This window comes from Microbacterium sp. LMI12-1-1.1, from assembly GCF_040676455.1.
Lineage (GTDB): Bacteria > Actinomycetota > Actinomycetes > Actinomycetales > Microbacteriaceae > Microbacterium.
In genome coordinates this window covers 1,020,656-1,135,710 of the sequence record NZ_JBEGIA010000012.1, presented here as the reverse complement: position 1 = coordinate 1,135,710, position 115,055 = coordinate 1,020,656, and the positions used below count along the sequence as shown (strand labels likewise).

Here is a 115,055-nt window from a genome sequence, read left to right as displayed (position 1 = left end):
CGCAGCATCCGTCGACCCCAGAACCCACGTCCGCACCTGCGTGACGAAGCGCGAGACGTCGAACTCCGCGGCGCGGGCCCGCGCGGCATCCGGGTCTATGCGGTCCAGACCCGCCACCGCCGCGGCGAGCTCGACGGGGTCGTCCGGATCGACCGTGAAGCCGGTGACGCCGTCGATCACCGACTCGGCGGCGCCGCCCACGCGATTGACGATGACGGGGCATCCCGCCGCCATCGCCTCGACGGGGATGATGCCGAAGTCCTCGACGGGCGGGAACACGAAGGCGAGCGCGCGCTGGAAGAGCGCCCGCATGAGGGCGTCCGACACGAAGCCCAGCATGTGCACGGGCACCGACGCCGATGCGGCGAGCGCCGTGAGGTAGTCGCGTGCGGGCCCGGTGCCGGCCACGACCACGGGCACGCCCAGCCGATCGCCCATCCGGATCACCGCGTCGTGGCGCTTGTACGGCACCAGTCGCGACGCCGCCATGAAGTAGCCGCGCTCGGGGAGCGCCTCGAGCACCGCCTGCTCCTCGGCGGTGAGCGCCTCGGCCCAGTCGCCGCCCTCGATGATCTCGCGGGCCTTCACCGGCGGGTGGATCACCCGTGCGTCGCGCTCCCACGAGCGGAGGATGCGGCGGCGCACGAACTCGCTGTTCGCCGCCAGGTCGCCGGCGTGCGCCGCCGCGGCGCGGTCCACGCGCTTGAGAACGCTGCGTGCGGCGGCGAGCGCCGCGGAGCTCCCGCGCCCATCGAGCTCGGGCTCCCACAGGTAACGAGCGGGCGAGTGGACGTACGAGAACTTGGGCACACCGTCGCGCCGCGTGCCGAAGTCGCAGTGGTGCGCGAAGACGTAGCTGCTCGTGAGCACCCAGTCCGGCAGCGAGCCCACCGTCGCCGCCCGCCACGTCGCCGGCATGAGGGGCAGCCCCATCGCCTTGTGGCGGCGCAACGGCGTGCGCGCCATCCACGACTCGTGCACCGAGCTGCGGGGGAACCGCTCGCCGTCATCGCTCCACAGCGCGAACATCCGTGAGTCGGGCAGGGCCATCCGGAAGGCGTCCAGCACCTGTTCGGCGCCGCCCGAGCGTTCTATCCATTCCTGGACGATGAGACCTGACATGTTCCTACGACCTCTCGGGTGGTTCAGTAGGCGCCGTCGCTGTGCAGAACGGCTTTGGCGGTCTTCGCGAGCACGACGATGTCTCCGGTGATCGACCAGTTCTCGACGTAGTACAGATCCAGCCGCACGCTGTCCTCCCACGAGAGGTTCGAGCGGCCGTTGACCTGCCACAGCCCGGTGATCCCCGGGCGGGTGAGCAGCCGGCGACTGACCGGGCCCTCGTACTGCTCCACCTCGCTCGGCAGCGGCGGACGCGGGCCGACCAGGCTCATGTCGCCGCGCAGCACGTTCCACAGCTGCGGCAGCTCGTCGAGCGAGTACGCACGGAGGAAGCGGCCGGTGCGGGTGACCCTCGGGTCGTCCTTCAGCTTGAACAGCACGCCGTTGCCCTCGTCGAGCGCGCGCAGCTCCGCGAGGCGCGCCTCGGCGTCGACCACCATCGAGCGGAACTTGAGCATGGTGAACCGCGTGCCGTGGGCGCCGACCCGCTCCTGCCGGAAGATCACCGGACCCGGACTGCCGAGGCGGACGGCCACCGCGATGGCGGCGAACACCGGCGCGAGCAGCACGAGCGCGACCGTGACCACCGAGATGTCGAACAGCCGCTTCACCGCGTGGCTGTATCCCGAGTAGCGCGGCAGGTCGACATGCACCATCGGAAGACCGTTGATGGGCCGCATGTGGATGCGGGGACCCGCGACGTCGGTGAGCCGCGACATGAGGATCAGCTCGACCTGCGAGTTCTCGAGCTCCCATCCGAGCCGCCGGATCGCCTCGTTGCCGCCCGGCAGGCTGCCCGCCACGATGACCGCGCGGGCCCGGCGGTTCTTCGAGACCCGCGCGACGTCGTCGAGCGGCACGAACGGCAGCACCTCCGTCGACTGCTCGACCGGGCCCGCGTGCGGCGAGCCGGGCGTGCTCACCGCGATCGCGCGGTAGCCGATGCGGTAGTGGCTGCGCAGCTGCGACACGACGCGCAGCACGTCGCCCTGCTCCCCGACGACGATCGCGCCCGTCATGCACCGTCCCGCGCGCCGGAGCGCGTGCAGATACGTGCGCCACACGCCGCGCCCGACGATCAGCAGCACGAGTCCAAAGGGCAGCGCGATCGCGAGATAGCCGCGAGCCGGCTGCAGCTGGAGCAGGTAGGCGACGACCGCGAAGGCACCGAAGGTGAACAGCGTCGATTGCAGCACGCGCTGGTACTCCACCATGCCGGTGCCGGTGTTGCGCAGCAGCCGGCTGCGGGTCGCGGCGAGCGCGATCAGCCAGACGACGATGAGCGCGATGCTGATGAGCCCGTACGCGACGTCGGTCGTCGAGACGGAACCGGCGCGCACCGGGTCTCCGAACCTCAGGAGCTGGGCGGTGAACACGGCGACCGCGATGGCCGCGGCATCCGTCGCGATCATCCCCCAGGCGAGACGGCGACGCCAGCCCAGCCTGCGCGGCTGCGGCGCGATCTCGGCGACCGTCGAGAACAGCTCGACGGGAGACGCCGGTCGGGCCGTCGAACGAAGATCGAGAAAAGCAGATGACACGGGCGCACCCCCAAGAACGCAACCGACACGCATAACGGGGCCATCGGCCCCAGTGCCCGTCGATGCGATCCCCGCTCGCGAAGGCCACGCTAGCGGTGCCGCTACGGCGATACCAGCGAGGTCACCACCTGTTTACACAGGCTTCGGGTGCGCGTGACACGCGCGAAACACCGTCGGTGTCAGGCACCGCGCGCGAGCGTGATGATCCGCTCGTGGCGGGCGGTCCACGAGTTCGCCTCGATGAAGGCGGTCCTCGCGGAATCCTCGGCGGGACCCGCCTGCAGCGCCGCGTCCACCACGTCGACGAAGTCCGAGACCGCGGGCGTCAGCCACACGCGGTCGCTGATGTCGCGCACCGGCGGCAGGTCGATCGACAGGACGGGCAGGCCGGCCGCCAGGTACTCGTAGAGCTTCAGCGGGCTCATCGCCTCGGTCAGCGGCGTGCGCCGGTGAGCGACGAGCGCCAGATCGCAGTTGCGCAGCGTCGCGATGAGCTCCGCGCGGCCGACGCTGCCGTGCACATGCACGTTGGCGAGCGCCCGCAGCGGCGCGATGTACACCGCATCGGGCAGCGGACCCATCAGCACGGTGTGCACGTCGGGCCGGGCACGCGCGAAGTCGGCGATCCCCTCGACGTCGAGCCGGCTGTCGAGCGTGCCGACGTACACGGCCCGCGGTCGCGGCACGCGGGCGAGCCAGGCCGGCTCCGGAGGCGGCGCCTGCAGCCATTCGGCGGGCTCGACGCCGTTGGCGACCACCTCGTGCGGCCCGGTGGGCTCGATGCGCTCGAGGATCTGCGCCGAGACGGCCACGACGCTGCGACCGGACGCCGAGATGCGGCGGTACGCCTCGCGGAAGGCCGGCCAGTACTCGCTGCGCCCCGGAGAGCTCAGCCAGTCGTCGCGCGCGAAGAACGTGGTCTGCCGTGCCCAGTCGAAGGGCGAGAAGCCGGCGACGAGCGGATTGCAGGTCAGCGCCACCGGGTCGCTGAGCCCCCGTCGCTGCGCCTCGCGCCGCAGCGACGCGTCATACTCCGCGTACTCGGCGGCGACCTCCGCCGGGTCGAGACGGTCCGCGCGCCGCCGGCGGGCGGGTGAGTGCAGCCAGATCCGATCGGATGCCGGAAACCGGGCGTCCCGGTCGAGCACCGGCGACATCGTCACCCGCGGCAGCCAGCGGAACGGGTTCGCCACCACCATGCGGCCGACGTTGGGACTGCGCATGAGGCTGGAGACGATGCGGTCGGGCGGCCGCATCATGCCGCGGCGCACGGCATCCGCGTACGTCTCGAAGGAGAAGGTGAACACGAAGTCGTCGGTGCCTTCGGCTGTGCGTCCGGCCGCCCTGCGGCGGATGCGCGAGTCCGCTTCCGTCACCCGGGCACCAGCTCTCGCACGACGCGCGCCGGCGCGCCGACGGCGACCGTTCGCGGCGGGATGTCGCGCGTGACGACCGCGTTCGCGCCGACGACCGCGCCCTCCCCGACCGTCACGCCGGGCATCACCACGACGTTCTGGCCGAGCCATGCGCCGCGGCAGATCCGCACCGGGCGGGATTCGGTCAGCGGCTGGTCGCGGATCGGCACGTCGACGAGGTCGAAGCCGTGGCTGTGGTCGGAGATGTACACCCCTGCCGCGATGCCGACCGCCTCTTCGATCACCACGCTGCGCACTGCCGAGATCGACGCGCCACGCATGCGCACGCGGTCATGGAGCTCGATCACGGGCCCGGGCTCGTCGCGCGAGGGGACCATCAGCCATGAGCCCGCGCCGATGAGCACCCCGGCGCCCACGGCGATCCGGTCGGGGTTCGCGATGCGCGCGGGCAGCATGATCCGCGAGCCCGCGCCGAACGACTGGAAGCCCCCGGCGACGAGACGGCTGTATGCCGAGTCCCGCAGCCGCTGCGCCCCCAGCAGCACCCCATACCCATTGATCCGCCCCACGCGGCTCAGATTAGCCGCCGCGATCGGCGCCACGAGGAGGGTGCCGGAGAGTTAACGCGCGTGTAACAGCGGCGTCGCTTGCGTCGGTCAGTCTGTACCACGAGGGTGCCGCAGTGTCGCCGCTGGATCCGTCGGCTGTTGAGGCTGTGGGGAGTGGACGGAACTCGCGGGGCGCGAAGGCGTCAGGACCGAGGGGAGTCCATGATGACCGAGAGTGACGTGCACGTGCCACGGGCCGGGGCGCCCGCGAGGGAGGACGGCGCGGCAGAGAGCGGGACCGAGTTCGTGCGCAGGCTGCGCCGGTCGGCGACGGATGCCGCGGGCCGCGGCATCCGCTTCTATCGCTCGCCCGTCGATGTCGCCGAGGTGTCGTACGTCGACCTCGATGCCGACGCGCGGGCTCGCGCGGTCGAGTTCGCCCGCGCCGGCCTCACGCCCGGCGACGTCGCGATCCTCGCCTTCGAGCCGGGCCTGCCGTTCGTGCGTGCGCTGCTCGCGTGCCTGTACGCGGGTGTCGCGGCAGCCCCGGTGCCGATCACCGCGATGCGGAATGCGGATGCCGTGCGCCAGCGCCTGCTCGCCATCCTCGAGGACGCCGGGGCGAAGGCCGTGCTCACCGAGACCGGCGCCCTCGACGGACTCGGCCTCGCCGGCGAGACATCGATCGCGGACGCCGCCGTGATCGCCGTCGACGGACCCGCCGCAGCCTCTGCGGAGGACTGGAGCATGCCCGACATCGACGAGTCGGCGCTCGCGATCCTGCAGTACACGTCGGGATCGACCGGGCTTCCCAAGGGCGTCATGGTGTCGCACGCGAACCTGTACGCGAACCAGCAGGCGATCGGCGGCATCGTCGGCATGACGGCGGACTCGGTCACCGTCGGCTGGCTGCCGCACTACCACGACATGGGCCTCATCGGGCAGATCCTGCAGCCCCTCTTCACCGGCGCGATGCTGCACATGACGTCGCCGTCGCAGTTCCTGCGTCGGCCGGTGCTGTGGCTGCGGCTGATCAGTGAGCACCGGGCGACCCACACCGTCGGGCCGGACTTCGCGTTCGCCCTGTGCAGCCGTCTCGTGACCGACGATCAGCTCGCCGAACTCGACCTGTCGTCGCTGCAGACCGTGATCACCGGCGCGGAGCCGGTGCGCATCGACACCCTCGACGCGTTCACCGCGCGGTTCGCGGCGGCGGGGTTCCGCGGCGAGGCGTTCGTGCCGGCATTCGGCATGGCCGAGACGACACTGCTCATCACCGCGCACCGCGACACCGTGCCGCCGCGGGCGATCGTCGTCAGCGCCGAAGCGCTCGAGCGCGACGAGATCGCGGCCGCGAGCCCCGGCGAGCGCACCGCCGAGCTTGTGCCGTGCGGCGCGCCCGGTGCCGGCATGGAGATCGCGATCGTCGATCCGGCCACGGCCATGGAGCTCCGCGACGGACGCATCGGCGAGATCTGGGTGCGCGGCACGAGCGTGACGCAGGGCTACTGGCGCCGGCCCGACGAGACGGCGGCGGAGTTCGGTGCGACCCTCGCCGGCGTCGCCGACGAGGTGTACCTGCGCACCGGCGACCTCGGCGCGATGGTCGACGGCGAACTCGTCATCACCGGCCGCCTCAAGGACCTCATCATCGTCCGCGGGCGCAACATCTATCCCCAGGACCTCGAGCACAGCGCGGCGCCCTTGCTGGGTGCAGGATGCCTCAGCGCGGCGTTCGAGCGCCCGGGCGTGGCGCCCGAGGTGGGCATCGTCGCCGAGGTGGATCCCTCGGCGACCGCCGAAGACCTCGACGCACTCGCCACGGCTCTGCGCGCTCGGGTCGCGACCGAGTTCACCCTGCCCGCACTGGGCGTGGCGCTGATCCGCAAGGGCACGCTGCCGCGCACCACCAGCGGCAAGGTGCAGCGCGCACTCACGCGCCGGCTCCTGCACCAGCAGCGGCTGCAGCTCGTCCACCTCGACGGGTTCGAAACGGTCCCGGCATGACCGCGGTGGCCACCGGCGCGGATGCCGGCACACTCGCCCCCGTGCGCGCGTTCGACGCCTTCCTCGGGGACCCCGCCGACGACGAGGCGGTCGTCTCGACGAGGCGATCGGTGCTGCTCGACGAGAGGTCGGCGTTCCCGGAGGACGAGATCGCGGCCGTCACCGCGTTCGGACTGCAGCAGTGGTACGTGCCCGCGGCCCACGGCGGAAATCTCGGCGACGCGCTCGTGCCGCTGCTCATGATCCGTCACCTCGCCCGGCGCGACTTCACCGTCGCCGCCGTGCACGGCAAGACCTTCCTCGGCGCGATCTGCGCCTGGGTCGCGGGCGGCGAGATCGCGACCCGCATGGCGGGCCTCGTCGGCACCGGGAGCCCGGTGTCGTGGGGGCTGACCGAGCGCGGCCGCGGCTCGGACCTGTCGCGATCCGCGACGTCCGCGCAGATCGGCACGGGCACCGTGCGCGTCGACGGCGGGAAGTGGCCGATCAACAACGCCGTCCGCTGCCGGGCGATGACCGTGCTCGCCCGCTCCGACGAACGGCCAGGGCCCCGGTCGCTGTCGCTCGTGCTGGTCGACAAGGAAGAGGCCGACCCCGCCACGATCGGCTACGAGGCCAAGGTCGCCTCGCACGGCCTGCGCGGCGCCAACCTCGCCGGCATCCGGTTCGAGGGATCCGTGGTCGGTGCGGATGCCGTCGTCGGCCCCGCCGGGCACGGACTCGAGATCGTGCTGAAGAGCCTGCAGCTGACCCGGCCGTTCACGACCGGCCTGTCACTCGGAGCCGTCGACCGGGCGCTGCAGACCGCTCTCGATGCCGCCGCCGTGCCGGACGGCGTGCGTGGCCGCCTCCTCGACTCGCCGACGTCACGGCGTGCGCTGGGCATCGCCGTCGCCGACGCGCTGCTGGTCGAATGCCTGATGCTGGTGGGCGTGCGTTCGGCGCACGCCGTGCCCGGCGAGATGGCGCTCGTGAGCGCGCTCGTGAAGTTCCTCGGCCCCGACACCGCCGACCTGCTCTTCCGCGACCTCACCCGTCTGCTCGGGCCCCGGGCGCTCATCGTCGGCTCGGAGGGCTCGGGCGGGCTGCATCCGTCCGCCTTCGGCGCGTTCCAGAAGGCCGCGCGCGACAGCCGCGTCGTCGGGATCTTCGACGGCAACTCGGTGGTCAACCTCAACATGATCGTCAACGAGCTGCCCAACCAGCTGCGTCCGGCCTCACCGCCGCCGCTGCCGGAGGTGCTCGCACCGCTCCGCGCGGACGTGGAGCACGACGCACTCGACACGGCATCGCTGCGCCTGGTGACCCGACACGGGTCACGGCTGCTGCGATCGCTGCCGGCGCTCGTCAACGCGGTGGATGACGGTCGCACCTCCCGTGCCGCGGTCGACGCGGCGCGCTGGATCCTCGACGAGTACACCGCGCTGCTCGCCGAGGCCGGCGACCTGCCCCGGCAGTCGCAGCCCGATCCGCTCGCCTTCCACCTCGCCGAACGGTTCGCGCTCGTCTTCGGGGCCGCGTGCGCCCTGGCCGTCCATCTCGCACGGGCGGGCGCGATCCCGGGTCCGCTCGGAGAGAGCGACGCGTGGCTCGCGGCCGTGCTGCAGCGGGTGGCGAACCGTCTCGGAGCGGACACCGTCGACACCGCGGTCGCCGACGCCCTGCTCGACGCCGCGCTCCGCGCGCATGCCGGCGGCGACGTCACGCTGCTGCCCTCGTGGACGGAGCGATCGTGAGCATCGCCGAGAGTGTGGAGCGCGCGCGTCCCGCCTTCCAGCGCGACGTCTCGGCAGGACTCGACGCGCTCGAACCGCTCATCGGGCGCCTCGCCGTCGGGGGCACCGCTGTCGGGGGTACCGCGCCCGACGGCAGCCACGTGGTGACGAGCGCGCTGCGGACCTACCGGTTCGACACGACGGCTCAACCGGCATCCGACATCGTCCCGGTGGCTGGTGTCCCGGTGGCTGCTGTCCCGGTGGCTGGTATCGCCCGGGTCATCGCGATCCGGGCCGCGGTGCCCGCGGCTGCGCTCGGAGCACTCGACGCCGCGCTGCGCGAGTCCGTGCACTACTCCCACGGCCGTCAGCTCTACGGCGGAACCGTTCTCGACATCCCGCATGCCCGCTCCCTGCTGGCCGCGGCTCTGGCCGATGCCCTGACCGCCGATGCGCTCAGCAGCGCCGCCGTGTGCCTGGCGGACGCGCACACGCCCACGGCCCCCGTCGCGGTCGCGCTGAGCGCCCACCTGACCTGCCTGCTGCTCGCAGAGGCGGCCCAGCAGGTGTCGGTGCTCGCCGGCTCGACGTTCTACGCGCGGATCGCGCCGTTCGAGCTCATCGAGCAGCATGTGCGCGACCTCGCCGCGCTCGCCCCCCTCGTACCGGACCTCGCCGACGCACTGCCGTCGGCGGCCGCAGCAATGGACGCCTGGTGCGGCGACACGGGGTCCACGGCGCCGCGCGCGCTCCTTCAGCCGGACGTCGCCACGGCGATCGCTTCCGGCGCGCCTGGCGCCATCGAAGTGCATGCCGAGCTCGCGGCCGCTGCCGAGGCTGCTCTCGCCGCGGTGGAAGCGGGCGGACATGGGACGGCAGACCCGCACCAGGCGCTCGAACTCGCGCATCGGGTCGCGCTGCTCACCGCGGCCGCAGCCGTCATCGACGGCTGGAGGCAGGCGCGCGGCTCGGAGGCGATCGCGGCCGACCCCCTCGCGATGGAGGCGTGTCTCCGACGCATCCGGGGACGTGTGGTGCGACGACAGCCTCCGCTTCCCACCGACCTCGTGGCGCGGCTCGTCGCGCACGCCGAAGCCCGCGCCGCGAGCGGCGAGGAGATGGCGATCGGTCCCGCACGCGCGACCGTGACGCCCCTGTGACCAGCGAAAGGACGACCCCATGCCCGCACAGCTGACCGCCACCGAGATCGAGCAGTGGCTCGTCGGACGCGTCGTCGCCTACGGCAAGATGCAGGCCGACGACTTCACCGTCGACACGCCGCTCGCCGAACTCGGGCTCGACTCGGTCTACGCCCTCACGCTCTGCGGAGACATCGAGGATGAGTTCGAGCTCGAGGTCGACCCGACGATCGTGTGGGATCACCCCACCATCCGCGAGCTCGCCGAGGGAATCCGCCAGCGTGTCGACGAGTGACCCCGCGACCGGTGCACGCCGAAGCCTCGTCTCGGCGCGCGGGGTGCACGTCGTGAAGGGCCGCATCCCCGCGCGCGACGACCTCGACCACGACCCCGAGGACGCCGCGCACCTCCTCGGGGCGGATGCCGCAGCCCTCGGTTCTGTCGACGAGTCACGGCTCCCGTCCTTCCTGACCGCGAGGAGGTGGGTGCGCGACATCGTCACCGGACGCCTGGGGCGCGCCTGGCGAGGGTTCGAGGCGACGCCGCGCGGCGTCAAGCCACGACTCGCGGGCTCGACCCTGGACGTCAGCATCGCTCACGCCGGCGACCGGCTCGTGGTCGGGGTCGTCGAGCACGGCCGCATCGGCGTGGACATCGAGCTGGTCGCGCCGGTGTTCGACCAGCCGGCGCTGGCGCGGCGCCTGTGCACGCCGGCGGAGCGCCGCCACGCCGACGGCCTGGAGTCCACCGGCCGGAGGGCATGGCTCACCCAGCTGTGGACTGTGAAGGAGTCCTATGCCAAGGCGGTCGGCGAGGGTCTCGCACTGGATTTCCGCGAGCTCGCGGTGGCCGACCTGCGTAACAACCGCGCCGTCCGCGGTGTGCTGACTCCCGCATCGGGCGTCACTCATGCAAGGATCGCTGTCAGCTGGGTCGATGCTGCCCCTTCCCGTTCTCGGTCGTCCGTCAGGGCGATCGTCTAGTCCCATCCCTGGAAGGGCACTCTCATGCGTATGTCTGTCATCGGCTGCGGGTACCTCGGCGCCGTCCACGCGGCCGCTATGGCCTCGATCGGTCACGACGTGGTCGGCATCGACGTCGACCGGCGGAAGGTCGACGCCCTCTCCCGCGGCGAGGCGCCCTTCTTCGAGCCCGACCTGCAGGAGCTGCTCACCGCCGGAGTGGAGTCGGGCCGCCTGAAGTTCACGACCGACATGGCCGAGGCCGCCGGCGCGACAGTGCACTTCATCGGCGTCGGCACACCTCAGCAGAAGGACGGCTACGCCGCCGACCTCACCTACGTGAACGCGGCCGTCGACAGCCTGCTCCCCCACCTGTCTGCCGGTGACGTCGTCGCAGGCAAGTCGACCGTGCCCGTCGGCACCGCGGCAGACCTCGCACCCCGCATCGAAGCCACCGGTGCGACGCTGGTCTGGAACCCCGAGTTCCTGCGCGAGGGCTACGCCGTCAAGGACACCATCGACCCGGACCGCCTCGTGGTCGGCGTGGACGCCGGCGACGACGGCCAGGCCGCGGCCGACATCCTGCGAGAGGTGTACCACCCGGCCGTCGCCAAACAGACGCCGTTCATCGTCACCGACCGCGCCACCGCCGAGCTGGTCAAGGTCGCCGCCAACGCGTTCCTGGCCACCAAGATCTCGTTCATCAACGCGATGGCCGAGATCGCCGAAGTCACCGGCGCCGACGTCACCCAGCTCGCCGACGCGATCGGCCACGACGTGCGCATCGGCCGCCGCTTCCTCGGCGCCGGCATCGGCTTCGGCGGCGGCTGCCTCCCCAAAGACATCCGCGCGTTCTCCGCCCGCGCCGAAGAACTCGGCCGCGGCGAATCCGTCGCCTTCCTCCGCGAAGTGGACGCGATCAACCTCCGCCGCCGCGACCGCGCCGTCGACCTCGTCATCAACGCGTTCGGCGGCTCCGTGTTCAAGAAGAACGTCACCCTGCTCGGCGCCGCGTTCAAGCCCTACAGCGACGACATCCGCGACTCCCCCGCCCTCGACGTCGCCATCCGCCTGCACGGCCTCGGAGCCTGGGTCACCATCACCGACCCCGCCGCCATCCCCAACGCCCAGCGCCTGCACCCCCAGCTGAACTACGTCGAAGACCGCGACGAAGCCCTCCGCGAAGCCGACGCCATCGTGCTCGTCACCGAATGGGACGAATACCGCCGCGACCTCACCCCCGAACACGCCTCCACCCTCACCGCCGGCCGCGTCGTCGTCGACGGCCGCAACGGATGGGACGCCGCCGCCTGGCGGGCCGCCGGGTGGACCTACTACGGCATGGGACGCCCGTAACCCCCGGCTCCTTCGCGACCGCCGCGGCCGGAGCTCATACCCCGGCGTCGGTCGTTGCAGGGAGCTCCTGACGAGAGCGCCTGACGAGAGCCCTATTCTCGCCGCGCGGACTGCGGTATCGTCGCACTGTTCTCGACGGTGAGACAGCTCCCGACAGGCCCACCAAGAGCCTGGCTGTCGGCGTCGAGTATTCCGTGACTTGTGCGGAGGCGTTCGTACGCCCTCCGCGAGTCGCTGGGGGACGGAGTACGACGTGAAGCGTGCACTCATCACCGGTATCACCGGTCAGGACGGCTCATACCTCGCCGAGCTGCTGCTCGGAAAGGGCTACGAGGTCCATGGCCTCATACGCCGTGCGTCGACCTTCAACACGCATCGCATCGACCATCTCTACGTCGATCCCCACGACCCGAGCGCCCGGCTCTTCCTCCACTATGGGGACCTCAGCGACGGGGCGGGCCTGGTGACTCTGCTCATGAAGATCCATCCGCACGAGGTCTACAACCTGGCCGCGCAGTCGCATGTGCGGGTGTCGTTCGACGAGCCCGTGCATACCGCCGACACGACGGGCATCGGCACGATCCGTCTGCTCGAAGCGGTACGCCTCTCGGGCATCGACACGAAGTTCTACCAGGCCTCCACGTCGGAGCTCTACGGAGCCACGCCTCCCCCTCAGAACGAGCAGTCGCCCTTCTATCCGCGCTCGCCCTACGCCGCGGCCAAGCTGTACAGCTTCTGGATCACGAAGAACTACCGGGAGGCGTACGACCTCTTCGCGGTGAACGGCATCCTCTTCAATCACGAGTCGCCCCGCCGCGGCGAGACCTTCGTCACGCGCAAGATCACCCGCGCGGTCGCCCGCATCCAGGCCGGTGAGCAGAAGGATCTCTATCTCGGCAACCTGGACTCCATCAGAGACTGGGGCTATGCGGCGGAGTACGTCGAGGGGATGTGGCGGATGCTGCAGGTCGAGGAGCCGGACGACTTCGTCCTCGCCACCGGCATCGGCTACACGATCCGAGACTTCCTCGCGGCGGCATTCGGGCACGTCGGCCTGGACTGGCAGGAGTTCGTCAAGTTCGACGAGCGCTACCTGCGTCCCACGGAGGTGGCCGCCCTCATCGGCGACCCCACGAAGGCGCACGAGAAGCTCGGCTGGAAGACCACGCTCGACGGGATGGCGGTCGCCGAGCTGATGGTCGACGCCGACGTGGAGGCGCTGGACAAGCGTCCGGAGTGGATCGACGCCGTCAACCTGGTCTCGTGGACATCCGAGCCTTCACTGGTCGGCAAGTGACGGCCACCACCGACGCTGTGCAGTACGCCCCGGCGCCGCTCGACCGGGACGCGACCTTCTACGTGGCAGGTCATCGCGGGCTGGTGGGTTCGGCCATCGTCCGGAAACTGGAGGCCGCCGGATTCACGAACATCGTCGGCAAGACGTCCGCGGAGCTGGACCTGAAGGACCGCGACGCGGTGTTCGACTATCTGGCGGAGATCAAGCCGAAGTATCTGGTGCTGGCGGCGGCGAAGGTGGGCGGCATCCTTGCGAACAGCACGTATCCGGTGGACTTCCTCAGCGACAACTTGCGTATCCAGTCGAACGTGATGGACGGGGCGGTCAAGTACGAGGTGGAGCGGGTCGCGTTCCTGGGGTCCTCGTGCATCTACCCGAAGTTCGCGGAGCAGCCGATCCGGGAGGACGCGCTGCTCACCGGGCATCTGGAACCGACGAATGACGCGTACGCGATCGCGAAGATCGCCGGCATCCTGAACGTCCAGGCGGTGCGGCGCCAGTACGGGCTGCCGTGGATCTCGGCGATGCCGACGAACCTGTACGGACCGAACGACAACTTCTCCCCCAAGGGCTCGCATGTGCTCCCGGCGCTGATCCGCCGCTACGACGAGGCGGCGAAGTCGGGCGCGGCGTCGGTGACGAACTGGGGCACCGGCACCCCCCGGCGCGAGTTCCTGCATTCGGACGACATGGCGGATGCCGTGCTGCACCTCCTCGAGCACTACGACGGGCCGGAGCAGGTCAACGTCGGCACCGGCACGGACGTCACCATCCGCGAGATCGCCGAGACCATCGCCGGCGTCGTCGGGTATGAGGGCGACACCGAGTGGGACACGACGAAGCCCGACGGCACCCCGCAGAAGCTGCTCGACGTCTCCAAGCTCGCCGACGCCGGCTGGACAGCGAAGATCAGCCTTGCCGACGGGCTGGACCGCACCGTCGCCTGGTACCGCGACCACATCGGCAGCCTCCGCGGATAGCGGGCGTCACGCACATCCGCGGGCCGGACCGTCGCTCCGGGGTGGCGCGGCGGCGACAGCCGCCGATGTCGGAGGCCCTCGGCAATCGGTGGTGCCGACCCGTCGCTTGGTAGCGCGACCACATCGGCAGCATCCCCGGATGGCCCGTGGGCAACGGCCACGTGGTCGTCTTTCACATCCACGGGCCGGACCTTCGCTCCGGGTTGGCGCGGCGGCGACAGCCGCCGATGTCGGAGGCCCTCGGCATCATGGAAGTAGCGAAGAGATCGGGTTCCGGCTTCTTCGGAACGACTCAGCCACGATGTGCCCCGCGGCTCGGGTCAGAGGCATCCCGTTCGGGAACGGCCGCGCATGGCGCGGCGAAAGGGCACATCGTGGACGACGCGGAACGCGACAGGGTCGAGGCGCAGCGCGCCGGCGCGCTGGCCGACGAGTTGCGCCGCCTCCACGCCGAAGAGGCCGCTCTCCACGGCCGCAAGCTGCGCCTCCTGGCCGACGCGTTCGCCCTCGCTGAGACGCAGCAGGCGCGCATCCCGTCGGCACGCACGAAGGAACGCGACATGCCGCTGCGCGCGCTGGCGGCCGAGCTCGGACTCGCCGTCAAGGTCAACGACCGCACGATGCAGTCGCACATGTGGGACGCACATCGGCTCACCACCTCGTTCGCGGCCACAGTGACAGCCCTCGAAGAGGGGCGCATCTCGCGCGCCCACGTGACCGCGATCCTCGACGGCGGCGGCGCGATCGACGAGCCCCCGGCACGGGCCGAGTTCGAACGCGCGGTTCTCGAATACGCAGAGACGACGACGCCGGCGCGCACCCGCGCCTACGCCCGGCAGCAGGCAGACATCCGCAACCCGCTCACCCTTCAAGAGCGCCACGATCTCGCGGTGCAGGGCCGCCGCATCTGGGTGACCGACCTCGACGACGGCATGTCACTGCTGAACCAGTTGCTCCCGACCGCGCTCGCCCACGGCATCCTCGACCGCACCACCCGGCAGGCCAAGCTCATCAAACGCGTCGACACCGCACGCCGGCGCGCGTTCCGGATGACGCAAGACTCGACGGATGCCGCGCCCACCGGCACGCCCGGCAGTTCCAGCGAGACCGCGCCCGACAGTTGCAGCGAGACCGCGCCCGGCTCCGTCGCCGATTCCGGCCTCGACGAAGCAGCGTGGTTCGACCAGCGGACGATCGACCAGATCCGCGCCGACCTCGTCGCCGACATGCTCCTCATCGGCGCTCCGGTGATCGATCCGACCCTCGACGCTGCGCCGGGCGGACTCGGCGCGATCCGCGCGACGGTGCAGATCACGGTGCCCGTCACGACCCTCACCGGGGTCACGAGCGGCGGGGCCGAACTCGACGGCATCGCCCCCGTCGACCCCGCCACCGCACGACGCCTCGCCGGTGACGCGCCGGGTTGGGACCGCGTGATGACCGATCCGGTGACCGGGATGGTCCTCGCGGTCGACCGCTACCAGCCGTCCGCGGCACAGCAGCGGTACCTCAGGGCCCGGGATCCGCACTGCCGCTTCCCCGGATGCCGAAGGCCGGCACGCCTGTGCGATGACGACCATACGCACGACCACGCCCGAGGCGGTCCGACCGACATCCGCAACCTCGCCTGCCTCTGCAGACGACATCACACGCTGAAGCACTCGACGGACTGGACGGTGCGTCAACTCGCCGGCGGAGTCCTCGAGTGGACCAGTCCGGCCGGCAGGCCGTACCTCGACCATCCCCCGCGGCGCGTCGTCTTCGTGCCGGGCGACGAAACCGCCGCTCCCTTCTGAGCGCCGAGCTCGAGCAGTTCAGCGTGAAGGCAATACCCGGTGAAGACGTGCCCAGTGAAACGTGAACGGTATGCGCGGTGAAAGACGTGCCCGGCGGCAGGCGACCGCTACGTTGGAGCCGTCAGCAGAATTCTGTCTCGCCACGGAGGACTCACCCATGTCTCAGCGCCCGCTCGGCGTCACGCTCGTCGCCATCATCGCCTGGATCTCCGGCTTTCTGCAGATCGTCGGATCGATCTTCGTGATCATCGCCGGTCTCTTCATCACCTGGCCGGCGATCCTCGGCTGGATCAGCCTCATCATCGGCGCCATCACCCTCGCCGTCGGCGTCGGGCTGTGGCGCGGCAACCCCACCGCCCGCACGATCGCGATGGTCGTCTTCGCCATCACCATCGTCCTGCAGGTGCTCGGACTCTTCTCCGGCGCCAGCCTGTGGTCTGTGATCGGCGGGTCGCTGCTGTCGCTCATCGGACTGATCCTGCTGAGCACCCGCGACGCCCGCAGCTACTTCGGTCGCTGACGCGCGGCACCCGTCACTTCGGCGCCGCACGCCGTTCGATGAGCTGCACGATGGCGAGGCCGATCGTCGCGCCGAGCACGTTCGCAACGATGTCACGCAGACTCGGGGTGCGCTCGGCGAGAAGCAGCGCCTGCCCCGACTCGATCACCAGCGTCGTGGCGAGCGCCAACGGCACCACCAGCCCCCGCTGCAGGGGAAGAGCGAGCGCCAGCAGGACTCCGAACGGCACGAACAGCAGGACGTTCGCGGCCGTCTCGATCACGTCGTAGGTCAGCCAGGGCACCACGGAAGAGATGGCCCGCAAGAAGCCCGACGCGCCGCGGTCGACGGGTACGGGCCAGAACGCGATCAACGCCAGCATCACGGCATAGACGACGAGCAGACGGATGCCGCGCCGCTGACCCCGTCTGACATGCACCGCCGCGACGGCCGCGGTCGTCGGGGCGGCGGATATGAGCGCGGGTGCATCGGTCATCAGCCGGCCACCAGCCACACCACGCCCACGGCGACGAGGAACGCCAGCGCCAGGCAGATGACCCACATCGGCGCCCCACCGTACTCACGCAGCAGCCACGGCTCGTGTCCGATGTCGTAGCGCCGCCGTCGTCTCGATCGTGGCATCGCGGGCCCCCATTCCCCGAAGTCGGAACGTCACGCGACCCCCTCGTCACAGGCCCCACCCTACGCTCGGCATGTTGCCGCCGGTCGACAGGAAGGTTTCGCAACGGGTCTCACGCTCAGGATCGCCTGAGCCGCATCGTATGGTGGATCGGTGACCGACTCGCCTCTGCCCCGCTCTGCGCGCACCGGCGGCACCGTCTTCGCCGTCGTCCTCGGCGTCGTCCTGCTGGTCGCGATCCTCGGCGCCGCATGGGTCGGCATCCGCGGCGCACTCGCCTACAGCCACCTGCGCGACGCGCAGCAGACCGCTGCCGCCGTCCGCGACAGCCTCGCCGACCCCGCAGCCGCGAGCGACGCGATCGCCGCCCTCGCAGCCGACACCGGCGCTGCTCACGCCCTCACCTCCGACCCGGTGTGGAAGCTCGCGGAAGGCGTCCCGTGGGTCGGACCCCAGCTCGCCGCCGTCGCCACCGTCGCGGAATCGCTCGACGGCGTGGCGGGCACCGCCCTTCGTCCGCTCTCCGAGGTGGCCGGCACTTTCCAGGTCGATGCGCTGCGCCCACAGGGCGGTCGCCTCGACCTCGCGCCGCTGCAGCAGATCAGCGGCGCCGCCCAGACCGCGACCGACGGGGTCGGCGCGGCTGCGGCATCCGTCTCGGCGATCGACCGCACTGCGCTGGTCACCCCCGTGCGCACCGCGGTCGACGAGGTCGATGGCCTCCTGACCGAGGCCGGGACCGCCACCGACGCGCTCGCGCGCGCCGCGCAGCTCATCCCGTCGATGCTGGGCGCCGATGGCCCTCGCAACTACCTCGTGCTCTTTCAGAACAACGCCGAGTGGCGCTCGCTGGGGGGCATCCCCGGTGCGATGGCGCTCATCCACACCGACGGCGGCGCGCTGAGTCTGGCGGCGCAGGAATCGTCGAGCGACTACGACCGCTATGACGATGCGGTGCTGCCGCTGGACGACGAGATCACCGCCATCTACGGCGAACGCCCCGCGCGGTTCATCCAGAACGTGACCCAGGTGCCCGACTTCGCGGTGAGCGCCGCCCTCGCGCGCGAGATGTGGGCCCGCGAGCACGGCGGTCAGCAGGTCGACGGCGTCATCGCACTCGACCCGGTCGCTCTGTCGTACCTCCTCCAGGCGACCGGGCCGATCACCCTGCCCACCGGCGACGTGCTCGCGCCCGACACCGCCGTGCCGCTGCTCCTCAACGAGGTGTATGCGCGTTACCCGCGACCGGCCGACCAGGACGCCTTCTTCGCCGTCGCCGCGGCTTCGGTGTTCGCGAAGCTGTCGGGCGGCGACGTCGATCCCGCCGCGCTCGTGACCGCACTCACCCGGGCCGGCGACGAGGACCGCCTGCTGCTGTGGAGTGCGCACGAGGCGGAGCAGGGCCTCCTGGCAGACACCACTCTCGCGGGCGGCCTGCCGGGATCGGACGACGACGCCGCGCGCTTCGGCGTCTATGTCAACGACGGCACCGGCTCGAAGATGGACTTCTACCAGAACGCCTCGGCCACCCTCGCCTGGGACGGCTGCACCCTCGACGCCGCAGGCCGGGCGACCGGCGACGCCGTGCTCACCGTCACAATCGGCAACACCGCTCCGGCCGACGCCGCCAACCTTCCGCCGTACATCACCGGGGACAGCGGCTTCGGCGTGCCGGCCGGCATCACCCGCACCATCGGGTATCTGTACCTGCCCGAAGGCTTCGACCTGATCGACGCGACGATGTCGGACGGGTCGGGATTCGGCGGCGGAACGCACGACGGACGCCGCGTCCTGAGCTTCGCGATCGACCTCCCACCCGGCCAGACGGCGACCGCAACTGTCGTCGCGCGGGCCGCCTCACCCGTCGCCTCGACCCTCGAAGCCGCCATGACTCCCACGCTGACACCCCCCGCCGCGGTTGCCGCCGTGTGCGGGGGTTCGTAGACTGCTCTCGATGCCCCACATCATCAGTACACCTATGCCCCGGTTCCTCCCCCAAGCCGCTCTCGTCGCGACGCTCGCACTCGGAGCGGTCATCGCTGCGCCCACGGCGGCGAGCGCCTCGACGATCTATCCGCCGTCGGGCTCGTGCACGACCACGCCGGCGACGGCTCAGGCGGGCGGCACCATCGTGTTCGCGTGCGCGGCCGAGACCTTCTCGTCCGACGAGACGGTGACGATCACCGTCACCGGCGAGAACGGCGCCGGCGCGAGCATCGGCATGGTGCGCTTCGCGATCACCACCGCCAGCGACACGACGTCCTCCGCCGAGGACGGCTCGCTCGCCCCCATCGACATCGCCCTTCCCTCGAACGCGACGGGAACGTACAACATCGCGGCCGTCTCGTCGACGTCCGCCGGCGGCACCGCCGCCGTCACGATCACCGGCGCCGACGGACTGCCCGCGACCGGTCTCGACCAGGGCCAGACCATCGGCCTCTGGATCGGCGGCGGCGCGCTCCTGCTCGCCGGCGCCGCGCTCGCCGTCGTCGCCGCGGTGCGGCGCTCGCGCGACTCGCGCTGACTCACGGCTCGCGCTGACCCGCCGTGTCGACCTCGCTCGAGCGCACCTACCGGTACCTGCGGATCGGCATCGCCGGCACCGTCGTCGCGATCTTCGTCGCGATCGCACAGGCGGCGACCACCTACGGCTGGCTCACGTCGGTGAGCGACTACTTCTACACGCCCGCCCGGGACGTGTTCGTCGGGGCGCTGATCGCGGTGTCCCTCGCGCTCTTCGCGCTGTCGGGTCGCGGCGCGGAGCGTGCGCTCCTCGATGCCGCCGCGCTGTTCGCACCCCTCATCGCCCTCGTGCCGACGACGCTGTCAGCGGATGCCGTGCCCGGCGTCGTCGTCGACTGCACAGCGCGCTGCTTCCCGCCGCAGTACGAAGCGGATGCCGCGAACGGCGTATCCGTGTACCTCGTGCTCGGCGCGCTCGTACTCCTCGTCGCCCTCGTGCTCGCCGCGCTCGGTCAGGTCTCGCTCGCCGCCGTGTGGCCGTCGCTGCTGGTCGCCGTGGTCGTGCTCGCCGTCACGGCACTCACCTGGGCGTTCGCACGCGACGCCTTCCTGCAGCAGGCGCACTTCGTCGCGACGACGGCCTTCTTCGCACTGTTCGCCGCGGTCGCGGTGCGCAACGCCTTCCCTCGCCGGGGTCCGCAGCCGACGCCGGTGTTCCGCGTGCTCTACACGGTCATCGCCCTGGGACTCGTGCTCACCCTGATCGCATACGTCGTGCTGCTGCCCGGCGCCGACGGCTCCGGCATCCCGATCGTGCTCATCGTCGAAGCCGTCGCGCTCATCCTGTTCTTCGCGTTCTGGGTGGTGCAGGGCATCGAGAAGTGGTCCGACCCGGATCCGACGCTCCTCTGACCGCTCCGCACGGTCACGGAGCAGCCGGGAAGAGCGCCGCGCAGCTCGGGTCGATCGTGACGGTGGTCGCGGTCGCCGTGGGGCTGTGACGCAGTCGCAGCGGAGCGAGGTCGCCGGGCGGCAGCGCGACCGTGAATGCGGTGGTCACCGTCTCGCCCTTGCCGACGAACACCGTCTTGCTGAGTGCGGTGTTGCCCTTCTCGACGCCGCTGCGCTCCCACCGCGCGACGTCCCCCACCGCCGGGACGGTGTGCGTGATCTGAGCGCCGGGAGGCGCGAAGAACAGCACGTCGAGGATCATCGTGGTGCGCGGCAGACCGAATCGCCAGTTGCGGAGCCCGAGCGTGTACGGGCTTCGGATGTCGTCGCCGATGCCGTTCGCCAGCGTCATCGTGGTCGTGATCGTCCGCGCCGCGGCGTCGCACGTCGCGATGATCGACGTCGTCAAGTGGTACTCGAGCTTGCCGACGGAGGAGTCGTTCAGGTAGATCCCCACCTGCGTCTGCGTCGTGGTGTCGCCGGCCAGCGCGCCGTCCACACCGAGCTCGACGGCGAGCGCCTGCGCCGCCGGGTCGACGAACGCGAGGTTGACCCGCTGCTCTGCGGCAGCCTTCTCCAGCGCCCCCAGCATCAGCAGGGGGTCCCATGCCGAGGTCGTGAGGTGCGCGAACACCTGCTTCGCGGCATCCGCGAAGAACTGATCGGAGTCGCGGCTCTCGGGATAGCGCTCATACGCGTCGCGGAGCAGCACCGAGACGGCGTTGTCTGCGGTGAGCTGTTCCCCCGTACCGAGCGTCACGGGTCCGGCGACGCCGAGCATGTACGAGAGCACGACGGGGTCGATCGAGACGACACCGTCGAACGTCGCACCGGTCGTGTGGGTCCACAGGGCCTGGAAGAGCTGCACCGTCGTCGGGAAGTCGGGCGTGAAGGTGTAATCCTGCGAATGCTTCGCGAACGTGGGCAGATACAGCCCGGTGGTCTCGGCGGGCAGCGCCACGTACACATCGTCCTGCGTTCCGGCGTCGTAGAACGTCTGCGAACTCGCCTGATCCACGTACCCGAGCTTGCCGTCGGTGAGGGTCACGATCATGCTCGCCGCCGGGTTCCCGCCCGTGGCACGGATCTCGGCGTTGTTCTGGAAGATCAGGAGGTAGGTCTTGGTTCCTCCCGAACCTGCCATGTCGAGCAGCGTCGGCAGGTACGTCTCGGCTACTCCGAGTGCCGGGGTCGCGACGTCGATGAAGGTGAGGATGTCCGAGATCGACGCGCTCACCTCGGGAAGGAGCGTCGCGGTGTCGATCGGCGCGACGATCGACTGCGCGTCGGCGAAGGCTGCGGCGATCTCGGGGATCGAGCTCTGCACCTGCCGGAACGGCTCGAGGTCGATCCCGCCGCCGTCGAGCGTGAGGTCGTCGAAGTCGGTGACCGACAGGAACTGCAGTCCCGGTGTCAGGGCGCGCTCGACGAGGACGTCGACCGCATGCGTCACCCGCCGCACCGCATCGACGTTCTGCCCGACGAACGGGACGCGAGTGGCGAGGTCCCACAGCGGGCCATCGACGGTCCGGACGGCGAGCGTGACGTTCGCCTGGATCTCGTCCGTCGCCGCGAGAAGCTGCGCCTCGTCGGCCCCGTCCAGGCTGTCGCGGAGTTCTGCGATGCCGGCTGCCGCCCGCTGGACCGCGGCGCGGGCCCGCTGCGCCTCGGACCAGAACTGCATCGCGAGCGCGCCGGCCACCACAGCGGCCGCGAGCAGCGCGGCGAGGACACCGAACAGGATCCAGGGCCACACGCGCCGCCGGCGCGTCGGAACAGGCATTGCCCCGGCATCGTAAGCAACCCCAGTTCGCGCACCCTCGGATACGGTGCGCGTGACGTTCCCCATCGCCACGCTCCCCATGGTACGCGCGGCCCGTCAGTAATACAGGGGGCTCCTGAAACGCCAGGGGGTGGGACTCAGGCGGCGCCGGTCTCGGCGTCGAGCACCTCGACGACACGCCGCACTCCGGCGGCCGGGTGAGCGGTCACGAGGATGGGCAGATGGTCGCTGAGCCCCTGGGGCAGCGTCCGCACACGGTCGATCTCGAACCCGACCGACGTCGCGAAGTCGTAGTGCCCGCGGAAGAAGCGGTAGCGCGTGTACGTGCGCGAGTCCGAGAGGTTGAGCTCATAGCCCTGCTCGCGCACGTGCTGGCCGAGCCGTTCCTTGAACACCGGGTAGTTGTAGTCGCCGACCATGAGCGCCGGGAGCCCGTCACCCAGCTGCTGCAGCTCACCCAGCGCGGTGCGGATCTGGTGGCGCCGCAGCGAGTTCAGCGCCGTCAGCGGCGCGGCATGGAACGAGGCCACGATGATGTCGATGTTCTCATCGATGTCGTGGAGCCTGACCCCCAGCATCCGCTCCTCCGCCGGCTTCAGCACCCGGTCGTGAAGCGACTTCTTGAGCGCGAGGGCGCGCACGTCGACGGCGCGATAGGTGTTCTCGCGGTAGTACAGCGCGAGGCCCAGCCGGTTGCGCTGGGTCGAATCCGCCAGCCGCAGACCCGAGATCTCGTCGGGGATGTCGGTCGTGTCCGCCTCTTGCAGGCAGAGCACATCCGCACCGTGCCGCTCCACCAGGTGGGCGAGTTCGCCCGCCGCCCGGTGCTTGCGCAGGTTGTACGAGATGACCTTCATATCGAGGCCAGCCTATGCCGCCGACGTTGCGGGCGGATGACCTTGACAAGTCCACATCACGACCTCACAGGGAGCGTGGATCCTCCGATGTACGAAAACCGGATGCCGCGCCTCTGGAGTGGTGTGCCGAGAACCCGGGAGGACCCCATGGCCGCAACATCCACATCCGCCGTCCGCGCCGATCTCGCGGACGCCGTCGCCGCGAGCCGCACCGCGCGCGAAGCCGCCGAGCGCGAGCTCCGCCTCAGCGTCGCCCTCCGCGCCCGCGCCGGAGAGGCGCTGGAGCGGACTGCACGACGCCCCGGCCTCGACGAGACCGAGCGTGCGCGACTGCGCGCCGAGTACGCCGCCGCCGACGCCGTGGTCGCCCAGCGCCGGGCGGCCGTCGACAAGGCTCTCGAGTTCGAGCGCGCCGCCGCGGTCGTCGCCCGGGCGTTCGAGACCGAGGCGGCATCGGCGAGCCCACTCGCGGCCGCACTGCTCGAGCTGGTCGGCTCGAGGGGGGTCTCGCGCGGTCGCGCCGCGCGCGCCTCCGTGCGCCGCACGACGCCGGCCGTGCGGCTGGGGGGAACGCGCCCTCGCACGGCATGAGCGCACCCGCGCCGATGTTCTCGTAGAGTCGCCTTCGTGGCCACCTCGCGACGGACGATCACCCTCCTCGCCGCCACGGGTCTCGTCGCGGTCGCCGGCGTCGTCGTAGCCGCGATGCTCCTGACGGGTCGGGATCCCGAGCCGCCGGGGCCGGGAACGACCGTCGTCGCCTCCGCCTCTTCGAAGGCTGCGGATGCCGCCTCCCGTGCCTCTGCGGGAAGCCCGGAGCACGACGCCGCGCACTATCTGAGCGACCAGCCCACGGCCGTCTGGCTCACTCCCGAGGGCGATCCGGTCGATGTCGTCGGCGACCGCATCGCAGCGCTCGCGTCTGAGGCGCGCGCGCAGTCCGCGCGGGTCGCGGTGGTCGTCTACGGCCTTCCCGAGCGCGACTGCGGCGGACAGTCCGCCGGCGGACTCGACGGCGACGCCTACGACGAGTGGACACAGGCCATCGGGGATGCGCTGCGTGACGCCGCCGACACGTCGCCCATCGTGATCCTCGAGCCCGACAGCCTCGCGCTGGCGCCGGAGTGCGGCAACGTGCCGGAGCGCGTCGCGCAGCTCGGGGCGGCGGTCGACGCGATCAGCTCCGAGACGACCTGGATCTACGTCGACGGCGCCCACTCCGACTGGCTGCCGGCCGCCGAGATGGCCGACCTCATCGCGCAGGTCGACCGGACCGCGGACGACGGCCGCGGCATCCGCGGATTCGCGACGAACGTGTCGAACTTCATGCCGACCTCCGACGAGGTCGCCTACGCGCACGACGTGGCAGCGCTGCTCGATGGGCTGCACGCCGTCATCGACACATCGCGCAACGGCGCCGGCTCGAACGGCGAGTGGTGCAACCCGCCCGGCCGCCTCGTCGGAGAGCCAGGCGGCACGATCGGCGACGACGTCGTCGACACCAACCTGTGGATCAAACCGCCCGGCGAGAGCGACGGCGAGTGCAACGGCGGCCCGGCGGCCGGCCGGTGGTGGGACGAAGCGGCGATCGAGCTCACGCAGGACGTCATCGCCTCGGAATGAGGCCGGACCAGGCATTACCGGCGTTGTGTAGCATCGTGGGTACTGTGCACGCGTCGGGGGCCGCGGCTGGGGTCGGCATCGGCGCAGGTTCGATCAACCGTCCGAGAGAGGACGCCGCTGCATGAGCACCCCTTCTGACGAGCTGAAGACCGCCGTCATCATCGAGGACGACGCCGAGATCCGACACGTCCTCGCCGAGGTGCTCGAGTCGTCGGGCTTCTCGACGGTCTCGGTCGGCAACGGCATCGACGGGGTGCGCGCCGTGCTGACCTACAAACCGGTGCTCACCACCATCGACGTCCACATGCCGGGCATCGACGGCATCGAGGCGGCCAAGCGCATCCGCGCGCAGTCCGACACGTTCATCATCATGCTGACCGGCCTGACCGACGAGGCCGATGTGATCGCCGGCCTCGGTGCCGGCGCCGACGACTACCTCGTCAAGCCGTTCCGCCCGCGCGAGCTGCGGGCGCGCGTCGAGGCCCTGATGCGCCGTGCGCGCGCGAGCGCCGAAGGGACCCCCGCGCCGGCCGCGATGCCGTCGCAGGGCAGCGTGGGTCCGTCGTTCCCGAACGCCCGGCCGGCGACCACGTCCATCCCCGCCACGCCCGTCGTCGAAGAGGCTCCGGCGGCATCCGTGCCCGCACTGGTCGGCGACGGCGAGTGGCTCGTGCACCGCGACCTGCACCTGCACCCCGAGAACCGCATCGTGCTCATCGGCGACGAGGAGCTCGACCTCACGCGCACCGAGTTCGACCTGCTCGCGACGCTGCTCGAGTCCAAGCGGCGCGTCCGCAGCAAGGCCGATCTGACGCTGGTGCTGCGCGGCGAGTCCTACGTCACGAGCTATTTCGTGGGGGATGCCGACAAGCGCGCCGTCGAGGCCCACATGACGAATCTGCGGCGCAAGCTCGGCGAGAGCGCCGCGAGCCCCCGCTACATCGAGACAGTGCGCGGCGTGGGCTACCGCCTGACCTCCGAAACGGTCTGATCCGCGAACGCCGAAGCGGAGGCATCCGCTGCGCCCCAGACGAGCAGATGCCTCCGCAGGCTTCGGAGAGGGCGCCCGCCTGTCCCCCAGGCGGGCTCCCTCACCTCCTCCCCCGCGCCGTGCTCCCCAGCCGCGGCGCTTTCCCCAGTTCCGACCCGCTTCGGGTACGGGTCAGACCTTGTATCCGTGCTGACGACGGATGAGCTTGAAGAACATCGACAGCGTCTGCAGCACCGTGACGACGCCGACGATCGGCCAGCCGATCCACAGGACCGTGGACTGCACCATGACCGGCATCATCATCCAGATCGCGACCATCGCGACGATGACGGCGACTGCCAGGATCAGCGGCGTCCAGTGGCCGAATCCACCGCCGCGCTCGGCCTTGGCCTGCATGGCCCAGTTGTCGACCTTCTTGCGCGACAGGAATCGCGTCCACGAGCGCACGAAGTGGCTGCAGCGGATCCACATGTAGATCTCTGCCGGGATCAGTGTCAGGCCGAAGAGGACGTCGCGTGCATTCCGGTTGTGCATGGTCATGGCCATGCGCGTGTTCAGCGCGATCGCGATGACCGGCGGAATGAGCCACCACAGCGAGAAGACGAAGGCACCGATCGACAGCGACGCCGCCAGCAGGGTGATGAAGGCGATGCGAACGAACATGTTCATGAGCATGTCGAAGTGCTCGAGCCAGCGGACCCGGAGGTTCGGGTGGAAGGGCTGCCCCTTGGTGTCGCCGCGCTGACCGGGCCACATCAGCTCGATGGCGCCGTAGGTCCACTTCACCTGCTGGGCGTCCAGCGCCCGCAGAGTCGTCATGCCGCCGACGTCGGCGCGGGCGAAGGGGCTGATCTTGGTGAGGAAGCCGGCGCTCTTGATCTGCAGCGACAGCAGCGAGTCCTCGACCTCGGAGTCCTTGACCCACGGGGTCGACTGGTGGTTCTCCTTCATGACGTCACGCAGCGCCTGCGTCGAGAAGATCGAGAACTGGCCGCCGAGCACGGCCATGTTGCGCCCTCGGAGGAGGTTGTGCAGGTTGAACGCGGCGAACTGCGACCGCTGGCCGGTGGTCAGGAACTTCGCGAGCCAGCCCTTGATCGGCTTGTCGTCGATCGAGTAGATCGCCGAGATGCCGCCGATCCGGGTGTCGCTGGTCGCCTCGGACTCGAGGTACTCGACGGCCTTCGCGTCGGCGACCGTGTCGCCGTCGACACCGAGGAGGTAGTCGTAGCCCTCGACGAGCGTGTAGCCGTAGTTGAGCGCGCCGACCTTCTTGTCGGGGTTCTTCCCGATGTCGTGGACGAACACCTCGGTGAACTGCTCGCCGAGCTCGGTCACGATCTCGTGGGCGCCGGCGTACTGCGACGCGATCCTGACTGTCGCGTCCGACGTGTTGTTGACGACGACGTGGATCACGTCGGGCACGCGGGTCTGGCCGAGCAGAGCCTCGATCACCTGCGCGATCGACTCCTCCTCGTTGTACGCCGGGATGACGCAGCCGATGGTCGAACGGTGCACCGAGGTGTCGTCGAGCACCGCCTCGAAGTCATCGGCGAAGCCGTGGGCGGAGACGGTGGTGACGTCCTCCAGCGCGGCGGTCGCCTCGCTGTGGTGCGTCCGCGCGGAGCGGGTGAGCGGGACCAGTTGTGTCACGTTCGTCGCTTTCGAGATCAGGGCGCCGGGGTCTCCGGCACGAGTACAGCCTCTCCTGCCGAGCGCAACGCCCCTCCGAGAGCCCGCGAGCGCTTCCGCAAGGTTTGCGCAAGGCCTCCGCAAGGAACGTTGTGCCGGCTCTCGCGGCGCGGCCCGAAATGCCAGGTGGCCGGGCCAATAGAATCGCGGCATGGCTACCGGGGCTGCGCGACCGACGCTCGTCGTGGGCACGCCCGACGCCCGCACGCGGTCGATCTGGCTCACCCAGCTCGTACTCGCGGCGAGCGTGCTCATCACGGCGATCATGGTGATGGTGCTGCAGCCCGAGCTGTTCGGTCACTGGAACTTCCTGCTCGGCACCCTCCTGGTCGTCGTCCTGACGCTCGCGACGCTGGCGGTGCCGTGGTCGCGGCTTCCGGCATCCGCCGTGCTGGCGGTCCCGTTCGCCGACGCACTCGCGATCGGCCTGATGTCGACCGGCACCGAACTGCGCCTGGGCTACCTCTGGGCCTTCCCGGTGATGTGGGCGGCCATGCACTTCCACGCGACCGCCCTGGCGGCGATGCTCGCGCTGATCGGCCTCATCCTGCTGCTGGACTCGTCGATCACCCCCGGACCCTGGGGCGCGCTGCGGGTCTTCGTGGTGCTCCTCACCCTGACCTTCATCGGGATCACGGCGCACATCGCCCTGCGCAGGACCCGTTCGCTGCGGCGCCTCCTGCGGCGTCAGGCCGGCCGCCTCACCGCCACCCTCTCCCGCCGGTCCGATCAGGAGCGGCGGACGATGGAGATCCTCAACGGCATCGACACCGGCATCGCGCGGATCTCGGAGGACGGCACCCTGCTGGCCGTCAACGACGCCTACTCGCGGCTCTACGGCCTCGACCCGCTCGATCCCACACGACCCGCGCAGTCCGTCGAGTACACCGGCCTGCGCGGGATGCCGGTGCCCTTCTCGGAGCGCCCGTTCTCGCGTGCCGCGCGCGGCGACACCTTCACGGACGCCTCGGTGTGGCTGTTCACCGTGCAAGGCGAATGGCGCGCGCTGTCGGTCACGGCGAAACGGCTGGCCGCCCGCGGCGACGAGGACTCCAGCATCCTGCTCCTCGTGCACGACGTCACGGCGCTCACCTACGCCCAGCGTGAGCGGGAGCGCTTCACCGCGATGGCCTCCCACGAGCTGAAGCATCCGCTCACGGTCATGATCGGCAACGCCGAGCTCGCCCTCGAGCTCGACGAGCTCACCCCCCGCACGCGCGAGCGCTTCGAGTCGATCGTCGCGGCGAGCGACCGCATGCTCACGATGACCGAGAGTCTGGTCACCACCTCGCGGCGCGGCTTCTCGGGCCGCGACGAGGTCGACGACATCGACCTGCGGCAGATCCTCCTCGAATCCGTCGCCTCGTTCCGGCCCACGGCGGTCGCCAACGACATCGCTGTCGATGTCCTGGCCGACGAGGCGCTGCCGATCACCGCCGACGGCTTCCGGCTGCGCCAGGTGGTCGACAACGTGGTGAGCAACGCGATCAAGTACACCCCGCGAGAGGGCGAGGTGCGCATCGCCGGGACCGTCGATGGCGACACGGTCGTGCTGACCGTCGCCGACAGCGGCATCGGCATCGGCGCCGACGACCTCCCCCACATCCTGACGCCCTACTTCCGCACCAGCGAGGCGAAGAAGAAGTCCGGCGGCACCGGGCTCGGGCTCGGCATCAGCAACGACATCGTGCTCGCGCACGGCGGCACCCTGGAGATCGACAGCGAGGCGGGCGTGGGCACGACCGTCACGATCCGCCTGCCCCTGGCGGCGGCCGTCACGGAAGGACCTGCATGACCGACCTCATCGCCGGCTCGGGGGTGGACCTCGGCATCGCGCAGGCGGTGATCACGACGCTCGCCACGATGCTGACCATCGGCATCGCGTTCCTCGTGCGACCGGGACTGCCGACGCTGTACTGGAGCATCGCGTTCACCCTTTCGATGCTCGCGACGTACGGCGTGGTCGCCGGCGAGATCACCGACATGGAGGTGCTCCGGCGTGCGTCCCTCGGGGCGCTCATGGGCGCCCCGGCGTTCCTCTGGTCGGGCTTCCGCGCGGCCTGGGGCCTGCGCCCGCACGTCTGGGCGGGCGCGCTCCTCGCCGGAGGCTCGGCCCTGGCGCTCGCGACCGTCACCGACATGTCGTGGTTCACCGTGGCGTATCGCACGGTCTTCTTCGCGGCATCCGTTTTCGCGGGCCTGTTCGTGCTCGACTGGGCGCGCTCGGCGAGCCGACGCAGCGACAGGCTGCTGCTGCCCCTGGTGATCGTGTCGGTCGCCTTCTTCGTGACCGGTGTCGCCACCTTCATCGCGGGTTTCGTCTTCCCCCCGTCCGGCGGGGACGACTTCACGCTGGTGCGTCTCGTCTCATCGATCGGGATGCTGGTCTACGTCGCCTGCGCGCTCATCGCCGTGGTCGGTCCCACCGCGCGCGACAGCGGGCTGGGTCGCCCCGCGACGGTGTCCACCGCCTGGCAGCAGTTCGAGCGGATCGCCGGCGACCGCCTGATGCGCGCCCAGAAGACGTCGGAACCATGGTCCGTCGTCTATCTGGGACTCGATGATGCCGCCGACATCCGCCAGACAGGGGGCGCGGCGGCCTTCGCCCGGCTGTCCGAGCGGCTCGAGGACGAGGTGCGCACCGTCTTCCCGGCCGAGTCCGACGTCGGCTCGCCCTCGGCGGGCGCCGTCGTCGTGCTGGTGCCCCGGGGCGATGCCGCCGTCCGCGACCTGCTGCGGATCATCCTGGAGCGGATCACCCTCCTGGACGTGCACGGCGCCCTCCCGATCCGGCCGACGGCGAGCGCCGGCTGGGCACCGGTCTCGGTGCTCGGCTACGACCTCGACACGCTGGTCTACACCAGCCGCGAGGCCGCACGGGTGGCCAGCGGGAAGGGCGGCGACCGATGGGAGCGCGTCGGCGCGACCATCGTGAAGCGCCTGATCAGTCAGTCAGAGCTACCGTGATCGTGTCGGTCGCCGTCTGCTTGGCGTACTCGCTCGAGGTCGGCGTCGTCTGCACCAGGAAGTCGTAGCTGAACTGCAGCGTGACGAACGTCGCCTCCGGCGGCACCGGGCCGACGTTGAACGTCTGCGAGTAGCTGTACGGATCGAGCACCAGGTAGCCGGGACTCACGGTGGATGCGTCGACCTGCGGCGCCAGAGCCTCGAGTGCCCCGGTGGGCGTCGAGGGGACGGCGGTCATCGACGCGCGCTGCAGGTACACCTTCTGCCCGTCGTCGGGCTGGACGGTCGTGATCAGCGAGATGCTGACGGGCTTGACCGCCTCCGCGGTCCACTGGTCCATCGACAGCGTCGACCAGTAGTCGACGGTGGCGGTCACCGCCCCCGCGCTGAGCTGCCGCTGGGTCGCCCCGCCCGAGAGGTCGTTGGGGACCGGGGTGGGCACGGCGGTCGACGTCGCGGTCGGCGTGCTGCCGCCCGCAGGATCCCACGGCGCCGGCCCGCAGCCGGCGAGCGCCGAGACACCGAGCGCACCCATCACGACGACACCGGCGAACCGGCTCCACTTGCGCATACGACCCCCGAAGTCGACCCCGCCCGAAACGTCCGGTCAGTCTAGCGGGGCGCCTTCACTCGCGGTCGCGCCGAGCGCGTGTCTGCTCGGCGCGCTGCGCCAGCAGGTCGTCCGCGGGGTAGCCGACCGCGGTCAGCGTCAGGCCGCGTGCGGCGAGCACCTTCACCTCGGGCACGCGCTCCTGCGCGTCACGGATGTCGACGACGTCGTCGACGTCGAGCCGGCCGTCGCCGACGGCGACGCACGCGCCGACCAGCGCGCGCACCATGCTGTGGCAGAACGCGTCCGCCTTGACGTTCGCGACCAGCACCCCGGCGTCGTCGCGGTGCCAGTCGAACTCGAGCAGCGTGCGGATCGTGGTCGCCTCTTCGCGCGGCTTGCAGTAGGCGGCGAAGTCGTGCAGCCCGATGAGGGCACGCGCCGCGGCATCCATCGCCTCGGTGTCGAGGGATGCCCGCACCGAGGTGGTCCGATGGCGCTCGAGCGGGTCGTACCCGGTGACGCTGTCGCCGATCCGGTACTCGTAGCGACGCCACACGGCGGAGAACCGGGCATCGAAGCCCTCGGGCGCGATGCGGGAGCCGATCACCGCCACGTCGGAATAGGCGCCGACGACGCCGGTCATGCGCGCGGCGAGGGCAGCGGCGCGGTCCTCGAGCGTCTGTGTCCCGCTTCCGGGGCGCGCCTGGCGTGCGCGCAGCCGCTCGACCTGGGCGTCGTCGAGGTCGACGTGCGCCACCTGGCCCGTGGCGTGGACACCGGCGTCGGTGCGACCGGCGACGACCAGCCGCGGCTCCCCGCCGAGCACCCGGGCGAGGGCCGACTCGAGCGTCTCCTGCACCGTGCGGAGCCCGGGCTGGCGTGCCCATCCGCGGAAATGCGTGCCGTCGTAGGCGATGTCGAGGCGGATACGCACCTGCCCAGCCTAGTGAGCCGCAGCTGTGGTCCCTCAGGCTCGCGACGTAGGATTGCCGTTCCCCCACCCCTTTCGTTCGCGAGAACCCATGACGTCGACTGCGCCCACCGCCCGCTTCGCCGGGCTCGACGGCATGCGCGCCATCGCGGTGACGCTCGTGGTGGTCTACCACCTGTTCCCACCCCATGTGCTGCCGGGCGGCTTCCTGGGCGTCGACGTGTTCTTCGTCATCAGCGGGTTCCTCATCACCAGCCTCCTGCTGCGCGAGCACACCGCCACCGGGCGCGTCGCGCTCGGACGGTTCTGGCAACGCCGCGCCCGGCGCCTCCTCCCGGCCCTCGCGGTCGTCGTGGCCGTCTGCTCTGCGCTCGCGTGGCTGATCGGCGGCGACGTACTCGTCGACCTGGACGCCCAAGTGCTCGGCGCCGCCACCTTCAGCTACAACTGGGTCTCGATCGCCGGTGGTGGCGGCTACTTCGCGGCCGCGACGCCCGAGCTGTTCCGCAACTTCTGGTCGCTCGCCGTCGAAGAGCAGTTCTACCTGGTCTGGCCGCTCGTCTTCCCGCTGTTCCTGCTGCTGCCGCGCGCCTGGCCACGCATCGCCGCGGCGTTCGCGCTGGCCGCCGGCTCGGCGGCGTGGATGGGCGTCGTCGTGTCGAGCGGCGGGGACCTCACGCGCGCGTACTTCGGCACCGACACCCACGCGTTCGGGCTGCTGCTGGGCGTCGGCCTGGCCTTCCTGCTCGCCCCGCTGTCACGTGCGCGCTGGGCCGACTCGCCCGTGGCACGCCGACTCACCGGCGCGGCCGGAGCCCTCGCGGTCGCGGGGCTGGTCGCCCTCACGGCGCTGCCGCTCGGCGGCGCGGCGACCGCGTTCCCCGGCGCGCTCCTCGCGGCGAGCCTGCTCAGCGCCGTCGCGATCGTCGCGGGAGTCTGGCCCGGCTCCTGGTTCGGACGCGCGCTCGACGTCCGGCCGCTGCGCTGGGTCGGAGACCGCTCGTACGGCATCTACCTGTGGCACTGGCCGCTGCTCGTGCTGGCCGTGGCCGCGTTCGCGCCCGGCGCCACCGTCGCGACGGCGCCGGTCTGGATCGGCATGGGAGTGCTCGCGGCGACGGCTGCGGCATCCGCTCTGTCGTTCCGCCTGCTCGAGATGCCGGTGCGGCGACTCGGCTTCCGCGCGTCAGCGCGCGCCCTGGCCGCCCGGCTGCGCGCCGGCCCCCGCGCCCGCCTGCGGGTGCTCGGCGTCGCGACGGCCGGCGCCCTCGTGCTCGCCGGCACCGGCGCGGCACTCGCGGCGGCCCCCGACGAGTCCAGCGCCGAAGCCGCCGTCCGCGCCGGCCGCGAGGCCCTCGCGCAGGCGATGCGCGACGCTCCCCCGGCGCCCATCGCGCCGACGCCGGCGGATGCCGCACCCACCGCTTCCGCGGACGTCACGGGCGACCAGATCACCGCCATCGGGGATTCCGTGATGCTCGCCTCGGCGGGCGGGCTCGTCGAGCGCCTGCCGGGCGTCGACGTCGATGCGGAGGTGTCCCGCTCGATGTGGGCGGGCCCGCGCATCGTGGACGACCTCGCAGCGACCGGCAGCCTGCGTCCCTACGTCGTCGTCGCGCTCGGCACCAACGGGCCCGTCGACCACGAGTCGCTCGAGCACCTGGCCGACTCGGTCGGCCCCCAGCGCGGCCTCGTGCTCGTGAACGCGTACGCGCCCCGCGACTGGATCCCCGGTGTCAACGCCGAACTCGCCGCGTTCGCCGAGGACCACCGCAACGTGGCCGTCGCGGACTGGTCGGGTGCCATCGCCCCGCACGAGGACCTGCTCGCCGGGGACCGGATCCACCCGGGCGCCTCCGGCGGGCGCATCTTCGCCGACACGGTCGCGGCCGCCGTCGACGAGCTTGCGGAGGAGCGCCGCACCGCGGCGGCCGACCGCGCCGAGCGTCTCGCCCAGATCTTCAGCGCCGACCTCACGCCTTAAGGGCGCGCGGGCCGCAGATGCAGCGAGACCCGCCACCCTGACAGGTGGCGGGTCTCGCGATGCAAAGGGTGACCGATTACTCGGACTTCTCCTCGGCGGGAGCCTCGACGGCGTCCTCGGCAGCAGCCTCGGCGGCGGCGCCCTCCTCCGGCGACTCGGCGCCGGCCTCGGCGGCCTCGTCGGTAGCGGGGGTCTCCTCGGCGGGGGTCTCCTCGGCGGGGGCCTCCTCGGCGGGAGCGGCCTTCGCGGCAGCGGCCTTCTTCGCGGACGGCTTCTTCGTCACGGGCTCGAGGACGAGCTCGATGACGGCCATGGGCGCGTTGTCACCCTTGCGGTTGCCGACCTTCGTGATGCGGGTGTAGCCGCCCTCACGGTCCGCGACCAGCGGCGCGATCTCGGTGAAGAGCTCGTGCACGACCGACTTGTCACCGATGACCGACAGCACGCGACGACGCGCGTGCAGGTCGCCGCGCTTGGCGAACGTGATCAGGCGCTCGGCGAGCGGACGCAGGCGCTTGGCCTTGGTCTCGGTCGTCTTGATCGACTTGTGGGTGAACAGCGCAGCGGCCAGGTTCGCAAGCAGCAGACGCTCGTGGGCGGGGCCGCCTCCGAGGCGGGGACCCTTCGTGGGCTTGGGCATTCTTTGTTACTCCAGGATCAGATTCGGGGGGTCCGGAACTCAGACGGTCTCGTCGTCGTAGCCGCCGTAGAAGTGCGCGCCGTCGAACCCGGGGACCGAGTCCTTCAGCGACAGGCCGAGCGAGACGAGCTTGTCGCGCACCTCGTCGACCGACTTCTGCCCGAAGTTGCGGATGTTCATGAGCTGCGTCTCCGAGAGGGCGACGAGCTCCGACACGGTGTTGATGCCCTCGCGCTTGAGGCAGTTGTACGAACGCACCGACAGGTCGAGGTCCTCGATCGGCATCGACAGCTCGTTCGAGAGGACGGTCTCGACCGGCGCCGGGCCGATCTCGATGCCCTCGGCCTCGACGTTGAGCTCGCGGGCCAGGCCGAAGAGCTCCGTCAGGGTGCGACCGGCCGAGGCGACGGCGTCACGCGGGGCGATCGAGGACTTGCTCTCGACGTCCAGCACGAGCTTGTCGAAGTCGGTGCGCTCACCGGCACGCGTCGCGTCGACGCGGTACGAGACCTTCAGCACCGGCGAGTAGATCGAGTCGACCGGGATCTGGCCGGCCTCGGCGTACTCGTTGCGGTTCTGCGTCGCCGAGACGTAGCCGCGGCCACGCTCGATGGTGAGCTCGAGCTCGAACTTGGCGGTGTCGTTGAGCGTCGCGATGACGAGCTCGGGGTTGTGCACCTCGACACCGGCCGGCGCGGAGATGTCGGCGGCGGTGACCTCACCGGCGCCGGTCTTGCGCAGGTACGCGGTGATGGGCTCGTCGCGCTCGCTGGAGACGACCAGCTGCTTGATGTTGAGGATGATCTCGGTGACATCCTCCTTCACACCCGGGATGGTGCTGAACTCGTGGAGGACGCCGTCGATGCGGATCGACGTCACTGCGGCACCGGGGATGGATGACAGGAGGCTGCGACGCAGCGCGTTGCCGATCGTGTAACCGAAGCCGGGCTCCAGCGGCTCGATGATGAAGCGGCTGCGGAACTCCCCGATCTTCTCCTCGGTCAGAGTGGGACGCTGTGCGATGAGCACTATGTGTTCCTTTCGATCACGTGCCCGCTATATGACACGTGCGGTGGGTGAGGTGTTGAGTTTTACTCGAGGGATGCCGGAGCCGCCGCCCGCATGGGCGGGGGCTCCGGCATCCGTGAAAAAGGGGATGTCAGACGCGGCGGCGCTTCGGCGGACGGCAGCCGTTGTGGGCCTGCGGCGTCACGTCCTGGATCGAGCCGACCTCGAGGCCGGCGGCCGTGAGCGAGCGGATCGCGGTCTCGCGACCCGAGCCCGGGCCCTTCACGAAGACGTCGACCTTCTTGACGCCGTGCTCCTGCGCCTGGCGGGCAGCGGACTCCGCGGCCATGCCGGCAGCGTACGGCGTCGACTTGCGCGAGCCCTTGAAGCCCACGCCACCCGACGACGCCCAGCTGATGACGGCGCCCGACGGGTCGGTGATCGAGACGATCGTGTTGTTGAACGTCGACTTGATGTGGGCCTGGCCCAGCGCGATGTTCTTCTTCTCCTTGCGGCGCGGCTTGCGCGCGGCGGACTTGGCCTGTGCCATGTGCGTTCTCTCCTAAACCCTGGGGGCCGCGCCTTAGCGCGCCTTCTTCTTGCCGGCGACGGTGCGCTTCGGGCCCTTGCGGGTACGGGCGTTCGTCTTCGTGCGCTGACCGCGCACCGGGAGGCCGCGACGGTGGCGGATACCCTCGTAGGAACCGATCTCGACCTTGCGGCGGATGTCGGCGGCGACCTCGCGGCGAAGATCGCCCTCGACCTTGTAGTTGCCTTCGATGTGGTCGCGGAGTGCGATGAGCTGGTCGTCGCTGAGGTCCTTGACGCGGATGTTCTCGTCGATCTCCGTTGCTGCGAGGATCTCGTTCGAGCGGGTACGGCCCACGCCGTAGATGTACGTGAGGGCGATCACCACGCGCTTGTCGCGCGGGATGTCAACGCCGGCAAGACGTGCCATGCGGTTTCTCCTGTGGAGTGAGTGGAGGTGTGGAGCAGGATCGGTGCCCGGGCCTCCGCCCGAGGTGTCCCCTCCGGAGAGGTTCTGATCCTGCCTGTGATGTGTTCAGTTGTGGAGACTGTCGTGCGTCGCGGGGTTTCGACTCGCTTCGCTCGCTCAACCTTGATTCGGGATCGCATCAACGCTCGCTGGCGCTCGCATTGACCCGACCCGAATCAACCCTGGCGCTGCTTGTGACGCGGGTTGCTCTTGCAGATCACCATGACGCGACCGTGGCGACGGATGACCTTGCAGTGGTCGCAGATGGGCTTGACGGAGGGGTTGACCTTCATGTTCTTTCCTGTTTCGCTGTCTTCGCCGGGCAGGCTTCTCGGCTCGGTTGCTGAGCCTGTCGAAGCACTGGGGCGTTACTTCTCGACCGGTCTAGCGGTAGCGGTAGACGATGCGCCCGCGGGTGAGGTCGTAGGGCGACAGCTCCACGACGACACGGTCCTCGGGGATGATGCGGATGTAGTTCTGCCGCATCTTGCCTGAGATCGTGGCAAGAACCTTGTGTCCGTTGGAGAGCTCAACGCGGAACATCGCGTTGGGCAGCGCCTCGGACACGACGCCCTCGATCTCGATGACACCGTCTTTCTTCGCCATACGCTCGCTAACACTTGTGCAGACCGGTCGGTCTGCGGTGGATGGGGTTCGGTGCTACGACACGCCAATGAAGGCGCAACGCACCAAAGATCAAGCATACGTGATAGTGGATGCCGCGGCAACTCGGTGCCGCAGCCCCACGGTCAGTCGAAGAGCGTCGCGAGCTCACCGGCTGCGGGCAGCGTCGAGTTCGCGATGACCTCGCCGTTGACGGCGACGGTCGGCGTGCCGATCCCCTGCGATCCGGGCTGGATCGGCGTCTGCTGGGTCATCTCGGTCACGAAGCCGGCGTAGGTGCCGTCGTTGACGCACGAGTCGATGCCCGTCACGCCGACGCCCGACGCGATGTCGAGGATCTCCCGGTTCGTGAGACCCGAGGAGCCTTCTGCGGGCTGGTTCGCGAACATCGCCTGCAGGAACGGCAGCGACGCGTCGGGGTCTGCGTCCGCGACGCAGTACGCGGCGTTCGCCGCGCGCGTGGAGAACTGGGTGCCGCTCGACTGGCTGTCGAGGATCGAGATCGGGTGGATGCCGAGGGTGATGCTGCCGTCGTTCACCATCCCCTCGATCTCCGCGCCGTACACCTGCTCGAACTGGTTGCAGACAGGGCACATGAAGTCGATGTACGTGTCGAGGCGGTCCTCGCCGTCGCCGACGAGGATGGCGCCGGTCTCGCTGTCGATGCCCGCCGACGACGGCGGGTTCACCTCGGTGGGCAGCGGCTTGGGCGTCGCCGCGTTGTTCAGCGTCACCACCAGGACGACGACGAGCACGAGGGCGACCGCGACGCCCGCCGTCACCCAGATCGCGAACCAGTTCGTCTTGCGTGCTGCCTGTGCCATCTCGCGCCTCCTAGGCGATCTCGCGCGGGGTCACGCCGAAGGGCGCAAGGCCCGCGGCACCGCCGTCGGGTGCCGTGAGCACCCAGATTCCGTCTTCGTGCACGGCCACACTGTGCTCCCAGTGGGAGCCCGCCGTGCCGTCGAGCGTCGAGACGGTCCAGCCGTCGTCCTCGACGAAGGTCGCCTGATCGCCGATCACGACCATCGGCTCGATCGCGAGGACGAGCCCCGGGCGCACCTCGGGTCCCGGATCGGGCACGCGGTAGTTGAAGACCGAAGGCGACTCGTGCATCTTGCGGCCGATGCCGTGACCCACGTACTCGCGCAGGATGCCGTAGGTCCCGGACTCCGGCGAGTTCGCCTCGATGTACTGCTGCACGGCCGTGCCGATCTCACCGATGTGCTTCGCCGACGCCAGTGCCGCGATGCCGGCCCACAGGGAGCCCTCGGTCACGTCCGAGAGCTGCCGGCGCTCGGCGACGACCTCGGGGCGGGCGTCGTCGGGCAGCACGAAGGTGAACGCCGAGTCGCCGTTCCAGCCCTTGTACTCCGCCCCCGCATCGATGGACACGATGTCGCCGGGGGCGAGGACGCGGTCACCCGGGATGCCGTGCACGACCTCTTCGTTGACCGAGGCGCAGATGGTGTGGCGGTACCCGCGCACCATCTGGAAGTTCGACTTCGCACCCCGTGCCGTGATGAGAGCGGATGCCGCGGCGTCCAGCTCCGCGGTCGTCACACCCGGGGCGATCAGGCTGCGCGCGGCGTCGAGCGCCGCGGCCGTGATCAGCCCGGGCTCGACCATGGCCCGCAGCTGGGCGGGCGACTTGTAGATCGAACGGCGCAGCGACACGGGATCAGGCGGCGGCGGCGCGGTTGAGGCCGCGCGCTTCCAGCGCCGCGATGATGCGGTCGGTGATCTCGTCCAGCGAGCCGATGCCGTCGATCCGGTCCACGATGCCGCGCGTGCGATACACGTCGAGGATCGGCGCCGTCTCGCGCTCGTAGATCGCGAGACGGTTGGCGATGACCTCTTCGGTGTCGTCGCTGCGGCCCTGCTCGGCAGCGCGCAGCGAGATGCGGGCGATGCTCTCGTCGCGCGGCACGTCGAGTTCGATCACCGCGTCGAGCTCCTCATCACGGCCCTCGAGGAACTCGTCGAGGTGCATGACCTGGGCGACGTTGCGGGGATAGCCGTCGAGGAGGAAGCCGTCAGCGGCATCCTGCTGAGACAGGCGGTCGCGCACGACCGCGCTCGTCAGCTCGTCGGGGACGAGATCGCCCGCCTCGATGATGGCCTTCACCTGCTGGCCGAGCTCCGTGCCCGCCGAGACGGCGCCGCGAAAGACGTCGCCCGTCGAGACGGTGGGGATGCCGAACGCCTCCGCGATGCGGACGCCCTGGGTGCCCTTGCCGGAGCCCTGCGGTCCGACGATGAGAAGACGGGTCATCGGAGAAGCCCTTCGTAGTGGCGCTGCTGGAGCTGTGCGTCGATCTGCTTCACCGTCTCGAGGCCGACGCCGACGATGATGAGGATCGAGGCGCCGCCGAACGGGAAGTTCTGGTTGGCGCCGACCGTGGCCAGTGCGATCAGCGGCAGCAGTGCGATCAGACCCAGGTAGATCGAGCCCGGGAGCGTGATGCGCGTCAGCACGTAGTCGAGGTACTCGGCCGTCGGACGGCCTGCACGGATGCCGGGGATGAAGCCGCCGTACTTCTTCATGTTGTCGGCGACCTCGACCGGGTTGAACGTGATCGCGACGTAGAAGTAGGTGAACCCGACGATGAGCAGGAAGTACAGCGCCATGTAGAGCGGGTGATCGCCGCGTACGAGGTACAGCTGGATCCACGCCACCCAGGCCGGGACCTCTTCGCCTGCCTGCGGCTGGTTGAACTGCGCGATGAGGGCCGGGATGTACAGCAGCGACGATGCGAAGATGACGGGCACGACGCCGGCCATGTTGACCTTGATCGGGATGTACGTGTTGGTGCCGCCGTACGTGCGGCGACCCACCATGCGCTTGGCGTACTGCACCGGGATGCGGCGCTGGGACTGCTCGACGTAGACCACGAGCGCGACGACGACGATGCCGACCGCGAGCACCAGCAGGAAGACCTCGAAGCCCTTGGACTGCCAGATCGCCCACATCGAGGCGGGGAACGCCGCGGCGATCGAGGTGAAGATCAGCAGCGACATGCCGTTGCCGATGCCGCGCTCGGTGACGAGCTCGGCGAACCACATGATGAGTCCGGTGCCGGCGGTCATCGTGATGATCATCAGGAGCTGAGCCCACCACACGTCATTGGTGAGGAGCTGCTCGCACTCGGGAACACCGGTGGTCCCGAAGAGCTGGCCGCTGCGGGCCACGGTGACGAGCGTCGTCGACTGCAGCAGCGCCAGCGCGATCGTGAGGTAGCGCGTGTACTGCGTCAGGCGCGCCTGGCCCGACTGGCCCTCCTTGTAGAGGGTCTCGAAGTGCGGGATGACCACGCGCAGCAGCTGCACGATGATCGTGGCCGTGATGTACGGCATGACGCCCAGCGCGAAGATGGACAGCTGCAGCAGTGCACCGCCCGAGAACAGGTTGACCAGCGACAGCAGTCCCTCGGTGCCCTCCGACGCCCGCAGACACGTCTGCACGTTCGGGAAGTCGACGAACGGCGCCGGGATGTGCGCACCGAAGCGGTACAGGGCGATGATCGCCAGGGTGAATGCGATCTTCCGCCGCAGGTCGGGTGTGCGGAAGATCCGCGCGATGGCGCTGAACAAGAGGATTCCTCCAGAGGGGGGCATCGGCACGCAGACGTGCCGACGTCCAGGGTAACCCAGTGGGGGCCGGAGCAAGCTCCGACCCCCACTGTGCGCGTATTACTTGACGGTGCCGCCCGCGGCGACGATCTTCTGCTCGGCGGAACCCGAGACCTTGTCGACCGACACGGTGAGCTTCACCGAGATGTCGCCGGTGCCGAGCACCTTGACCTTCTCGTTCTTGCGCACTGCACCCTTGGCGACCAGGTCGCCGACGGTGACGTCGCCACCGGCCGGGTACAGCTCCGCGAGCTTGTCCAGGTTCACGACCTGGTACTCGACGCGGAACGGGTTCTTGAAGCCGCGGAGCTTCGGGGTGCGCATGTGCAGCGGCATCTGCCCACCCTCGAAGCCGACCTTGACCTGGTAGCGGGCCTTCGTACCCTTGGTACCGCGACCCGCCGTCTTGCCCTTCGAGCCCTCACCGCGACCCACACGGGTCTTCGCCGTGTTGGAGCCGGGGACCGGACGCAGGTGGTGCACCTTCAGCACGCCCGGGCGTGCAGCCGGGACGTCCTTCTTGGGAGCAGCCTTCTTCGAGGCGGCAGCCTTGGGGGCGGCATCCTTCTTGGCAGCAGCCTTCTTGGCAGGAGCCTTCTTGGGCGCCTCAGCCGCGACGGCTTCGTTCTTCTCGGCCTTTTCAGCCATCAGTCGATCTCCTCAACCTTCACGAGGTGGGCGACGGTCCGCACGTAACCGCGCGTCTGCGCGTCGTCGGGACGGACGACGGAGTCGCCGATCCGCTTCAGACCGAGCGAACGCAGCGTGTCGCGCTGGTTCTGCTTCTCACTCACCTTGGACTTGACCTGCGTGACCTTCAGACGCGCAGCCATCAGACACCTGCCTTCGCAGCGGCCGCGGCCTCAGCCTCGGCACGGACGAGACGGGCGGGGGCGACCTGGTCGAAGTCGAGACCGCGACGCGCGGCGACCGCACGGGGCTCCTCGAGCTGCTTCAGGGCCTCCACCGTCGCGTGGACGATGTTGATCGTGTTCGACGAGCCGAGCGACTTCGACAGCACGTCGTGGATGCCGGCGCACTCGAGCACGGCACGCACCGGGCCACCGGCGATGACACCGGTACCGGCAGCGGCCGGGCGCAGGAGCACCACACCGGCAGCGGCCTCACCCTGCACGGGGTGCGGGATGGTCGAGCCGACGCGCGGCACGCGGAAGAAGTTCCGCTTGGCCTCTTCGACGCCCTTCGAGATCGCCAGGGGCACCTCACGGGCCTTGCCGTAGCCGACGCCGACCACACCGTTGCCGTCGCCGACGACGACGAGCGCGGTGAAGCTGAAGCGACGACCACCCTTGACGACCTTCGACACGCGGTTGATGGTGACGACGCGCTCGAGGAACTGGCTCTCGTTGCGGTCGCGGCCACCGCGGTCACCGCGGGTCTGGTTGCGCTCGCGTCCACCGCGGCGCGGCTCGCGCTCGCGCTCGGCGGGCGCCGTCGCGGCGGCCTCGGCCGGAGCCTCGGCAGGTGCCTCTGCGGTCACGATGTTCTCCTTGTTGTCACTCACAGGTTCAGACCTCCCTCGCGGGCGCCGTCGGCGATCGCCGCGACACGGCCCGCATAGCGGTTGCCGCCACGGTCGAACACGACGTCCGAGACACCGGCGGCCTTGGCGCGCTCCGCGAGGAGCTCGCCGACCTTGCGTGCCTTGGCGGTCTTGTCACCGTCGAACGTGCGCAGATCGGTCTCGAGGGTCGAGGCCGAGGCCACGGTGTGGCCCTTGCTGTCGTCGACGACCTGCACGAAGACGTGGCGGGCCGAACGGGTGACGACGAGGCGCGGACGCAGCTCGGTGCCGACGACCTTCTTGCGCAGGCGGGCATGACGACGCGAACGCGCCTGAGTCTTTGTCTTGACAGCCATGGTTACTTACCACTCTTTCCGGCCTTGCGACGAACGACCTCGCCGGCGTACCGCACACCCTTGCCCTTGTACGGCTCGGGCTTGCGGATCTTGCGGATGTTCGCGGCGGCCTCGCCGACGGCCTGCTTGTCGATGCCGCTGACCGTGAGCTTGTTGTTGCCCTCGACGGTCAGGGTGATGCCCGCGGGCGGGTCGACCAGGACGGGGTGCGAGAAGCCGAGAGCGAACTCGACCGCCGTGCCCTTCTGCGCGACGCGGTAACCCGTGCCGACGACCTCGAGACCCTTGGTGTAGCCCTGGGTGACACCGATGATGTTGTTGTTGATGAGCGTGCGGGTCAGGCCGTGGAGCGAACGCGAGGCGCGCTCGTCGTCGGGACGGGTCACGATGACCTGGCCCTCTTCGACCTTGACTTCGATGGGACGGGCCACGGTGAGCGCGAGCTCGCCCTTGGGGCCCTTGACGGCGACATCCTGGCCATCGACCGAAACGGTCACGCCGGCGGGGATGTCGATCGGAAGACGACCGATTCGCGACATGTCAGATCACCACACGTAGGCGAGGACTTCCCCACCCACGCCCTTCTGCTCGGCCTGGCGGTCCGTGAGGAGGCCAGAGGAGGTGGACAGGATCGCGACGCCCAGGCCGCCGAGGACGCGGGGGATCTCGGTGGACTTCGCGTAGACGCGGAGGCCGGGCTTCGAGACGCGCTTGATGCCGGCGATCGACCGCTCGCGGTTCGGGCCGTACTTGAGCGTCAGCGTGAGGGTCTGGCCGACGCGGGCGTCGCTGATCTCCCACGCGGAGATGTAGCCCTCCTGCTTGAGGATCTCGGCGATGTGGGTCTTGAGCTTGGAGCTCGGCAGCGACACAGAGTCGTGGTGCGCCGAGTTCGCGTTGCGCAGACGGGTCAGCATGTCTGCGACCGGGTCTGTCATTGTCATTTGTTGATTCCTTTGTTCACGAGGTATCGGCTGGCGTTACACGCCAGACGACCTTCCATGATTGCCGTATTCAGTTGTGGGATGCGGGATGCCGCACATGGCGGCATCCCGCGAGGATCACGCCTGCGCGTCGTCCGACTTGAACGGGAAGCCCAGGTGACGCAGAAGCGCGCGGCCCTCGGCATCCGTCTTCGCCGACGTCACGATGGTGATGTCGAAGCCGCGGACGCGGTCGATCTTGTCCTGGTTGATCTCGTGGAACACGGACTGCTCCTGGAGACCGAACGTGTAGTTGCCGTTGCCGTCGAACTGCGCACCCGACAGGCCGCGGAAGTCGCGGATGCGGGGCAGGGCGAGGTTGACGAGACGGTCGATGAACTCCCACGCGCGGTCGCCCCGGAGGGTGACGTGCGCGCCGATGGCCTGACCCTCGCGCAGCTTGAACTGCGCGATGGACTTGCGGGCCTTGGTCACGACCGGCTTCTGGCCGGTGATCTTGGTGAGGTCGTCGACCGCGCCATCGATCACCTTGCTGTCGCGAGCTGCCTCGCCGACACCGGTGTTCACGACGACCTTGACCAGGCCGGGCGTCTGCATGACGTTGGCGTAGCCGAACTCGTCCTGCAGAGCCTTCTTGATCTCGGTGTTGTACTTCTGCTTCAGGCGCGGCTGGATCTTGCCAGCCGGCGCGGCAGTTGCGGTGCTCATCAGAGGTCCTTGCCTGACTTCTTCGCGTAGCGCACGCGGACGGTGCGCTTCACGCCGTCCTTCGTCTGCTCCTCGACCCGGTGGCCGACGCGGGTCGGCTTCTTGGTCGAGGGGTCGACGACGGCGACGTTGGAGATGTGGATCGGGGCTTCCATCGTCTCGATGCCGCCCGTCTTGGTGCCGCGCTGCGACTGGCCGACGCGGTTGTGCTTCGTGACGAAGTTCACGCCCTCGACGATGACGCGGTTCTGGTCGGCGAGGACCTCGAGGACCTTGCCCTGCTTGCCGCGGTCGCCGCCCTTGTCCTGCTTCTTGCCGTTGAGGACCTGAACCAGGTCACCCTTCTTGATCTTGGCCATGGGGTCAGATCACCTCCGGTGCGAGCGAGACGATCTTCATGAACTTCTTGTCGCGAAGCTCACGGCCGACCGGTCCGAAGATGCGGGTGCCGCGGGGCTCCCCGTCGCTCTTCAGGATCACGGCGGCGTTCTCGTCGAACTTGATGTAAGAGCCGTCGGCACGACGGGTCTGCTTGACGGTACGGACGATGACGGCCTTGACCACATCGCCCTTCTTGACGTTGCCGCCCGGGATCGCGTCCTTGACGGTGGCCACGATGATGTCACCCACGCCCGCGTAACGGCGGTTCGAGCCGCCGAGAACGCGGATGGTGAGCAGCTCCTTGGCGCCCGTGTTGTCGGCGACCTTGAGGCGGGACTCGTTCTGAATCACTTGGCCTTCTCCAGGATCTCGACCAGACGCCAGCGCTTCGTGGCGCTCAGCGGGCGGGTCTCGTTGATGAGCACGAGGTCACCGATGCCGGCCGTGTTGCCTTCGTCGTGCGCCTTCACCTTGGAGGTGCGGCGGATGACCTTGCCGTACAGCGGGTGCTTCACGCGGTCCTCGACCTCGACGACGATGGTCTTGTCCATCTTGTCGCTGACGACGTAGCCGCGGCGGGCCTTGCGGTAGCCGCGGGCGTCGACGTCGCGCACATCGTGCTCGGACGACTCGTGACCCTTGGTCTCGACCGCGTCGGCGGCCTTCTTCGTGTCAGCCATTACTCGGCCTCTTCCTTCGCGGCCTCGTCAGCGGCATCCGCCTTCTTGGCCTTCGTCTTCTTCGCCTTCGTCGCCGTCTCCAGCGGAGCGGGAGTGGCACGGATGCCGAGCTCGCGCTCACGGATCACGGTGTAGAGCCGCGCGATGTCGCGCTTGACCGCACGGATGCGGCCGTGGCTCTCGAGCTGGCCGGTAGCCGACTGGAAGCGCAGGTTGAACAGCTCTTCCTTGGCCTTGCGCAGCTCCTCGACGAGGCGCTGGTCTTCGAACGTGTCGAGCTCGCTCGGAGCGAGCGTCTTGGTGCCGATCGCCATTACGCGTCGCCCTCCTCGCGCTTGATGATGCGTGCCTTGAGAGGCAGCTTGTGGATTGCGCGGGTCAGGGCCTCACGAGCGAGTTCCTCGTTGACGCCGGCGACCTCGAAGAGGACGCGACCCGGCTTGACGTTTGCGACCCACCACTCGGGCGAACCCTTACCGGAACCCATGCGGGTCTCGGCCGGCTTCTTGGTGAGCGGACGGTCGGGGTAGATGTTGATCCACACCTTGCCGCCACGCTTGATGTGACGGGTCATCGCGATACGAGCGGACTCGATCTGACGGTTCGTCACATACGCGGGCGTGAGGGCCTGGATGCCGAACTCGCCGAAGGAGACCTTCGTGCCGCCGGTGGCCTGGCCGGAGCGACCCGGGTGGTGCTGCTTGCGGTACTTGACCTTGCGGGGAATAAGCATTACGCCGATGCTCCTTCTGCCACGGGGGCCTCGTTGCGGCGGTCGCCACGGTCGCCACGGTCGCGGGGGCCGCGACGGTCGCCGCGGTCGCGGGCCGGCTTCTGGTTGGCCTGCTCGCGAGCGAGCTCCTTGTTGGTGAGGTCGCCCTTGTAGATCCAGACCTTCACGCCGATGCGGCCGAAGGTGGTCTTCGCCTCGTAGAAGCCGTAGTCGATGTTCGCGCGCAGCGTGTGCAGCGGCACACGACCCTCGCGGTAGAACTCCGAGCGGCTCATCTCGGCGCCGCCGAGGCGGCCGGAGACCTGGATGCGGACGCCCTTGGCGCCGGCGCGCTGAGCGCCCTGCAGGCCCTTGCGCATCGCGCGGCGGAACGCCACGCGAGCGGTGAGCTGCTCGGCGATGCCCTGCGCGACGAGCTGAGCGTCGGCCTCGGGGTTCTTGACCTCGAGGATGTTCAGCTGGATCTGCTTGCCGGTGAGCTTCTCGAGGTCGGCGCGGATGCGCTCGGCCTCGGCGCCGCGACGACCGATCACGATGCCCGGGCGGGCGGTGTGGATGTCGACGCGAACGCGGTCACGGGTGCGCTCGATCTCGATGTTGCTCACGCCGGCCCGGTCGAGCTGGGTCTGCAGGAGCTTGCGGATCTTGATGTCCTCGGCGACGTAGTCGGCGTAACGCTGACCGGGCTTCGTCGAGTCCGAGAACCAGCGCGACACGTGGTCGGTCGTGATACCGAGGCGGAAGCCGTAGGGGTGGACTTTCTGTCCCATTACTTGCTCGCCTTCTTGGTCTTGGCAGCCGGCGTCGTGTCGGTGACCTCGGGGGTCGACAGCACGACGGTGATGTGGCTGGTGCGCTTCTTGATCTGGAAGGCACGACCCTGCGCGCGGGGGCGGAAACGCTTGAGCGTCGTGCCCTCGTCGACGTACGCGTTGGCCACGTACAGGTCCTGCTCGTCCAGGTACTCGCCGTCCTTGTCTGCCTTCACGCGAGCGTTCGCGATTCCGGCGGCGACGAGCTTGTAGATCGGCTCGCTCGCGCTCTGCGGCGCGAACTTGAGGATGGCCAGGGCCTCCTCAGCCTGCTTGCCCTTGATGAGCGCGACGACACGACGAGCCTTCTGAGGGGTCACGCGGATGTGTCGCACGCGTGCGATGGACTCCACCATTTCTCTCTCCTCTGCCACCGCGTCAGCGGCGGCGGCCCTTCTTGTCGTCCTTCACGTGGCCGCGGAAGGTGCGGGTGGGCGCGAACTCGCCCAGTTTGTGGCCGACCATGGTCTCGGACACGAACACGGGGATGTGCTTGCGTCCGTCGTGCACGGCGATGGTGTGACCCAGCATGGCCGGGATGATCATCGAACGGCGCGACCAGGTCTTGATGACGTTCTTGGTGCCGGCTTCGTTCTGGACGACGACCTTGCGAAGCAGGTGCTCGTCGACGAAGGGGCCCTTCTTAAGGCTGCGAGGCATCTTCCTCTACTCCTACTTCCGCTTCTTGCCGGCGTTGCGACGACGGACGATGTACTTGTCGCTTTCCTTGTTCGCGTGACGGGTGCGGCCTTCGGCCTGACCCCACGGCGAAACCGGGTGACGACCACCGGAGGTCTTACCCTCACCACCACCGTGGGGGTGGTCGACCGGGTTCATCGCGACACCGCGGACGGTCGGGCGGATGCCCTTCCAGCGGTTGCGGCCGGCCTTGCCCCAGTTGATGTTCGACTGCTCGGCGTTGCCGACCTCGCCGACGGTCGCGCGGCAGCGCGCGTCGACGTTGCGGATCTCGCCCGAGGGCAGACGCAGCTGGGCGTAGGGGCCGTCCTTCGCCACGAGGCGAACCGACGTACCGGCCGAGCGCGCCAGCTTCGCGCCGCCGCCGGGGCGGAGCTCGATGGCGTGGATCACGGTACCGGTCGGGATGTTCTTCAGCGGCAGGTTGTTGCCCGGCTTGATGTCAGCCGAGGCGCCCGACTCGACGATGTCGCCCTGCGACAGCTTGTTCGGCGCGAGGATGTAGCGCTTCTCGCCGTCGAAGTAGTGCAGGAGCGCGATGCGCGCGGTGCGGTTGGGGTCGTACTCGATGTGAGCGACCTTGGCGTTGATGCCGTCCTTGTCATTGCGACGGAAGTCGATGACGCGGTACTGACGCTTGTGGCCACCACCGATGTGACGCGTGGTGATGCGGCCCTGGTTGTTGCGGCCACCGGTCTTGCTGAGCGGGCGGAGGAGCGACTTCTCAGGCGTCGATCGGGTGATCTCGGCGAAGTCGGCCACCGACGAGCCGCGGCGACCCGGGGTCGTGGGCTTGTACTTGCGAATAGCCATATCTCTAGTCCTCTATCCCGACCGTCAGCCGACTGCCGTGAAGATGTCGATGGTGCCCGACTTCAGGGTCACGATGGCGCGCTTGGTGTCCTTGCGCTTGCCGGTGCCGAAGCGGGTACGACGGGCCTTGCCCGTGCGGTTGAGCGTGTTGACCGCTGCGACCTTGACGCCGAAGATCTTCTCGATCGCGAGCTTGATCTCGGTCTTCGAAGCGCGGGGGTCGACGAGGAAGGTGTACTTGCCCTCGTCGATGAGCCCGTAGCTCTTCTCCGAAACGACCGGCTTCAGGATGATGTCGCGCGGGTCCTTGTAAACGGCGGTCATGCCGAGGCCTCCTCGGTGACGGCGGTCTTCGACGCGATGAACGCGTCGAGGGCGGCCTTGGTGAAGACGATGTCGTCCGAGACGATCACGTCGTACGCGTTGAGCTGGTCGAACGGCAGCACGTGGGCGAACGAGATGTTGCGCACGCTCAGCACCGCGAGGTCGTCGTCGCGGTCCACGACGACGAGCACGTTCTTGGTCGCTCCCAGTGCGTTGAAGACCGTCGTGGCCGCCTTCGTCGACGGGGCGCCCTCGATGCCGAAGGTGTCGATGACGTGCAGACGCTCGCCACGAGCGCGGTCGCTCAGCGCGCCCAGCAGGGCGGCGGCGATCATCTTCTTGGGCGTGCGCTGCGAGTAGTCGCGCGGCTTCGGGCCGTGCACGATGCCACCGCCGGTCATCTGCGGCGCGCGGATGGAGCCCTGGCGGGCGTTACCCGTGCCCTTCTGCTTGAAGGGCTTGCGGCCGGCGCCCGAGACCTCACCGCGACGCTTGGTCGAGTGGGTGCCCTGGCGAGCCGCCGCGAGCTGCGCGACGACGACCTGGTGGATGAGCGGGATGTTCGTCTTGACGTCGAAGATCGAGGCCGGGAGCTGGACCGAGCCAGCAGCCGAGCCGTCTGCCTTCACGACGTCGAGCGCGAGAGTCGAGTCAGCCATGTGATCAGGCACCCTTCACTGCGTTGCGGACGTAGACGATGCGGCCACGCGCGCCGGGGACGGCGCCCTTGACGAGCAGCAGACCCTTCTCGGCGTCGACGGCGTGCACCTTGAGGTTGAGGACGGTCACGCGCTCGCCACCCATACGGCCGGCCATGCGCATGCCCTTGAAGACGCGGCTCGGGGTCGACGAGGCGCCGATCGAACCGGGCTTGCGGTGGTTGCGGTGCGCACCGTGCGAAGCGGAGACGCCCTTGAAGTTGTGGCGCTTCATGACACCCGCGGTGCCCTTGCCCTTGCTGGTGCCGACGACGTCGACCAGCTGGCCGGCCTCGAACGTGCCGTCCACCGTGAGCTCCTGACCGAGTGAGTAGTCAGCAGCGTCCGCGGTGCGGACCTCGGTGAGGTGACGGCGCGGGGTGACACCCGCGGCCTCGAAGTGGGCCGTCAGGGGCTGGTTCACCTTGCGGGGGTCGATCTGGCCGTACGCGATCTGAACGGCCTTGTAGCCGTCCTTCTCGGGCGTGCGGACCTGGGTGACCACGTTCGGCGCGATCTCGATGACGGTGACGGGAACGAGCTTGCCGTTCTCGTCCCACACCTGGGTCATGCCGAGCTTGGTGCCCAGCAGGCCCTTGGAAACCTTGTTGTTGATGTCAGCCATGTCGAACCTCAGAGCTTGATCTCGATGTTGACATCGGCCGGGAGGTCGAGACGCATGAGCGAGTCGACAGCCTTCGGCGTCGGGTCGACGATGTCGATCAGACGCTTGTGGGTGCGCATCTCGAAGTGCTCGCGGCTGTCCTTGTACTTGTGGGGAGAACGGATCACGGCGATCACGTTCTTCTCCGTGGGAAGGGGCACGGGGCCCACGACCGTCGCGCCCGCACGGGTCACGGTGTCGACGATCTTGCGTGCCGACGAGTCGATGACCTCGTGGTCGTACGACTTCAGGCGAATGCGGATCTTCTGTCCCGCCATTGTCTGCTCACTCTCTTTCTCGCGTCATACCCCAGTGGCATTGGACGCACGTGGCGCTTTGCGCCTGGCACTTGCGCACCGCTGTTCTGCTGTCAATCCGGGTGTCGCGCCGAAGCGCTGCTCCCGGTATCCGTTCTCCGCCCGCGCGCGAAGCATGGCTCCGCAGTGGGTGGATTCGAGATGTGGTGGTTCTGCTGCCCGCGGCCTAGGACCCAGCGCGTTGCGCTTGCCTATGCACTGCCCTGGCAGTGATCCGACGCACGCCAAGAGGGGCGTCGGAATGTGGAACCTCACTAGTCTACGTGCAGCCCGGGCGTGTCGCAAACTCGGGCGTGTCGCGGCGCGGGTATGCTCGGCCGTTTCCCAGACGGGGCGCCGGCGGGGTGCCGCTGACCACAGCAGAAGGGGCGGCCGCGCTGTGCGCGACCGCCCCTTCTCCACCGATGAGTCGGTGGTTACTGCATGCTCGCGTGACGGCGACGGTAGGCCGCGATCGCCACGACGGCGATGCCGGCGAACAGTGCCGCGCCGCCCGCTGCGACGACGATCGGGCTGACGCCGCCACCGGTCACGGCCAGCGCCTCGGTGTCGGTCGACGCCGGGGTGCCCCCGCCGACCGGCGGGTTGGCGCACTCTGCGGATGCCTCGGGGTACTGGACCTCGGTCGAGTACGACGGGTTGACCTCGAAGCGGACGGTGACGCCGGCGCGGGTCCACGCGAAGTTGCCGTCAGTCTGGACGTACTCGCCGTTCACGAGCTCCCAGCCCGGCCACATCTTGGGCGCGGTCGCCGAGGCACCCGGCCACAGCAGCTCGCCGCTCAGCGGCTGGTTCTCGACGACGTAGTCCTCGCCATCCGGGTTCACGAACGTGATCGTGACGGGGGTCTCGCTGTCCGCCTCGAAGCCCTCGGGCAGCGTCACCGCGTAGCCGAGGTAGGGCACGTCGCCCACGCAGACCGAGTCGATGTCACCGGGAGCGAGCGGGCAGTTCTCGTCGATCTCGGCCTCTGTGAGGGGGCGCGGCTGCGTCTCGGTGTTCTTCGTGACAGTCGGGACGGCAGTTCCCTCGTCGTCGTAGGCGTAGGTCGTCGTGGTCACCTCGCGAGTCTGAGTGACTGTCGTGTCACCGCATGCCCACTCGCCGTCCGCCCACTCGGTGGTCGTCGGCGGTGTCTCGGGCAGCGGGCAGTCCTTCTTCTCTGCGGCGGTCATCGGGCGGTTCGTCGTCTCAACCGTCTCCGACGACGTGCCGAGCACCCAGGCGGTGCCGTTCCACACGTAGGGAGTGGTTACCGTGGTCGTCTCCACCGTCACACTGGTGCTGGCGCAGTTCTTGACCTCGCGCGGGGTGCTCGACACCTCGGGCTCCGGCTGGTCCGGTCGGCATTCGTCGCTGTCGGCGGCGAGCTGGGCGAGGTCCGGAACGGTCCACGTCACGCGCGCGTCTGGCGGGAAGACCGTTCCGGTCTTCGGCGCGGCCGTCCACGTCGTCGTTCCGTCGTTGTTCGTGACCGAGGTCCAGATCACGTCCCCGTTCTTGCGGAGAACCCCCGCCGTGTCGCAGGTCGCGGGATCCCAGTCGAGCGCCGGGATGACCGTCGCCGGGGGCGTCTCGGGCGTGGTGCCCTTGCAGACGATCCAGTGCGAGACGTCGGACTGCTTGCCGGCCTTGTTCAGCGGCGAGGCGTAGGCGACGCCTGCCTTAGGGTGTTCGATGACGTTGTTCGAAACGTCGCCGCCCTTGATGACGAGCAGCTCCCAGTGGTCGCCGGGCCAATCCGGGTCGAACGGCTTCAGCGTCACTGTCTTGCCGCCGTCAGTGATCTTGCCGTGCGAGGTGTTGCCCTCGGACTTGTAGCAGACGGCCTTGTGGGCGGCGTAGAGCTTCTCCCAGTAGGACGTCTTGTTGGTGTCCGAGCTCCACGGCTGGAGGACTCCGACCTCACCCTTGAGCACCGGCTCGCCTGCCGATGCTCCGGCGGTCACCAGCGGTGCCACCACGAGGGCGGCGGCGACCAGGGCCCCAGCTAAAGCTCTCAATGTTCGCTTGCGCACTGCAGACACAGTGATCCTCCCGTTTTTCGGCGCACTGCGCCGTCCCAGCGGTGCACCGAAGCGCACCGTTCATCCCATCGGCACACCACCGAGGCGTGCCGTACATCCCAGCGACGTGGGGGGCACGTCGATACTGCGGCGGCACGGGGGTGCCGCGTTCCTCCGATGCGCGGGGGCGCACCATCCACCCGACCGGGGTACGGGCGTCAGACCCCGCACAGTTGTGGCCGGTTGGGATCCGGTTTCCAGGTCCTTCCCAAGGACCAGGGACAGGCGGAGAACCGCCGTTCGTGCAGGCTATCGCTCCCCGGCCGAATGCGCGAATCGGCGCCCGTTGCGCGTGCCGCAGACGCGCTCGAGCCCCTCGCGTTCGGGGTGCGAGGGGCTCGGGCTTCCGGCCCGTCAGAGCAGGTCGGAAGTGGGTGGGAGAGAGCGGGCCTTGGGGCGGTCCCGCCCTCTCTCACGTCAGACGGTCGCCTTGACCTCTCCGCGGCGGCGGCGGGCGATGATCAGCATCGTCGTGCCTCCGAGCAGAGCGAACAGGCCCATGATGACCAGCAGCGGCGGCAGTTCCCCACCCGTGGCCGGGAGCGCCGACAGCAGCACGGTGGCGTCGTCGGAGTCACGGCCCGCGTCGTCCGGGTCGCCGAAGGTGTGGTAGTCGACGACTGCCACGTTGGTGATCGAGCTGCTCTTGGATGCCGGGTTCACCGTCGCCGCAAGGGTGATGGTCGGAGCCGCCGAAGCGCCTTCGTTCGCCCCCTGAGGCTGCAGCGGCCCGAAGAGCACGCACTCGAGCGATCCGCCGTAGCCCGCGCTGTCCTGACCGGTGACCTCACAGGTCTGCCAGTTCGGGAACACCGCGTCGTCACCCTTGCCGGCCCAGGTCACGTCCGTGATCTTGATGTCGGCGGGGATGGCGTCCGTGACCACGACCGATTCGGCGGCCGCGTCGTCGCTCACGTTCTGCACCGCGAGGGTGTAGGTGAAGGACGCACCCGGGTCCGTCTTCTCGACGCTCGCCGTCTTCTCGATCTGGACGTCCGAGTGGCGGGCCACGGAGCACTCAGGAGTCGCCTCCGGGTACTCGACGGCGAACTCGAGCGTCGGGTTGACACTGAACGTCACCGTCGATCCGAGGCGCCACGAGTAGTCCAGCTCACTCGGGTCGAGGATGAGGCCGTTGAACACGAACTCCGCCTGCTCCTCCGGCGTCATCACGTCGGTCGTCCCCGGCAGGTAGTACTGCGCGGGATTCGATCCGGGCACGATGTCGCTCGCCACGATCGGCCGCCATCCCGGGTAGTCGATCGAGACTCCGGAGGGCGTGAACGCCGTTCCGACCCAGGGGATCTCATCGCTCCATGTCGTGTCGCCACCCGGGTGGGTGATCGCCACTTCCTGGGGCTCCGTGGTCGGCTCCAGGCTGTCAGGCGTCCACAGGAAGTCGATCGGGTAGTCCAGCAGCGTGCCGGACTTCGAGATCGTCCAGCCCAGCAGCGGGGCGTCGCCGATGCAGCTCGTGTAGACCAGCGCCGTGATCTCGCGGACCGGGATCTCCACCTCGTCGCAGTCGTTCGTCGGGTCCTCGTCGGAGAGGGCTGCGACACAGGCCTCGTTGACGAGCTCGTCGATCGGTGTGGGCGGCTCTTCCGCTCCCTCCGGGTAGTCAGGGGCGAGGAACTCGACCGTGATCGTGATGTCGACCGACTCGCCCGCTCCCAGTGTCGGGATGCTGAGTCTGACGACGTTGTCGCCGTCGACCAGCTCGGGCGCGTTGTCGTTCGTCCAGCCCTCAGGCAGGTCGATGTTCGTCACCTCGAGGCGCTCGGGCACCGGATCGGTCACCACGACGTCCTCCGCATCGCGGGTTCCGTTGTTGGTGACGGTGAGGACGTAGTCGAACGTGTCACCGACCTCGGCCCACGGCTCCTCGCCTTCCGGAGCCTCCGGCAGGTTCGTCGCCGTCTTCTCGATCGAGACGTCGTCGTAGTGGACCGTGCCACAGGCACTGTCGTCTTCGGTGACCTCGCCGACGGTCAGGTACGCCGTGTTGACGATGCCGATGCCGTCCGGCTCTTCCGCATCACACGGCTCAGGGGTCTCCGGGACGGCAGTCACCTCGACGTCGACCGATACGGTGTAGACCGGGTCGTTCGCTCCGTTGCTCGGAGCGGCTACCTGGTCGTCGGCCAGCTGAGCGGTCAGGCTCGGCAGCACCCACGTGCCGCTCGTCGGGCCGGTCCACGACGCGCCCGTGTACGTGACGCCGTCGGTCGGAGTGTCGAGCGTGTCGGTCAGGTCGTACGTGATCGGTACCAGGACGCTGTTGTTGTGCACGGTGATCTCGTAGGTCACCGTCCACGCCCCGTCCTCGTTCTGCACCGATTCGACGACGTTCTTGTCGACCGTGAAGCCCTGGTCGACGTGGCTGTTCACGATCGTGCACACCACGTGCTCACCCTTGTCGAGGCCGCGCAGCGTCGCCGCGCCCGGCTCGCTGTCCGTCAGCCCGATCGTGCCGTCGTCGTCAGACACGCACGACCACTCCTCGGGCTCGAACTCGTCGAGTCCGGGGATGTCGCCGATCAGGTCCTCCGAGAGACCGAACTGCACACCGGGCAGCACCGCGGTCGGAGCGACATCGCCGCCGGCCGGGTTGGTGACGACGTCACCGTCTTCCGGAGTTCCGAAGAGCTGCCAGTTGGTGTCCGCAACGTCGGCGCCGTTCACGACCTTCACGAGCGAGAGCGTCGGACGCTCGGCCGTGTTGGTGAACTCACACCAGATGCTCTCGTTCGGCATGGTGAACGTGCCCGACCTTGCGCTCGCGGCGAGCACGGTCTCGTCGTCGGCATTGAGGCAGACCAGCGAGCTGGTGTAGTCGGAAGCCTCGCCCGCGACCACGTCGAGCACCTCGCTGACCGTCACCTGGGAGCCGATCAGCGCCTGCTTCTGGATCGCGTTGTCGGTGTCGGTCCACGGACCGACGTCACCGTTCGACACCGAGATGTCTTCGGTCGCCGGGACGCCGGAAATGGTCAGATCGGCGGAGTCGCCCTCCTGACCGTTCACCCACGTCTTCTGAAGGTGAACCGTGGCCGTCTTCGCCTGGTTGACGAAGTAGCACAGGATGCCCGGGCCGGTCACGGTCAGCTCGAAGCTCCGGCCGATGCCGGTGCCCGAAGCCTGTCCGCCGCCGACGCAGTTGTAGGTGGAGTCGTACTGACCGAGGGCGGAGAGCGAGATCGTCTCGTTCATCGGCAGCACGGCGCCGATGCGCGCCTGGACGATCACGGTGTTGGTGTTGTCGATGAACGTGCCCGTCCCGATGACCTTCGACAGCTTGGTCAGGATCGGACCGGATTCAGGCGTCACCGCGAGCGTCGTCTCGTCACCGAGAACGGCGCCGACCCACTCCTTGTGCAGCACGACGCCGACCTTCACGGCCGTGTTCGTGAAGGTGCAGTTCACATCCGAGTCAGGGGCCACGAAGTCGAAGTCGCGTCCCTGCCCGACGCCGTTCGCGACCGTCGAGCACGCATAGGTGCTGTCGTACTCACCGGTGTTGACGGCGCTGTCGAGCGTCTCGTGGATGTTGACCTCGTCGCCGACGCGCACCGTGAGGGTGACCACGTCATCGTCGAGCTGGTTCGTCGTGCCGTTCGCCGTGGAGTCGGCTTCCGTCCCGTTGATCGACAGCGACGCGACGTCGCCCGCGAAGGCGTCGATCCAGCGCTTGTCGAGCGTGATGATGATCTCGTCGGCGGTGTTCACGATGGTGCAGTCGAGATCCTCGTCGACCGTGATCTCGGGGATGCTGCCGCCCTGGCCCTGCGAGCCGTCCGAACAGAACCAGGTCGAGGTGTACTGACCCGTGTTCTCACCGGGCAGGCTCTCCGAGAGTGTGACCTTCTCACCCACGCGAACATCCACAGATGCCGCGTTGGTGTTGTCGGTGCTGTCACCGCCGGTCGCGACCGAAGTCGCCGTGTCCGTCGCGGCACCCGTGATCGACAGGTCGGCCTCGTCGCCCTGGAAGGCGTTGACCCACTGCTTGTTCAGGGTGACGGTCGCGCGGTCGGCCGTGTTGGTGAAGGTACAGGTGACGTTGGCATTCGGCACCGTCAGCGTGAAGGACGTCCCGCTGCCGTCGCCGGTCGTCTGACCCGACGTGCAGGAGTAGGTCGAGCCATAGCTGGCGACACCGCTCAGGATCTCGCTCAGCGCCACTGTGTCACCGACGCGGACCGAGGTCTGCGCGATGTTCACCAGGTCGAGCTGGTCGGGGCTGCCGTTCGCCGTGGAAGTCGCCGTCGCCGGGCCTGCGTGCAGCTCGGCCTCGTCGCCCTCAAGAGCGTCGAGCCAGTGCTTCTGCAACGTGACTGTCTTCTGGATGGCGGTGTTCGTGAACGTGCACTGCACGCCCGCAGCCGAAGCCGGGTACGCGGGCACCGTGATCGAGCCGCCGGTTCCCGTGTTGTTCGAGACGGTCGCCCCGACACACGCGAGGGTCGACGAGTACTCGCCGGTGTTGGCGTCGGGAAGAACCTCGGCGAGCGTCAGTGCCGAGCCCGGTGCGACCGAGACCTGGACGACCTGACCGTTGGTCGGTGCCGTCGAGGTGCCGTTCGCCGTGGCGGCTCCCCCGATGGAGAGGTCGGCCGTGTCGCCCGTGAACGAGTTGACCCAGGTCTTGCTGAGCGTCACCGTCGCGAACGGGATGTTCACGAACGGGTTGGTGAGCGTGGCGTTGGGCGTCTGCTGGCTGATGGCGAAATTCTGCGGGGTCGTGTCGAGCACATAGCCGGTGGGGGCCGCCGTCTCGGTCACCGTGTAGGTGCCGATCGGGACATTCACCACCTTGATCACACCCGGAGCCGGGTCGGTATCGTTCGTGCCGTTGTCGACGACGGTCCGCGGGAAGCTCGCTGCGCCCGCGGCGACGCCGCCGGTGTCGGCGACGACCTGGAAGGTCGCGCCGCCCAGCAGGTTGCCGGCGCCGTCGTGCTTGAGCCACGTCACCGTGCCGAGCGGGTCTACGAACGTCAGCGTCTTCGACTCCGCGTCACCGAGGGTGACCTGCTGCGGGTTGTCGGACGTCGGCAGGAGGTAGCCGGTCGGAGCCTTCGTCTCGGTCACCGTGTAGACGCCCGGCAGCACGTTGCCGTTGAAGACGATCTTGCCGTTCGCGTCGGTGGTGCCGGTCGTCGAGCCCGTGCCCGTCGTGGGGTTCGGGCTGATCGAGAACTCGGCGCCCGCGAGCGGGGTGCCGTTCACGCCGGTCTTGAGGATCGTCAGCGTCGCACAGGTCGACGGCACGTTCAGTGCGATCGGGCTGATCCAGTCTTCGAGCGACGAGGTCTCTTCTGGAGAAGCGCTGGATCGGACGTTGAGCACGCCGTAGTTGCCGCTGCAACCGTCCTCTCCGAAGAGCGTTGTCAGGTCGATCGCCGCCTCAGCGAAGGTGCCGGTCTCGAGTTCGTCCGTCCCTGAGATCCGGTTGATGGGCCCCTGGTTCACCTGACCGACGAATCCTGCGAGCGTTCCGAGGGGATTCCAGCTGTCACCATCCCAGACGTCGGCACCCACCAGAGCGATCGTGTTGTTGCCGTTCTGCTCGATCGTGAGGCGCAGGTCCCCGACGGTGCGGGTCGGTACCGGCCCGAACGCGTTGGCAGCCTGGTTGAGTTCGACGTGATACGAGACCGAGCCTGTGTTCACCTGGCGCTCGAAGCCGAGGTAGGCGTAGACATGTCCCGCGACGGTCTGCGTGTACGCGTACACGTTCCCGATGTCTGTCTTGCCGGACGAGGCTGTTCCGCCGATCTGGGCGGCGCTCCACGGCCAGTTGCTCTCCTTCGCGCCTTGGGTGAACGCCGTGGAATCGTCGAAACCGTCCATCCGGACCGGCTGGCCACCCACGGTCGCCCAGTCCAGGGATCCGTCGCCGTCGAGGCACATGTTGCCGTCGATCTCGAAGCCCGCGACGGGCGACCCTGCGACGGGCCAGCCGTCACAGGCCAGCAGCGCCATCGGGGCGATCTCCGCGTCGGCGAGCGGTGCAGCCAGTGCCGAGAACGGCGCGTCAACCTCCGGCGCGTCCGCCTCCGGAACGCTCGCCTCAGGAGCGGCCGGCTCCTCAGCCGGCGGCGCCGCAGGTTCGGCTGCGGGTTCATCAGCGGCCGTCTCTTCCGCAGGCGGCGGGGTCTCGGCATCCGTCGATGCGGTGTCGGTGGTCGTCGCCTCACTGGTGGCGGCGGGATCGGTGGGGGTCACCTCCTCGGCGGTGGCCGGGGACATCCCCGAGAACACGAGCGAGCTCGCGACGACAGCCGCGAGCCCTCCCACATACCAGCGTCTCTGGAGCGCGATCTTGCGCTCCTGAGTCCGCTCTTGACGCATGCGGCGGCGCAGTCCCTCATTCGAGGCGCGCGCAAAAGTACGACTGAACATCACTTCACCCTTGGTCGTCACGACACAGGGCGCCCCAGAAGAGGCCCCTCCCAGCACGTAACGGCCGTGGATTAAAGCGACGTTCCCCAAGATCCCCAAGAGGTTCGGCGTTTCCCCAAACACGAGCCGAAACGTGTTCCCGCCGTCAACGTATGCCGAGTACCTGCGCGCGTCAAGTACCCGAGGAATATCCGATTCGGGCGATAGCGACAAGGTAACGATTGCCGAAAGTCGCGTAATAACTCCGAGAAATGGAAAACGGCCCGGGGTCCCCCGGGCCGTCCTTATCGCAGATGGTTCTACTGGTTGCCGACCGCTCCGTCGACGTTCCCACGGATGTCGTCCACGGTGTCGTGGTGCTCCTCCGGCACGACCTTCTTCGCGATGCCCGAGGCGCCGTCCAGCACCTTGTCGCTGATGTCCTCGGCCTGCTCGGACTTCAGGAACTCGCCGATCTTGTCCTTGTTCTGCGCGTAGAGGTCCTTGCCCTGGTTGACGAGGTCGTCGAAACCGCCCATGCTCACTCCTTCGGCCGCCCCCCGGCGAGGCGTTAGGCCAATTGTGACGGGAACGGATGCCGCGGCGAAACCCCGGCCGCAGTGCATGATCTGAGCCCGGCGCCGCGGCCCGCGACTGCGGCTCACAGCAGCCCGATCGAACGCAGGTAGTCCGCGAATGCGTCGATGCTCGGCATCCGTTCGAATCCGTGGCGATCGCACCGCCATCCTGTCAACCGACGCACGCGGTCTTCGCGCTTCTGCTGATCGGCACTGACCTCCGCTGCGGTGCGCCCACCCATCACGTCCTCGTCGGTGAGCTTGAACGCGCCATCGAACTCCACCCACCGCCCGAGGGCCGGCCAGGCGAGGTCGAGCAGGGCGAACGTGCCGTCCGGGAAGTCGATGCGGTACTGAAGCTCTGGCTCGGGCACGCCGAGCTGTCGCATCCATAGCCGCGTGATCGTCTCCCCCGGAAGTTGCGCACGCCCGTCGGCGATCGCAGCGAGGAAGCGCGCTCGACGGATGCCGCGGGCACCGGCGCCTCGGATGATCCGAGCGCCGACGAGCGCGCGAAACTCCGCCGCCTTGGCACCGTCGTAAGACCGCGTGGCCTCGTTCCAGGCGAGCTTTCGGAGCGCAGCGTCATACACGACGAGCGCGGTCTCCATCGACGCCGTGCGGATGACGTCGTAGACCGTGCGATCGAGCGAGGTCACGCGAATGCCGTCGATCAGGACGACGTCCTGCTCAGGAAGCGGTTCCTGGTGCCGCAGAACGTCCCGCCCGTTGCGTCGGGTATGCGGCCGCGCGCAGACCATGTCCACGCGGTCGGAGCGCCACCGGTACACGGGAAGCCGGTGGCAGGCGGCGGCCGTCATTCGGCAGAAGGCCGATCCCGGCGCGGTCACGCGTCCCGCGACCGCGCGTGCCCGGGCTCGCAGCCGCTCCTCGGCGAACACCGCGTCCCACTCCGACGTCCGGACGTAGGCGCCGGGTCGCAGCCGCGTGTGGTCCTCTAGCGGCATCCCGTCGAAGGCAGGCTCACCAGGGCCCCGCGTATGGCGCGGCACCACTCGGACCGTCCGGCTCCTTCGCGACATGCTCCCACTGTGGCGACCCTGCTCCCCGCGATGGGCATAAGTCGCGGCATCCGTGCACTCCACCCGCCCACCTTCGTCTCCACGTTCCCTGTGCAGGAGCCTCCGCGCTCCCCGTCGACCATGCCCTTTCTGCGTCGAGCATGCCCGTTCTGCGTCGAGCATGCCCATTCTGCGTCGAGCATGCCCTTTCTGCGTCGAGCATGCCCGGGCACGGTCGCGACGGGATGGGCACGGTCGCGACGGGAGGGACACGGTCGCGACGGGAGGGACACGGTCGCGACGGGAGGGACACGGTAGCGACGAGAGGGACACGGTCGCGAACGCAGGGGCACGGTCGCGAACGCAGGACGAGGAGGCCGGGGACGACGAAAGAGGGGGCCGGACCCTTGCGGGTCCGACCCCCTCTGGAGATCGCGCGAAGAACCTTACTTGATGATCTTCGTGACCGTGCCGGCGCCGACGGTGCGGCCACCCTCACGGATCGCGTAGCCGAGGCCCTCCTCCATGGCGATCGGCTGGATCAGCTCGACCGTCATGTCGGTGGTGTCGCCGGGCATGACCATCTCGGTGCCCTCGGGCAGCGTGATGACGCCGGTGACGTCGGTGGTGCGGAAGTAGAACTGCGGACGGTAGTTCGTGAAGAACGGGTTGTGACGGCCGCCCTCCTCCTTGGACAGGATGTACGCCGTGCCCTCGAAGTTGGTGTGCGGGGTGACCGAACCGGGCTTCACGACGACCTGGCCGCGCTCGACGTCGTCACGCTTGGTGCCGCGCAGGAGCAGACCACAGTTCTCGCCGGCCCATGCCTCGTCGAGCTGCTTGTGGAACATCTCGATACCGGTGACGATCGTCTTCTGCGTCGGGCGCAGACCCACGATCTCGACCTCGGAGTTGATCGCGAGGGTACCGCGCTCGGCGCGGCCCGTGACGACCGTGCCACGACCGGTGATCGTGAAGACGTCCTCGATCGGCATCAGGAACGGCTTGTCCTTGTCGCGCACCGGGTCGGGGATCGACTCGTCGACCGCCTCCATGAGCTCGAGGATCTTCGCGGTCCACTCGGCGTCGCCCTCGAGAGCCTTGAGGCCCGAGACGCGCACGACCGGAGCGTTGTCACCGTCGAAGTCCTGCGACGACAGCAGCTCGCGAACCTCGAGCTCGACGAGCTCCAGGATCTCCTCGTCGTCGACCATGTCGGACTTGTTCAGCGCGACGAGCAGGTAGGGGACGCCGACCTGCTTGGCGAGCAGCACGTGCTCGCGCGTCTGCGCCATCGGGCCGTCGGTGGCGGCGACCACGAGGATCGCGCCGTCCATCTGAGCAGCACCGGTGATCATGTTCTTGATGTAGTCGGCGTGACCCGGGGCGTCGACGTGAGCGTAGTGACGCTTCGGGGTCTCGTACTCGACGTGCGAGATGTTGATCGTGATACCGCGCTGACGCTCCTCGGGAGCGGAGTCGATGGACGCGAAGTCGCGCTGCACGTTGGTGGCCGACGGGTAGGTGTCGGCGAGCACCTTCGAGATCGCTGCGGTGAGCGTGGTCTTGCCGTGGTCGACGTGACCGATCGTTCCGATGTTCACGTGCGGCTTGGTCCGCTCGAACTTGGCCTTAGCCACTGGGTCCTCCTCAGGACGGTCGTGTAGAACTTCCGGGCACTGGTTTGCGACCGGTCGTCTACGGGGATATCTCCACCTTAGTGGAGACGGTTCTGTTGATTCTGTGTGAAGTTGTGCCCCCGGGATGCCTCGTCACCGAGGCATCCCGGGGGAAAAGGGTTACTCGCCCTTGACCTTCTGGATGATCTCGTCGGCCACGGCGCGGGGAACCTCGGCGTAGCTGTCGAACTCCATCGAGTACACGGCGCGGCCCGAGGTCTTCGAGCGCAGGTCGCCGATGTAGCCGAACATCTCGGACAGCGGGACCAGTGCGCGGACGACCTTGACGCCCTGTGCGTCCTCCATCGACTGGATCTGGCCACGACGCGAGTTGAGGTCGCCGATGACGTCGCCCATGTACTCCTCGGGAGTACGCACCTCGACCGCCATGAGCGGCTCGAGGATGACGGGGTTCGCCTTGCGGACGGCCTCCTTGAAGCCCATCGAGCCGGCGATCTTGAACGCCATCTCGGACGAGTCGACGTCGTGCGACGCGCCGTCCGTGAGGATCGCCTTGACGCCCACCATGGGGTAGCCGGCGAGCACGCCGATGTTCATGGCGTCCTGGAAGCCCTGGTTGGTCGGCTCGATGTACTCGCGCGGGATGCGGCCACCGGTGACCTTGTTCTCGAACTCGTACGTCTTGTCGGCCGTGACCTCGAGCGGCTCGAGCGCGAACTGGATCTTCGCGAACTGACCCGAACCACCGGTCTGCTTCTTGTGCGTGTAGTCGTGACGCTCGACGACCTTGCGGATCGTCTCGCGGTACGCCACCTGCGGCTTGCCGACGTTGGCCTCGACCTTGAACTCGCGCTTCATGCGGTCGACCAGGATGTCGAGGTGCAGCTCGCCCATGCCCTTGATGACGGTCTGACCGGTCTCGGAGTTCTGCTCGACGCGGAACGTCGGGTCCTCCTCGGCGAGCTTCTGGATCGCGAGACCCAGCTTCTCCTGGTCGGCCTTCGTCTTGGGCTCGATCGCGACCTCGATGACCGGCTCGGGGAAGGTCATCGACTCGAGGACGACCTGGTTGGCGCTGTCGGACAGCGTGTCACCGGTGGTGGTGTCCTTGAGGCCGATGACGGCGTAGATGTGACCGGCGGTGACCGAGTCGACCGGCATCTCCTTGTTGGCGTGCATCTGGAAGATCTTCCCGATGCGCTCCTTCTTGCCCTTGGTCGCGTTGACGACCTGGGCGCCGGAGTCGAGGTGGCCCGAGTACACGCGGATGTAGGTGAGGCGACCGAAGAACGGGTGCGTCACGATCTTGAACGCGAGCGCCGCGAACGGCTCGTCACGGTCGGCGTGACGCTCGATGATGACCTCTTCGTTCTTCGGGTCCTTCGCCTCGATGGCGGGGACGTCGAGGGGCGAGGGGAGGTAGTCCACGACGGCGTCGAGCATCGGCTGCACGCCGCGGTTCTTGAACGCCGAGCCGCAGAGCACGGGGTAGAGCTCCGAGGCGATGGTGAGCTTGCGGATGGCGCCCTTGATCTCGGCGACCGTGAGGCCCTCGCCGCCGAAGTACTTCTCGAGCAGGTGCTCGTCGGACTCGGCGACCGTCTCGAGCAGCTTCTCGCGGTACTCGGCAGCCTTGTCGGCGAGCTCGGCCGGGATCTCCTGGATCTCGTACTTGGCGCCCATGGTCACGTCGCCCTTGGCGTCGCCGGGCCAGACCAGCGCGCGCATCTCGACGAGGTCGATGACGCCCACGAAGTCGTTCTCCGCGCCGATGGGCAGCTGGATCACGAGCGGCTTGGCCTTCAGGCGGTTGACGATGGTGTCGACCGTGAAGTAGAAGTCGGCGCCCAGCTTGTCCATCTTGTTGACGAAGCAGATGCGGGGCACGTCGTACTTGTCGGCCTGACGCCACACCGTCTCGGACTGGGGCTCGACGCCCTCCTTGCCGTCGAAGACGGCGACGGCGCCGTCGAGGACGCGCAGCGACCGCTCGACCTCGACCGTGAAGTCCACGTGGCCGGGGGTGTCGATGATGTTGATCTGGTTCTTGTCCCAGAAGCAGGTGACGGCGGCCGACGTGATCGTGATGCCGCGCTCCTGCTCCTGCTCCATCCAGTCGGTGGTGGCAGCGCCGTCGTGCGTCTCGCCGATCTTGTGGTTGACGCCCGTGTAGAACAGGATGCGCTCGGTCGTCGTCGTCTTGCCGGCATCGATGTGCGCCATGATGCCGATGTTGCGGACCTTGTTGAGGTCGGTGAGCACTTCTTGTGCCACGGGGGTCTGTCCTTACTTGTGGTGACGGATGTCGCGGTCCCGCCGCTCCCGTGGATGACACGGGAGCGGCAGGAAGCGGCTTACCAGCGGTAGTGCGCGAAGGCGCGGTTCGACTCGGCCATCTTGTGGGTGTCCTCGCGGCGCTTGACCGCGGCGCCCAGGCCGTTCGACGCGTCCAGGATCTCGTTCTGGAGGCGCTCGGTCATCGTCTTCTCACGACGACCCTTCGCGTAGCTCACGAGCCAGCGGAGCGCGAGCGTGTTGGCGCGGTGAGGCTTGACCTCGACCGGCACCTGGTAGGTCGAGCCGCCGACGCGGCGGCTCTTGACCTCGAGGGTGGGGCGCACGTTGTCGAGCGCCTTCTTGAGCGTGGCGACGGCGTCCTGACCGTTCTTCGCCTCGACACCCTTGAGGGCGGTGTACACGATCGACTCGGCGATCGACTTCTTGCCGTCGACGAGGATCTTGTTCACCAGCTGGCTGACGATGGGTGCGCCGTATACCGGGTCGTTGACGACGGGGCGCTTCGGGGCGGGTCCCTTACGAGGCATCTTGCTTAGCCCTTCTTCGCGCCGTAGCGGCTGCGAGCCTGCTTACGGTTCTTGACTGCCTGGGTGTCGAGTGCACCGCGGACGATCTTGTAGCGGACACCGGGGAGGTCCTTCACACGGCCGCCGCGGACGAGCACGAGCGAGTGCTCCTGCAGGTTGTGGCCCTCACCGGGGATGTACGCGGTGACCTCGGTGCCGTTGCGGAGCTTCACACGGGCGACCTTGCGCATCGCCGAGTTCGGCTTCTTCGGGGTGGTGGTGTACACACGGGTGCAGACACCGGCCTGCTGCGGGTTCGCCTTGAGCGCCGGCGCCTTGGTCTTCGAGACCTTGGGCGAGCGACCCTTGCGAACCAACTGCTGAATGGTTGGCACGTTCTCTCCTTGTTGTGCTGCACGGTGACAGCGTCGTGGTCTCCCCCGCTGCATCCGGATCTTGCGATTCATGACGCTGCGGGCTCACGCGGACCCACCGACGCGGCAGAATGACTGACGCGCTTTGCTTGGTGGGTATGCCGTGGGGGTGGCCTGTTCGCAGGCCGTTCCCTGAGATGCGGCGCCCACACCGTTCGCCGCACCGAGGCACGGTTGACGGCGCGCGTGAGCGCACACCCGATCCATGATACGTGGCTTTCGGGGACCGGGCAAACGCGCAAGCACGCCGCGGGCAGAACGAGGCTGCGACACGCCGTGGCGCGGGCCAGATGGGGCTGCGGTCAGCCCGGTCAGCCGGCGGTCAGCAGAGCCGCGAGAGACACAACGACGACGATGACGAGAACGGATGCCGCCACCGCCGCGACGATGGCCCGGCGGCGTCGGCGGCGCCTCACGGCCGCCTCGGCCGCCGCCGTGTCGACGTACGCCTGTGGCGCGTGGCGGGCAGGCTCGGCGCGCGCAGCCGTTGTCGCGGGGACGGACCGCGCACGGTAGGGGCTCGCATCCGCTCGCGGCGCGGACGCGACCCGAGCCCGGGGCGCCGGTGTGCCCGCCGGCGCGGCGGGGCCCGCCGGGGCGGCGCTCTCCCTCCGTCGCACCGTCGCCGTCAGCTCGTCGATGTCCGCCGCAGGGTGGGCGCTCCGGCGCGGACCGACCGGTGCCGACGTGGTCGCCGCCTGGGTCGTCAGCTCTGAGTTCGGGGGGATCAGGGAGCGCGCCGATACGACCGTGACGTCGACGTCGGCAGGCAGCGCGGCATCCGTCGCTCCAGTTCGGCGCCGCCTCGCGGGAAGCGTCCGTTCGTCGGGTGCCTCGTCCGGGGGCTCCCGCACGGCGCGCCGCGACAGGGCGGTGCGCTCGTCGTCGGGGTCGATCACCCGTCGCTCCGCCGCAGCCGGACCTCGGCGTCGCCCAGCAGGAACCGGTCTCCGGCCTCGACCTCTTCACCGGTGGGCGCTTCGACCTCGGTGCCCATCACCGTCGCGAAGAGGACGCCGTTGGTCGAGTCCAGATCGGTCACGTACCAGCGGTCGTCGCGCAGCGTCAGCCTCGCGTGCGTCTTGGACACCGTCCCGTCGTGGATCGAGACCAGCTGCGCGCCGGGGAAATCGGGGTCGCCGGCCGGGCGCCGGCCGAGGATGACGACCTCCGCCGACAGCGCGACGGGGTCGCCGGTCGGCGGGACGAGGGTCCAGTCGGTGCGCTTGCGGCGGGCGATGATCGTCTCGTCGAAGACGTCCTCGTCGGGAATCTCGGGCTTGCCGTGGAAGGCCGACACCGACGACCGCGCGGAGAGCGGCACACCGGCGTCCGGAGCCCCGGCGATCGCCGAGACCGGACCGGACGCCTCGGGGAAGGCGTCGGCGTCGCTCATCGGCGAGCGTGCCGGAGCCCACGGCTCGGCCTCGGCATTCGGGGCGTCGGCGACCGGCACGCGCATCACGGGCGGGCGGGTGAGGTGCTCCCCCGTGCTGCCCTCGGGCGCGGCGGATGGGTCGGATGCCGCCACCGGAGCGGCGGTGGAGGAGACCGGCGGGGGCGAGACGAACGACCGGGGAGCGATCGGAACGGCCGAGATGGGGGCGGGAGCACCGGGCACGGCGCCGGTGACCTCGGAGCTCAGGTCGGCGGCATCCTGGCCGAAGCCCTGCCACCGGTCTGCGGGCGCCGGCTCGGCGTCGTGCGCGTCGTCCTCGGCCCGGCCGGCGGCGACGGGAGCGGCGACCGGGCGACCGGGAAGCGGCGGGGGCGTCCAGCCGCCGACGGGCGGTGCGACCTCGTGCGCGTCGGCGGCCGGCGCGGCGGGCACGTTCGTCGCCGGGAAGGCGGAAGAGGCGCTCGGGGGCGGCGCGAATCCGCTGGCCCCGGTCGCAGCCGCCGGGAACGCGGCGCCCTCGCCGGAGTGCGGCGCCGGGGTCGGGAACGGCGGCAGCGGCGGAGGGCCGGCGGTCTCGGCCGACCCGCGACGGACGCCGCCGCCGTGCGCGCCGCGGGATGCGGACGACTGCTCGCGTCCGACCCAGCGGGCGCTTCCCCAGCCGACGATCGACGCCCAGACCGGGAAGAGCAGGACGCCGACCACCGTCATGCCCGCACCGAACCCGAACGCGACGTTGAGGCGGTACAGCGCGATCGCGAGGACCACCAGGAACGCGATGTTCACGAACGGGATGAACGCCAGGATCACGAGCCACGGCGACAGCCCCGCCAGCTGCAGGACGACGACGATGTTGAGGATCGGCACCCAGGCCTTGAAGGATTCCTCGCCGGACTTGCGGAACACCGCTGACAGCGCGAGGGCCGTCCAGACGTACAGACCGGCGAACAGGAGGAGACCGGTCAGCGTCCCGAAGACGGCGGCGGTGGCATCGGTGGCGTTCATGGCATGGGACGCACAGGCTGGGCCCGTCGTCTCCCCCTCTCGGCGAATCTGCTGCGGACGCCCGTTTCGGGCGCCAGTGGTCGGAGCAACGATCTCAACGATACGGTCGCGCGGGCTCCGCGCCAGAACCCTTTTTCGCTGCGCAGTATCCGCCGCTCGGCGTCGACGGCGGCCCAGTAGCGCCGGGCCTCGTCGGCCGAGAGCTCGGCGCGCGAGAAGACGGCACGATCTGCGGCGCGCGCGAGTTCCGCCCCGGCGGGCGTCGCGAAGGCGGCGGCGAGCTCGCTCCGGGTGAGCGTCTTCGGTGCTGTGCGGCCCGTGTCGAGCGCGGCGTCGACGTACTCGTCCCAGCCCCCGGCGATGCGCGATGCCGGGGTGCCGGTGCGTCGCCGAGCCCGGCGGCGGGCGGCCTTCGTCCCGACGACGATCAGCAGCGGACCGAAGGCCAGGGCGAGCACCAGCAGCGCGATGCCGCCGATGCGCAGCGCCGGCCAGAGCCACGCGAGGTCGACGGCGGAGTCCTCCTCGGGGGTGCGTTCCTGCCCCGAGTCCTCCTGCGCGGGATCCGGCGGCACGACCTCCTCGACCGATTCGGGGCGCACCTCGGTGACGTTCTCGGGGTCTCGCTGCTCGGTGACGTCCAGGCTCGGAGACACGGCGTACTGCGGCGTCACGTCGACGGCGACCCATTCACCGGCGGCCGACTGCACCTCGGTCCACGCCGTGAGGTCCTGCGCGCGGCATGCGCCGTCGTCGCAGGTGGCGAGACCGGGCTCTGCCGAGGTGAGGCGCGCGCCGAGCACGACGCGCGACGGGAATCCGAGTTCGCGGGCCATGAGTGCGACGGCCACCGCGAACTGCTCGTCGTCGCCGATCGCGGCGACGTAGTTGTCGGACGCGGTGGCCCGCTGATCCGTCTCGCGCTCGAGCAGGCGCGCGAACATGGTGTCGACACGGGCCAGCGAATGGCCCGAGGCGCTCGGCTGGAACGTGTAATCGGGGAGCGCTGCCGCCCACGCGGGCTGCTCCGCTCCGCGGGAGAGCCCGTGACTGAGGTAGCCGCGCTCCCGCAGCAGCGACACCAGCCCGGCGAGGGCGGCGCCGCCCGAGCCCGTGGCATGCTCGTCCATCCACGTGCGCAGGCTCTCGGGGGCAGCAACCCCGCCGGGGCTTCCGGGCGCCTCGAGCTCGGCCAGGCCGGCGGTCGGCGGCTCGACCCCGCGCACGACGTAGCTGTCACCGGCTGAGAGCCCGCCGCCGGCGGTCTGCACGCCGGCCGCGGCGGCGGCGTTGTAGTAGAACCGGTCGGCGAGCGACGCCGACCTGTCGCCCTCGAACTCGACCGTCGAGAGGCGGCCGGCGGTCGGCATCCAGATCCCGTCCCAGGCGTCGATCTCGACGCGCGCCTCGACCGGCGATCCCTCACCCGCGTCGAGAATCGAGGGCACCCGCACGAACCGGCCAGCGTCGACGGCGCCCTCGCCGCCCGAGCGGAAGACCTCGCCGTCGTACGCGTCGAGGGTCGCGATGCGCACGCGCTCGGGGAGCGCGATCCCCGAGCCGTCGGCCGCTTCCACCGTGAACAGGACGTCGCCGGCGCGGTCGTCGCCGAACAGGGCGCGATACTCCGTCAGCGGGCTGACCTCGGCGGACAGGTCGATGTCGGGGCCGACCGCCGAGCGCAGCACGTCGCGCTCCGCGCCGCGGGCGGCGAAGGGCACGACGGCCACCGCGAGCACCAGGGCGCCCGCCACCATGCCGGCCCCGAGCGCCGTCCGGCGGCGGTCGGCACCCGTCGGCCGGCGGGAGATGCGCACCCCGCTGGATGCCGCGGCCCGCTGCAGCGCACGGATGCGCTCGTCGTGGGTGCGCCACGCGAGCCACAGCAGGCAGGTCACGAGACCGGCGAGGCCCACGGCCGTCTCGACCGGGGCGTACAGCGCGACCGGGCCGAGCCGCCACGGGGCGCTCACGGTGGTGCGTCCGAAGAACAGCCCGAACGTCACCATGCCGAGGGCCACCGGAACGGCGGCATAGGCGGCGCTGTCCTCGCGCCAGGCCAGCAGCAACACCACGCAGGTGCCGACGAGGAACACCACCAGGGCGGGCACGAGCAGGTTGCGATACGAGCCGACCGGCAGCTCGACCGTGACGAGGTCCTTCCACCCCAGCACGAGGCCGCTGGCCAGCTCGCCGAGCCCACGGAGCAGGTCCTCCGGGGATCCCAGTCGCGAGGGGACGGCCAGCGGGATGCCGAGCAGCAGCACCGCGGCAGCGAGGAGTCCCGCGACCGACCAGCCGTTCCAGCCCCGCCACCACGCCAGCGCGGCGATGCCGCCGCCCACGAACGTTCCGGCGACGACCAGCACCGTGAAGGAGCCGGAGCGGTAGATGGGCCAGGCGGCCACCGCCGCGATCGCGGCGATCACCACCGCGAACGCCACGCCCACGCCGATGCGGGGCACCAGGCGGGGAGCGCGCAGAGCCGACGTCTCTGTGGCACCCGCGGATGCGGCATCCGTCCTCATCGGCACGGGGATCGGGCCGCTCACGACGTGGCTCCCCGCAGGAGCAGGCCCGACAGGTCATCGAGGGTGCCGACCGTGAGCACCGTCATGCTCGACAGCGGCTGCATGCGGGGGTGGGCGCGCTCGTCGCACATGATGCCGACGACGGCCGTGTCGGCCGGGAAGGCGAGCGCCGCCTGCTGCAGCCGCGTGAGCGGCACGCGCGAGCCGACGACGACGAACGCGATCGAGAGGCGCTCGCCCGACTCGGCGGCGAGGCGGCACACCTCGCCCACGGGCATCGTGCTCTCGAGCAGGTCGACGCCGCTGAACCCGTCGAGCATCGGGCGGGGCGCCGCGGCGGGAATGCGGCGGATCGCGCGCAGGCGGCCGCGGACCACCCGCGGGATCTCCGAGCCGGTGACGATCTGCACGTCCCGGGCGTCGTGCACGGCGCGCAGGCCCAGCGACGCGGCGCACGACACCGCCAGCTCGAACTCGTCGGCGTCCGCGTACTCGGCTTCGGCCACGGCGAGCACGACGGCCATGCGGGAGCGCCGTGACTCCTCGTACTGGCGCACCATGAGGCGACCGGTCTTCGCCGTCGAGCGCCAGTGGATCTGGCGGCGCGAATCGCCGGGCACGTATTCGCGGATCGCGTGGAACGACATGTCGGCGTCGACGAGCCGTCGCGTGGGAGAGCCCTCGAGGTCGCGGATGAGCCCCGCGCTCGTCGAGGGCAGACCGGTGGTGCGGGGATGGACGTAGAGGTCGTGCACGTCGGGGAACGAGTGCTCACGACGCAGCAGCCCGATGGGGTCGCTGCGCACGGTCGTCGCCGGACCCACTGTCACGATGCCGCGGGCGAGGCCGGGGATCTCCAGCGGCTGCTCGATGGCGTGCCCGGGACGCAGCAGCGGCACACCGAACTCCACCAGCCCGGCGCCCACCGCGACGTCGATGCGACCAGGAAGCGCGACCCGGTGGCCGTCGTTGCGCACGACGATGCGCCCGTCGACGCCGTCGCCCGCGACGACCCGCTGGTGCGTGAGCGTGAGATCGACGTCGTAGGCGCGCGCGCCGAACAGGAAGGGCACGGCGGCGACCAGCAGGAGGAGGGATGCCGCCCCCGCGACCATGAACTCGACCCAGCCGAACGCGACGCCGAGCAGCAGCCCGGCCGTCGCCGCGACCGCCGCCAGGACGCCGGCGGGCCGGACCGTGCGTGCAGACCATGCGGCGGCCGTCGAGATCCCTGCGCCCGCCGCCCGCCAGGCCGCCGTCCACCAGACGGCCGCGCGCACGAACGTGCGACCGCGCCGCGGCTCCACGCTCGTCGCGGTGCCGGTCAGCGTCGTCGTGAGGTGCGTGCGACCCTCGGTGCCGGTCGACGAGACCGTGCGGGTGATGCGCGGCTCGAGGGTGCCCGTCCCGCCGCGTCGGCGGTCCCCCGGCCCGGCGGCGGCGCGCTCGGGGGTGCTCATACCGCTTCGCGTCTCGCGGGCGGCGCCACGTCGAGCAGCACCTGGCCGACCACGGTCTCCTGGGTGACCCCGTCGAACTCGGCCTCGGGGTGCAGGATCAGCCGGTGCGAGAGCACCGGCACCGCGAGCGTCTTGACGTCGTCGGGCGTCGCGTACGTGCGGCCCTGCGAGGCGGCGCGGGTGCGCGCGGCGCGGGTGAGGGCGAGAGCGCCGCGGATGCTGACGCCCAGGCGCACCTCGTCGGCCGTGCGCGTGCCGTCCACCAGCCGCGCGATGTAGTCGAGCACCAGCGCGTCGACGTAGACCTGGGCCGCGAGGTCGGCCATCCCGACCAGGGCCTGCGGCGTGATGATCGGGCCGAGGTCGGCGGTCGCGATCGCCGCGCCGTCGAGGATGCGGACGGTCGCGGCGTGGTCGGGGTAGCCGAGCGACGTGCGCATCATGAAGCGGTCGAGCTGCGCCTCGGGCAGACGGTACGTGCCGGCCTGCTCGACGGGGTTCTGCGTGGCGAGCACGAGGAACGGGATGCCGGCCTCGCGAGAGACGCCGTCGATCGTGACGCGCCCCTCCTCCATGACCTCGAGCAGCGCCGACTGGGTCTTGGGGCTCGCACGGTTGATCTCGTCGGCGAGCACGATGTTGGCGAAGATCGGGCCGGCATGGAACTCGAACACGCCCTCCTTCTGGTCGTAGACGCTGAGCCCCGTGATGTCGCTCGGCAGCAGGTCGGGCGTGAATTGGATGCGCGTGTTGGTGCCCTGCACCGACTGCCCCATCGCCCGGGCGAGGGAGGTCTTGCCCGTGCCCGGCACGTCCTCGAGCAGCACGTGGCCGTCGCTGAGCATCGCGGTGAGGACGAGCTCGACGACGTGGCGCTTGCCGAGCACGGCGCGCTCGACGTTGTCGGCGATCTGCCCGAACGTCTGCGCGAACCAGTCGGCCTGCTCCTGGGTGATCGTCATGTGCTGTCCTCTGTGGTGTGCGGGTGGGGCCTGCGGCGAGCGGATGGATGCCGGTGGTCAGGGTGCGGGGGGCGGCTGGGGATTGCCGTTGTTCGGCTGGCACGCCGCCGAGAACTCGGTACTCGCGGGGGCCAGCCCCCAGCCCTGGGCGTCCCAGTTCACCGTCACGGAAATGCCTTCGACCCGCTTCGCGCCGATGGGCACGTCCCACGTGTCGACCGTGTGCGGGAGCAGCCTGTCGTCCTCGTCGTAGTAGCGCAGTTGGGAGTTCCCGAAGGCGAAGACGGCTGACGAGCCGTTCGGGGCGTTCGACGACTGGCCACGGTAGGCGAGCGGGCTCCCGCCGACGCACGATGTGACGGTCCAGTTCGCCTGCACCTGGTACGGGGCGCTGCCGGCGCGCGGGGTCACGGTCGACCACGTGGTCGCCGTGCCCCAGAACTCGTGGACGTATCGCACCTGGATGCCGGGATCCTGGCCGAACACCGTGCTGCCGGGGCCCCATCCCTGGAACTCGGCGCGGTTGCGGTTCGGAAGCCGCTCGGTCGTGGTGGGGTTCTCGCGGATCACCCAGTCGGCGCGTTGCTCCTGCACGTTCGGCCTGCCGTCAACGGCGAACGTCCAGCCCTGCGGCGCCCTGCCCGACTGCTGGGCGCGGACGGTCGCGGTCGTCTCGACGCGGCCGAAGGACTCGTCGTCCCACCACGACTCGACGCACATCCGGAACGGGTACTCCTCGCCGTCCTCCAGCCCGGGGAAGGTGGCCGTCTCGCCGCCGTCGATGACCCTGCAGCGGTCACCGTCCTGCACGATTCCGTAGCGCAGGCCCGATCCGTCGCCGTTGACCACGGCCGACCCACGCGCCGTGACGGTGGCGGTGCCGTCGCCGTTCGACGCCGCACTGAGCGTCAGCTGCGGCGACAGCGGACTGCCGATGCCGTTTGCCTGCACGGTCGCGGCGGCGCCCGATGCGCTGCCGCCGAGCCCCGGCGGCAGGTCGAAGCGGGAGTAGGGCGTCACGGTGATCAGCGAGGCGGTGTTGCTGCCCACGCGGTACCAGGGCACCTCGACGCTCGTCCGGTTGCCGTTGACCGGCACGCGCACCACCTCGCCGGCGGGGCTCGAGATCTCGAGGCTTCCCGTCTCACCCACCTCGATGCCGTCGATCACGAGCGACACGATCCCGCCGGCGCCGTCGCCGGTGACGACGGGGGCGGCCGTCACGCTCGTCGGCGCGAGCGGCGCGTCGTACGCCCAGGCCAGGGTGCGGACGCTCCCCTTCGACTCGCCCACCGCGTTGACCGCCCACGCCTCGTAGGTGCGCTGCTCGCCGTTGGGGGCTGCGACGGGCGGGCAGACGCCGTCCGCGGCGCACCGCGCGACCTCCTGGCCACCCGAGCGGACGACGAAGCCGGAGAGCGCCGGATACGCCGCGCGTGCCTGTCCCGGGTCGACCCGGAGCGTCACGGTGCCGTCGGCGTAGGCTGCCTGGCTGATGCTCGCGGGCGGCTTGGGGTACCCCAGCAGATCCAGCAGCACGCGCCCGTCGCGCTCGGCGTTCGTGACCCGGCCCTGGGCGTCGCGGACCGAGAATGTGGCGGTGCACGTCGCCCCCGGGGCATCCGTCGTCCACGTCGCCGTGATCGACGTCGCCGACGCGACCTGGAATCCCACGCCGGCGCACGATCCCGTCGGCCGCACATCGACGACCTCGAGCGGGGTGCGCGGCAGCGGATTGACCTCGCCGCCCGCGCCGATGACCGGGATGGTGCACGACGAGCCGGACGCCTGCGAGCATTGCTGCACGACGGAGCCGCCCTGCGGCAGCGTCGACGGCGCGGCGCCGACGCGGAGGATGAGGCGCGCGGGCGTCACCGAGGGGTGGCTCGTGACCGACACCAGGACGGCCTCCTCCGACCCCTGGACGGCGCGATCGGCGCCGGTCACGGTCACGGTGGAGCCCTCCTGCGTCACCTGGAACGCGGTGCCCGAGTGCTCGGTCGCGTACACGATGCCGTCCCAGTCCTCGCGCAGCTGCCACGTGGTCATGTTCTTGAGGTCGAACGACGCGGTCTCGCCGGGACCGACCGTGATGGAGCCGGGACGCAGCTCGGGCTGCGGATCGCGCGGGTGCACCACGATCGGCACCGAGAGGAGAGTCCACTCCTCGTCGCCCGACAGCCGCACCGGCACCTGGCACGCGTCCACCCACGGTGCGCCCGCTCCGGCGTCGTAGCGGATGACCGTGCCCGAATCGATCGCGCACCTGGCCTCCGCACGGGCTCCGGATGCCCGGACGTCGTCGCCGATCTCGATGAGCGCACCGCGTGGGCGTGCGACGAGGCTCGCCATGTCGAAGGTCCCCGACTCGAGCTCGGTGACTTCGGGGGATGCCGCGCCCGCGCGGAGCGTCAGCGCCAGGTCGTCGTCACCCGGCACGCGGAGGAACCCGTACGACGTGACCTCACCGGCAGCGCTCTCGCCGGTCACGGCGAAGGGGATGAGCTGTGTGGTCTCGGGGAGCGCGCCGCGCAGGCGCGAGCCCTGCACCGTAACCCCCTGCGGGTCGCCCCACAGCGAGAGCTCGAGGTCGCCGGCGTCGCCGCCCGACCACGTGACCTTGCCCGCCAGCACGTCGACGCCCCGCGGGAAGTCCTCGCGGCTCTCGACGGTGAGGCTGGTGTCGGCGACGACCGGGTAGTCCGGCACGCTCTCGCGCACCACCCGCACCACGATGAGGCCGCGCCCCGTGTTGCCCGACGAGGACTCCACGTCGTAGAGGAAGGACATCGTCGCCGGCTCGTCGCCCGCCGCGATGCGGACCGTCGCGTCGTCGACGGCGACGATCTGGTCGCCGAGACGCTCGTACTCCGGATTGTCGCTGCCGTCGATGAGGGTCGCCGGCACGTCGGGACGGATGTCGGTCACGCGCAGCTCGCCCATCGTCGGATCGACGTCGTTCGAGAGCGGGCTCACGCGGATCGTGTTGCCGTCGCCCGCCTGCACCTGCACGTAGTCGGTGAAGGTGACCGGGCTCGGGTTGGCCTCGCTGTCCAGCACGCCGACCCGCACGGTGCCCTCGGCGGTCTCGCCGAACGCGTCGACGACGCGGTAGCGGAACGACACCTGCCCGCTGTCACCCGGGACGCTCGTGTACATGATCGACGCGCCGTCGGCCGTGATCGTGGCGGCCCCGCGCTCGGGCTGGGCGACGATGCGGTCCAGCGTCACGACGTCGCCGTCGGGATCCATCCCGAAGCCGTCGAACTCGATGAGCGCGGACTGGCCGCTCAGCACGCGACCCTCGAGCGTGTCGGCCGTCGGTGCGCGGTTGGCGTCGGCGTCGATGACCCGCACCCGCACCGCCGCGGTGTCGGCGAGCGCCGGCGCACCGGTGGTGAACACCGAGTACTCGATGCCGTACTCGCCGGGCTCGCCGGGCGCCAGGTAGCGCAGCAGGTCGCCCGATGCGAAGGCCAGCGCCCCATCGGACGAGGACCGCACGGACGCGGGGTTGAGGGTGGGCAGGCCGCCCGACGGCGCGATGTCGTTGTCGAGCACCGGGATGTCGATCTGCGCGCCGGCACGCACCACCACGGTGTCGTCGACGGCGATCGGCGCGAGCTCGGGCGCCGGAGGCAGCAGGTACACCGTGGCCTCGCCCTGGACGCTCGCGCCGGTGTCCTCGGTGCCGTCGCTCACGACGTACGAGACCGTGCCCAGCCGGCCGGCGGCGCCGTCCGCCGTCGTGCCCGACACCCGCAGGTGGTTCTGGCCCACGGCGTCGACCGACAGGGTGGCGCCGTCGTCGGCTCGCGCGGTGACGTCGCTCAGCAGCAGCACGCGGCGCGTCGGGTTCGAGACCGCGTCGAAGACCTCGAGCGTGGCGTCCTGCTGGGGGTGCACGAACGCCACCACCGGCGAGGTCGAGAGCTGGGCGGGCGCGTCGGCGGGCAGCAGGGTGATGCGGGCCGTGCCGGCCGCCTCGCTGACGCCGTCCGTCACCGTGAAGTCGACGCGGAACGTGCCGGGGTTCTGCGCCGTGAAGTCGAACGACGTCGAGCCGCCGACCACGGTCGCCGTCGCCGCGGCGTCGTCGAGTACGCGCACCGACTCGAGCGAGAGCGTTCCCGCCGTGCCGGTGACGTGGTCTGCGACGTCGATGGTCATGCCAGATGCCACCGTGTCGGTGACGGCGAACGACTGGGCGGCCAGCTGCGGCTGCGGCGACACCTTCACGGTGAGCGACTTCACCGCCGTCTGCCCCTGGGTGTCGGCGACGGTGACCGCGAGCTCGATGAGCTGCTCGCCCCCGTCGCCGGTGTCGCTGTGCTGGTAGACGACGTCGCCGCCCGGTGTCGAGGCGACGCTTCCGGTCCCCGTCACGTTCTCGACCGACAGCAGCAGCAGCGGGTCGCCCTCCGGGTCCACCCAGCCGGGGAGCACCGGCACGGTCACCGTGCCACCGCGCGCGACCTCCGGCTGCGGCCACTCGACGAGGCAGCGCTCGACGCCGCACCACTCCGGCGCCGACTCGGCGGCGGCATCCGCCACGGTGACGGTGACGGTCGTCGACTCCGACATCAGGCCGTTCTCGGTCGTGCCGTCGGTGACGGCGTACGAGAAGGTGGCCGAGCCCGTCGCGCCGGGCTGCACACGCACCGCGAGGCGCTGGTCGTCGTCGGTCACCGTCACGGCGCCGAAGGCGGGATCGAGGCCCGTGACCGACGCGGGGTCGATCGTGAGCACGTCCTCGTTCGGGTCGTGGTCGTTCATCAGCACCGGCAGCGAGGCGAGCGCCCCGGAGCGTACCCCGAAGGCGTCCGGCTCGGCGATCGGGGGCTTCGGGTCGAGCACGACCTGCAGCTGCTCGCCGCTCGGCACCGCGTCGGGGTCGGTGCGGTCGTCGAGGCTCCAGTCCTGGCTCGAGGCGATGAGGGCGCCGTCGGGCACCGACCACGCCCATCCCGACCGCGTGTCGTTGAGGATCACGGCGGAGTCGCTCGCGACGAAGACCGGGCGGACCTGGTCGCCCATCGCCTCGGCGCCGTAGTCGAGGACGACCGTCGCGCCGTTCGAGCGCCACAGCAGCCCGCCCGCGTCACCCGTGCCCAGCCAGGCGGCGTAGGTCTCGCCGTCGTGCGTGACCGGCTGCGCCGGGGTTCCGAGCACCGTGCCGGTGCCGCCGCCGACCTCGGTCGCCATGCTGGAGCCGTCGGCCGGCACGCGCACGAGCGCGGTGTCGTCGGCGAGGTAGACGTCGGTGCCGCCGGCATCAGGCGCGCCGACGACCACGGTGCCGGTCGTCGGCGTCCGGACCGGGCCGTCCTGGCCCCGCAGCCAGACATCGCCGTCCTCGGTGTCGACGACGGCCCACGTGTCACGCGCGGCGGTGATCGCCGGCGCGGCGAGCCCATCGGCGTCGAGGGTGTCGCGGTCGCGCACCTGGCCGTCGCGGACGTCGTAGCGCAGCACCGAGCCGTCGGCGCGCGAGTACGCGAACAACACGCCCCGGGCGTCGACCGCGATCGCCTCGGCGGTGTACTGCGGCGTGTCCTCGTCGTCAGTGCGGAACGGGTCGAGCTGGGATGCCGAGCCGCTGGAGAGCCGCCCGGCGAACACGGCGCCCGAGTCAGTGAGATACGCCACGTAGTCACCCGCGGTGACGACCTCGGTGGTGCCGGGCGGCGTCTTCTGCGACGCCTGCAGCGCCTCCTCATCGAGGTCCGCCGGCATCGCCGCGTCGATGCGGGTGAGCGTGCTGTAGCTGTCGCTGAACAGGTACGCGGCATCCCCCGTCTGCACCACCTGATCGGGATTGCTGATGCTGCGGACGGTGTCGAGCTCGCCGACCGAGGTGTTCACCCGTGCATAGCGCCTGCCGTCGCCGGTCTGCAGCGCCCACACCGCCGTGTCCACGTCGGGTGTCTCCTGGGCGTCCAGGCCCGGCCACACGATGCTGACCCCGATCACCGCGGCCGCCACCGCGCCGGCGGCGACGAGGCCGGTGACCGTGCCGCGGCGCATCACAGCACCCCCACGGCCAGCAGCACCGCGACGACGGCGCCGGCGCCGGCGACCACTCCCGCGCCGATGCCGACGACCCACGGCAGCGCGCCGCCGCCGCGTCTGCGGCGCGCGGGCGCCGAGATCTCCGTGTCTTCGTCACGGGCGAGGGCTGCCACCCCGGTGCCTGCCCGGGACTTGCGGGTGAGGTCGCGCTCGACATGGGAGCGGGCCGGTCCGCGCAGCGCCGAGTCGCCGAAGTCGACCGGACCGGATGCCGGTGACCACTCCGCGTCGGGGATCTCGAGCGGCGTCGGCGAGAGGCCCAGCCCCGCCTGCACCTCGCGCAGCGCCTCGCCGAACGCACGCGCCGAGTCGTAGCGGCGACCGGGGTCGCGGCTCATCGCCGTGGCGAGCACGCTCTGCAGCGACGCCGGGACGTCGGCGCGGGGGATCTCGACGTAGGTGGCGCGCGCGATGCGACGCCGCAGCAGATCCTTGGTGTTCTGCCCGCGCTCACGCCGCTCGAAGGGGCTGTGACCCGCGAGCAGCGAGTACACCGTCGCGCCGATGCTCCACACCTCGCTCGTGACGGTGCCGCTGGTCTGCTCGGCCACGACCTCGGGCGAGCTCCACGGGATCGACATCGCCAGCACCTCGCCGCCGCTCTTGCGCTGGAGCGACGCTGAGATGCCGAAGTCGGCGAGCACCGGGGTGCCGAAGGTCGTGATGAGGATGTTGCTGGGCTTGACGTCGCGGTGGATGAGGCCGGCGCGATGCGCCGACTCCAGCGCGCTCGCCATGCGCACGCCGATCGCGAGCACCTCCTCGACGGGGATGCGCTCCACCCGGTAGCGCTGCGCGAGCGAGCCGGGGCAGTACTCCATGACGATGTACGGCCGCCCGTCGGCGGAGATGCTGGCCTGGTAGACGGTCACGATCGAGGGATGGGCGGACAGGTGCGCCAGCACATCGGCTTCGGCGTTGAACATGCGCCGCAGCTCGGGGTCGCGCACGTCGCTGGGCATGACCTTGACCGCGACGTTGCGGCGGGGCATGTCCTGCTCGTACAGGAAGACGTCGGCGAATCCGCCGGAGCCGAGTGGGCGGATGTAGGCCAGCCCGGGAAGTATCGGGGGCGCCGAGGGAAGCCGTGTGGCCACCACACCTCCCCCGCAGTCCGCTACCTTGACACGACCCGTGCCGTCGTGACGGCAACAAACCTGGCCATGCTAACAAAATCACTTCTGAGAACCCGCGCCGGCCCGCGCCGGCTGTGCAATTCTCGAGGCCCGTCTCCGACCTGCTGTGCCCGGCCGGCGCGAGTCACTCCAGGCGCGGGGCTTCGCCGGGGTCGTGCGGGTCGAACGGCGCGTCGAGCGACTTCGTGAGATCCGCGAGCATCGCCTCGATCTGGGGCTCGACGAACTCGCCGACCGCGGCCTGGATGCGCAGGCGATGGTGCAGCAGGATGGTGCACACCTCGCGGCCGACCATGTTGGCGTAGTCGTCCGCGAGGCCGACCTCCTGACGGAGCGCGGCCTTGGCCTCCTCGGTCAGCGGCGGCAGGTCCGGAACGTGCGCGTCGGCCTCTTCGGCGAGACCGGCGATCGTGAAGAGGAACGGCGCACCGGGCACCGGCTCAGGATCCAGCGGCAGCCCTTCGAACTCGGGGTCCAGCCCCTCGCCCGGCCGATAGCTGCGCGCGCGGTTGCGGGCCGCCTGCTGGTCGAGCTCCGTCTGCAGCATCGGGAGGTTCAGCGCCGTGTACTCGGCCACCGATCGGTCGACGATCGTCTTGATCCGGGTGGAGAGCCCGTGCTGCACGCCGTGCGGGACATCGGCTCCGAGCCCGGCCGCCGACAGCACCGGCGACCCGAAGCAGCGCCGGCACGGAGCGGTCCGGCCGCGGTGCGTCGCAGGCTCCCACCGCGGCAGCCAGGCGAGCCAGGCGTCCACCGCCTGGCTGACCTGGGTCTCGAGCGACCGCTCCACCCGGTCAACGCTAGTACCCGGCATGTGTTTTCGCCCGGATTCCCGCGGTTCCCGGCTGCCCGGGCATCCGGATCACTCGTCGAACTCGTCCTCCCAGGGCCACCGCGGACGGTGCGCGCGCGTGCGAACGAGCGCGATGCCCGCCCACGCCGACACGAATGCGGCAGCCCCCACCGACACCCCGAACCACGACGTCGCCAGGCGCCCCGCGACCGCCGTCGCGACCCCCAGGTCCGCCCCGGTGAACAGGGCCGCGAGCCACACGCCTCCGATGTACGCGAGGAACGCCGCCGCGGTGGTCCACGCGGCACCCCAGTAGGACGGATGCGGCGACCCGGCGCTCGCGCGCGACGACGGGCTGCCCGCGCGAGCGATCGCCGCCCACAGCCCGCCCGCGAACGCGAGCGTCGCGCACACGACGCCCGCGGCCCCCGGGATCTGCCCGAGGCCGGGCGTCGCGATGACGTCCTCGGCGAGGACGAGGCTCGTGATGCCGAGTCCGAAGATGGTGAGCGCGATGAAGCCGACCGTCGCGAACGCCAGGGCGATCGGCGGCCGCACCGGACCCGCCGACGCCGCGCCTTCCCCGCCACCGGCCATGCCGCCAGCCTACGTCGGCGGCTCCCGCGGCGGAGGGGTGCGGCTACGCGCGGACGAGCTGCGGCCCGGCCTCGAGCGTGCGCTCGTACTCCCGCTGCGCCTCGATGTTGAGCTCGGTCACGCGCTTCGCGCGCGAAGCCGCCCAGGCGCCGAACCAGATGGTCAGCTCGCGCCCGATGACGAACGCGGCGATCGCCAGCGGCGTGAGCAGCTCGGCCTCGGCGAGGTCGCCGCCCTCGGTCGCCGTGAGCTCCCAGAACGGCGCCTGGAAGAGCGCGCCGAGGATGTGGCCGCCGTACGCGGCGATGCCGACCAGGATGCCGAAGACCACCCAGGCGCCCCACCGACCGCGGTTGATGATCGCGCCCAGCACCCAGAAGGCGAAGAAGAAGACCACGACCGGCACCCACAGCGACCAGGTGCCCAGGGCGCCGACGACCGTCGTGCCGACGTTCTCGCCGGTCAGGTCGCCCTCGATCGCGTCGACGCCGAGCCAGACGGCGAGGTACAGCACGGCGAACGCGATGGCGGCGAGGAGGCCGATGGCACCGGCCGCCGCGCGGTTGCCGCGCGGTCGCGGCGCTTCCGGCGCCTGGACGAAGATGGGCTGCGGAGCCGCGGCGGCGACGACCGCCGGCTCGGCGACGACGGGCTCGCTCGGAGTGACGACGGGCGCGGCGACAACGGTCGGCGCGTCGTCGGCAACGGGTGCCGCCGTGGAGGAGTAGTCGAGGGATGCCGCCTCCGGCGATGCCCACGGGTCGGGCTCCGCCTCCGCCGGGGTCGCGGTGGCGGGGGCCACGGCCTCGTCGGCCGGGGCGACGGCGGGCTCGTCGGCGACGGCCGGAGCACTCGCGTCGGACGCATCCGCGGGCGTGGATGCGGCTGCGGTGGAGCTGTCGGCGTCGACCGCATCGCGGCGGGCGGCCTCTGCGTCGGCGAGGCCTTCGTTCGCGCGACCGACGACGTCGTCGACGCCGTTGGGCTCTTCGACGGGCTCGCCGTAAGACGACTTGGGGTCACTCATCGCAGGCACTCCTCACGCAGGGCCAGTCCCCGCAGTGGCAGAGTAGCCCGCGGGCCCGCGCATGCCGCGGAGGCGTGCCGGAGGAATGCGCTCCCGCGTCGCGGCGACCGCCGCCGCGCGGCGCCACTACCCTGGGCCCATGGCAACACCTGCGCGAACGCCTCGCGGCGGCCGGCGCGCGGCGGTCGCGGCATCCGTCCTCCTCGCGCTCGCAGTGCTGACGGCGTGCGCACCCGACGACGCACCCTCCGGCGACGGCTTCACCTACTCGCCCACCCCCACGAGGGACGCGTCCGCGACGCCGACCCCGACGCCGTCGGCGACGCCGCTCGCCGACATCCCCGACGACTGCCACGCGATCCTCACCGCCGACGTGCTCGCGCAGCTCGAAGGCATCCCGCTCAACGACCCGGCCTTCGGGTCGTCGGGCGCACAGCCCGACGGCGGCCTCGTGTGCGTATGGCGCGACCCGGCCACGGACACCACGGGACTGGTCACGACCATCACCTACATGTCGCGCGGCCCCGCCCTCGACATGCTCAACAAGCTCGTGACCGACGAGGGCTACACCTGCTACACCCCCGACGGCGGCACGCGCTGCGAGAAGACCTGGCAGAACGAGACGTACCCGGTGACCGACGGGCGCACGCTGTTCTGGCGCGACGACATCCTCATCGACACCACCTACTCGAACCTCGCACCCAGCGGCTACACGGCCGCTGTCGTCGCGAGCATCTTCGGCTGAGGCGGCCGGATCAGCCCCACACGGTGCGGTCGAGCCGCGCGCCGTAGTCATCGGGGTGCCACTGCGTCTCGACGCTCACGAGCCAGAGCCCGTCGCGCAGCGTGTGCTCCTCGCGCACCGAGCCCTGCGTCCGCGCGCACACCGTGGCGCCGCCGGCGGTACGGCACGAGAACCCGTCGCCCGAGAGCGCGGCCTCGGCGATGGAGACGGCATCCGGGTCGACCTTCGACAGCGTCGTGACGATGCCGCCCGCGTCGAACCGCCAGGTGCAGGTCACCAGCACATCGGGGGCCGCCGCGTCGGCGAAAGAGGTCGCCGTTGTGGCGGGCGGGCCGAGTGACTGGCCGAGGAGCGAGCCGGGTCGCCAGGTCAGCTCGTTCCAGAGATCGTCGGCGTACAGCGTCCGGCAGTCGACGGCCCCGCCGTCCGCCGCCGTCTGAGCGGGGGTCTGCTCGGGCGTCGCGCTCGGCTGCGGCGCCGTCGCGTTGCGCAGCGTGTCGCCGACCCACGCGACCGTCACCGGCAGCATCGGCAGAGACAGCCACACGAGCGCCCCGACGACCGCCCCGCACAGGATCCCCGCGGGCACGGCGATCCACGCGTTGCGACCGCCGATCCGTGCCATGGGGCCCCCACCTCCGCTTCCCACGGTAAGCCGGAACGGCCGGATGGCCTCGACCCACGCCGCGGAACCGGCGGCGGCGGCGCGATCCGGCGAGCGGTGAAGAATACACTCCCGCCGCGCCGAGTTCGACCCCCTCTCTACAACCACCCCGGATGACGGACGGTTTTCTCCCACGGCGGATCCCCAGGCCCGGCACAGCGCCGGACCGACACCGCACGTGAAAGTGGAGGAGGAGGAGCATGTCGACATACGACACCGAACAGTCCGCAGGTCGGAGCGCGGCGACGGGAGACGTGAAGGAGCGTGCCGTCGACACGGTCGCCGAGGTGGACGCGGGCGCGAAGTACGTCGCGGGCGTCGCCGGCGAGGAGGCCGGCAGCGTCGCCCACGACGTCAAGCGCGCCGCCCGAGGGTTCTTCGACGAGACCCGGACGCAGCTGTCGGAGCAGGCCTCGACGCAGCAGCGCCGCGCTGCCGGAGCGCTGCGCAGCACCGGTGACGAGCTGGAGAGCCTGGCATCCGGCACGGCCTCAGGAGCCGGAGGCGCCGCGACCAGCGCGGTGCGCACGATCGGGCAGCAGACGCGCCGGGCCGCCGACTGGCTCGAGCAGCGCGAGCCCGCCGACGTGGTCCGGGAGGTGCGCGGGTTCGCCCGCCGCCACACCGGGGCCTTCCTGGTGATCGCACTCGGCGTGGGCATCGTCGCCGGTCGCCTCACCCGGGCGCTCGTGTCGGACGCCCGCAGCGACAGCGGGATGCCGAACGGCAGCGCGGGCCGGGTGGGCGCCCGTCCGATGGTCGCAGGAAACGGCACGCTCGGCGCACCCGCGGGAACGGCCGGCACGACGGGCTGGAACGACACCGGGGTCGCCGCAGACGGCGACACCCCGATCGGCGACGCCCTGGCGGGCGACCAGGAGAGCATGCCGACCACTCCGGGATCGCAGGGGCTGTCGACTGCGGACGACACCGCGCAGAACGAGTGGTCGCCCAGCGGCGAGGCACGACGATGACCGACATGCCCACGCCGTCGCAGCAGAAGGCGGCCGAGACGTCGCTGGGCGACCTCGTGGGCGAGGTCTCCCGCGACCTGTCGATCCTGATGCGCAAGGAGCTCGAGCTGGCGAAGGCCGAGCTCTCGGAGTCCGCCAAGCGCGCCGGCAAGGGCGCGGGACTCCTCGGAGGCGCGGGATACGCGGCCATGATGGCCGTGCTCTTCCTGAGCCTCGCCCTGTGGTGGGCGCTCGGCACCCTGATCGGCCTCGGCTGGTCGGGCGTCGTCGTCGCCGTCATCTGGGCCATCGTGGCCGGCATCATGTACGCCGTCGGGCGGAGCCGGCTGAAGACCGTGCAAGGCGCGCCGCAGACGGTGGAGACCGTTCGAGAGATCCCCGAGGCGCTCAAGAGGAACGAGGAGAACAGATCATGAGCAACCCAGACCAGATCCGCGCCGACATCGAGGTGACGCGCGACGAGCTCGGACGCGACGTGGACGCGCTCGCCGACAAGGTGTCGCCGCCGAAGATCATGGAGCGTCAGAAGACGAGGGCGCGGCAGGTCATGACCGACGTGAAGGGACGTGTCATGGGCGTCGCCGACGACCTCGGCGACTCGGCATCCTCCACCGGCCACTCGGTCGGGCACGCCGTCGGCGCCGCCGGCGACGCGGTGCGCGACCTCCCGAACAAGGCCAGGCAGACGACCCAGGGCGCACCGCTCGTGGTCGGCCTCCTGGCGGCGGGAGTCGGATTCCTCGTCGCGAGCCTGATCCCCACGACCGACGCGGAGACGCGGTGGAGCACAGCGCTGCGCGACAAGGCCCAGCCGCTCGTCGACAAGGCGGTGGATACGGCGAAGGATGCCGCGCACGAGGTGGCCGAGGGACTGAAGGGCCCGGCGCAGGACGCCGCTCAGCAGGTCAAGGACTCCGCCGTCGCGTCTGCCGAGACCGTGAAGGAGGAGGCGCAGACCACCGCTGAACGCGTGAAGGAGAACGTCACCGAGAACGTGTCGCCCTCCAGCGGCGACGGGGCCGCAGCAACAACCGGCTCCGAGAGCCTGGGCCAGACCGGCACGTCGACGTCGTCCGACCCCCTCGGCTCGGCCGAGAGCGACGACTCCCCCGGCTGGCACCGCCTCGGCTGAGGCATCCGTCCGCAGTGAACGACGAAGGGCCCCGGCGTGATGCCGGGGCCCTTCGTGCTGCTTCGTCTCAGCCCGGTCGCTCGGCGACCGGAAGGGGACTCAGTTGTAGTCGGTCGTGAAACCGTCCGTGGAGAAGCTGTCGAAGTCGACGTAGCTCAGGTCGGCGTCGGTGTACGCGCCGTCCGAGGCGAAGATGCGGTTGGGGTACCGCTCGCTCTTGGCCTCCTCCGTCGCCTCGACCGTGACATCGCGGTACTTCGCGAGGCCGGTTCCGGCGGGGATGAGCTTTCCGATGATGACGTTCTCCTTGAGGCCGACGAGCGGGTCGCTCTTGCCCTCCATGGCCGCCTGCGTCAGGACGCGGGTGGTCTCCTGGAACGACGCGGCCGACAGCCACGACTCGGTCGCGAGCGACGCCTTCGTGATACCCATCAGCTCGGGACGACCCGACGCGGGGCGCTTGCCCTCGGCCACGGTCTCGCGGTTGATGTTCTGGTACTTCTTGAAGTCGACCAGCTCACCCGGCAGCAGCGTCGTGTCGCCGTGGTCGACCACGGTGACCTTCCGCAGCATCTGACGGACGATGACCTCGATGTGCTTGTCGTGGATCGGCACACCCTGCGAGCGGTACACGCCCTGGACGCCGTTGACGAGGTACTTCTGCACCTCGCGAGCACCCTGCACGCGCATGACCTCCTTGGGGTCGAGCGTGCCGACCTGGAGAGGCTGACCGACCGTGACGCGCTGCCCGTCCTCGACCAGGAGCGTCGCGCGCTTCAGGACCGGGTAGACGTGCGGCTCGTCGCCGTTGTCGGGCGTGAGGATGACCTTCTTCGACTTCTCGGTCTCGTCGATCGTGATGCGGCCATCGGCCTCGGCGATCGGCGACGCGCCCTTCGGGGTGCGGGCCTCGAACAGCTCCTGCACGCGGGGCAGACCCTGCGTGATGTCGTCGGCCGACGCGGAACCACCGGTGTGGAAGGTACGCATCGTCAGCTGCGTGCCGGGCTCACCGATCGACTGGGCCGCGATGATGCCGACGGCCTCGCCGATGTCGACGATCTTGCCGGTCGCGAGCGAACGGCCGTAGCACTTCGCGCAGACGCCGACCGCCGAGTCGCAGGTGAGGACCGAGCGGACCTTGATCGACTCGACACCCGCACCGACGAGCTTGTCGATGAGCACGTCGCCGACGTCCTCACCGGCGGAGGCGACGACCTCGCCCTTCGGGTCGACGGCGTCGGCCGCGAGCGTGCGGGCGAACACCGAGTTCTCGACGTTCGCGTCGCGCACCAGCGCACCGTCGGCGCCGGGGGCGGCGATGGTGAACTCGAGGCCCTTGGTCGTGCCGCAGTCCTCCTCGCGGATGATGACATCCTGCGAGACGTCCACCAGACGACGGGTCAGGTAGCCCGAGTCGGCCGTACGGAGGGCCGTGTCGGCCAGACCCTTACGGGCACCGTGCGTCGCGATGAAGTACTCCGCCACCGACAGACCCTCGCGGTACGAGGAGATGATCGGACGCGGGATGATCTCACCCTTGGGGTTGTTCACCAGGCCTCGCATACCCGCGATGTTGCGGATCTGCAGCCAGTTACCACGAGCACCCGACGAGACCATCCGGTTGATGGTGTTGTCGGCCGGGAAGTTGTCCCGCATCGCCTTCTGGACCTCGTCGGTCGCCTCGGTCCAGATCTTGATGAGCTCCTGACGACGCTCGGCGTCGGTGGTGAGACCCTTCTCGAACTGCGCCTGGACCTTCGCGGCCTGCTTCTCGTAGCCCGCGACGATCTCGCCCTTGTTCGGGGGCGTGAGGATGTCGCTCAGCGCCACCGTGACACCCGAACGGGTGGCCCAGTAGAAGCCGGCGTCCTTGATGCGGTCGAGCGAAGCCGCGACCTCCACCTTCGGGTACTCCTCGGCGAGCTTGTTGACGATCTGCGACAGCTTGCCCTTGTCGGCCTGCTCGCGAACGAACGGGTAGCCCTTGGGGAGCGTGTCGTTGAAGATCGCCTGACCGAGCGACGCGTCCACGAGACCGTGGCGCTCGTAGCCCTCGGGGGCTTCGCCCTCGAGGAACGTCAGCCCGGGAACGCGGATGCGCACCTTGGCCTGCAGGTCGAGGGTGCCCTCGTCCTTCGCCAGGATCGCCTCGCCGACCGAGCCGAACACGCGACCCTCGCCGCTCGCGCCCTCCTTGACCGTGGTCAGGTGGTGCAGGCCGATGATCATGTCCTGCGAGGGCAGGGTGACCGGGCGGCCGTCCGACGGCTTCAGGATGTTGTTCGACGCCAGCATCAGGATGCGGGCCTCGGCCTGGGCCTCGACCGACAGCGGCAGGTGCACGGCCATCTGGTCGCCGTCGAAGTCCGCGTTGAACGCGGCGCAGACGAGCGGGTGCAGCTGGATGGCCTTGCCCTCGACGAGCTGAGGCTCGAAGGCCTGGATGCCGAGGCGGTGGAGCGTCGGCGCACGGTTGAGGAGCACGGGGCGCTCGCGGATGATCTCCTCGAGCACGTCCCAGACCTCGGGGCGCGTGCGCTCGACGGCGCGCTTGGCCGCCTTGATGTTCTGCGAGTGACCGAGGTCGATCAGGCGCTTGATCACGAACGGCTTGAACAGCTCGAGGGCCATCTGCTTGGGCAGACCGCACTGGTGGAGCTTGAGCTGCGGGCCGACGATGATGACCGAACGGCCCGAGTAGTCCACGCGCTTGCCGAGCAGGTTCTGACGGAACCGGCCCTGCTTGCCCTTGAGCATGTCGGACAGCGACTTGAGCGCACGGTTGCCCGTGCCCGTGACGGGCCGACCGCGGCGGCCGTTGTCGAACAGCGCGTCGACGGCCTCCTGCAGCATCCGCTTCTCGTTGTTGACGATGATCTCGGGGGCACCGAGGTCGATCAGGCGACGGAGGCGGTTGTTGCGGTTGATCACGCGACGGTAGAGGTCGTTCAGGTCGGAGGTCGCGAAGCGGCCACCGTCCAGCTGCACCATCGGGCGCAGCTCCGGCGGGATCACCGGGACGACGTCGAGCACCATCGAGGCCGGGCTCATGCCGGTCTGCAGGAACGAGTTGACGACCTTGAGGCGCTTGATCGCACGGATCTTGCGCTGGCCCTTGCCCTCCGAGATCTGCAGGTGCAGGTCCTGGGACTCCTGGGCGAGGTCGAACGCCTCCAGGCGGCGCTTGATCGACTCGGCGCCCATGTGGGCCTCGAAGTACTGACCGAAGCGGTCCTGCAGCTCGTGGAAGATCTCGTCTTCGCCCTTGAGCTGGCCGACCTCGAGCGTGCGGAAGTCCTCCCACACCTTCTCGAGGCGCGTGATCTGGTCGTCGGTACCCTTGCGGATGCCGGCCATCTCCTTCTCGGCGGCGTCCTTGACCTTCTTCTTCTGGTCGGCCTTGGCACCCTCCTCCTCGAGCGCGGCGAGCTCCTCCTCCAGCTTCTGGAGGCGAGCGGCGACACGCGCGTCGCGGCGGTCGGCGAGCGTCTTCAGCTCGAGGCGGATGTTGTTCTCCTGCGTCGAGAGGTCGCGGTGGCGCGCCTCCTCGTCGACCGAGATCACCATGTACGCGGCGAAGTAGATGACCTTCTCGAGGTCCTTCGGCGCCATGTCCAGCAGGTACCCGAGGCGCGACGGGACGCCCTTGAAGTACCAGATGTGCGTGACGGGCGCGGCGAGCTCGATGTGGCCCATGCGCTCACGGCGCACCGAGGACTTGGTGACCTCGACGCCGCAGCGCTCGCAGACGATGCCCTTGAAGCGGACGCGCTTGTACTTGCCGCACGCGCACTCCCAGTCGCGCGAGGGTCCGAAGATCTGCTCGCCGAAGAGACCGTCCTTCTCGGGCTTGAGGGTGCGGTAGTTGATGGTCTCGGGCTTCTTGACCTCGCCGTAGGACCAACGACGGATGTCGTCAGCGGTGGCCAGGCCGATGCGAAGCTGATCGAAAGTGGTTGATTCGAGCACTGGTTCTCCTGTGTCGGAAATTCGTTCGTTACCTGGCGCGCTTAGATCTCGTCGATCGACGACGACTCGAAGCGGCTGGAGATGTTGATGCCGAGCTCCTCCGCGGCACGGAAGGCGTCGTCGTCGGTGTCGCGGAGGTTGACCGCCGTGCCGTCGGCCGAGAGGACCTCGACGTTCAGGCAGAGCGACTGCATCTCCTTCATGAGCACCTTGAACGACTCGGGGATGCCGGGCTCCTGGATGTTCTCGCCCTTGACGATCGCCTCGTACACCTTGACGCGGCCGAGGATGTCGTCGGACTTGATCGTGAGGAGCTCCTGCAGCGCGTACGCGGCGCCGTAGGCCTCGAGGGCCCACACCTCCATCTCACCGAAGCGCTGACCGCCGAACTGCGCCTTACCACCGAGCGGCTGCTGGGTGATCATCGAGTACGGGCCCGTCGAGCGCGCGTGGATCTTGTCGTCCACGAGGTGGTGCAGCTTCAGGATGTACATGTAGCCGACCGAGATCGGAGCCGGGAACGGCTCGCCGGAGCGGCCGTCGAACAGCTGCGTCTTGCCCGAGGAGTCGATCAGGCGCTCGCCGTCGCGGTTCGGGGTCGTCGAGTCGAGCAGACCCGCGATCTCGGCCTCGAACGCACCGTCGAACACCGGCGTGGCGACCTTCGTGCCGGCCGGCGCCTCGAAGGCCTGCTCCGGCAGCTGGGCGGCCCACTCCGGGATGCCCTCGACCTTCCAGCCCTGCTTGGCGATCCAGCCGAGGTGCAGCTCGAGGACCTGGCCGAAGTTCATTCGACCGGGGATGCCGAGCGGGTTCAGGATGACCTGGACCGGCGTGCCGTCCGCGAGGAACGGCATGTCCTCGACGGGCAGGATCTTCGCGATGACGCCCTTGTTGCCGTGACGACCGGCGAGCTTGTCGCCCTCGGTGATCTTGCGCTTCTGGGCGATGTAGACCACGACGCGGCGGTTGACGCCCGAGCCGAGCTCGTCGTCGCCGTCCTCGGCGTTGAACTCCTTGACCGCGATGATCGTGCCCTGCTCACCGTGGGGCACCTTCAGCGACGTGTCGCGGACCTCGCGGCTCTTCTCGTTGAAGATCGCGCGAAGCAGGCGCTCCTCGGCCGACAGCTCGGTCTCGCCCTTCGGCGTGACCTTGCCGACGAGGATGTCGCCGGGGCGAACCTCGGCGCCGATGCGGATGATGCCGCGCTCGTCGAGGTCCTTCAGCAGGTCGGGGCTGACGTTGGGGAGATCACGGGTGATCTCCTCCTTGCCGAGCTTCGTGTCGCGGGCGTCGACCTCGTACTCCTCGATGTGGATCGAGGAGAGGGTGTCGTCCTTCACCAGGTCCTGGCTGAGGATGATCGCGTCCTCGAAGTTGTGACCCTCCCACGTCATGAACGCCACGAGGAGGTTCTTGCCGAGGGCGAGCTCGCCGTTCTCGGTCGCGGGACCGTCGGCGATGACCTCGCCGGCCTCGACGCGCTCGCCGGCCGAGACCACGACGCGCTGGTTGTAGCTCGTGCCCTGGTTGGAGCGGTCGAACTTGCGCAGGAAGTAGTCCTGGGTGCCGCCCTCGTCGAGCTGCACCGTCACGACGTCCGCCGAGACCTCGACGACGACACCGGCCTTGTCGGCGGTGACGACGTCACCGGCGTCGATCGCGGCGAAGCCCTCCATGCCCGTGCCGACCACCGGCGACTCGGAGCGCAGCAGCGGCACGGCCTGACGCTGCATGTTCGCACCCATGAGGGCGCGGTTCGCGTCGTCGTGCTCGAGGAACGGGATGAGCGAGGTCGCGACCGACACCATCTGGCGGGGCGAGACGTCCATGTAGCCGATCTCCTCCGAGTGGAAGAGGTCGACCTCGCCGCCGTTGCCGCGACGGGCGAGGACGCGGTCCTGCGCGAAGCGGCCGTCGGCCTTCAGCTCGACACCGGCCTGCGCGACGATGTAGTCGCTCTCCTCGGAGGCGGTCAGGTAGTCGATCTGGTCGGTGACCTTGCCCTCGACCACGCGGCGGTACGGCGTCTCGATGAAGCCGAACGCGTTGATGCGCGCGAACGAGGCGAGCGAGCCGATCAGGCCGATGTTCGGGCCTTCCGGCGTCTCGATGGGGCACATGCGGCCGTAGTGCGACGGGTGGACGTCGCGGACCTCGACGCCTGCGCGCTCACGCGACAGACCGCCGGGGCCGAGGGCCGAGAGGCGGCGCTTGTGCGTCAGACCCGCGAGCGGGTTGTTCTGGTCCATGAACTGCGACAGCTGCGACGTTCCGAAGAATTCCTTGATCGCGGCCACGACGGGGCGGACGTTGATCAGGGTCTGCGGCGTGATCGCCTCGATGTCCTGCGTGGTCATGCGCTCGCGGACGACGCGCTCCATGCGCGACAGACCGGTGCGGACCTGGTTCTGGATGAGCTCGCCGACCGCGCGGATGCGACGGTTGCCGAAGTTGTCGATGTCGTCGACGTCCAGGCGGATCTCGGCCGGCTTGCCGCCGCGCACGCCGTCGAACGTGACGTCGCCGCGGTGCAGACGGACCAGGTACTTGATCGTGGCGACGATGTCGTCGACAGTCAGCACCGAGTCGCTGAGCGGCTTGTCGACACCGAGCTTGTGGTTGATCTTGTACCGGCCGACCTTGGCGAGGTCGTAGCGCTTCGGGTTGAAGTAGAAGTTGTCCAGGAGCGCGCGGGCGGCCTCGGCGGCGACCTGCTCGCCCGGACGGAGCTTGCGGTAGATGTCGCGGAGGGCGTCCTCCTTGGAGAGGATCGTGTCCTTCGACAGCGTCTCCTCGATCGAGTCGAAGCCGGCGAACTCGGCGAGGATGTCCTCGCTGGTCAGGCCGAGCGCCTTCAGGAAGACGGTGACCGACTGCTTGCGCTTGCGGTCGATGCGGACGCCGACCTGGTCGCGCTTGTCGATCTCGAACTCGAGCCAGGCACCCCGCGACGGGATGACGCGCGCCGACACGATGTCCTTGTCGCTCGTCTTGTCGGGGGTCTTGTCGAAGTAGACGCCGGGCGAACGGACGAGCTGCGACACGACGACGCGCTCGGTGCCGTTGATGATGAACGTGCCCTTGCCGGTCTGGAGCGGGAAGTCGCCCATGAAGACCGTCTGGGTCTTGATCTCACCGGTCTGGTGGTTCATGAACTCGGCCTCGACGTAGAGCGGGGCCGCGTACGTCTTGCCGCGCTCCTTGCACTCCTCGATGGAGTACTTCTCGGGCTCGAGGTACGGGTTGGTGAACGAGAGCTGCATGGTCTCGCTCAGGTCTTCGATCGGCGAGATCTCCTCGAAGATCTCCTCGAGACCGCTGATCTCGGGCACGTCGGTGCGACCGTCGGCCTTCGCCTGGGCGACGCGGGCCTTCCAGGCCTCGTTGCCCACGAGCCAGTCGAACGACTCGGTCTGCAGCGCGAGAAGGTCGGGGACCGTCAGCGTGTCGGAGATCTTGGCGAACGAGAGGCGGGATGCTCCGCGTCCGTTCTTAGGGGTGGTGGTGGGGTTGGATGCGTTGCGCGCAGCAGCCAAGGGGATTACCTCCGTGGGCCCGTAGGGCTCGTTTCCTTGTCGTCAGGTGGAGTGCTCTCTTCCCCGAAACCCGCGCGGCACTCCTCGCGTGAACGCGGGGGGGCGCAGGCACAGCCGACCACCATATGAGGGCAGGGGGAATCCAAGAGCGCAAAGACCCACTATACGTCGAACGACGCGCCGTGTCCAGTCGGATCCTTGACGACTTTTGGATGCTGCGGTATAACCCCACGCAGCACGCACCCGCGCACCCGGCCCAAGGGCCGGAGCGCGCGGGCGCGACCTGCTGCTGCCTACTTCTTGCCGAGGTTTCCTCGGCAGGCCATGCCCGGGTTCACGCCGACGTCGATGCCGGCGCTCACGAACATGCCGTAGCTCTGGATGCCCTTGTAGCCGTTCTTCTGGTTGCCCCGCATCGCGAGCATGTCGTCGTCGAAGCCTTCGGGGTTGCCCTCGACACTGTCGATCGTGTCCTGCCCCGAGAACGCGCACTCCGACGCGGAGTTGTTGGCGCCTTGCGCCTCACCGCCGTTGCCGGTCGCCTCTCCTGCCATCGCGGCTCCGCCGCTGCCGAGCACCAGCCCGATCGCCACCGCCGCGCACGCCAAGACCTTCTTCATCGCATTCCCCTCCCCATGGTGACGTCCGAAGCCCCGGATCGGACGAACGGCGACCCCTTCGGCGCCGTCACCGCCGCACCATACTCCTGACGGAAGCCGAGCGGAAGGACTCAACGGGGAGGATCGACCGCTTCCGATACACCGATGCACTGAAACCGTGGCGGAATCGGCCGGACAGGTCCATGATGTGGTCATGACTGGGGGACGATCCCCCGTGATCCGCACGCCCGACCAGCGGATCCGGGTGTTCGTGAGCTCGACCCTGCGCGAGCTCGCCGACGAACGTGAAGCAGTGAGGTCGGCCATCGAGCGACTGCGGCTCGCGCCCGTGATGTTCGAGCTGGGCGCCCGCCCGCACCCTCCCCGCGACCTCTACCGCTCCTACCTCGCCCAGAGCGACGTGTTCATCGGCATCTACGGCGCCAGCTACGGCTGGGTCGCCCCCGAAGAAGCGGTCTCCGGACTCGAAGACGAATACAACCTCGCCTCCCCCGAGATGCCCAAACTCATCTACGTCAAAGACACCGACACCCGCGACGAACGCCTCACCCAGCTCATCGCCCGCATCCAAGCCGACGACACCGCCGCCTACCTCCACTTCCACACCGCCGCCGACCTCGAAGACCACGTCGCCGGCGACCTCGCCATGCTCCTCGCCGAACGCTTCGACCAGTCGCGGCACGACAGTGGGCCGGCGGGCGCGGCCGACATCGGACTCGCGGCGCGAGTGCCGGCGCCGTACACCGAGACGATCGGGCGCGAGGGCGAGCTCGCCGAGATCCGTGCGCTGCTGGCGGGAGGCCTGCACCGGGTCGTGAGCCTCATCGGCCCCGGCGGCATCGGCAAGAGCCGGCTCGCCATCGAGGCCGCTCACGCCGACGCCGATCTCTTCCCCGACGGCGTGTTCTTCGTGCCGTTGGAGGGCGTGCTCGAGCCCGGCCTGCTGCTGCCGACGATCGCCTACGTCCTCGGCGTGCGCGACACCGGCGCGACGACCCTCGAGGAGCGCATCGCGCAGGCGATCGGCGACCGCCATGTCCTGATCGTGCTCGACAACTTCGAGCAGATCATCGACGAGGCTCCCGTCATCGTCGGCCTGTACACGCTGGCTCCGCGCGCGTGCTTCCTCGTGACCAGCCGGAACGTGCTGCGCATCCGCGGCGAACGCGTGTTCGACGTCGAAGTGCTCGAGACGCCCGCCCCCGAGGCTCCCGCGACACTCGCCCAGGCACAGGCCTCCTCGGCGTGCCGGCTGTTCGCCGAGCGCGCCGCCGCCGCCCTGCCGGGCTTCGAGCTGACGGCGCAGAACGCGGCGGACGTCGTCGAGATCTGCCGGCGGCTCGACGGCCTGCCGCTGGCCATCGAGCTGGCCGCGGCGAAGATCCGGCTGCTCTCACCCCACGATGTCGCCGAGAGGCTCGGGAACAGCCTCCCGCTGCTGTCGACATCCGCGCGGGACCTGCCCGACCGGCATCGCACGATGCGCGCGACGATCGACTGGAGCGTGGGCCTGCTGTCCGAGGAGCAGCGCGCGATGCTCGAGGACCTCGGGGTCTTCGCGGCACGTTTCAGCCTGGAGGCGGTCGAGGCGGTCGGCGCGGGGCGCTCGTGGGGTGACCAGGCGATCGAGACGCTCGCCGCGCTCATCGACGCGTCGCTGGTCCAACGGGTCGACTCGGGGGGCCGCTCCGTCTTCTCACTCCTCGCCATCGTCCGCGAGTACGCCCTCGGGGCGCTCGAGTCCCGTGGCGCGGCCGACGAGATGCGCATCGCGCACGCCGACTACTACCTGGCCCTGGTGCGGCGGATCGCACCCCGGCTGCGCGGCGCCGCGCAGATCGACGCCGTCGCCGAACTGGGCCTGGAGGTCCCCAACCTCCGCGCGGCGGCGCGGCACCTGGTTCAGGAGAACCGGCTGGATGACGCCGGCGACTTCGCGTGGACCCTGCTCCCCTACTGGTGGATCTCGGGCTACTTCGCCGACGTGCGCATGTGGATGCTGGAGCTCCTCGACAAGCAGCTGCCGATCACTGCCCGCACCCGTGCGATCGCGACGTTCTTCCCGCTGTGGGCCGAGCTCTGGCAGCGCCCGAGCGATCAGGTGGTCGCAGGTCTCGGCGAGGCCGTGCGCCTCTTCACCGAGAGCGGCGACGAACAGGGCGCCGCGATGGCGCTCGCGGCGCGGGCGTCGACGCGACTGCAGTTCCCCGACCTCGATCCCGCCACGGCGCGCTCCGAGTTCGAGAGCGCGATCGCGAGACTCCACGCACTCGGCGACAGCTGGGCGGAGTCCCTCGCAGAGGTGGCGCTCGGGCAGCTGGGTGTGGTGTGTCGTGACATTCCCGCCGCGCTCGCCCACTTCGACCGCGCGGTCGAGATCGCCGAGGCCGCGGACGACGCCTTCACCCGGGTCGTCGCCGGCAACAACCGCGCCCGCCTGAGGTTCATGCTCGGTGACCGCGACTCCGCCGAAGAGGAGTTCCTCCTCACCCTGACGCTGTCGATACGGCTGCACTTCGTCGACGGGGCGACCTACGGCATAGAGGGGATCTGCGCGGTCGCCGCGGCGCGAGGCGACGGCTGGCGGGCGGGCGCCCTCGCCGCGGCCGCCGCGAAGATCCGTGAGACGACCGGGATGTACGACATCGCAGGGTTCGCGGTGCACCTCGAGCCGCTCGCGGCTCTCCGCGCCGACGACCCCGAGAGCGTCGGGGCCGGCGCGCGGGCCGGGGCGGAGATGAGTCTCGCGGACGCGATCGCGATCGCACTGCCCGACCCCGAAGCCGAAGCCGACCTGCAGGAGAAGGTCCCCTCATGGTGACCGGTCCCGAACGCACGCACGTGATCCGTACGCCCGACCAGCGGATCCGGGTGTTCGTGAGCTCGACCCTGCGCGAGCTCGCCGACGAACGTGAAGCAGTGAGGTCGGCCATCGAGCGACTCCGGCTCGCGCCCGTGATGTTCGAGCTGGGCGCCCGCCCGCACCCTCCCCGCGACCTCTACCGCTCCTACCTCGCCCAGAGCGACGTGTTCATCGGCATCTACGGCGCCAGCTACGGCTGGGTCGCCCCCGAAGAAGCGGTCTCCGGACTCGAAGACGAATACAACCTCGCCTCCCCCGAGATGCCCAAACTCATCTACGTCAAAGACACCGACACCCGCGACGAACGCCTCACCCAGCTCATCGCCCGCATCCAAGCCGACGACACCGCCGCCTACCTCCACTTCCACACCGCCGCCGACCTCGAAGACCACGTCGCCGGCGACCTCGCCATGCTCCTCGCCGAACGCTTCGACGAATCGCGAGTCGCCGCTGCAGCCGAGCCGGAGCCCGAGGCTCCCACCCTCATCGGACGCGTCCCCGTCCCCTACACCCCGACGATCGGCCGCGAGGCCGACATCGACGCCGTGCGCACGCTCCTCGCCCGCGGCACCGACCGCGTGGTGAGCCTGATCGGCCCCGGTGGCATCGGCAAGAGCCGGCTGGCGATCGAGACCGCGCTGGCGTGCGGCGACATGTTCCCCGACGGCGTGTACTTCGTGCTCCTCGAGGGCGTGCTCGAGCCGGGACTGCTGCTGCCGACGATCGCCTACTATCTCGGCATCCGCGACAACGGCGAAGCGGCGCTCGAGGAGCGCATCGCCCACGCGCTCGCCGATCGCCGCGTGCTCATCGTGCTCGACAACTTCGAGCAGATCGTGGATGCCGCCCCCGTCCTGGTGCGGCTGTACACGGTCGCGCCGACGGCGACGTTCCTGGTGACGAGCCGCATCGTGCTGCGCATCCGCGGCGAGCGCGTCTTCGAGGTCGCTCCGTTGACGACCCCGGCCGGCGAGGGTCCGGCGAGCCTGGATCGCGCCACGCGGTCCGCCGCCGTGACGCTGTTCGTGGACCGGGCGCGGGCGATCGACGCCGACTTCGACGTCACCGCAGACAACGCGGGCGACCTCGCGGACATCTGCCGCCGGCTGGAAGGACTGCCGCTGGCGATCGAGCTCGCCGCGGCCAAGGTGCGCATCCTGAGCCCGTCCGGCATCGCGGAGCGTCTCGAGAGCAGCCTGCCGCTGCTGACGGCGGCGGTGCGGGATATGCCCGACCGGCACAAGACCATGCGGGCGACGATCGACTGGAGCGTGAGCCTGCTCCCCGACACGCAGCGCGAGCTGCTCGAAGATCTCGGCGTCTTCGCGACCCGGTTCACACTTGACGCTGTCGAGGCGCTGGGCGAGGGACGCTCGTGGGGCGACGAGTCGATCGACGCGCTCACCGCACTCATCGACGGCTCGCTCGTGAAGCAGAGCGAGGTCGGCGGACGGCGCGTGTTCTCGCTGCTGTCCCTCGTGCGCGAATACGCGCTGGGGCGCCTGAAGGAGCGCGGCGACGCGGTGCGGGTGCGCCGCGCGCACGCCGACTACTACCGGGGCCTGGTGCAGCGGATCGCGCCCGGCCTCGGCGGCAGCGGGCAGGCCGACGCGGTCGTGCGTCTGGGGCTCGAGCTTCCGAACCTGCGCGCCGCGGTGCGCCACCTCATCTACACGAACCGGCTGGACGACGCCGGCGACTTCGCGTGGAGCCTGCTCATCTACTGGTGGATCTCGGGCTTCTTCGCCGAGGTGCGAGTGTGGATGCTCGAACTGCTCGAGAAGCAGCACGACCAGCCCATCACCCAGCACACGCGCGCGATCGCGTGGTTCTTCGCCCTCTGGGGCGAGATGTGGCAGCGGCCCAGCGAGCAGGTGATCGCCGGGCTCGGCGAGTGCGTACGGCTGTTCACGGAGAGCGGCGACGAGGATGCCGCGGCCATGGCCCTCGCCGCGCGCGCGACCGCGCGCGTGCAGTTCTCCCACCTCGACACCGACAAGGCCGATGCCGAGCTGCGCGAGGCGGTCGTGACGCTGAGCGAGCGCGGGAACACCTGGGCGGAGGCCATCACGGAGGTGTCGCTCGGCAGGCTCGCGTGGGTCAGGGGCGCCACCGACGACGCCCTCGCGCACTTCGATCGCGCCACGTCGCTCGCCGAGGCACGCGGCGACCTGTTCACGACGTCGGTCGCCGGCAATCTGCGAGCTCGTCTGAACTTCCAGCTGGGACGCACCGAGGATGCCGAGCGGGAGTTCGTGCACACCCTGCTGCTGTCGATCCGGCTGCACTACGAGGAGGGCGTCGCTTACGGGCTCGAGGGCGTCTGCGCCGTCGCCGCCGCGCACAGCGAGGCGTGGCGGGCGGCTGCGCTGGCGGTCGCGGCCGGCGAGATCCGGCAGCGGATCGGCATCTTCGACGTCGAGGCGTTCACCGTTCACACGCCGTATCTCGAGATCCTGCGCGGTCACGACCCCCAGAGCGTGGAAGCCGGGCAGGCCGCCGGCGCCGAGCTCACGGTCGCCGAGGCCGTGCAGCTCGCGCTTCCCGAACACGAGTGGGAGACCGTCGCCGACACCCTGCGCACCTGGTAGGGGAAGGACGTATCAGCACTGCGCACGCGGTGCTCTGGTGCGGTGAGAAGCGTGCTCGTATGCTGTCCACCGAACTGCGCTCCTCGGATCCAAAGGTGACTGGGCACCGCTGCGAGGGGGTCGAGATGGCTCTGGTTCCAGACGTGCCGCGCGGCACAGTCGACGTCGACGGCGACGGAGACTCCCTCGACGTGCGCATCGACGCGGCGCCGCCGGACGTCGTGCCCGATGAGCACGGCATCACGCTGCTCGCCGATGTCATGCTGCACGCGCGCGCGGACACCGTCGCCACCGTGCTCGTCCGGGGCGGCGACGACGTCCACTACGCCGCGCTCACCGTGCGCGACGGGATCGCGGAGCTCATCCACCTCGAGCGGCAGGGCGACCACCTCTACGGGGCGCGGATCCACCTGATCATCGGTGAGACGCTGCATCTGACCGTGGTCGCGAGCGACTTCGAGACGGGTGTCGCCTGGCTCGAGGAGCAGGTCGCCGTCGGCGGCATGGGCATGGGCGGCGGGCCCGAGTCGGCCGCGGAGGCTGTGCCTCCGCCCGCGGTGCCGGAGTTCGAGACCGGTGGTGCATTCGAGACCGGTGGTGCATTCGAGACCGGTGGTGCATTCGAGATGGGGCCACTGGGTGGAGGCGGGATCGGCGGTGGGATCGGCGGCCGATCCCCCGGGCTCGCACCCGCCGCACCGGCACCGCCCGCTCCCGCCCCGTCCGCGCCGCCGCCCGCAGCGGCTGCACCGGTGCCGGCGCCGGGGGCGCCGGCCGCCGGCCTGGACGGTGCGACGCCGGTCCCGGCCGTCGTCGACGCGGAGGTTCCCTCGCGCGTCATCGCCGGCGTCGCGTTCGATGCCGTCGTCAGACTGTCGCTGGAGGACCTCGTCCCGACGGCAGGCACGGCGCACAAGAAGACCCGGGCACGGTTCGACCCGTCGCGTGACATCGAAGTGGGCATGCAGCTGCGCGGCCTCGCCTTCGCCGACGGCACCCCGTCGGTCATCACGACCTCGCTGCCCGCGGCGGGGGACGACCCCCGGCGACTCGTCTTCCGGCTGGTGCCTGACGCACCCGGGCGCGGCCACATCACCGTCACGTTCACCCAGGCGCCCGTGGTGGCTCCGCTCGCCGTCCTGGCGCTGAGCACCCCCATCCTCCCCGACGACGCCGACGGCCCCGACGGCGACGTGCGGGTGGTGGCGGCATCCGTCGCCGCGCCGCCGCGCAGCATCGCGGACCTCCCCACCCTCGTGATCGACGAGTCGATCTCGCGCGGCCGCTCCGAGCTGCTCATCACGGCGAAGATCGGCCGGACGGTCGTGAAGAACTCGGTGCGCCTCGACGACAAGAGCGCGTACGTCGAGGGCATCTACGCCGACCTCGCCGAGATCAGATCGGTGTATCGGCAGACGGTGGAGGACGACCCCGACGAGGCCGAGGAGGCCGCCGACACCGTCCGCCGTGAGGTGCGCACACTCGGCGCCCGGATCGCGGAGGATCTCCTCGGCGATGAGGTCAACGCCCTGCTGTGGAGCCGGCGGCGGCGGATCTCGCAGCTCATGCTGCAGACGTCAGGCGAACTCGACATCCCCTGGGAGATCCTGCACCTCGTGCCTGTCGGCACGCAGCGACCCGACCCGGAGCGCTACTTCCTCGGCGACCTCGGGCTGACGCGGTGGATGTACGGGACGACGCGACCCACGGTCCTGCCCGTCGACACCAGCCGTGTCGTCGCGGTCGCGCCGGACTACGTCGATCACAACCTGACCCTCCCGCGCGCCCGCGAGGAGATCGAGACCCTCGGCGACCTGCTGGCGCTCCGTCCGCGCTCCGCCGACGACCCGGCCGCGTTCCGCCAGGCGATCGCGGACGGCTTCGACCTCCTCCACTTCGCCGGGCACGGCCGGTGGCGCGACGCCGCTCCACGCGGGCAGGAGATCGCCTTCGCCGCGTTCTCGGAGGATCACGACGACGGATCGGCCTCGTACACGGACTCCGACGCACGACGCGATCTGCCCGAACTGGACGAGCCGCAGGCCGCGGCATCCGCCCCGTTCGTCTTCCTGAGCGCGTGCGACGTGGGCCGGCTCCGCTCCGGCGCGACCGGGCTCGGCGGGTTCGCGGAGGCGTTCCTCCGCGGCGGAGCAGGCGTGTTCATCGGGTGCTCGTGGGCGGTGCGCGATGACGTGACCGCGCTGTTCGTCCGCACCTTCTACGCGCAGACGCTCGGCGAGGGCGCGACCGTCGGCGAGGCGGTGCTCGCCGCACGACACGCCGCGCGCGAGGCCGGCGATCTCACCTCCCTCGCCTTCACGGTCTACGCCGACCCTCGCGCGAAGCTCGTGCGCAGCGGCCACGCCGGTGACGACCACCACTGACTTCACCCATCCACCCTCAGCAGACAGGACGTGACACCATGCCCGACACCACCGCGACCGCCCGTGGCGCGACGCTCAGCGCCGCGGAGCTCACGGCACTGCGCAAGCACGTCGTCCACACGGAGGACGGCAGGCTCGCCACGGCGGCGAGCGCCAAGCCGCGCACCGTCGAGGACTTCGAGACCACGGCCGAGGACGTCAAGCGCATGATCGACGTCGACCTCGGCACGTTCGTCGACCAGCAGGCGAAGAAGACGCCGGCCGGCGAGGCGCCCGCGCCCGTTCCGGTGCTCATCTGGGCGCACGGGGGGCTCACCGACAAGGCCGCGGGGCTGCAGACCGCACAGCACCAGGTCGCGTGGTGGAAGAAGAACGGCGTGTACCCCATCCACCTCGTCTGGGAGAGCGGGTTCAAGACCACTCTCGAAGACGTGGTCCGGGGCAAGGCCGGCAAGCGCGGTTTCACCGACCTCACGGATCTCGCCGTGGAAGCCGCGGCACGAGTGCTCGGCGGCCGGAAGTTCTGGGACGACATGAAGCTCGACTCCGCCAGCGCATGTCTTCCGGCCATCGACGGCGGTGCGGCAGGCGGTGCGTACGTGCTCGCGGCGGCGCTCCGGGAGTACATGGCTGCGAACGCGGGCGCCATCGAGCTGCACATCGCCGGGCACAGCGCCGGGTCGATCTACCACTCGCACTTCGTGCCGCGGCTGTTCGAGGGCGACGACAAGGTCGCGAGCGTGAAGAGCGTGACCTTCCTCGCGCCCGCCGTGCGCGTCGACACCTTCGAGGCGACGCTGCTGCCCCTCGCCGAGACCGGCAAGATCGAGAACCTGTCGATCTTCACGATGAACGAGAACCAGGAGAAGCGCGACAACACGGCCGGGGTCTACCGCAAATCGCTCCTGTATCTCGTCTCGCGGGCATTCGAGGCGGAGAAGGATGCCGAGATCCTCGGTCTCGAGGAGCACCTGCGTCGCTCCGGGCGGACGATGGCCTACCTCGGCGACACCTCCGAGCGCCTCGTCCTCGGTCCGGTCGCCCGCGGCCGGCGCAGCAGCACGCAGGCGACCTCGCACGGCGACTTCGACAACGACGAGGAGACGATGATGAGTCTCGCGCGGCGCGTCGTCGGCGTGCCGGACAGCGACGAGACCGACCACGTTGCCGTCTTCCCGCGCCGGACGCGCGAGGTCAGCGAGTTCACGCCTGCGCCGCGCCCGGAGCCGACCGGCGCCCGCGGTGCCGCACCGCGCAAGCTGGCGCTGTGCATCGGCATCGACGCGTACCCGAAGGACCCGCTGAGCGGCTGCGTGGCGGACGCCGAGGCATGGGCCGCTGCGCTCACCGGCGCCGGCTTCAAGGTGGAGTCGATCCACAACCAGGACGCCACCCGCGACACGATCCTGCGGGCGATGCTCGACAAGGTCTCGTCGGCGCGCGACGGCGACATCGTCGCGATCCAGTTCGCCGGGCACGGAACATTCGTCCCCGACCTCGACGGCGACGAGACCGACGCGTTCGGGCCGAAGGACGAGGCTCTCTGCCCGATCGACTTCCGCGACGGCGAGCTCATCGTCGACGACGACCTCGGCGCCATCTGGGATGCCATCCCCGAAGGCGTCTCGGTGACGCTCTTCTTCGACTCGTGCCACTCCGGCTCGGTGAACCGCGAGATCACGCCGAGCGAGTTCACGTCGCGGAAGATCCCCGCCGGCGCGACTCCGCGGATGACGGTGCTCGACGCCGACGAGGAGGCGGCGTTCCGCGAGGAGCGGGCGGCGTCGCCTGCCGATGCGTTCCGCATGGCCGCGTGGAAGCGGGTCGTCGAGGTCGAGACCGACCGTGCCGCGGTGCCCCGCGCGCAGCGGGCCGACGGCCGGGAGGTGCTGATCAGCGCCTGCCAGCCCGACCAGGTCGCGCTCGAGACGAACGGGCGCGGCGTGTTCTCGTCGGCTGCGCTGAGCGTGTTCGCCAAGACGCCGGCGCTGACCAACAGCGAGTTCGTCGCGGCGGTGTTCGACATCCTCGACGACACCTACGAGCAACGACCTATGCTGTCGGCGGCAGGAGCCCTGAACGCGCGGGGGCTGCTGTCCTCGGTGCACGACGCGCCTCCTGCTGCGGCATCCGTCGCGATCGAGACGGACGGCCACCGCGCGCCCGCCGAGATGCGCACCGCCGCGATCGTGGCCATCCTCCGCGCAACCGCCGACCTGCTCGAGGCCGGAGGCAGGTGAGCCGGCTTCGGTGATCCGCTCACACGGGCGGGCGCGCGTGCCGGAATCGGATGCGGGTGCCCGGCCGCGCCTGCGCGACGAGGTCGAGGCCGGCGGCCGTCACCACGGCGATCACCGGGTAGCCGCCGGTCACGGGCCCGTCGGCGAGGAGGATGGTGGGCCGGCCGCTGGGCGGCACCTGCAGCGCGCCCGGGACCATGCCCTCGCTCGGCAGCTCCCCCGTGCGCACGCGGGCGAGCTCGGGCCCATCGAGGCGTGCGCCGACGCGATCGGCGTGGTTCGAGACGGTCCACACGGCGTCGTAGAGCGTCGTCAGCGCCTCCGGAGCGAACCACTCGGCGCGCGGTCCCGGTGCCAGTTCGAGCTCGAGCTCGTCATCGTGCGGTGCGCCCCACGCCGCGGGCGGCGCGACCGGTATCGGCGTGCGGGCGTCGTCGCGGACGCCCACGACGGCACCGGCGCGGAGCGCTGCAGGTCCGAGCCCGGCGAGCAGATCGGTCGCACGCGAGCCGAGGGCGGTGCGACCGTCGAGGCCGCCCCGTACCGCGACGTAGGCGCGCGCCCCGTGTGAGAACCAGTCCAGGTGCAGCTCGGCGCCCGCCGGCCACGGATGCGCCGCGTAGGGGTCGGCCTCCAGCCCCGCGATGCGCACAGGACCCCACGCACCGGTCACCGCGACCCACAGGTCAGTCTCCGCGACGGCGCGCAGCCCGCCCATCGTGACCTCGATGACCGCGGCGCCCTCGGGGTTGCCGAGCAGTCGGTTGGCGGTGCGCAGGGCGGCCCGGTCGAGGGCTCCCGACACGGCCACGCCGACGGATGCCGCGCCCTCCCGTCCGAGATCCTGCAGGGTCGCCAGCAGGCCGGGTTCGAGGATCCGGATGCCGGGGCCACGCGCCTCCGCCGCGGCCGGGCTCACGCGCCCGGAGGCTCCGGGCGACGCGCCGCCGCCCCCGGCGCGCGCCATCGGCCGGAACCGAACGCGGGTCCCCGGTGCCAGAAGCGCGGGGGATGCGGCATCCGGATCGAACAGCGGCGCGGTGGTCGTGCCGATGAGCCGCCAGCCGCCGGGAGTGTCGCGCGGGTAGGCGCCGGCGAATACACCGGCGAGTCCCACCGCGCCCGCGGGCACGCGTGTGCGGGGCGAGTCGAGGCGCGGCACATCGAACGGCCAGTCGTCGCTGACGAGGTAGCCGAAGCCCGGCGCGAAGCCGGTGAAGGCCACGTGCCACTCCGCCGCGGAATGACGGCGCACGAGCTCATCGGCGCCGATGCCGAGCAGGAGCGCGGTGCCGTCGAGATCGGCCCCGTCGTAGGCGATGTCGAGCTCGACGAGAGGCCCGGCGGAGCCCCCACCGGGCTCGGTGTCGGCCGCCGCGGCGAGCGCCCACGCCCGAGCGGACGCGAGCGGAAGGAGCCGCGGGTCGACATGCACCAGCACGGTCCGAGCCGCCGGCACCAGGTCGACGACGCCCTCCGGCCGCGCGGCGGCCAGGGCGGCGTGCAGGGGCAGCACGTCGTCGAGCGTGCCGACCTCGAGGAGGAACGCGCGCTCCCCCATCGGCCGGACGCGCGGCGCCGGCGTGCTCACCACGGCGCCCGCACCTCCACGCCCGCGGCGTCGAGGGCGGCGCGCACGGCGCGCGCCATATGGACCGCGCCGGGTGAATCGCCGTGCACGCACAGGGAGACCGCGTCGGCCACCACGAGCGACCCGTCGATCGCCTCCACCACGCCCTCGCGCGCGAGGAGCACCGCTCGCACGGCGACGAGATCGGGGTCGTCGAGAAGGGCGCCCGACTGCGTGCGCGGGACGAGCGAGCCGTCGGGCAGGTAGCCGCGGTCGAGGAAGGCCTCGCGTACGAACGGCAGACCGACGGATGCCGCAGCCTCGGCGATCTCGCCGGGAAGACCGAGCACCGGCAGGGGCCGGCCGAGCAGCGCCGAGCAGTCGGCGATCGCGCGGACGACGGCATCCGCCTGCCGTCGGTCGCCGATGACGGCGTGGTAGAGGGCGCCGTGCGGCTTGACGTAGCGCAGGTCGGCGCCGGCGGCGACCAGGGCCGCGAGCTGCTCGGCGACGGCGGCGCAGAGATCGGCCGGGTCCATCGCCGCGGCGATGCGGCCGAAGTTCGCACGGTCGGGGTACGAGGGGTGGGCGCCGACCGCCACGCTGAACCGCTCGGCCCTGGCGACGGCCTCGCGCATGGAGGGGACGTCGCCGGCGTGCCCGCCGCACGCGACGCTCGCGCTCGAGATCACCGCGAACATCGCCTCGTCGTCGGCCGTCGGCATGCCGCCGACCGTTTCGCCGAGGTCCGCGTTGAGGTCGATCGCCGCCATGGCACCACGGTACTGCGGCAGGACTGCCGCCGGCCCGGCGGGCCCGCGCGTTACGGATCCGTAAAGGCTGACCGCGCACCGATGCGCGAGACGACTCCGCCAGGCAGGATGGAGCGCATGGCCCGATCCACTGAACGTGTCGCGGCCGGGGCGCCGCTGCTCCAGGTCCGCGACGTCGCCGTCGAGTTCCAGACCATCGACGGCCCGGTGCACGCCGTCGAAGGCATCGATCTCGACCTCGCGGCCGGTGAGACGCTCGCGATCGTCGGCGAGTCGGGCTCGGGCAAGTCGACCACCGCGATGGCGGTCATCGGGCTGCTGCCCGGCAACGGCAAGGTCACCCGGGGCAGCATCATGTTCGAGGGCGAAGACCTCGTCGGCGCCTCCGAAGGCGTCATGCGCACGATCCGCGGCGGCTCGATCGGGCTCGTGCCGCAGGACCCGATGTCGAACCTCAACCCGGTGGCGAAGATCGGCAGCCAGATCGCCGAGACGCTCCTCGCGCACGGCCTCGCCACCCGCCGGGATGTCGACCGCAAGGTGGTCGAGACGCTGGCCGCGGCGGGCCTGCCCGACGCCGCCGAGCGCGCCAAGCAGTACCCGCACGAGTTCTCGGGCGGCATGCGCCAGCGCGCGCTCATCGCGATCGGCCTCGCGTGCGACCCGAAGCTGCTCATCGCCGACGAGCCCACGAGCGCCCTCGACGTCACCGTGCAGAAGACGATCCTCGATCAGCTCGACCGCATGACGAGCGAACGCGGCACGTCGGTGATGCTCATCACGCACGACCTGGGCCTCGCCGCCGAGCGCGCCGCACGCGTGGTCGTGATGAACCGCGGACGCATCGTCGAGCAGGGCCCGGCGCGGCAGATCCTCGAGGACCCGCAGCACCCGTACACGCAGGCGCTCGTGAAGGCCGCCCCCTCGGTCGCCGCGGTGCGGCTGCGGCCCGACGTGTTCCGCGCGAGCGTGCCCGCGAGCCCCGAGCCCGACATCGCCCCCGTCGAGGAGGCCACGGCGGATCCCGCGACCGCAGCGGATCGCGCTGTCGAAGCCGGCCCGGCCGACGCCGCAGCGTCTCCCGCCCCGGACTACATCATCGAGGTCGAGGGACTCACCAAGATCTACAGCGTCCGGGGCTCCAAGGAGCCGTTCGCCGCGGTGCAGGACGTGTCGTTCGCCATCCCACGGGGAGAGACCGTGGCGATCGTCGGCGAGTCGGGGTCGGGCAAGACGACCACGGCGCGCATGGTGCTGCGCGTGTTCGAGCCGACGAGCGGATCCATCCGCTTCGACGGCCAGGACGTCGCGAAGCTCAAGGGCGGCGACCTCAAGCAGTTCCGCCAGCGCGTGCAGCCGATCTTCCAGGACCCGTACTCGTCGCTGAACCCGATGTTCTCGATCGAGCGGATCATCTCCGAGCCGCTCGACTTCTACAAGCGCGGATCCTCCAAGGAACGCGCCGCGCGCGTGCGGCAGCTGCTCGACGACGTCGCGCTTCCGCAGACGATGCTGCGCCGCTACCCGTCCGAGCTGTCGGGCGGTCAGCGCCAGCGTGTGGCGATCGCGCGGGCGCTCGCGCTCTCGCCCGATCTCATCGTGTGCGACGAGCCGGTGTCGGCGCTCGACGTGCTGGTGCAGGATCAGGTGCTGACGCTCCTGCGCGACCTGCAGCGCGAGTACGGGCTGAGCTACCTCTTCATCTCGCACGACCTGGCCGTCGTGCGGCTCATCAGCGACTACGTGTGCGTGATGAAGGAGGGACGGCTCGTCGAGGCGGCATCCTCCGAGGAGATCTTCACCAACCCCCGCGACCCGTACACGCGGCGCCTGCTCGCCTCGATCCCCGGCAACGAGCTCGACATCGCCGTCTGACCGCCCGCCGGCTCCGGCGCGTCCCGCGTGCCCGGCGCGTCCCGGGTGCCCGGCGTCCCCCGCGCCCCGCCCTCCCTCGGCGAGACCCCAGTGGGTGGACGAGACCGTGGGGAAACCCCAGGGTCTCGTCCACCCACTGGGGTCTCGCGGTGTGGAGCCGCGGCGGCGACGCGAACTCAGCGGGCGCGGGTGCGCGGGTCCATGGCCTCGCGCAGCGCCTCGCCGAGCAGCGTGAAGCCGAGCGCGGTGATCGTGATGCAGATGCCGGGCAGGATCGCGATCCAGGGGTTCACGGCCAGCTCGAGCTGCGCGTAGGTGAGCATGCGGCCCCACTCGGCGGTCTGCGGCACGCCGCCGCCGAGGCCGAGGTACGACAGGCCGGCGGCCTCGATGACCGCGGTGGCGAGCGTCAGCGTCGCCTGCACGATGACGGGTCCGACAGCGTTCGGCAGGACGTGGCTCATCGTGATGCGGCCGCGACCCAGACCGAGGGTCGCCGCCGAGAGCACGTAGTCGCTCGATCTCTGCTGCAGCATCGACGCCCGCAGCAGGCGCGCGAAGATGGGGACCTGGGCCGCCCCGATCGCGATCATGATCGCGAGGGGCGTCTGCCCCATCAGCGCGGCGATCGAGACCGCGAGCAGCAGCGACGGCACCGACAGCAGGATGTCGACGAAGCGCATGATGAGCGTGTCGACCCAGCCGCCGAAGGTGGCGGCGACGAGTCCCAGGATCATGCCGCCGACGAGACCGAGCAGCGTCGAAACGATGCCGATGACGAGCGAGGCTCGCGCACCCCAGATGAGCTTGGAGAGCATGTCGCCGCCGAAGCGGTCGAGGCCGAGCGGGAAGCCCTCGATCTCGCCGGGGCCGGGGATGTGACCGGGGGTGATGTACTGCTGACCCGGCAGCTCCTCGGGGCCGTATGGAGCGAGCCACGGCGCGAAGATCGCGACGAGCACGAAGATCGCGGTGATGGCGGCGCCGACCCAGGCGCTCGGGTTGCGGCGCAGGCGCCGGAAGACGTCGCGCCAGAATCCGCCGCCGCGGGTCTTCGCGGCGAGAAGCTCCTTGTCGTCGACGGCGGTGTCGTCGACCGGTCCGCCGCTCGGGGCGGGGGGAAGCATCGCGGACGTCATGCCGCACCTCCGATGTGGTTTCTGATCAGCTGCGCGCGCGTCATCACTGCACCCGCACCCTCGGATCGATGAAGCTGTACGACACGTCCACGGCCAGGTTGATGAGCGCGTAGATCACGGCGATGAAGAGGATGAACCCCTGCAGCACGGGGTAGTCGCGGGTGAAGATGGCGCGCGACAGGAACGAGCCGATGCCGGGGTACGCGAACACCGACTCGGTGAGGATCGCGCCCGACAGCAGCAGGCCGAACTGGAGGCCGATCGTGGTCACGACCGGCAGCAGCGAGTTGCGGAGGATGAACCGGCCGCGGATCGTACCGCGGGAGATGCCCTTCGCCATGCCGGTGCGGACGTAGTCCGAGTTCTGCACCTCGAGCACCGAGGCGCGGGTGATGCGGGTGATGATCGCGAGCGGGATGGTCGCCAGGGCGATGCCCGGCAGGATCAGGTGCAGGAACGCGTCCCACGCGGCATCCCACTCCCCCGTGATGATGCCGTCGAGGACGTAGAAGTTCGTGTAGTGGGTCGCATCCAGTCGCGGATCCTGACGGCCGTCCGACGGCAGCCAGCCCAGCTGCACCGCGAAGATCCACTTGAGGATCACACCGAGGAAGAACACCGGGATCGTGATGCCGATCAGGCTGGCGAAGACGGCGAAGTGGTCGGCCGGCCTGCCGTGCCTCCGCGCGGCCCAGTAGCCGATCGTGATGCCGACGCCCACCGCGAGGACGATCGCGAACATGGTCAGTTCGAGCGTCGCGGGGAAGCGGCGGAGGAACTCCTCCGTCACCGGTCGCTGGGTCTGGATCGAGACGCCGAAGTTGCCCTGCAGCAGCTGGCCGAGCCACGTGAAGTACTGGGCGATCAGCGGCTCGTTGAAGCCGTACAGCTCGTTGATCTCGGCGACGCGTTCGGGCGTGGCCCGTTCGCCGAGGAGGGCGACGGCAGGCCCGCCGGGCAGGGCGCGCACCCAGAAGAACAGCAGAAGGGTCAACCCGAACAGGGTCGGGACGAGCAGGAGGAGGCGCCTGCCGATGGTGCGTAGCACGTGGGAATCTCCGGGGACGGCGACCGGCGGTCGCGGGCGAGAGGACGAGGGGAACCGGGATGCCCCGTCCCGGCGTCGGCCGGGACGGGGCATCCGGTCACGGCGTCACTCGCTGAGCTCGACCATGTTGTACACCTCGTCCTGCACCGGGCTGGCCGGGTAGGACGTGACACGCGCGTCGAACGCGAGGGTCGGCACCGGGTGCGCGAGCGGCACGCCGGGCAGGAACTCCATGATCTGCTCGTTGATCGCGGCGTAGGCGGCCTCCTGCTCCTCCTCGGTCGCGAGACCGCGTGCATCGGTGAGCGCCTGGAACAGCTCCGCGTTGTCGAAGCCCCACTCGTTGGTCGGCAGACCGAAGAACGTTCCCACGAAGTTGTCGGGGTCGTTGTAGTCGCCGGTCCAGCCCAGCAGGTGGATGCCGTGGTCCGTACCGCCCTGGATCAGGTCGAGGTACTCGACCCACTCGTTCGTGACGGGGTTGAGCACGATGCCCACGGCCTCGAGCTGACTCTGCAGGTTGGTGAAGATCTGCTCGGGGTTGGGCATGTACGGCCGCGAGATGTTCACGGGGTAGTTGAACGTGATCGTCAGCGGGTTCGCGTCCGTGTAGCCGGCCTCCGCCAGGAGCGCCTGCGCGGCCTCCGGGTCGTAGTCGTACTGCGTGACGTCCTCGTTCCAGCCGATCACGGCGTCCGGCATGAACTGGCTCGCCGCGACGGTGCCCTCGGGGAGCACCTGCGTGATGAGCGCGTCCTTGTCGATCGCGTGGGCGATCGCCTGGCGCACCTTCGGGTCGGAGAGGCCCGGAGCGGCCTGGTTCATGCCGAGGTACAGCACGTTGAACGGGTCGCGGTTCACGAGCGAGAACCCGGCATCCTCCAGCGACTGGAGATCGGCGGGCGCGACCAGGTCGTAGCCGTCGATGCTGCCCGACTCGAGCGCCTGACGGCGAGCCGTCGTGTCGCCGATCACCCGGAAGATGACCTCTTCGACGACGCCCTGCTCGCCCCAATAGTCGGGGTTGGCCGTGAGGACGGTCTGCTCGCCGACAGAGATCGAGTCGAACATGAACGGACCGGTTCCGGTCGGGTGCTCCTGGCCGTACTCGCTCTGGATCGGCGCCTCCTCGGTGCCGCCCACGTCGTCGGCGCCGTACTCCTCGAGAGCGGTCGGGCTCTGGATCGAGAACGACGGCAGCGACAGCGCGGGGATGAACCCGGCGAACGGCTGCTTCAGCGTGATCGTCGCCTGGGTCTCGCTGTCGGCGGTGCAGCTGTCGTAGATGGAGTCAGCACCGAAGCCGCGCATGATGACGCCCCAGTAGTACGCCATGCTCTGCGACGCCGCGACACCGGTGAAGGCGTTCTGACGGTCGAAGTTGAAGCAGACGGCCTCGGCGTTGAAGTCCGTGCCGTCGTGGAACGTCACGCCCTCCTCGAGGGTGAAGACGTAGGTCGTGTCGTCCGGCTGCTCCCAGCTCTTGGCGAGGAGCGGGGCGGGGTCGGCGGTGCCCGGCACCGTGCCGACGAGCCCCTCGAACATCTGGCGCGCGACGCGGAACGTCTCGCCGTCGCTCGCGAACGCGGGGTCGAGGCTGGCGGGGTCTCCTGACGCGCCGAACACGAAGGTCGTGTCGACGTCGCCGCTCGCCTCGTCGTCTCCGCCTCCGTCGTCGCGCTGACTCGCGCAGGCGGTGAGGACGATCGCGCCGACGGCGACCGCGGCAGCGCCGGCGAGCCAGCGCCTTCTCGCAGTGTGGAGCATGTGCTGTGCACCTTCCATATCGTGTGGGCTCCGCTGCACGTCATCGTGGAGCAGAGGTGCGCGCAAGCCCTCAGCGGGGTGTGATGCTCCGACGCTACCCGGGCGCAGCACCCTCGTCGGTTACACCTGTGTCTCGATTCGGTTTCGGCGGCGACGGATGCCGTGATCTCAGCGTTGTGCGCAGGACCCCGCACGGATGGCGGGCAGAAGTGTCAACGGCACCCGGTGCGGTGCCGCGCTGCGGCTAACGTGGAGGCATGGCACGCGCACGGGAAGAGGCCGCCGTCCCGGCCGTCCGCCTCTCCGACGGCACACTCGCCCGCGTGGTGCGGTCGCCCTTCGGCGGCGGCTGGGAGCTCGATGTCGACGGCACGCCGCAGTCGCACGTCGACCTCGACGACCCGACCCACCTGCACTTCGAGTACGTCGCCCGCATGGGCGCCGTGATCGACCGGCTCCGGATGCCGGGGCAGCCGCTGACCGCGATCCACCTGGGCGCCGGGGCCCTCACGATCCCCCGCTATGTCGAGGTGACACGGCCCGGCTCGCGGCAGCAGGTGGTCGAGCTGGAGCCCGCCCTGTGGGACCTGGTGCGCGAGAACCTGCCGCTGCCCCGGGGCGCCTCGATCCGGGTGCGGATCGGCGACGCCCGCGAAGCGCTCGGACGGCTGCCCGCGGGCCTCGTCGGCGCCGCCGACCTCGTCGTGTCGGACGTGTACTCCGGCGCGCAGACCCCGGCCCACCTCACGACCGTGGAGTTCTTCACGGAGGCCTCTCGCTTCCTCGCCCCCGACGGCGTGCTGCTGGTGAACGTCGCCGACGGCGCCGGCCTCGCGTTCGCGCGCCGGGAGGTCGCCACGGTGCAGGCGGTGCTCGAGCACGTCATCGTGCTCGCGGAGGTGCAGACGCTCAAGGGCCGCCGCTTCGGCAACCTCGTGATCGCCGCCTCCCGGGCCCCGCTGCCCACCGAGTGGCTGCCCCGGCTCATGGCGGCCGGTCCGCATCCCGCCAAGGTGGCGGAGGGCCGCGAGCTCCAGGAGTTCGCGCGCGGTGCCCGAGTCGCCACCGACGCCGACGCGACGCCGTCGCCGAAGCCCTCGGCATCCGTCTTCACCCGCTGACCGCCACGACTCGGCGTGGCACGCCCGCGAGCATCGGAGCGGCAGGCACACTGGGTTGTGCCACCGGCGCGGCGAAGGGAGCAGACGTGAGCTACATCAGCGGGTACGATCCCGACACTCTCCGCGAACAGGTGAATCCGAGCCAGTGCAAGGAGCGGCTCGAAGAGATCGGCGAGCAGCGCAGCCTCCCGGCACTCCTCGAGCGCGTGTGGCTCCTCAAGGTGCTCGACCGCGCCGAGGATGCCCTGGTGATCTCGGAGCAGTCCGTGCGGGTGGCGCGCATGGCGGGCACCCGGAAGGACCTCCTGCGGGCCCGCATCCTCCACGCGACCGTACTGCAGGCGCGGGGCGCCTACGCCGCCGCCGAGCAGGAGCTCACCACCTGCGCGGGAGAGGCCGAGGGACAGGGCTGGGCGAGCATCGGCGCCTTCGCCTACCAGCATCGGGGCAAGGTCCACTTCGACACCGGGGACTACGAGTCCGCCCGCAAGGACTTCAAACGCGCGCTATTCCTCCGCCAGGAGTCCGGCGCCACCGAGGACCAGCTCGAGTCCACCCTCCTCGCGATCGACGCCGCCGACCGGCGCCGGGCCGCGGCATCCGTCGCCAGCTGAGGTGGATGCCCTCGCTCTGAGTGTCGGAGATATGTTCTAGTCTCGCCTCTATGTCGGAACTGCATCGCGTGCGGCACTGGGCGGAAGCCCTCATCGCCGCCCACCTCGACCCCTCGTGGAGCTTCGCGTTCGACAACGCCAAGCGGCGCGCCGGTCTCTGCGACTACACGCACAAGCGCATCAGCGTGTCGCGCTACCTCGCGGCGCGCTACGACGACGACACCAACCACCAGACGCTGCTGCACGAGGTGGCGCATGCGCTCGCGGGCCCCCGTGCCGGACACGGGCCCCGATGGAAGGCGGTCGCGCGCGAGCTCGGCTACGTCGGCGGCGCGACCCACCAGGGCGAGACCGCGACGGAGCTCGCCCCGTGGGTGGGCGTGTGCCCCGCCGGCCATGTCGCCTACCGGCACCGCAAGGCGACCAGGCCCACGTCGTGCGCGAAGTGCGCTCCGCACTTCGACGAGCGCCACGCCTTCACCTGGACCCGGCGCGAGATCACCCGCGCGACGCGCCTGGCCGCGCTGACCCCGCGGGACTGAAGCGCGTCCTGCGCCTCCGCCCCGGTCGTTGAGCGAGCTTGCGAGTCGAAACGCAGAGACGAAACGCGCTGCACCCGGCGCAGCGCCGCAGCGTCGGCGTCAGTACGCGACGAACGAACCGGCGCGCAGCACCGGGACGACGGATGCCGCATCCACCGCCGCGGCGTTGAGCACCTCGGCACGCGCGTCGCGATCGAGGAGCTCCTGACCCGAGCCGCTCGCGGTGAGCAGGTGGCGCACCGCACCACGCAGGCCGCGGAACGCCTCGCACGCGGCGGCGGACTCCGGCGAGGTGTGGTCGATGCCGAGGGCGCCGAGGGCGTCGACGACCGCGCCGGCGCCGAGCTGGTCCTCGACGGCGAAGCGCAGCGGGGCGTCCGTCTCGCGGCCGCCGAGCTCACCGGCCGCGATCACCGCGATGCTCGTGCGCTCGGCGCGCCGGCGCTGGATGTCGAGCACGGCGCCCGCCACGGCGGCCGCGTTGCGGAGACACCCCAGCAGCACCGTGGCGTCCGATCCCGTGGCGGCCTCGGCGACGGCAGCGCCGTTGAGCGACACCGCGTGGGCGGACGCGTCGAGCGGCACGCTCTCGCCGCGCGCGACGGCATCCGTCACCGTCGTGGAGAACCGCAGC

Annotated in this window: 100 protein-coding genes (2 of these 100 running past the window's edge); 31 read left to right on the top strand and 69 right to left on the bottom strand. The window is 70.2% G+C overall.

Annotated elements, in window-relative coordinates:
• The 4 genes from MRBLMI12_RS13615 to MRBLMI12_RS13600 all read right to left on the bottom strand — a co-directional run.
• Positions 1 to 1,122, bottom strand: partial view of a glycosyltransferase gene (locus MRBLMI12_RS13615; RefSeq protein ID WP_363356960.1) — the 5' portion only. Its footprint begins 63 nt before the window's first position; only the first 1,122 of its 1,185 coding nucleotides appear in the window; the start codon lies at positions 1,120 to 1,122; its stop codon lies beyond the left edge, outside the window.
• Positions 1,123 to 1,145: 23 nt separating this feature from the next.
• Positions 1,146 to 2,663 (bottom strand): sugar transferase, encoded by a 1,518-nt coding sequence (locus tag MRBLMI12_RS13610; protein ID WP_363356959.1) that lies wholly within the window; start codon positions 2,661 to 2,663, stop codon positions 1,146 to 1,148.
• 179 nt (positions 2,664 to 2,842) lie between these two features.
• Positions 2,843 to 4,039: a glycosyltransferase gene (locus MRBLMI12_RS13605; RefSeq protein WP_363356958.1), complete on the bottom strand. Its 1,197-nt coding sequence runs from the start codon at positions 4,037 to 4,039 to the stop codon at positions 2,843 to 2,845.
• On the bottom strand, positions 4,036 to 4,608 hold the full coding sequence (locus MRBLMI12_RS13600; RefSeq protein ID WP_363356957.1) for an acyltransferase: 573 nt from the start codon (positions 4,606 to 4,608) through the stop codon (positions 4,036 to 4,038). Before MRBLMI12_RS13600 ends, MRBLMI12_RS13605 begins: the two co-directional genes overlap by 4 nt.
• Positions 4,609 to 4,809: 201 nt before the next feature.
• Here MRBLMI12_RS13600 and MRBLMI12_RS13595 point away from each other — a divergent pair, with 201 nt between their 5' ends.
• The 10 genes from MRBLMI12_RS13595 to MRBLMI12_RS13550 all read left to right on the top strand — a co-directional run bounded on the left by MRBLMI12_RS13595 (position 4,810) and on the right by MRBLMI12_RS13550 (position 16,359).
• Positions 4,810 to 6,594, top strand: coding sequence for a fatty acyl-AMP ligase (locus MRBLMI12_RS13595; protein ID WP_363356956.1), 1,785 nt, complete (start codon positions 4,810 to 4,812; stop codon positions 6,592 to 6,594).
• Complete coding sequence (locus tag MRBLMI12_RS13590) at positions 6,591 to 8,330, top strand: acyl-CoA dehydrogenase family protein (RefSeq protein ID WP_363356955.1); 1,740 nt, start codon at positions 6,591 to 6,593, stop codon at positions 8,328 to 8,330. The genes MRBLMI12_RS13595 and MRBLMI12_RS13590 overlap by 4 nt, the downstream gene beginning before the upstream one ends.
• A complete protein-coding gene (locus tag MRBLMI12_RS13585) occupies positions 8,327 to 9,469 on the top strand; it encodes an acyl-CoA dehydrogenase family protein (protein WP_363356954.1) in 1,143 nt (380 codons plus the stop codon). Before MRBLMI12_RS13590 ends, MRBLMI12_RS13585 begins: the two co-directional genes overlap by 4 nt.
• Before the next feature lie 19 nt (positions 9,470 to 9,488).
• Complete coding sequence (locus MRBLMI12_RS13580) at positions 9,489 to 9,743, top strand: acyl carrier protein (protein WP_349426386.1); 255 nt, start codon at positions 9,489 to 9,491, stop codon at positions 9,741 to 9,743.
• Positions 9,730 to 10,431: a 4'-phosphopantetheinyl transferase family protein gene (locus MRBLMI12_RS13575; protein ID WP_363356953.1), complete on the top strand. Its 702-nt coding sequence runs from the start codon at positions 9,730 to 9,732 to the stop codon at positions 10,429 to 10,431. The genes MRBLMI12_RS13580 and MRBLMI12_RS13575 overlap by 14 nt, the downstream gene beginning before the upstream one ends.
• Before the next feature lie 24 nt (positions 10,432 to 10,455).
• Positions 10,456 to 11,766 carry a UDP-glucose dehydrogenase family protein gene (locus MRBLMI12_RS13570; RefSeq protein WP_363356952.1) on the top strand — a complete coding sequence of 437 codons (1,311 nt, stop codon included), beginning with the start codon at positions 10,456 to 10,458 and terminating at the stop codon, positions 11,764 to 11,766.
• Positions 11,767 to 12,019: 253 nt separating this feature from the next.
• Positions 12,020 to 13,063: a GDP-mannose 4,6-dehydratase gene (gmd, locus tag MRBLMI12_RS13565; RefSeq protein ID WP_363356951.1), complete on the top strand. Its 1,044-nt coding sequence runs from the start codon at positions 12,020 to 12,022 to the stop codon at positions 13,061 to 13,063.
• Positions 13,060 to 14,043 carry a GDP-L-fucose synthase family protein gene (locus MRBLMI12_RS13560; protein ID WP_363356950.1) on the top strand — a complete coding sequence of 328 codons (984 nt, stop codon included), beginning with the start codon at positions 13,060 to 13,062 and terminating at the stop codon, positions 14,041 to 14,043. The genes gmd and MRBLMI12_RS13560 overlap by 4 nt, the downstream gene beginning before the upstream one ends.
• 374 nt (positions 14,044 to 14,417) lie before the next feature.
• Entirely contained in the window at positions 14,418 to 15,839 is a 1,422-nt protein-coding gene (locus MRBLMI12_RS13555) for an HNH endonuclease signature motif containing protein (protein WP_363356949.1), read from the top strand.
• Between the two features lie 157 nt (positions 15,840 to 15,996).
• The gene (locus tag MRBLMI12_RS13550) at positions 15,997 to 16,359 is read left to right on the top strand and encodes a DUF2127 domain-containing protein (protein WP_349426380.1); all 363 of its coding nucleotides are present in this window, start codon (positions 15,997 to 15,999) and stop codon (positions 16,357 to 16,359) included.
• Positions 16,360 to 16,372: 13 nt separating this feature from the next.
• Here MRBLMI12_RS13550 and MRBLMI12_RS13545 read toward each other — a convergent pair whose 3' ends face one another.
• Both MRBLMI12_RS13545 and MRBLMI12_RS13540 read right to left on the bottom strand, forming a co-directional pair.
• Positions 16,373 to 16,834, bottom strand: coding sequence for a VanZ family protein (locus MRBLMI12_RS13545; RefSeq protein WP_363356948.1), 462 nt, complete (start codon positions 16,832 to 16,834; stop codon positions 16,373 to 16,375).
• Positions 16,834 to 16,980, bottom strand: coding sequence for a hypothetical protein (locus tag MRBLMI12_RS13540; protein ID WP_363356946.1), 147 nt, complete (start codon positions 16,978 to 16,980; stop codon positions 16,834 to 16,836). Before MRBLMI12_RS13540 ends, MRBLMI12_RS13545 begins: the two co-directional genes overlap by 1 nt.
• Positions 16,981 to 17,131: 151 nt before the next feature.
• Between MRBLMI12_RS13540 and MRBLMI12_RS13535 the strand changes: the two genes are divergently transcribed.
• The 3 genes from MRBLMI12_RS13535 to MRBLMI12_RS13525 are packed head-to-tail and all read left to right on the top strand — an operon-like array spanning position 17,132 to position 20,353.
• The gene (locus MRBLMI12_RS13535) at positions 17,132 to 18,922 is read left to right on the top strand and encodes a DUF4012 domain-containing protein (RefSeq protein WP_363356945.1); all 1,791 of its coding nucleotides are present in this window, start codon (positions 17,132 to 17,134) and stop codon (positions 18,920 to 18,922) included.
• A gap of 10 nt (positions 18,923 to 18,932) precedes the next feature.
• A complete protein-coding gene (locus MRBLMI12_RS13530) occupies positions 18,933 to 19,502 on the top strand; it encodes an LPXTG cell wall anchor domain-containing protein (protein ID WP_363356944.1) in 570 nt (189 codons plus the stop codon).
• A gap of 23 nt (positions 19,503 to 19,525) precedes the next feature.
• Positions 19,526 to 20,353 (top strand): hypothetical protein, encoded by an 828-nt coding sequence (locus MRBLMI12_RS13525; protein WP_363356943.1) that lies wholly within the window; start codon positions 19,526 to 19,528, stop codon positions 20,351 to 20,353.
• A 13-nt stretch (positions 20,354 to 20,366) separates the two neighbouring features.
• Here MRBLMI12_RS13525 and MRBLMI12_RS13520 read toward each other — a convergent pair whose 3' ends face one another.
• Positions 20,367 to 22,175: a DUF4012 domain-containing protein gene (locus MRBLMI12_RS13520; RefSeq protein ID WP_363356942.1), complete on the bottom strand. Its 1,809-nt coding sequence runs from the start codon at positions 22,173 to 22,175 to the stop codon at positions 20,367 to 20,369.
• A gap of 137 nt (positions 22,176 to 22,312) precedes the next feature.
• On the bottom strand, positions 22,313 to 23,032 hold the full coding sequence (locus tag MRBLMI12_RS13515) for an endonuclease/exonuclease/phosphatase family protein (RefSeq protein WP_363356941.1): 720 nt from the start codon (positions 23,030 to 23,032) through the stop codon (positions 22,313 to 22,315).
• 147 nt (positions 23,033 to 23,179) lie between these two features.
• Between MRBLMI12_RS13515 and MRBLMI12_RS13510 the strand changes: the two genes are divergently transcribed.
• The 3 genes from MRBLMI12_RS13510 to MRBLMI12_RS13500 all read left to right on the top strand — a co-directional run bounded on the left by MRBLMI12_RS13510 (position 23,180) and on the right by MRBLMI12_RS13500 (position 25,646).
• Positions 23,180 to 23,623 carry a hypothetical protein gene (locus tag MRBLMI12_RS13510; protein ID WP_349426372.1) on the top strand — a complete coding sequence of 148 codons (444 nt, stop codon included), beginning with the start codon at positions 23,180 to 23,182 and terminating at the stop codon, positions 23,621 to 23,623.
• A 36-nt stretch (positions 23,624 to 23,659) separates the two neighbouring features.
• On the top strand, positions 23,660 to 24,655 hold the full coding sequence (locus MRBLMI12_RS13505; RefSeq protein WP_363356940.1) for a glycoside hydrolase family 6 protein: 996 nt from the start codon (positions 23,660 to 23,662) through the stop codon (positions 24,653 to 24,655).
• Between the two features lie 121 nt (positions 24,656 to 24,776).
• The gene (locus MRBLMI12_RS13500) at positions 24,777 to 25,646 is read left to right on the top strand and encodes a response regulator transcription factor (protein WP_349426370.1); all 870 of its coding nucleotides are present in this window, start codon (positions 24,777 to 24,779) and stop codon (positions 25,644 to 25,646) included.
• 171 nt (positions 25,647 to 25,817) lie between these two features.
• On the opposite strand, the gene MRBLMI12_RS13495 is transcribed toward MRBLMI12_RS13500, so the two are convergent.
• Entirely contained in the window at positions 25,818 to 27,299 is a 1,482-nt protein-coding gene (locus MRBLMI12_RS13495; RefSeq protein ID WP_363356939.1) for a glycosyltransferase family 2 protein, read from the bottom strand.
• Between the two features lie 190 nt (positions 27,300 to 27,489).
• Here MRBLMI12_RS13495 and MRBLMI12_RS13490 point away from each other — a divergent pair, with 190 nt between their 5' ends.
• Positions 27,490 to 29,133 carry a sensor histidine kinase gene (locus MRBLMI12_RS13490; RefSeq protein ID WP_363356938.1) on the top strand — a complete coding sequence of 548 codons (1,644 nt, stop codon included), beginning with the start codon at positions 27,490 to 27,492 and terminating at the stop codon, positions 29,131 to 29,133.
• Positions 29,130 to 30,305, top strand: a complete 1,176-nt coding sequence (locus MRBLMI12_RS13485) for a hypothetical protein (RefSeq protein ID WP_363356937.1) — start codon at positions 29,130 to 29,132, stop codon at positions 30,303 to 30,305. Before MRBLMI12_RS13490 ends, MRBLMI12_RS13485 begins: the two co-directional genes overlap by 4 nt.
• Here MRBLMI12_RS13485 and MRBLMI12_RS13480 read toward each other — a convergent pair.
• Positions 30,283 to 30,876, bottom strand: a complete 594-nt coding sequence (locus MRBLMI12_RS13480) for a hypothetical protein (protein WP_363356936.1) — start codon at positions 30,874 to 30,876, stop codon at positions 30,283 to 30,285. The genes MRBLMI12_RS13485 and MRBLMI12_RS13480 overlap by 23 nt on opposite strands.
• 55 nt (positions 30,877 to 30,931) lie before the next feature.
• Complete coding sequence (gene truA, locus MRBLMI12_RS13475) at positions 30,932 to 31,792, bottom strand: tRNA pseudouridine(38-40) synthase TruA (RefSeq protein WP_363356935.1); 861 nt, start codon at positions 31,790 to 31,792, stop codon at positions 30,932 to 30,934.
• An 88-nt stretch (positions 31,793 to 31,880) separates the two neighbouring features.
• Between truA and MRBLMI12_RS13470 the strand changes: the two genes are divergently transcribed.
• Positions 31,881 to 33,773 carry an acyltransferase family protein gene (locus tag MRBLMI12_RS13470; protein ID WP_363356934.1) on the top strand — a complete coding sequence of 631 codons (1,893 nt, stop codon included), beginning with the start codon at positions 31,881 to 31,883 and terminating at the stop codon, positions 33,771 to 33,773.
• Positions 33,774 to 33,849: 76 nt separating this feature from the next.
• Here the strand turns inward: MRBLMI12_RS13470 and rplQ are convergent, their stop codons facing one another.
• The 48 genes from rplQ to MRBLMI12_RS13230 form a co-directional block, all read right to left on the bottom strand.
• Entirely contained in the window at positions 33,850 to 34,413 is a 564-nt protein-coding gene (gene rplQ, locus MRBLMI12_RS13465) for a 50S ribosomal protein L17 (protein ID WP_363356933.1), read from the bottom strand.
• 39 nt (positions 34,414 to 34,452) lie between these two features.
• Entirely contained in the window at positions 34,453 to 35,442 is a 990-nt protein-coding gene (locus MRBLMI12_RS13460; RefSeq protein WP_349426363.1) for a DNA-directed RNA polymerase subunit alpha, read from the bottom strand.
• A gap of 130 nt (positions 35,443 to 35,572) precedes the next feature.
• Positions 35,573 to 35,971: a 30S ribosomal protein S11 gene (gene rpsK, locus MRBLMI12_RS13455; protein WP_018171470.1), complete on the bottom strand. Its 399-nt coding sequence runs from the start codon at positions 35,969 to 35,971 to the stop codon at positions 35,573 to 35,575.
• 33 nt (positions 35,972 to 36,004) lie between these two features.
• Positions 36,005 to 36,379 (bottom strand): 30S ribosomal protein S13, encoded by a 375-nt coding sequence (gene rpsM, locus MRBLMI12_RS13450; RefSeq protein ID WP_163618869.1) that lies wholly within the window; start codon positions 36,377 to 36,379, stop codon positions 36,005 to 36,007.
• 215 nt (positions 36,380 to 36,594) lie between these two features.
• The gene (rpmJ, locus tag MRBLMI12_RS13445; protein WP_005050492.1) at positions 36,595 to 36,711 is read right to left on the bottom strand and encodes a 50S ribosomal protein L36; all 117 of its coding nucleotides are present in this window, start codon (positions 36,709 to 36,711) and stop codon (positions 36,595 to 36,597) included.
• Positions 36,712 to 36,802: 91 nt separating this feature from the next.
• Positions 36,803 to 37,024 (bottom strand): translation initiation factor IF-1, encoded by a 222-nt coding sequence (gene infA, locus MRBLMI12_RS13440; RefSeq protein ID WP_018171468.1) that lies wholly within the window; start codon positions 37,022 to 37,024, stop codon positions 36,803 to 36,805.
• Between the two features lie 143 nt (positions 37,025 to 37,167).
• On the bottom strand, positions 37,168 to 37,866 hold the full coding sequence (locus MRBLMI12_RS13435; protein ID WP_363356932.1) for a DsbA family protein: 699 nt from the start codon (positions 37,864 to 37,866) through the stop codon (positions 37,168 to 37,170).
• Positions 37,867 to 37,876: 10 nt separating this feature from the next.
• Entirely contained in the window at positions 37,877 to 38,719 is an 843-nt protein-coding gene (gene map / locus MRBLMI12_RS13430) for a type I methionyl aminopeptidase (protein ID WP_363356931.1), read from the bottom strand.
• Between the two features lie 4 nt (positions 38,720 to 38,723).
• Positions 38,724 to 39,317: an adenylate kinase gene (locus MRBLMI12_RS13425; RefSeq protein ID WP_363356930.1), complete on the bottom strand. Its 594-nt coding sequence runs from the start codon at positions 39,315 to 39,317 to the stop codon at positions 38,724 to 38,726.
• Positions 39,314 to 40,636: a preprotein translocase subunit SecY gene (gene secY, locus MRBLMI12_RS13420; RefSeq protein WP_349426358.1), complete on the bottom strand. Its 1,323-nt coding sequence runs from the start codon at positions 40,634 to 40,636 to the stop codon at positions 39,314 to 39,316. Before secY ends, MRBLMI12_RS13425 begins: the two co-directional genes overlap by 4 nt.
• Positions 40,637 to 40,735: 99 nt before the next feature.
• The gene (gene rplO / locus MRBLMI12_RS13415; protein WP_363356929.1) at positions 40,736 to 41,323 is read right to left on the bottom strand and encodes a 50S ribosomal protein L15; all 588 of its coding nucleotides are present in this window, start codon (positions 41,321 to 41,323) and stop codon (positions 40,736 to 40,738) included.
• Positions 41,323 to 41,508, bottom strand: coding sequence for a 50S ribosomal protein L30 (gene rpmD, locus MRBLMI12_RS13410; protein WP_018171461.1), 186 nt, complete (start codon positions 41,506 to 41,508; stop codon positions 41,323 to 41,325). Before rpmD ends, rplO begins: the two co-directional genes overlap by 1 nt.
• Complete coding sequence (gene rpsE, locus MRBLMI12_RS13405; RefSeq protein ID WP_349426356.1) at positions 41,508 to 42,200, bottom strand: 30S ribosomal protein S5; 693 nt, start codon at positions 42,198 to 42,200, stop codon at positions 41,508 to 41,510. Before rpsE ends, rpmD begins: the two co-directional genes overlap by 1 nt.
• The gene (gene rplR, locus MRBLMI12_RS13400) at positions 42,197 to 42,556 is read right to left on the bottom strand and encodes a 50S ribosomal protein L18 (RefSeq protein WP_163618859.1); all 360 of its coding nucleotides are present in this window, start codon (positions 42,554 to 42,556) and stop codon (positions 42,197 to 42,199) included. Before rplR ends, rpsE begins: the two co-directional genes overlap by 4 nt.
• Before the next feature lie 2 nt (positions 42,557 to 42,558).
• The gene (rplF, locus tag MRBLMI12_RS13395) at positions 42,559 to 43,095 is read right to left on the bottom strand and encodes a 50S ribosomal protein L6 (protein WP_349426355.1); all 537 of its coding nucleotides are present in this window, start codon (positions 43,093 to 43,095) and stop codon (positions 42,559 to 42,561) included.
• 6 nt (positions 43,096 to 43,101) lie between these two features.
• Entirely contained in the window at positions 43,102 to 43,500 is a 399-nt protein-coding gene (gene rpsH / locus MRBLMI12_RS13390; RefSeq protein ID WP_308867849.1) for a 30S ribosomal protein S8, read from the bottom strand.
• A 117-nt stretch (positions 43,501 to 43,617) separates the two neighbouring features.
• Positions 43,618 to 44,208, bottom strand: a complete 591-nt coding sequence (gene rplE, locus MRBLMI12_RS13385) for a 50S ribosomal protein L5 (RefSeq protein ID WP_349426353.1) — start codon at positions 44,206 to 44,208, stop codon at positions 43,618 to 43,620.
• Positions 44,208 to 44,567, bottom strand: a complete 360-nt coding sequence (gene rplX, locus MRBLMI12_RS13380; protein WP_347978067.1) for a 50S ribosomal protein L24 — start codon at positions 44,565 to 44,567, stop codon at positions 44,208 to 44,210. Before rplX ends, rplE begins: the two co-directional genes overlap by 1 nt.
• A 4-nt stretch (positions 44,568 to 44,571) precedes the next feature.
• Positions 44,572 to 44,940, bottom strand: coding sequence for a 50S ribosomal protein L14 (gene rplN, locus MRBLMI12_RS13375; RefSeq protein WP_163618854.1), 369 nt, complete (start codon positions 44,938 to 44,940; stop codon positions 44,572 to 44,574).
• Complete coding sequence (gene rpsQ, locus MRBLMI12_RS13370; protein ID WP_163618853.1) at positions 44,937 to 45,269, bottom strand: 30S ribosomal protein S17; 333 nt, start codon at positions 45,267 to 45,269, stop codon at positions 44,937 to 44,939. The genes rplN and rpsQ overlap by 4 nt, the downstream gene beginning before the upstream one ends.
• Entirely contained in the window at positions 45,269 to 45,583 is a 315-nt protein-coding gene (gene rpmC, locus MRBLMI12_RS13365) for a 50S ribosomal protein L29 (RefSeq protein ID WP_045301493.1), read from the bottom strand. The genes rpsQ and rpmC overlap by 1 nt, the downstream gene beginning before the upstream one ends.
• Positions 45,583 to 46,002, bottom strand: a complete 420-nt coding sequence (gene rplP, locus MRBLMI12_RS13360; protein ID WP_018171451.1) for a 50S ribosomal protein L16 — start codon at positions 46,000 to 46,002, stop codon at positions 45,583 to 45,585. Before rplP ends, rpmC begins: the two co-directional genes overlap by 1 nt.
• Positions 46,002 to 46,772 carry a 30S ribosomal protein S3 gene (gene rpsC / locus MRBLMI12_RS13355; protein ID WP_163618852.1) on the bottom strand — a complete coding sequence of 257 codons (771 nt, stop codon included), beginning with the start codon at positions 46,770 to 46,772 and terminating at the stop codon, positions 46,002 to 46,004. Before rpsC ends, rplP begins: the two co-directional genes overlap by 1 nt.
• Positions 46,772 to 47,170 (bottom strand): 50S ribosomal protein L22, encoded by a 399-nt coding sequence (rplV, locus tag MRBLMI12_RS13350; protein ID WP_349426351.1) that lies wholly within the window; start codon positions 47,168 to 47,170, stop codon positions 46,772 to 46,774. The genes rpsC and rplV overlap by 1 nt, the downstream gene beginning before the upstream one ends.
• Before the next feature lie 22 nt (positions 47,171 to 47,192).
• Positions 47,193 to 47,474 (bottom strand): 30S ribosomal protein S19, encoded by a 282-nt coding sequence (rpsS, locus tag MRBLMI12_RS13345; RefSeq protein ID WP_045275479.1) that lies wholly within the window; start codon positions 47,472 to 47,474, stop codon positions 47,193 to 47,195.
• Between the two features lie 12 nt (positions 47,475 to 47,486).
• Positions 47,487 to 48,326: a 50S ribosomal protein L2 gene (gene rplB, locus MRBLMI12_RS13340; protein WP_349426350.1), complete on the bottom strand. Its 840-nt coding sequence runs from the start codon at positions 48,324 to 48,326 to the stop codon at positions 47,487 to 47,489.
• 24 nt (positions 48,327 to 48,350) lie between these two features.
• Complete coding sequence (gene rplW / locus MRBLMI12_RS13335) at positions 48,351 to 48,650, bottom strand: 50S ribosomal protein L23 (protein WP_163618849.1); 300 nt, start codon at positions 48,648 to 48,650, stop codon at positions 48,351 to 48,353.
• A complete protein-coding gene (gene rplD, locus MRBLMI12_RS13330) occupies positions 48,647 to 49,309 on the bottom strand; it encodes a 50S ribosomal protein L4 (protein WP_349426349.1) in 663 nt (220 codons plus the stop codon). The genes rplW and rplD overlap by 4 nt, the downstream gene beginning before the upstream one ends.
• A 4-nt stretch (positions 49,310 to 49,313) precedes the next feature.
• A complete protein-coding gene (gene rplC / locus MRBLMI12_RS13325) occupies positions 49,314 to 49,973 on the bottom strand; it encodes a 50S ribosomal protein L3 (protein WP_194414507.1) in 660 nt (219 codons plus the stop codon).
• 8 nt (positions 49,974 to 49,981) lie between these two features.
• Complete coding sequence (rpsJ, locus tag MRBLMI12_RS13320; RefSeq protein ID WP_106816553.1) at positions 49,982 to 50,290, bottom strand: 30S ribosomal protein S10; 309 nt, start codon at positions 50,288 to 50,290, stop codon at positions 49,982 to 49,984.
• A gap of 455 nt (positions 50,291 to 50,745) precedes the next feature.
• Positions 50,746 to 52,356 (bottom strand): hypothetical protein, encoded by a 1,611-nt coding sequence (locus MRBLMI12_RS13315; RefSeq protein WP_363356928.1) that lies wholly within the window; start codon positions 52,354 to 52,356, stop codon positions 50,746 to 50,748.
• Between the two features lie 456 nt (positions 52,357 to 52,812).
• On the bottom strand, positions 52,813 to 58,803 hold the full coding sequence (locus MRBLMI12_RS13310) for a SpaA isopeptide-forming pilin-related protein (RefSeq protein WP_363356927.1): 5,991 nt from the start codon (positions 58,801 to 58,803) through the stop codon (positions 52,813 to 52,815).
• A gap of 299 nt (positions 58,804 to 59,102) precedes the next feature.
• A complete protein-coding gene (locus tag MRBLMI12_RS13305; RefSeq protein WP_363356926.1) occupies positions 59,103 to 59,321 on the bottom strand; it encodes a hypothetical protein in 219 nt (72 codons plus the stop codon).
• Between the two features lie 122 nt (positions 59,322 to 59,443).
• Positions 59,444 to 60,328 (bottom strand): hypothetical protein, encoded by an 885-nt coding sequence (locus tag MRBLMI12_RS13300; protein ID WP_363356925.1) that lies wholly within the window; start codon positions 60,326 to 60,328, stop codon positions 59,444 to 59,446.
• Between the two features lie 500 nt (positions 60,329 to 60,828).
• The gene (tuf, locus tag MRBLMI12_RS13295) at positions 60,829 to 62,022 is read right to left on the bottom strand and encodes an elongation factor Tu (RefSeq protein ID WP_308867838.1); all 1,194 of its coding nucleotides are present in this window, start codon (positions 62,020 to 62,022) and stop codon (positions 60,829 to 60,831) included.
• A gap of 159 nt (positions 62,023 to 62,181) precedes the next feature.
• Positions 62,182 to 64,296 carry an elongation factor G gene (gene fusA, locus MRBLMI12_RS13290; protein WP_349426345.1) on the bottom strand — a complete coding sequence of 705 codons (2,115 nt, stop codon included), beginning with the start codon at positions 64,294 to 64,296 and terminating at the stop codon, positions 62,182 to 62,184.
• Positions 64,297 to 64,376: 80 nt separating this feature from the next.
• Positions 64,377 to 64,847, bottom strand: coding sequence for a 30S ribosomal protein S7 (rpsG, locus tag MRBLMI12_RS13285; protein WP_055962856.1), 471 nt, complete (start codon positions 64,845 to 64,847; stop codon positions 64,377 to 64,379).
• A gap of 5 nt (positions 64,848 to 64,852) precedes the next feature.
• Complete coding sequence (gene rpsL, locus MRBLMI12_RS13280) at positions 64,853 to 65,221, bottom strand: 30S ribosomal protein S12 (protein ID WP_018171438.1); 369 nt, start codon at positions 65,219 to 65,221, stop codon at positions 64,853 to 64,855.
• A gap of 350 nt (positions 65,222 to 65,571) precedes the next feature.
• Complete coding sequence (locus MRBLMI12_RS13275; protein WP_363356924.1) at positions 65,572 to 66,159, bottom strand: hypothetical protein; 588 nt, start codon at positions 66,157 to 66,159, stop codon at positions 65,572 to 65,574.
• The gene (locus tag MRBLMI12_RS13270) at positions 66,156 to 67,664 is read right to left on the bottom strand and encodes a DUF5684 domain-containing protein (protein ID WP_363356923.1); all 1,509 of its coding nucleotides are present in this window, start codon (positions 67,662 to 67,664) and stop codon (positions 66,156 to 66,158) included. The genes MRBLMI12_RS13275 and MRBLMI12_RS13270 overlap by 4 nt, the downstream gene beginning before the upstream one ends.
• Positions 67,661 to 70,216: a transglutaminaseTgpA domain-containing protein gene (locus MRBLMI12_RS13265; protein ID WP_363356922.1), complete on the bottom strand. Its 2,556-nt coding sequence runs from the start codon at positions 70,214 to 70,216 to the stop codon at positions 67,661 to 67,663. Before MRBLMI12_RS13265 ends, MRBLMI12_RS13270 begins: the two co-directional genes overlap by 4 nt.
• Positions 70,213 to 71,655, bottom strand: coding sequence for a DUF58 domain-containing protein (locus tag MRBLMI12_RS13260; RefSeq protein ID WP_363356921.1), 1,443 nt, complete (start codon positions 71,653 to 71,655; stop codon positions 70,213 to 70,215). The genes MRBLMI12_RS13265 and MRBLMI12_RS13260 overlap by 4 nt, the downstream gene beginning before the upstream one ends.
• Positions 71,652 to 72,617, bottom strand: coding sequence for an AAA family ATPase (locus tag MRBLMI12_RS13255; protein WP_349426340.1), 966 nt, complete (start codon positions 72,615 to 72,617; stop codon positions 71,652 to 71,654). The genes MRBLMI12_RS13260 and MRBLMI12_RS13255 overlap by 4 nt, the downstream gene beginning before the upstream one ends.
• A 57-nt stretch (positions 72,618 to 72,674) precedes the next feature.
• On the bottom strand, positions 72,675 to 78,644 hold the full coding sequence (locus MRBLMI12_RS13250) for an Ig-like domain-containing protein (RefSeq protein WP_363356920.1): 5,970 nt from the start codon (positions 78,642 to 78,644) through the stop codon (positions 72,675 to 72,677).
• Positions 78,644 to 79,786, bottom strand: a complete 1,143-nt coding sequence (locus tag MRBLMI12_RS13245) for a serine/threonine-protein kinase (protein WP_363356918.1) — start codon at positions 79,784 to 79,786, stop codon at positions 78,644 to 78,646. The genes MRBLMI12_RS13250 and MRBLMI12_RS13245 overlap by 1 nt, the downstream gene beginning before the upstream one ends.
• Before the next feature lie 163 nt (positions 79,787 to 79,949).
• Positions 79,950 to 80,618, bottom strand: a complete 669-nt coding sequence (locus tag MRBLMI12_RS13240; RefSeq protein ID WP_349426337.1) for a spermidine/putrescine ABC transporter substrate-binding protein — start codon at positions 80,616 to 80,618, stop codon at positions 79,950 to 79,952.
• A 72-nt stretch (positions 80,619 to 80,690) separates the two neighbouring features.
• A complete protein-coding gene (locus tag MRBLMI12_RS13235) occupies positions 80,691 to 81,218 on the bottom strand; it encodes a hypothetical protein (RefSeq protein ID WP_363356917.1) in 528 nt (175 codons plus the stop codon).
• A 43-nt stretch (positions 81,219 to 81,261) separates the two neighbouring features.
• Positions 81,262 to 82,245: an ABC transporter gene (locus tag MRBLMI12_RS13230; protein WP_363356916.1), complete on the bottom strand. Its 984-nt coding sequence runs from the start codon at positions 82,243 to 82,245 to the stop codon at positions 81,262 to 81,264.
• 139 nt (positions 82,246 to 82,384) lie between these two features.
• On the opposite strand from MRBLMI12_RS13230, the gene MRBLMI12_RS13225 reads away from it, so the two are divergent.
• Complete coding sequence (locus MRBLMI12_RS13225) at positions 82,385 to 82,990, top strand: hypothetical protein (RefSeq protein WP_363356915.1); 606 nt, start codon at positions 82,385 to 82,387, stop codon at positions 82,988 to 82,990.
• Between the two features lie 10 nt (positions 82,991 to 83,000).
• On the opposite strand, the gene MRBLMI12_RS13220 is transcribed toward MRBLMI12_RS13225, so the two are convergent.
• Positions 83,001 to 83,615, bottom strand: coding sequence for a hypothetical protein (locus MRBLMI12_RS13220; protein WP_363356914.1), 615 nt, complete (start codon positions 83,613 to 83,615; stop codon positions 83,001 to 83,003).
• Between the two features lie 239 nt (positions 83,616 to 83,854).
• Here MRBLMI12_RS13220 and MRBLMI12_RS13215 point away from each other — a divergent pair, with 239 nt between their 5' ends.
• From MRBLMI12_RS13215 to MRBLMI12_RS13205, 3 genes are read left to right on the top strand one after another with little or no spacing between them, the layout of a single operon-like run.
• Positions 83,855 to 84,628 carry a hypothetical protein gene (locus MRBLMI12_RS13215; RefSeq protein ID WP_363356913.1) on the top strand — a complete coding sequence of 258 codons (774 nt, stop codon included), beginning with the start codon at positions 83,855 to 83,857 and terminating at the stop codon, positions 84,626 to 84,628.
• The gene (locus tag MRBLMI12_RS13210) at positions 84,625 to 85,044 is read left to right on the top strand and encodes a phage holin family protein (RefSeq protein ID WP_349426329.1); all 420 of its coding nucleotides are present in this window, start codon (positions 84,625 to 84,627) and stop codon (positions 85,042 to 85,044) included. Before MRBLMI12_RS13215 ends, MRBLMI12_RS13210 begins: the two co-directional genes overlap by 4 nt.
• On the top strand, positions 85,041 to 85,760 hold the full coding sequence (locus tag MRBLMI12_RS13205; RefSeq protein WP_363356912.1) for a DUF3618 domain-containing protein: 720 nt from the start codon (positions 85,041 to 85,043) through the stop codon (positions 85,758 to 85,760). The genes MRBLMI12_RS13210 and MRBLMI12_RS13205 overlap by 4 nt, the downstream gene beginning before the upstream one ends.
• A gap of 99 nt (positions 85,761 to 85,859) precedes the next feature.
• On the opposite strand, the gene rpoC is transcribed toward MRBLMI12_RS13205, so the two are convergent.
• From rpoC to MRBLMI12_RS13190, 3 genes are all read right to left on the bottom strand, one after another.
• Positions 85,860 to 89,732: a DNA-directed RNA polymerase subunit beta' gene (gene rpoC, locus MRBLMI12_RS13200; protein ID WP_363356911.1), complete on the bottom strand. Its 3,873-nt coding sequence runs from the start codon at positions 89,730 to 89,732 to the stop codon at positions 85,860 to 85,862.
• A gap of 41 nt (positions 89,733 to 89,773) precedes the next feature.
• Entirely contained in the window at positions 89,774 to 93,274 is a 3,501-nt protein-coding gene (locus MRBLMI12_RS13195; protein WP_349426326.1) for a DNA-directed RNA polymerase subunit beta, read from the bottom strand.
• 293 nt (positions 93,275 to 93,567) lie between these two features.
• A complete protein-coding gene (locus tag MRBLMI12_RS13190) occupies positions 93,568 to 93,894 on the bottom strand; it encodes a hypothetical protein (protein ID WP_163618826.1) in 327 nt (108 codons plus the stop codon).
• 193 nt (positions 93,895 to 94,087) lie between these two features.
• On the opposite strand from MRBLMI12_RS13190, the gene MRBLMI12_RS13185 reads away from it, so the two are divergent.
• From MRBLMI12_RS13185 to MRBLMI12_RS13170, 4 genes are all read left to right on the top strand, one after another.
• Complete coding sequence (locus tag MRBLMI12_RS13185) at positions 94,088 to 96,715, top strand: DUF4062 domain-containing protein (protein WP_363356910.1); 2,628 nt, start codon at positions 94,088 to 94,090, stop codon at positions 96,713 to 96,715.
• Positions 96,709 to 99,348 (top strand): DUF4062 domain-containing protein, encoded by a 2,640-nt coding sequence (locus MRBLMI12_RS13180; RefSeq protein ID WP_363356909.1) that lies wholly within the window; start codon positions 96,709 to 96,711, stop codon positions 99,346 to 99,348. The genes MRBLMI12_RS13185 and MRBLMI12_RS13180 overlap by 7 nt, the downstream gene beginning before the upstream one ends.
• 125 nt (positions 99,349 to 99,473) lie before the next feature.
• Complete coding sequence (locus MRBLMI12_RS13175; protein WP_363356908.1) at positions 99,474 to 101,732, top strand: CHAT domain-containing protein; 2,259 nt, start codon at positions 99,474 to 99,476, stop codon at positions 101,730 to 101,732.
• Positions 101,733 to 101,770: 38 nt separating this feature from the next.
• Positions 101,771 to 103,972 carry a caspase family protein gene (locus MRBLMI12_RS13170; RefSeq protein WP_363356907.1) on the top strand — a complete coding sequence of 734 codons (2,202 nt, stop codon included), beginning with the start codon at positions 101,771 to 101,773 and terminating at the stop codon, positions 103,970 to 103,972.
• A gap of 19 nt (positions 103,973 to 103,991) precedes the next feature.
• Here MRBLMI12_RS13170 and MRBLMI12_RS13165 read toward each other — a convergent pair whose 3' ends face one another.
• On the bottom strand, positions 103,992 to 105,566 hold the full coding sequence (locus tag MRBLMI12_RS13165; protein ID WP_363356906.1) for an urea amidolyase family protein: 1,575 nt from the start codon (positions 105,564 to 105,566) through the stop codon (positions 103,992 to 103,994).
• Positions 105,560 to 106,315 (bottom strand): LamB/YcsF family protein, encoded by a 756-nt coding sequence (locus tag MRBLMI12_RS13160; RefSeq protein WP_363356905.1) that lies wholly within the window; start codon positions 106,313 to 106,315, stop codon positions 105,560 to 105,562. The genes MRBLMI12_RS13165 and MRBLMI12_RS13160 overlap by 7 nt, the downstream gene beginning before the upstream one ends.
• Positions 106,316 to 106,432: 117 nt before the next feature.
• Between MRBLMI12_RS13160 and MRBLMI12_RS13155 the strand changes: the two genes are divergently transcribed.
• On the top strand, positions 106,433 to 108,190 hold the full coding sequence (locus tag MRBLMI12_RS13155) for an ABC transporter ATP-binding protein (protein WP_363356904.1): 1,758 nt from the start codon (positions 106,433 to 106,435) through the stop codon (positions 108,188 to 108,190).
• Positions 108,191 to 108,366: 176 nt separating this feature from the next.
• Here the strand turns inward: MRBLMI12_RS13155 and MRBLMI12_RS13150 are convergent, their stop codons facing one another.
• The 3 genes from MRBLMI12_RS13150 to MRBLMI12_RS13140 form a co-directional block, all read right to left on the bottom strand.
• Complete coding sequence (locus MRBLMI12_RS13150) at positions 108,367 to 109,329, bottom strand: ABC transporter permease (protein WP_363356903.1); 963 nt, start codon at positions 109,327 to 109,329, stop codon at positions 108,367 to 108,369.
• Between the two features lie 43 nt (positions 109,330 to 109,372).
• Positions 109,373 to 110,377, bottom strand: coding sequence for an ABC transporter permease (locus tag MRBLMI12_RS13145; RefSeq protein WP_363356902.1), 1,005 nt, complete (start codon positions 110,375 to 110,377; stop codon positions 109,373 to 109,375).
• 105 nt (positions 110,378 to 110,482) lie between these two features.
• Positions 110,483 to 112,144: an ABC transporter substrate-binding protein gene (locus MRBLMI12_RS13140; protein WP_363356901.1), complete on the bottom strand. Its 1,662-nt coding sequence runs from the start codon at positions 112,142 to 112,144 to the stop codon at positions 110,483 to 110,485.
• Positions 112,145 to 112,401: 257 nt separating this feature from the next.
• On the opposite strand from MRBLMI12_RS13140, the gene MRBLMI12_RS13135 reads away from it, so the two are divergent.
• The 3 genes from MRBLMI12_RS13135 (at position 112,402) to MRBLMI12_RS13125 (ending at position 114,421) form a co-directional block, all read left to right on the top strand.
• Entirely contained in the window at positions 112,402 to 113,265 is an 864-nt protein-coding gene (locus tag MRBLMI12_RS13135; protein WP_349426316.1) for a spermidine synthase, read from the top strand.
• Between the two features lie 86 nt (positions 113,266 to 113,351).
• Entirely contained in the window at positions 113,352 to 113,879 is a 528-nt protein-coding gene (locus MRBLMI12_RS13130; RefSeq protein ID WP_349426315.1) for a tetratricopeptide repeat protein, read from the top strand.
• Between the two features lie 50 nt (positions 113,880 to 113,929).
• A complete protein-coding gene (locus tag MRBLMI12_RS13125; RefSeq protein ID WP_331910833.1) occupies positions 113,930 to 114,421 on the top strand; it encodes a SprT-like domain-containing protein in 492 nt (163 codons plus the stop codon).
• A gap of 99 nt (positions 114,422 to 114,520) precedes the next feature.
• Here MRBLMI12_RS13125 and MRBLMI12_RS13120 read toward each other — a convergent pair whose 3' ends face one another.
• Positions 114,521 to 115,055: the 3' portion of a 2-phosphosulfolactate phosphatase gene (locus MRBLMI12_RS13120; protein WP_363356900.1), read on the bottom strand. Its footprint extends 107 nt past the window's final position; 535 of the gene's 642 nt are visible here — the last part of the coding sequence; its start codon lies beyond the right edge, outside the window; its stop codon occupies positions 114,521 to 114,523.

What these genes read in the sequence shown, in the direction of transcription:
- rpmJ (WP_005050492.1), bottom strand. Translation starts at nt 36,711, where the DNA reads ATGAAGGTCAACCCCTCCGTCAAGCCCATCTGCGACCACTGCAAGGTC.
- MRBLMI12_RS13160 (WP_363356905.1), bottom strand. Translation starts at nt 106,315, where the DNA reads ATGGCGGCGATCGACCTCAACGCGGACCTCGGCGAAACGGTCGGCGGC.
- MRBLMI12_RS13250 (WP_363356920.1), bottom strand. Translation starts at nt 78,644, where the DNA reads ATGCGCCGCGGCACGGTCACCGGCCTCGTCGCCGCCGGCGCGGTGGCG.
- MRBLMI12_RS13220 (WP_363356914.1), bottom strand. Translation starts at nt 83,615, where the DNA reads ATGGCACGGATCGGCGGTCGCAACGCGTGGATCGCCGTGCCCGCGGGG.
- MRBLMI12_RS13305 (WP_363356926.1), bottom strand. Translation starts at nt 59,321, where the DNA reads ATGGGCGGTTTCGACGACCTCGTCAACCAGGGCAAGGACCTCTACGCG.
- MRBLMI12_RS13180 (WP_363356909.1), top strand. Translation starts at nt 96,709, where the DNA reads ATGGTGACCGGTCCCGAACGCACGCACGTGATCCGTACGCCCGACCAG.
- MRBLMI12_RS13215 (WP_363356913.1), top strand. Translation starts at nt 83,855, where the DNA reads ATGTCGACATACGACACCGAACAGTCCGCAGGTCGGAGCGCGGCGACG.
- rplR (WP_163618859.1), bottom strand. Translation starts at nt 42,556, where the DNA reads ATGGCTGTCAAGACAAAGACTCAGGCGCGTTCGCGTCGTCATGCCCGC.
- MRBLMI12_RS13230 (WP_363356916.1), bottom strand. Translation starts at nt 82,245, where the DNA reads ATGAGTGACCCCAAGTCGTCTTACGGCGAGCCCGTCGAAGAGCCCAAC.
- MRBLMI12_RS13490 (WP_363356938.1), top strand. Translation starts at nt 27,490, where the DNA reads ATGGCTACCGGGGCTGCGCGACCGACGCTCGTCGTGGGCACGCCCGAC.
- MRBLMI12_RS13510 (WP_349426372.1), top strand. Translation starts at nt 23,180, where the DNA reads ATGGCCGCAACATCCACATCCGCCGTCCGCGCCGATCTCGCGGACGCC.
- rplB (WP_349426350.1), bottom strand. Translation starts at nt 48,326, where the DNA reads ATGGCTATTCGCAAGTACAAGCCCACGACCCCGGGTCGCCGCGGCTCG.
- rplF (WP_349426355.1), bottom strand. Translation starts at nt 43,095, where the DNA reads ATGTCGCGAATCGGTCGTCTTCCGATCGACATCCCCGCCGGCGTGACC.
- rpmD (WP_018171461.1), bottom strand. Translation starts at nt 41,508, where the DNA reads ATGGCTGCGCGTCTGAAGGTCACGCAGGTCAAGTCCAAGGTGAGTGAG.
- rplP (WP_018171451.1), bottom strand. Translation starts at nt 46,002, where the DNA reads ATGCTTATTCCCCGCAAGGTCAAGTACCGCAAGCAGCACCACCCGGGT.
- MRBLMI12_RS13235 (WP_363356917.1), bottom strand. Translation starts at nt 81,218, where the DNA reads ATGGCCGGTGGCGGGGAAGGCGCGGCGTCGGCGGGTCCGGTGCGGCCG.
- MRBLMI12_RS13580 (WP_349426386.1), top strand. Translation starts at nt 9,489, where the DNA reads ATGCCCGCACAGCTGACCGCCACCGAGATCGAGCAGTGGCTCGTCGGA.
- MRBLMI12_RS13545 (WP_363356948.1), bottom strand. Translation starts at nt 16,834, where the DNA reads ATGACCGATGCACCCGCGCTCATATCCGCCGCCCCGACGACCGCGGCC.
- MRBLMI12_RS13470 (WP_363356934.1), top strand. Translation starts at nt 31,881, where the DNA reads ATGACGTCGACTGCGCCCACCGCCCGCTTCGCCGGGCTCGACGGCATG.
- MRBLMI12_RS13125 (WP_331910833.1), top strand. Translation starts at nt 113,930, where the DNA reads ATGTCGGAACTGCATCGCGTGCGGCACTGGGCGGAAGCCCTCATCGCC.
- MRBLMI12_RS13210 (WP_349426329.1), top strand. Translation starts at nt 84,625, where the DNA reads ATGACCGACATGCCCACGCCGTCGCAGCAGAAGGCGGCCGAGACGTCG.
- MRBLMI12_RS13150 (WP_363356903.1), bottom strand. Translation starts at nt 109,329, where the DNA reads ATGACGTCCGCGATGCTTCCCCCCGCCCCGAGCGGCGGACCGGTCGAC.
- MRBLMI12_RS13540 (WP_363356946.1), bottom strand. Translation starts at nt 16,980, where the DNA reads ATGCCACGATCGAGACGACGGCGGCGCTACGACATCGGACACGAGCCG.
- rpsJ (WP_106816553.1), bottom strand. Translation starts at nt 50,290, where the DNA reads ATGGCGGGACAGAAGATCCGCATTCGCCTGAAGTCGTACGACCACGAG.
- rplX (WP_347978067.1), bottom strand. Translation starts at nt 44,567, where the DNA reads ATGGCCAAGATCAAGAAGGGTGACCTGGTTCAGGTCCTCAACGGCAAG.
- MRBLMI12_RS13530 (WP_363356944.1), top strand. Translation starts at nt 18,933, where the DNA reads ATGCCCCACATCATCAGTACACCTATGCCCCGGTTCCTCCCCCAAGCC.
- MRBLMI12_RS13225 (WP_363356915.1), top strand. Translation starts at nt 82,385, where the DNA reads ATGGCAACACCTGCGCGAACGCCTCGCGGCGGCCGGCGCGCGGCGGTC.
- MRBLMI12_RS13260 (WP_363356921.1), bottom strand. Translation starts at nt 71,655, where the DNA reads ATGAGCACCCCCGAGCGCGCCGCCGCCGGGCCGGGGGACCGCCGACGC.
- rplW (WP_163618849.1), bottom strand. Translation starts at nt 48,650, where the DNA reads ATGACCGCCGTTTACAAGGACCCGCGCGACATCATCCTGAAGCCGGTC.
- MRBLMI12_RS13520 (WP_363356942.1), bottom strand. Translation starts at nt 22,175, where the DNA reads ATGCCTGTTCCGACGCGCCGGCGGCGCGTGTGGCCCTGGATCCTGTTC.
- MRBLMI12_RS13190 (WP_163618826.1), bottom strand. Translation starts at nt 93,894, where the DNA reads ATGAAGAAGGTCTTGGCGTGCGCGGCGGTGGCGATCGGGCTGGTGCTC.
- MRBLMI12_RS13175 (WP_363356908.1), top strand. Translation starts at nt 99,474, where the DNA reads ATGGCTCTGGTTCCAGACGTGCCGCGCGGCACAGTCGACGTCGACGGC.
- MRBLMI12_RS13435 (WP_363356932.1), bottom strand. Translation starts at nt 37,866, where the DNA reads ATGGCACAGGCAGCACGCAAGACGAACTGGTTCGCGATCTGGGTGACG.
- rpsG (WP_055962856.1), bottom strand. Translation starts at nt 64,847, where the DNA reads ATGCCTCGTAAGGGACCCGCCCCGAAGCGCCCCGTCGTCAACGACCCG.
- MRBLMI12_RS13300 (WP_363356925.1), bottom strand. Translation starts at nt 60,328, where the DNA reads ATGCCGCTAGAGGACCACACGCGGCTGCGACCCGGCGCCTACGTCCGG.
- MRBLMI12_RS13550 (WP_349426380.1), top strand. Translation starts at nt 15,997, where the DNA reads ATGTCTCAGCGCCCGCTCGGCGTCACGCTCGTCGCCATCATCGCCTGG.
- rpsH (WP_308867849.1), bottom strand. Translation starts at nt 43,500, where the DNA reads ATGACAATGACAGACCCGGTCGCAGACATGCTGACCCGTCTGCGCAAC.
- MRBLMI12_RS13135 (WP_349426316.1), top strand. Translation starts at nt 112,402, where the DNA reads ATGGCACGCGCACGGGAAGAGGCCGCCGTCCCGGCCGTCCGCCTCTCC.
- rplQ (WP_363356933.1), bottom strand. Translation starts at nt 34,413, where the DNA reads ATGCCCAAGCCCACGAAGGGTCCCCGCCTCGGAGGCGGCCCCGCCCAC.
- rpsS (WP_045275479.1), bottom strand. Translation starts at nt 47,474, where the DNA reads ATGCCTCGCAGCCTTAAGAAGGGCCCCTTCGTCGACGAGCACCTGCTT.
- MRBLMI12_RS13570 (WP_363356952.1), top strand. Translation starts at nt 10,456, where the DNA reads ATGCGTATGTCTGTCATCGGCTGCGGGTACCTCGGCGCCGTCCACGCG.
- rpsC (WP_163618852.1), bottom strand. Translation starts at nt 46,772, where the DNA reads ATGGGACAGAAAGTCCACCCCTACGGCTTCCGCCTCGGTATCACGACC.
- rplD (WP_349426349.1), bottom strand. Translation starts at nt 49,309, where the DNA reads ATGGCTGACTCGACTCTCGCGCTCGACGTCGTGAAGGCAGACGGCTCG.
- MRBLMI12_RS13185 (WP_363356910.1), top strand. Translation starts at nt 94,088, where the DNA reads ATGACTGGGGGACGATCCCCCGTGATCCGCACGCCCGACCAGCGGATC.
- rplV (WP_349426351.1), bottom strand. Translation starts at nt 47,170, where the DNA reads ATGGTGGAGTCCATCGCACGCGTGCGACACATCCGCGTGACCCCTCAG.
- MRBLMI12_RS13590 (WP_363356955.1), top strand. Translation starts at nt 6,591, where the DNA reads ATGACCGCGGTGGCCACCGGCGCGGATGCCGGCACACTCGCCCCCGTG.
- MRBLMI12_RS13170 (WP_363356907.1), top strand. Translation starts at nt 101,771, where the DNA reads ATGCCCGACACCACCGCGACCGCCCGTGGCGCGACGCTCAGCGCCGCG.
- rpsQ (WP_163618853.1), bottom strand. Translation starts at nt 45,269, where the DNA reads ATGGCTGACACGAAGAAGGCCGCCGACGCGGTCGAGACCAAGGGTCAC.
- MRBLMI12_RS13270 (WP_363356923.1), bottom strand. Translation starts at nt 67,664, where the DNA reads ATGAACGCCACCGATGCCACCGCCGCCGTCTTCGGGACGCTGACCGGT.
- MRBLMI12_RS13425 (WP_363356930.1), bottom strand. Translation starts at nt 39,317, where the DNA reads ATGACCCGTCTTCTCATCGTCGGACCGCAGGGCTCCGGCAAGGGCACC.
- rplC (WP_194414507.1), bottom strand. Translation starts at nt 49,973, where the DNA reads ATGGCTGACATCAACAACAAGGTTTCCAAGGGCCTGCTGGGCACCAAG.
- rplE (WP_349426353.1), bottom strand. Translation starts at nt 44,208, where the DNA reads ATGAGCACCGCAACTGCCGCGCCGGCTGGCAAGATCCAGCCGCGCCTG.
- MRBLMI12_RS13595 (WP_363356956.1), top strand. Translation starts at nt 4,810, where the DNA reads ATGATGACCGAGAGTGACGTGCACGTGCCACGGGCCGGGGCGCCCGCG.
- rpmC (WP_045301493.1), bottom strand. Translation starts at nt 45,583, where the DNA reads ATGGCGATCGGCACCAAGACGCTCGCTCCGAGCGAGCTCGACACGTTC.
- MRBLMI12_RS13480 (WP_363356936.1), bottom strand. Translation starts at nt 30,876, where the DNA reads ATGCGCAAGTGGAGCCGGTTCGCCGGTGTCGTCGTGATGGGTGCGCTC.
- rpsM (WP_163618869.1), bottom strand. Translation starts at nt 36,379, where the DNA reads ATGGCACGTCTTGCCGGCGTTGACATCCCGCGCGACAAGCGCGTGGTG.
- MRBLMI12_RS13485 (WP_363356937.1), top strand. Translation starts at nt 29,130, where the DNA reads ATGACCGACCTCATCGCCGGCTCGGGGGTGGACCTCGGCATCGCGCAG.
- MRBLMI12_RS13155 (WP_363356904.1), top strand. Translation starts at nt 106,433, where the DNA reads ATGGCCCGATCCACTGAACGTGTCGCGGCCGGGGCGCCGCTGCTCCAG.
- rpsK (WP_018171470.1), bottom strand. Translation starts at nt 35,971, where the DNA reads ATGGCACAGGCCAAGTCCGCCGCGCGCAAGCCGCGCCGCAAGGAGAAG.
- MRBLMI12_RS13515 (WP_363356941.1), bottom strand. Translation starts at nt 23,032, where the DNA reads ATGAAGGTCATCTCGTACAACCTGCGCAAGCACCGGGCGGCGGGCGAA.
- MRBLMI12_RS13255 (WP_349426340.1), bottom strand. Translation starts at nt 72,617, where the DNA reads ATGACGATCACCCAGGAGCAGGCCGACTGGTTCGCGCAGACGTTCGGG.
- infA (WP_018171468.1), bottom strand. Translation starts at nt 37,024, where the DNA reads ATGGCGAAGAAAGACGGTGTCATCGAGATCGAGGGCGTCGTGTCCGAG.
- MRBLMI12_RS13310 (WP_363356927.1), bottom strand. Translation starts at nt 58,803, where the DNA reads ATGTTCAGTCGTACTTTTGCGCGCGCCTCGAATGAGGGACTGCGCCGC.
- MRBLMI12_RS13205 (WP_363356912.1), top strand. Translation starts at nt 85,041, where the DNA reads ATGAGCAACCCAGACCAGATCCGCGCCGACATCGAGGTGACGCGCGAC.
- MRBLMI12_RS13500 (WP_349426370.1), top strand. Translation starts at nt 24,777, where the DNA reads ATGAGCACCCCTTCTGACGAGCTGAAGACCGCCGTCATCATCGAGGAC.
- MRBLMI12_RS13140 (WP_363356901.1), bottom strand. Translation starts at nt 112,144, where the DNA reads ATGCTCCACACTGCGAGAAGGCGCTGGCTCGCCGGCGCTGCCGCGGTC.
- rplO (WP_363356929.1), bottom strand. Translation starts at nt 41,323, where the DNA reads ATGGCTGAAAAGGCCGAGAAGAACGAAGCCGTCGCGGCTGAGGCGCCC.